Source organism: Pseudomonas sp. GM25 (assembly GCF_000282255.1).
Taxonomy (GTDB): domain Bacteria; phylum Pseudomonadota; class Gammaproteobacteria; order Pseudomonadales; family Pseudomonadaceae; genus Aquipseudomonas; species Aquipseudomonas aphyarum.
The window spans coordinates 114,752-215,632 of the sequence record NZ_AKJQ01000034.1 but is presented as its reverse complement, the minus strand read 5'-3'; the positions used below and the strand labels follow the sequence as shown (position 1 = coordinate 215,632).

Sequence of the window (100,881 nt, the reverse complement as noted above, 5' to 3'; positions counted from 1 at the left end):
CCGCAGCCCCGCCAGTGGCTGGAGCAGGTGAGCGGCGAATCCCTGCAGGACAGCGGCTTGCACGAAGGCACCGACGGTTCGCATCCGTTGGCCCAGCAAGTGGTGATGTTGCGTCACTCGCGGCGTTTCGGCGAGGGCAGCGGCATCGGTCAACTGGCGCGACGGGTGAATCAGCAACTCCCGGTCGAGGCTCGCCAGTTACTGGACGCCAGAACCCATGGTGATGTGTTTTCGTTGCCGCTTCAGAACGAACACGACCGGAACCTTGAGCACCTGGTGCTCGATGGGCACGGCGTAGGCCCTCACGGATATCGACACTATCTGAGCGTCTTGCGCGATCGACGTCCGGCGAGCGGAACGCCGCTCGAGAGCCCGGGCTGGACCGACTGGGCGAGTGACGTCCTGCGGGCCTTCGATACCTTCCAGTTGTTGTGCGCAGTGCGCAAAGGGCCGTGGGGTGTCGAGGGGCTGAACCAGCGCATCACCGACGCGCTGCTCAAGGCGCGGCTGATCGAAAGCGATCAGCAATGGTACGAAGGCCGGCCGGTGCTGATGACCCGAAATGACTACGGTCTGGGGCTGATGAACGGTGACATCGGTATCGCCCTGAAACTGCCTGAGCGCGATGGGCCGGATGCCGGTAAGTCGGTGTTGCGAGTGGCGTTCCCGCGTAACGACGGGCGTGGCGGGGTGCGTTTCGTGCTGCCTAGCCGGCTCAACGATGTCGAGACCGTCTATGCGATGACTGTGCACAAGTCGCAGGGCTCGGAGTTTGCCCATACCGCGCTGATCCTGCCGGACGCCCTGAATCCCGTGTTGACCAAGGAGCTGATCTACACCGGAATTACCCGGGCCAAGGACTGGTTCACCTTGATCGAGCCTCGGAGCGGCGTGTTTGAAGAAGCGGTGCAGCGCAAGGTGAAGCGCCTGAGTGGACTGATGCTGGAACTGGAAGAAGGGGCGCCGCATTAAGGATGAAGGAGCTTTCAATTGCCGCCGATAATTGACCGACCGGTCAGAGGTCGTTGTATCGCTGGCGTTCCAGCGCTGTGCTATCGTTGCGGCATCATTTCGTAACGATCCAAGAGAATCCCTGCATGAAGGTGGCTGTCTGGGCGACAGAGCGCGTAGTTGGCTGCAAGCGGGCGTTGCTTGCCGGTGTGCTCTGTTTGCTCTCGGGTGTGGCCGCTGCCCAGACTCAACCCCCGGCGGGCATGGCCGAGCAGCGGGCCAAATCCGTCACCCAGGTTGTCCTCGGTATCCTCAGTTATGCGCGCTGGCCGGTAGAGCCGGCGCAATTGCGCCTGTGCATCGTCGGTCCAACCGAATACACCGACGACCTGGTCAAGGGTACGACCCAGGCCACGGGGCGTCCGGTCATCGTGCGTCGACTGTTGGCTGACAATCCGGCCATCGTCAGCGAGTGCGACGCGGTCTACATCGGCAAACTCACGACCGACGAACGCAGCCGGCTGTTCGCATCCCTGATCGGCCATCCGGTGCTGAGCATCAGCGAAGGCGGCGATCAATGCACGGTCGGCAGCCTGTTCTGCCTGCGGGTCGGCGATGAGCAAGTGTCGTTCGAGGTCAACCTCGACTCCGTCGCCCGCAGCGGCGTGCGCATTCATCCCAGCGTGCTGCAGTTGTCGCGCCGCAAACCGGCGGTGCCATGAGACGCGACAAATCCACAGGGCGCCCGACCCTCGGCTCGGTCATCGGCCGTGGCAACCTGATTGTGGCGCTGGTCGCCGTGGCAATGGCCAGTGTGTCGCTGACGCTGCTTGGGGTGTTGGCGCTGCGGGTCTATGCCGATCACAACCTGCACTTGATCGCCCGCTCGATCAGTTACACGGTGGAAGCTGCCGTGGTGTTCAACGACAAGGCCGCCGCGACCGAAGCGCTGGCGCTGATCGCCTCGACCGAAGAAGTGGCAGATGCCCAGGTGCTGGACACTCAAGGCCAGTTGCTCGCGCGCTGGCAGCGTCCGGAGAATGGCTTGTTTTCCGAACTGGAGATGCAGGTCGCGCGGGTCATTCTGGAAAAACCCATCAGCCTGCCGATCCTGCATCAGGATCGCGAAATCGGGCGCATTTTGCTGATCGGCCACGGCGGCAGCCTGATGCGCTTTCTGTTGAGCGGTCTGGCGGGGATTATTCTCTGCACGGCGATCAGCGCCTGGGTCGCGCTCTATCTGGCGCGTCGCCAGTTGCGCAGGATCATCGGCCCGTTGCACAGCCTGGCTGCAGTGGCGCATGCCGCCCGTAGCGAGCGGGCACTCGATCGACGGGTACCACGGGCAAAAATTGCCGAGCTCGACAACCTGGGCAATGACTTCAATGCCTTGCTCGATGAACTCGAAGACTGGCAAACCCACCTGCAAAGCGAGAACGAAACCCTCGCCCACCAGGCCAGTCACGACAGTCTCACCGGATTGCCGAACCGGGCCTTTTTCGAGGGTCGCCTGATCCGTGCGCTACGCAGCGCCCACAAGCAGAACGAGCGCGTGGCAGTGCTGTTTCTCGACAGCGACCGATTCAAGGACATCAACGACAGCTTCGGTCATGCCGCCGGCGATGCAGTGCTGGTGGCGGTAGCCAATCGGGTGCGGGCGCAGTTGCGTGAGGAAGATCTGGTGGCGCGTCTGGGCGGTGATGAATTTGCCGTTCTGCTGACACCCTTGCACAAGACCGAAGACGCCGAGCGCATTGCCGACAAGATCCTCGCCAGCATGGACATCCCGATTGCACTGCCCGGCGATAGCAGTGTCGTGACTTCGCTCAGTATCGGCATCGCCGTTTACCCCGATCATGGCGCCACGCCCGGCACCTTGCTCGATGCGGCGGATGCCGCGATGTACCAAGCCAAGCGCTTGTCGCGCGGCGCCCAATTCACGGCCGGGTCGGAGCACCCGGTCGATCCCGTTCAAACCAGGAGCTGATGCCCGTGTTCTCACTTTCCTTTCGACTGTTTTCCACCCTGTTGCTGACGGCCATGCTGGCCCTGACCGGTTGCCAGACTGCCCCGCAAAAAGGCCTGACGCCGGCCCAGGTCGCGGTCCTCAAGCAGCAAGGCTTCGAGTTGACCGATGACGGCTGGGAGTTCGGTCTGTCGGGAAAAGTGTTGTTTGGCAGCGATGTCGAAAGCCTGAACAAGCAAAGTACCGAAATCGTCGAGCGTATCGGCAAAGCGTTGCTGGGCGTCGGCATCGAGCGAGTGCGGGTCGATGGCCACACCGATGCTTCGGGCAAGGAAACCTACAACCAGCAGCTGTCACTGCGCCGCGCGAAAAGCGTCGGCAAAGTGCTGTCCGCGGTCGGCATGAAAGAAGAGAACATCCAGCTGCAAGGACTCGGCAGTCGCGAACCGGTGGCGTCCAACGACACCGCCGCCGGCCGCACCGAAAACCGCCGGGTGTCGATCGTGGTCAGCGCCGATTAATCGGCGAACTGCATTTCACGGGTCTCACCCATCAACAGACCCTGATTGCGCTCGGTCACCTCACGGATGTAATCCCACAACAGGGTGATCCGTTTCAACTTGCGCAGATCCTCCCGGCAGTACATCCAGAACTGCCGGGTGATGTCGATTTCTTCCGGCAACACCGGCAACAGGCGCGGATCCTGTGCCGCGAGGAAGCACGGCAGAATCGCCAATGAGCGCCCCTGCTGCGCAGCCACGAATTGCGCGATCACGCTGGTGCTGCGCAAATTGGCGCTGGCGCCGGGCAACACGTTCGCCAGATACAGCAGCTCCGAGCTGAACGCCAGGTCATCCACATAACTGATGAATTGATGCTTGCCCAGGTCGGCGGGGCGGCGGATCGGCGGGTGTTTGTCGAGATATTCCTGGGTCGCGTACAGCTGCAAGCGGTAGTCGCAGAGTTTGCAGCACACGTACGGCCCGTGCTCCGGGCGTTCGAGGGCGATGACGATGTCGGCCTCGCGTTTGGACAGGCTGATGAAGTGCGGCAGCGGCAGGATGTCCACCGAAATCGCCGGGTAGGCGTCGACGAAATGGCTCAGTTGCGGGGTGATGAAGAAGCTGCCGAACCCTTCGGTGCAGCCCATCCGCACATGCCCGGACAGGGCGACGCCGGAGCCGGAAACCTGCTCGCAGGCCATGTGCAGCGTGCTTTCGATCGACTCGGCATAACTCAGCAGGCGCTGGCCTTCGGCAGTCAGCACAAAACCGCTGGTGCGCGACTTTTCGAACAGCAAAGTGCCGAGCGCCGCTTCCAGCGAACTGATCCGTCGCGACACGGTGGTGTAGTCCACCGCCAGGCGTTTGGCCGCCGTGCTGGCCTTGCGGGTACGGGCGACTTCGAGGAAAAACTTGAGGTCGTCCCAGTTCAGCGAGCCTAGAGAGGTGATGTTTTTTTGCATGATGGACGGGCTTTTATGTGCGTTCTTATTAGAAGTTTGCACATCTATACTCCAAAAACCGTCCGACAACCAATTCGTGACACACGCCTCATCTCAAGGCGAACCTTTCGCCTTGGCTCCTAAGATAAAAACAAGTTCTGGAGACCAGCATGAACGCATCGCTTACGCCCAACGAAACCACGATCCAGAAGGTCAAGCTGCTGATCGACGGCGAGTGGGTCGAGTCGCAGACCACCGAGTGGCACGACATCGTCAACCCGGCGACCCAGCGGGTTCTGGCCAAGGTTCCGTTCGCCACCGCCGCTGAAGTCGACGCCGCCGTCAGCGCCGCACAGCGCGCCTTCCAGACCTGGAAACTGACCCCGATCGGCGCGCGCATGCGCATCATGCTCAAGCTGCAAGCGCTGATCCGCGAACATTCCAAACGCATCGCCGTGGTGCTGAGCGCCGAGCAGGGCAAGACCATTGCCGATGCCGAGGGCGATATTTTCCGTGGCCTGGAAGTGGTCGAGCACGCCTGCTCCATCGGCAGCCTGCAAATGGGCGAGTTCGCCGAGAACGTCGCCGGCGGCGTCGACACCTACACCCTGCGTCAGCCGATCGGCGTTTGCGCCGGCATCACCCCGTTCAACTTCCCGGCAATGATTCCGCTGTGGATGTTCCCGATGGCCATCGCCTGCGGCAACACCTTCGTGCTCAAGCCGTCCGAGCAGGATCCGCTGTCGACCCTGTTGCTGGTGGAACTGGCGATCGAAGCCGGCATTCCGGCCGGTGTTCTGAACGTCGTCCATGGTGGCAAAGACGTGGTCGATGGCCTGTGCACCCACAAAGACATCAAGGCCGTTTCGTTCGTCGGTTCGACCGCCGTCGGCACCCACGTTTATGACCTGGCCGGTAAACACGGCAAGCGCGTGCAATCGATGATGGGCGCGAAGAACCATGCGGTGGTGTTGCCGGATGCCAATCGCGAGCAAGCGCTCAATGCCTTGGTCGGCGCCGGTTTCGGTGCGGCCGGTCAGCGTTGCATGGCCACCTCGGTGGTGGTACTGGTGGGTGCGGCCAAACAATGGTTGCCGGATCTGAAAGCGCTGGCGCAGAAACTCAAGGTCAACGCCGGCAACGAGCCGGGCACCGATGTCGGCCCGGTCATTTCGAAAAAGGCTAAGGCGCGGATTCTCGATCTGATCGAAAGCGGCATCAAGGAAGGCGCGAAACTCGAGCTGGACGGTCGCGACATCAACGTGCCGGGCTACGAGAAAGGCAACTTCGTCGGCCCGACCCTGTTTTCCGGGGTGACCACCGACATGCAGATCTACACCCAGGAAATCTTCGGCCCGGTGCTGGTGGTGCTGGAAGTCGATACTCTCGATCAGGCCATCGCGCTGGTCAACGCCAACCCGTTCGGCAATGGCACTGGCCTGTTCACCCAGAGCGGTGCGGCGGCGCGCAAATTCCAGACTGAAATCGACGTCGGTCAGGTCGGCATCAACATCCCGATTCCGGTGCCGGTACCGTTCTTCAGCTTCACCGGTTCGCGCGGTTCGAAACTTGGCGACCTCGGCCCGTACGGCAAGCAAGTGGTGCAGTTCTACACCCAGACCAAAACGGTCACGGCGCGCTGGTTCGATGACGACAGCGTCAACGACGGCGTGAACACCACCATCAACCTGCGCTGAGGAATGGCCATGAAAATCGCATTTATCGGTCTGGGCAACATGGGCGCGCCGATGGCGCGCAACCTGATCAAGGCCGGGCACTCGCTGAATCTGGTGGACCTGAACAAAACCGTGCTGGCGGAACTCGAGCAACTGGGCGGCACTATCCGCGCTTCGGCTCGCGAAGCCGCTGAAGATGCAGAACTGGTGATCACCATGCTGCCCGCCGCCGTGCATGTACGTGGCGTCTGGCTCGGTGAAGACGGTGTTCTCGCCGGGATCGGTAAAGGCGTGCCGGCAGTGGATTGCAGCACCATCGATCCGCAGACTGCGCGCGATGTAGCTGCGGCGGCTGCCAAACAAGGCGTGGTCATGGCCGATGCCCCGGTGTCCGGTGGTACCGGCGGTGCCACGGCCGGGACGCTGACCTTCATGGTCGGTGCTACTCCGGAACTGTTCGCCACCCTGCAACCGGTGCTGGCGCAGATGGGCCGCAACATCGTGCATTGCGGTGAGGTCGGCACCGGGCAGATCGCCAAGATCTGCAACAACCTGTTGCTCGCCATTTCGATGGTCGGCGTCAGCGAGGCGATGGCGCTGGGCGATGCGCTGGGCATCGACACCACGGTGCTCGCCGGGATCATCAACAGCTCGACCGGTCGTTGCTGGAGTTCGGAAATGTACAACCCATGGCCGGGCATCGTCGAAACGGCGCCGGCCTCGCGCGGCTACACCGGCGGCTTCGGCGCCGAGCTGATGCTCAAGGATCTGGGGCTGGCCACCGAAGCGGCACGTCAGGCCCATCAGCCGGTGGTGCTGGGCGCGGTGGCGCAGCAGTTGTATCAGGCGATGAGTCAGCGCGGGGAAGGGGGCAAGGACTTCTCGGCGATCATCAACAGCTATCGCAAGCCGCAGTAATCGTCGTCAGGCCTGCGCTCGTCGCAGGTCTGCAATTCAGATGCAGTAGGTGTTGCCGGGAAATCACGTCGGGTGGTTTCCCGGCTTTTTTGTATCAGGCGAACACGAAATATTTGCGCACGGTCTCGACCACTTCCCAGGTGCCCTTCATGCCCGGCTCGACCACGAAGATGTCGCCGGCGCGCAGGTGAATCGGCTCCATGCCGTCCGGGGTAATCACGCAGTAGCCTTCCTGGAAATGGCAGTACTCCCACTTCACGTAGTCCACCCGCCACTTGCCCGGCGTGCAGATCCAGGTGCCCATGATCTTGCTGCCGTCTTCGCTGGTGTAGGCGTTGAGGTTGACGGTGTGCGGGTCGCCCTCGAGTTTTTCCCATTTGCAGGCGTCGAGTACGGGCAGGGGATGGGTGTCGCGCAAAACGGTGATAGGTGCGGGCATGACGGCTCCAGGCCAGAGGGGAGTTGGAGCCGTCACCGTAGCCTTCGCGGGTGCTGTCGGAATGTCTGGGGTCGACCTCCAGATGCCTGTAAGCGCTGGCGCAGATCTGGGTAAAAAACTGGATTTGCACCATTGCCGTGCATACATGACGGTTTTAATACAAGCGTGCACCATAAAAGTTCAATCAATTTTTAGACTAAAACGAGATAACCATTCTGACACCTATTGCAAAACAAAATCGTCTGTACTATAACATTCGTACTAAAGGACTATTCCTCGGAAGGGAGCTCCATCTGAGTCACGGACAGACTTGAATCGGCTTTTTCTCATCTCGATAACTGACTTGGTCTTCGGCGCAAGTGTGAACTTCTATCTGTCGTTAATGAATAATGACAGTTGAATGAACCGGTCAGTTAATAAGTGGCGCGGACGCAATGTCTCGCGTGCTTTGAGTAGAAGCCTTAAATAAACAGTTAATTATTATTTTGTGCACTGGCGGATTTATATCTGCGGGATACGCACGCCTATCGAATTTTTATGTGCCCGGCATCAATGGAATGAGGCTTTATTGTGGACGACATAAACGTAATTGAAGTTTCGACAAATGTTGATAGTGCGAGTGAACTTGGCCGGCACGTCTGGGTGCGTGCCGGCAGTCGCCTGACACATGTGCAGATCAGTGATGACTGCTTCATCGGCTTCAGGTGCGATTTGCAGTATGCGTCCATCGGTAAATCCAGCATGCTCGCCACCGGTGCGCAGTGCCTGGGGACGGCGCAGTCGCCGGTTCGGATTGCCGAAAATGTCTGGCTGGGCGCCAAGGCCACCGTGGGTGCCGGTGTTTCCATCGGTGCCGGGGCCGTGGTGGCGGCTGGCGCGTTGGTGACAGCGGATGTGCCGCCGGACGCAATCGTCGTCGGTCGTCCGGCGCGGGTCATTGCTCAGCGCAGCGTGGTCGAGGACGGCCGGCCGAGCCCGGAACCGGTGCTGGCCAAAGTCCGGGAACGGGCGCGTCAGGGCTTGCCGTCGATGCTCGATCGGTCCACGCAGTCGGTCGCGCGGCTCAAGTCGCTGAACCCCGACACCCTGACCTGGGACATCAGCGACAACGCCCTGATCGATGCCGAATTGCGCGGCGGAGCGTCGGTGGAAATCGCCCGGGACTGCATTCTGATCGGGCGCAGCAACCGTCAGGGCGGCATGTCGCAACTGGGCGGTATCGAATTGGGCACCGGCGTGCGACTGGCTGCCGGTGTGGTTATCGAGGCGGCCGGCGGCGTATCCGTCGGTGCCTTCAGCGAGTTGTCCGAGGGGGTCACGATCGTGGCCTCCACCCATGATCATTCATTCCGCTCACTGCCCTGGGAGGAGGCACCGGTGCGCATTGGAAGTCGTTGCGTTATTGGCGAGGGCGCCATCTTGGTAGGTCCACTGAGTATTGGTGACGGTGCCGTTATCAAGCCGTACTCGGTGGTTATAAGGGATGTATTGGAAAACACTGTGGTTCATGGCGTTGTTCAACTAATGGAGATTCAAGAATGATTTTATTTGCCCCCAATCCAACCGGTTCCGGTCACAACATGCGCGCGCTGTCCATCGCTCAGGCGATCAAGAAACAGCGTCCGGACATGCCATTGACCGTGGCCCTGGCTTCCTTGCAGCCGACCTTTACGCCGATGTTCGAAAAGTCTGGCGTAGAAGTTGTGGATATTGCCGGTCGTTTGGTCGATTACTCGAAAAAGAGCAACTTGTCGAAAGAACTCGACTGGAATAATTACATTGGCGGTTATATCGCCAATACCTTCTTGTCCGGTGAGCGGATTCTGTCTTACCTGGCCCTGATCGCCGAATACAAACCGACCGCTCTGGTGTCGGACTACAACATGGCCGCCTGCCTGGCCGCGATTTTCAGTGGTACGCCGCTGGTGTTCGTCACCGAGCGCTACGACTTCACCCTGTGCCAGCTCGAAGACCATGACCTGGCCGACGGCGGTTTCGAGGTCAACGCGCTGGAAATGGCACGGGCCCGCACCGCGTTGCACAGTCAGTTCAACTGGATGATCAATCAGAGCCAACTGGTGCTGACCGACAAACCGTACGTGGCTTCCCTCGATCAGGGCACGCCGGTGGCCGAAGCGCTGGTCAGCGGCAAGGCGCATTTCGTCGGCCCGATGATCCGCGACATCAATGTGCAGACCGGCTTGAACGTGCGCGAGCAACTGAACCTCGGCGACTCGCCGTTCATTGTGGCTTCGATCAGCGGCACCACGATGTTTGCCCAGAACAAAGACGCGCTGCTTGCCGCCTATCTGGACAGCTTCAAGATCCTGCGCGAGCGCAATCCGGAACTGAAACTGGTGCTGCTGGGCCGTCAGGATATCCAGGCTCAGGACGGGGTCGTCTGCGTGCCGTACTACCCGGACTGGATGGGCCTGCTGCGCGAAGCCAGCCTGCTGATTTCGGCGCCGGGCTGGATCACCGTGACGGAAATCGCCGCACTGCAGATTCCGACGCTGTTCGTGCTGCCGTCCAAGTCCGAGTACCACGAACTCGAGGCGCTGCGCCGTCTGGAGCTGCTGGGTTTCCCGACGCATCTGGGCCACGACCGCGATGCGATCGTCGAGCTGATCCAGGGCGAACTGGAAAAGGACACCGATGCTTCGACCTACTACGCACCGCATCAGCAAGTGGCCGCACCGGATGGCGAAGGTGCCGCCCGCGCCGCGACGCGCATCATCGAGTTGTGCCAGGGCAGCGTTGTGTCGCTGACCGAAAGCAAAGCCGCTTAACCTCAAGGAAGAGGGATTCACCATGTCACTGCATCCGCAGTTTCTATTTGATCAAGGCCTCAAGGACATCGACCACGGCGGCTTTTTCGCCGTGACCGATGCCAGTGGCGAGGTTGCGATTTCCAGCGACAAGCAGTTGCAGGATCAGGTCGCCGCGACGCTTTATCAGGCCGAGCACGGCGACGATGTCGAACTGCGTTTTGCCCATGACGGGCTGATGCGTTTGCATGATGCGTCGAATGGCGGTTTCCACGAACTGGCCGACCGCTACTGGACGCCGCACGGCTCCGGGCGCTGCCGCACGCTGGCGCTGCAACTGGACGCGCTGGCGGCATTGATTGCCTATCAGCGCCGGGTGCCGCAGGACGCAGCGAACAATGCCGCGATCCACGGCCTGCTGGAAAAGGTCGAAGCGATCTACGCTCGGTCCACGGTCGCCGGCCTGTACAGCAGCGACTGGTCGACTCCGCTGGAGCTGGCGACCTCGATCGATCTCGACATCAGCGCCACGGCCTTGCTCGCGCGAATCGACAATCAGCCGTTGGGTCTCGGATTGGTCGGGCACTTGCAGATTCATGCAGAAAACCTGATTGGCCGGGTGGCCGGCAGCGACAGCCAATCCTGTGTCGATGTGGCGCTGACCCGTTGCGGTGTGCGGGCTCAAGTCAGCCTGGTGCTGGCGCAACTGGCTGATGCGCGCGACGAAAATGCGTTGTCGAATCTGGCTCGTTCATTCCTGCTGCAAACCCTGGCGCTGTTCCGCGATCCGGCGTACGGCGGGTATTGGGATCGGGTCGGGATCAACGGCAAAGTGCGTTGCGACTGGCACACCTCGTACAAAAATCACGAGTCGCCATTTCCGATCAAGACCGCCTACGACGTGGCGTTGCTGTTGCAGGCGATTCAGGCCTTGCCGTCCGGCGCGAGCGAAGCGGATCGGGCTTCGGTGACAGCAGCGTTGCTGGAGTTTCACGACGCCCGCAATGGCGGGCTGTTCATGGGCAAGGGCTATTTCTGGTCGACGCCGGATGACCCGACCGTGCCGTTCATTCGGCAGTTCTGGGCGCCGCCGCGTCAGCCGGGGATCTTCAGCATCGGCAACCTGACGTACCTGCCGTTGCACCTGAAGAGCCTGAAAACCCAGCTCGCTGCGGCCCACGCCTTGCAGTCCATCGAACCGGCCGCTGCCGTCACTCATCATGACGATGCGGCGTTGGTAAATCGTGAGCTGCAAGTGATCGATGGCAGTGGTGATGTGCAGCGCATTCACCCGAATGGCGTGCCGACCATCAATGTTGATCTGCAGCGCTATCTGGCGTGGCTGGCCAAGGCCCGGGCATCGAACGAAACGCCTTACGGGCTGACCGCCGAAACCGCGCCGCTGGGGTTCCGCGCCGACAAGACCTGGCAGGTTTTTTCCGGGTTGCACGTGATCTCGGACTTGCACGCGCTGGGTCTGCTAATCGAAAACAAGGCCAGCCTGATCGATTGCATCAGGGCTTCGCAAAACACCGATGGCGGATTCGCCGAACAGCCGGGTCATCTGAGCGATGTGTTCGCGACCTACTGCGCGGTGCTGTCGCTGCGAGTGCTGGGCGCGTTGCCGAACGATATCGGCGGTTGCGTGCGTTACCTGCAAGCGTGCCAAAACCCCGATGGCGGATTCGGCGATGTGCCGGGTTTCGGCTCGGATATCTGGCACACCAATCTGGCGGTGCTGTCGCTGCACGCGCTGGAAGCCAAGGCGCCGGACGAGCTGGGCGTGATGGCGTTTGCCTTGCGCTGCCGCTCGGCCGACGGTGGTTTCGCCAACAAGCCGGGATATCCGCCGGACGCGTTTTCGGTGTACCGCGTGGTGTCGACGCTGTTCATTCTCAACCGACGCATCGTCGATGCCGAACAGACCGTCGCCTGGCTGCAAAAGCTGCAACTGGCCAACGGCTCGTTCCATTACCGGCCGGGCAAAGCGGTCAGTCTGGTGGGCACTTACATGGCCATCGCGGCGATGTATCTGCTTGACGCGCAGCCGACGTATTTGCAGGAATCGAAAGACTGGATCGCTTCGCATCAGAAGCAGGACGGTGGATTCGGCCCGCTCAATGCGACCTCGGCAACCACCGACGAAAGCTTCGTCTGCATCCAGACGCTGCTGATTCTCGAACAAGGGCTATCGCAATATTGGGTGGCGTTGTTGAACTGACCCGCACACAGCATCGAAGGACGTTAAGTCATCATTTTGCCAGGGGAGGCGCTGATGAAAATTTTAGTGACAGGGGGCGCGGGCTTCATTGGCTCGGCCGTGGTGCGGTTTCTGATTGAAGAGACCGAATGTGAAGTGATCAACGTCGACAAACTGACCTACGCCGGCAACCTTGAATCGCTGGCCGATGTGTCCGATTCGCCGCGTTACCGGTTCTGTCAGGTCGACATCTGCGACAAGCCGGCGCTGGACGAACTGTTCGCGCGCCTGCAACCGGATGCGGTGATGCACCTGGCCGCCGAGTCCCACGTGGACCGCTCGATCGATGGCCCGCAAGCCTTCATCGAAACCAACATCGTTGGCACCTACACGATGCTCGAAGCGGCGCGTGGTTACTGGAACCGACTGGACGCGTCGCGTCAGGCGGAGTTCCGTTTCCATCATATTTCCACCGATGAAGTGTACGGCGACCTGGAGCCCGAAGATCCGGCGTTCACCGAGCGCACGCCGTATGCGCCAAGTTCGCCGTACTCGGCGACCAAGGCCGGTTCCGATCATCTGGTCCGCGCCTGGCATCGCACGTTCGGCCTGCCGGTGGTGATGAGCAATTGCTCGAACAATTACGGCCCGTACCACTTCCCGGAAAAACTGATTCCTCACGTCATTCTCAATGCGCTGCAAGGCAAGCCGTTGCCGGTTTACGGCGATGGCGCGCAGATTCGCGACTGGCTGTTCGTCGAGGATCACGCCCGCGCCCTGTATGCGGTGGTCACGCGCGGTGAGGTCGGGCAGACCTACAACATCGGCGGCCACAACGAGAAGACCAACCTGGAAGTGGTGCAAACCCTATGCGATTTGCTTGAGGCACGCGGCGCGGAAAAGCCGGCGGATGTTGCGCACTTCCGCGACCTGATCACCTTCGTCAAGGATCGTCCGGGCCATGACAAACGCTACGCGGTCGATGCCGGAAAAATCCACGCGACGCTGGGCTGGACGCCGCAGGAAACCTTCGAAAGCGGCATGCAGAAAACCGTCGACTGGTATCTGGACAACCGCGCCTGGTGGGTGCGGGTGATGTCCGGTGCCTACGCGCTGGAGCGCCTCGGCGAGCAACGCGACGAAGCCCTCGTGGCCTGAACATTCAGTCATTCAAATCTCACTGCTTGAAAGGAAAAAAGCATGGCCAAGTACAAAGGAATTCTGCTGGCGGGCGGTGCCGGTTCGCGTCTGCACCCGATCACCCTGGGCGTCTCCAAACAGTCGCTGCCGGTGTATGACAAACCGATGATCTACTACCCGCTGTCGGTGCTGATGCTGGCGGAAATCCGCGAGATCCTGATCATCTCCACCCCGGAAGATTTGCCGGGCTTTCAGCGCATGCTCGGCGACGGCAGCCAGTTGGGCCTGAGCCTGAGCTACGCGGTACAACCGAGCCCGGACGGTCTCGCTCAAGCGTTCATCATAGGTCGCGAATTCGTCGGTGAAGACAACGTCTGCCTGGTGCTCGGCGACAACATTTTTTACGGCGCCGGCTTCGGTGAAACCCTGCTGCAAGCGGCGGCTCGTGATGAAGGCGCGACAGTGTTCGGTTACTACGTGGCCGATCCCGAGCGCTTTGGCGTAGTGGAATTCGATGCTGCCGGCAAGGCCCTGAGCATCTGCGAAAAGCCGAGCGATCCGAAGTCCAACTACGCGGTCACCGGCCTGTATTTCTACGACAACGAAGTGCTGCAAATTGCCGCTGACATCAAGCCGTCGCCGCGCGGCGAGCTGGAGATTACCGACGTCAACAACGTCTACCTGCAACGCGGAAAACTGAACGTGTCGGTGATGGGCCGTGGCATGGCCTGGCTGGATACCGGCACCCACGATGCGTTGATGGAAGCGGGCAATTTCGTCCAGGCCATCGAGAAACGCCAGGGCCTGAAAATTGCCTGCCTCGAAGAGATCGCCTACAACAAGGGCTGGATCGACGACGCGCAATTGCTGGTGCACGCGGGTAGCATGAGCAAGACCGGTTACGGTCAGTATCTGGCCCGTTTGATCCACGATGATGTGGTGGTGGCGATGGATGCGCAACGCCCGTTGAAAGGCGCTGCCTGATCAAGTGTGGGAGCGAGCCTGCTCGCTCCCACAGGGTCAGTGGCCGGTCACGCTGTCGAGTTGGGCAGCTTTGACCGTGGCGCTCGGTTCGGCCGAGAGGGTTTGCAAACGGGCCAGGCGATTGGCGTGAGTCGGCGCTTCGGCCGCCAGCGGGGAGCGGCGTTTGCGGGTTTCTTCACGCAGCACCGGCAGCACTTCCTTGCCGAACATGTCGAGTTGTTCCAGCACGGTCTTCAGCGGAATGCCGCCATGGTCGAACAGGAACAGCTGGCGCTGATAGTCGCCGAAGTACTCGCGGAAGGTCAGGGTCTTGTCGATGATTTCCTGAGGGCTGCCGACGGCCAGCGGGGTCATTTCCATGAATTCTTCCAGGGATGGACCGTGGCCGTAAACCGGGGCGTTGTCGAAGTAGGGACGGAATTCACGGCGCGCATCCTGCGAGTTGCGACGCATGAAAATGTGCCCGCCGAGACCGACGATCGCCTGCTCCGGCGTGCCGTGACCGTAATGGGCAAACCGCGCGCGGTAGAACTCCACCAGCGCCATGAAATGCTCACGGGGCCAGAGGATGTGGCTGGCGAAAAAACCGTCACCGTAATACGCCGCCTGTTCGGCGATTTCCGGGGTGCGGATCGAGCCGTGCCAGACGAAGGGCGGCAGGTCATCGAGGGGCCTCGGGATCGAGGTGAAGTTTTTCAGCGGGGTGCGAAAGCGTCCGCTCCAGTTGAGGTCTTCTTCGCGCCAGAGCCGGTGCAGCAGGCGATAGTTTTCCATCGCCAGTGGCAGACCGTCGGCGATGCTCTTGCCGAACCAGGGATAGACCGGCGCGGTGTTGCCCCGGCCGAGCATCAGGTCCATGCGGCCGCCGCAGAGGTTTTGCAGCAGCGAATATTCTTCGGCCAGGCGCACCGGATCGTTGGTGCTGATCAGGGTGGTGGACGTCGAGAGAATGATGCGTTGGGTCTTGGCTGCGATGTAGGCCAGCAGCGTGGTGGGAGAGGAGGTGATGAACGGGGGATTGTGGTGTTCGCCGGTGGCGAACACGTCGAGTCCGATGTCTTCAGCCTTCTGCGCAATTTGCAGGGTGGCCTGGATGCGCTCGGATTCGCTGGGGGTACGGGCGTTGGTAGGGTCTTGTGTGACGTCGCCAACGGTGTAGATCCCGAATTGCATAAAGCCTCCTTGCCTTGGGTAAAGGTGTGTTTGAAACCCTTGCCGCGAAGAATGAATCATCGCGGCACTTGAAATGTACGCCTGTACACGTACAATCGCAAACATGGGTCATTGCACAAACGGATTTGAAGACCTCATCGAGAGAGGAGCGCGACATGGAACTGGGATTTATCGGTCTGGGCACGATGGGCGCACCGATGGTGCTGAACCTGCTGAAAGCCGGGCATCGGGTCCGCGTGTGGAATCGTTCGTCGGCACCGCTGGAAGCACTGGCTGCGGCCGGCGCCGAACCTGTCGAGACACCGGCACTGGCGGCGCAGGCCGAGGTGCTGATTTCGATGCTCGGCGATGACACGGCAATCCGCTCGGTGTTCTTCGACGCCAAGGCGCTGGACGGTCTGCGGGCCGGCAGCGTTCACGTCAACATGTCCACGGTGTCCGTGGCGCTGGCCAAAGAACTGGCGACCGAGCATGAAGCACGCGGCGTCGGTTACGTGTCGGCACCGGTGCTGGGGCGAGTCGATGTGGCGGCTGCCGGCAATCTGAACATTCTCGCCTCGGGGCCCGCCGAAGCACTGGCCCGGGTTCAGCCGCTGTTCGACGTGCTGGGGCGCAAGACCTGGACGTTTGGCGACACGGCTGAAGTGGCCTGCGCCGCCAAACTGTCGGCCAACCTGATGATCGCGTCGGCAATCGAGTCCCTGGCCGAAGCCTCGACCCTGGCCGGCGGTTACGGCATCAGTCGCGAGGCGTTCATCGAAATGATCACCTCGACTCTGTTCGCCGTGCCGGTCTATCAGGGCTACGGCAAGTTGATGGTCGATGAAACATTCGAGCCGGCCGGTTTCAAGTTGTCGCTGGGTCTCAAGGACGTACGCCTGGCGCTGGAAGCCGGGGAGGCTGCCCAAGTGCCGCTGCCGTTTGCCAGCGTGTTGAAGGACAACCTGCTGGACGGCATGGCCCATGGTCAGGCCGATCAGGACTGGGCCTCACTGTCGAAAGTCAGTGATCGGCGCGCCGGCGTGAAGTAATCAAAAGATTCAAGCAACGTAACTTGTTAACAAGTTACGTTGGCCTCTTGCGCCTTGCGTAATTGTCGGACAGCGATTGCTCTTTTATTGGGAAATGAAAGAAGTCTGATAATAGTGCTTGTCAAATGTACGACTGTAGACGTACATTTTTATCGGGGTTTAACAACAATAAAAAGTTCTGTCTGTTTTTTCGTCTGCTGATCGTAAATAAATAATAGCTAGGAGCCGTTATGAAAAATCTAATGCAATGGAACAGCCTTCCCTCCGAATCCAATGAATGGCTCGAGAAGGTGCGTGCACTGAATCCGCTGATTATTCAGCACCGCGATTACAGCGAGCAGACAAATGCGACGCACAAGGATGTGATGTCCCGATTCTTCAAGGATGGTTTTGGCCGCACCTCGGTGTCCAAGGCGTTTGGCGGGTCCCAGGTCGATATCCAGACCACCTCGGCCCTGCTGCTGGAATTCGCCCGGTTTGACGCCTCGCTGTCCTGGCAACTGGCGGTGCAGGTGGCGATGGGACGCCTGTCGGATTACCTGCCGGAAGCCACTTCCGAAGCGATCTACAACCACTGCGACGGTTTCGTGATCGGCGCCATCCACTCCGGCGGCGAAGCGCTGCCGATGGGCGACGAGTACCTGCTGAGCGGCAAATGGGCGTTCGCCAGTGGCTCGGCCCACGCCGACTGGCTGGTCTGCACCGCCACCGTCAAAGGCACCGAAAACAACACTACACCGGAAGTGCGGATGTTCTTCGTGCCCGCCAGCCAGTGCACCATCCTGCCGACCTGGGACACCCTGGGCATGCGCGGCACCGGCAGCCATCACTTCCAGTGCTCCAGCGTGATCGTCCACAAGTCCTTCTCGCTGGACGTCGAAACCCTCAAGCAATCCCCCGAAGCGCGCAGCTCCCGGGCCTACGCCACCGGTTACTACGAGTTCGGCACCCTGGCGGCGATGTCCACCGTGCTGGGCGTGGCCCGCGCTGCGGTCGATCATTTCCGCAACGACCGCGCCGTGAACACCGATCCGGGTCTGGAAGGGGTGATCTTCGAGAAGACCGGTCGCGCCATTTCCTCGGTGCACACCGCACAACTGTTGCTGGAAGATGCGATCCACCAGGTCATCAACCGGGGTGAAACCGTCGGCGAACCGGTCAGCGCCCGTGTCGGTCTGGCAGCCTCGGTGCTGACCGAGAACTCGGTCAATGCGGTCAACCAGATCTACTCGATGGCCGGTTCCAAAGCCGTCTACAAGTCGCACTTCCTGGAGCGTTGCTTCCGCGATATCCACACCGGTTCGAAGCACTTCACCCTGTCGCCTTTGAACTTGCACGGTATCGGTAAGTACTACCTGGATAAAACCAACGTACTGGCCGCGGCGTAACAGCGGATAAATAAAGCGGGCGCGTTTACAAGTGAAAGTTCACAGGGATCGATAACGCGCCCGTCTTTAGTTGCACCTTTATTTTCTTAAAACTCAAACTTTTGTGCTCGCAGCAAAGAGTCAAGGGAGTGCCACATGCTTGCTCGAAACATTATCAAGTCGCTGATCTTTATTGTTCTTGTGGTGGTGTTGTCCGCTGCACTGGGCTGGCGTTTCTGGTCGCCGCCACCGGCGGCGGCCGAGCAACGGATCCCCAGCACCCGGGTCGGTCTGGCCGTGGTCAAGAAGCAGCCGTACACCTACTACCTCGAAGCCATCGGCAAACTTGAAGCTCAGCGTCAGGTGCTGGTGTCGGCTGAAGTCAGCGGCAAAGTGGTGGACATCGATTTCGAGTCCGGCGATGAAGTGAAGGCGGGGCAAGTGCTGCTCAAGCTCAACGATGCGCCGGAGCAAGGCGAACTGGTGCGCCTGAAAGGCGAGTACGAATCGGCCAAGGCGCAGTTCGCCCGGGTCCAGGAACTGGCCAAGACCGGCGCCGAAAGCCGCCGTGCCTTCGACAGTGCCCGCGCTCAATATGACGCGGCCAAAGGCGACATGGAGCGCATGCAGGCGCAGATCGCCCAACGCCACATTCGTGCGCCGTTCGCCGGCACCCTCGGTATTCGCCAGGCGCATCTGGGCCAGTATCTGCAGGCCGGTAGCGCGGTGGCGACCCTGACCGATCCGGGTTTGCTGCGCGTCAACTTTACCCTCGCCGAGCGCGATGGCTCGGAAGTGCAACTGGGCCAGACCGTGCAAGCCAAGGTCGATGCCTGGGGTGACGCGACCTTCGCCGGCAAGATCGTCGCGGTCGATCCGCAGATCAACCAGTCCCACACCATCAACGTTCAAGCGGTCATCACCGACACGCAAAAACGCCTGCGTCCCGGCATGTACGCACGGGTCTCGGTGACCCTGCCGCAGACCGCCGAGCTGCTGATTCCGGAAACCGCGATCACCTACAACGCCTACGGCGAAAGCGTGTTCTCGGTCTACACCGACGAAACCGGCGTGCAGAAGGTCAAGCGCGAAAGCATCAAGGTCGGCGAGCGCCGCGATGGCTGGGCGGTGGTCGACAAGGGCCTGACCGAAGGCGTGCAAGTGGTGACGTCCGGCCAGCTCAAACTCCACGACGGCGTGGCGGTGGAAGGCGTGCCGGACACGATTGCTCTTAAACTCAGTGGGCTGGAAAAATGAATTTCACCGACCTCTTTCTTCGCCGCCCGGTGCTGGCCGTGGTGGTCAGCACGCTGATCCTGCTGTTCGGGGTGCGCGCGCTGATGAACCTGCCGATCCGCCAGTACCCGATGCTGGAAACATCGACCATCACGGTCACGACCCAATATCCCGGCGCCTCTTCGGAACTGATGCAAGGCTTCGTCACGCAGCCGATCAGCCAGGCCGTGGCCTCGGTCGAAGGCATCGACTATCTGTCGTCGACCTCGACCCAGGGCCGCAGTCAGGTGACGATCCGCATGGCGCTCAACAGCGACTCCATCGCGGCGCTGACCGAGGTCATGGCCAAGGTCAACCAGATCAAATACCGCTTGCCGAAGGACGCGTACGACCCGGTGGTGGAACGCACTTCCGGCGGCTTCACCAGCGTGGCCTACGTCGCGTTCGCCAGCTCCAACCTGACCATTCCGGAGATGTCGGACTACATCTCCCGCGTCGTCGAGCCGATGTTCGCCGGCATCGAAGGCGTGGCCAAGATCAACATCATGGGCGAGCAGAAACTGTCCATGCGCCTGTGGCTCGATCCGCAGCGTCTGGCCGGCTACGGCATGACCGGGCAGGACGTTTCGGCGGCCATTGAGGGCAACAACTTCCAGGCAGCACCGGGTCAGGTCAAAGGTCTGTACGTGGTCAGCAACCTGCGGGTGAACACCGACCTGAACAGCGTCGAAGACTTCCGCGACATGGTGCTGCGCAACGACAACGGCCACATCATCCGTGTGCGTGACGTCGGCACTGTGGAACTGAACGCGGCCTCAACCGACACCAGCGGCGCGATGAGCGATGTGCCGGCGCTGTTCCTCGGTCTGGACGCGGCGCCGACCGGCAACCCGCTGGTCATCGTCAAACGCGTGCGTGAATTGCTGCCGCAGATCCAGGAAACCCTGCCACCGGGCGTGACCGTGCAGATCCCGTTCGAAGTGGCGCACTTCATTCAGTCCTCGATCGACGAGGTGAGCTACACCCTGCTCGAAGCGCTGGTGATCGTGGTGCTGGTGATCTACCTGTGCCTCGGTACGTTCCGCACCGTGCTGATTCCACTGGTGACCATCCCGCTGTCGATGCTCGGCGCGGCGATGCTGATGCAGATGTTCGGCTTCAGCCTCAACCTGCTGACCCTGCTCGCCATGGTGCTCGCCATCGGGCTGGTGGTGGACGACGCCATCGTCGTGGTGGAAAACGTCCACCGTCACATCGAAGAGGGCAAGACGCCGTTCGACGCGGCACTGATCGGCGCCCGTGAAGTGGCCGGTCCGGTGGTGGCGATGACCTTCACCCTGGCGGCGGTGTATGCGCCAATTGGCTTGATGGGCGGCCTCACTGGCACGCTGTTCAAGGAGTTCGCGCTGACCCTGGCGGGCGCCGTGGTGATTTCCGGCATCGTCGCCCTGACCCTGTCGCCGATCATGAGTACTCGCCTGCTGGACGCGAAGACCAGCGAAGGTTTCATGGCGGTGAAGGCGGACCGTTTCTTCCAGTACCTGTCCCGTCGTTATGGCGCGCTGCTCGGCGGTTCGCTGGCACGACGCTGGATCAGCCTGAGCGTGGCGCTGGTGATCTTCTTCAGCCTGCCGTTCCTCTATCGCTCGGCGCAGACCGAACTGGCGCCGCTGGAAGACCAGAACATCCTGCTGACCGCGATCAAGGCACCGCAGCACGCCAACCTGAATTACCTCGAGGCCTACGCCCACGAGCTGTACAAGACCTTCAACGAAATCCCCGAGGGCTACAGCAACTGGGTGGCGAACGGCTCCGACGGTCTGTCCAACAGCGTCGGCGGGATCAACCTGGTGGACTGGGAAAAACGCGGCCGCGACGCCAACACCATCCAACCTGACTTGCAGGCGCGGGTGAACCAGATCGAAGGCACGAGCATTTTCGTGTTCCAGATGCCGCCGTTGCCGGGCTCCACCGGTGGTCTGCCGGTGCAGATGGTGATCCGCAGCGATCAGGAATACCTGGCGCTGTACAACGTGATGGATCAGCTCAAGCAGGCGGCGCAGGCCAGCGGTCTGTTCGCGGTGGTCGACAGTGATCTGGACTTCAACAACCCGGTGGTGGAAATCCAGGTTGACCGAGCCAAGGCCAACGCCCTGGGCATCCGCATGCAGGACATCGGCGAGACGCTCAACAGCCTGATCGGCGAGAAGTACGTCAACCGGTTCTCGTTCCACGGCCGCTCCTATGACGTGATTCCGCAGTCGGTGTCGGCGGATCGTCTGACCCCGGAAACCCTGAAGCTGTATTACGTGAAGGACCAGAAGGGCAATCCGGTGCCGCTGTCGACGCTGGCCACCCTCAGCGTCAAGGTCGAGCCGAATCGCCTGACCCAGTTCAACCAGCAGAACTCCGCCACGTTCCAGGCCATTCCGGCGCCGGGCGTGACGTTGGGTGATGCGGTGGGCTTCCTGCAGAAGCAATCGGAAAACTTCCCGGCCGGCTTCAGTTTCGACTGGCAGTCCGACGCTCGCCAATACGTGCAGGAAGGCAACAGCCTGGCGTTCACCTTCGGCCTGGCCCTGGTGATCATCTACCTGGTGCTGAGCGTGCAGTACGAGAGCTTCCGCGACCCTTTCATCATTCTGATCAGCGTGCCGCTGTCGATCTGCGGGGCCCTGGTGCCGCTGGCGCTGGGCATGACGTCGATGAACATCTACACCCAGATCGGCTTGATCACGCTGATCGGTCTGATCAGCAAGCACGGGATCCTGATGGTTGCATTCGCCAACGAGTTGCAGCGCCAGCAAGGCATGGACCGCGTGCAAGCGATCCAGCACGCCGCGCAGGTGCGTCTGCGGCCGATCCTGATGACGACTGCGGCGATGGTGGTCGGCCTCGCGCCGCTGTTGTTCGCCAGCGGTGCCGGCGCCAACAGCCGCTTCGGCCTGGGCCTGGTGATTGTGGTGGGGATGCTGATCGGCACCTTGTTCACCCTGTTCATTCTGCCGTCGGTGTACACGCTGCTCAGTTCGATCAAGCAACCGAGCCACGCACCCGAAGCCGAACCGGCCGGTGTGCCGCAACCCATCCTGTGAGGACGTGACATGCATTCGATTACACGTTTGATGCTGGCGCCGCTGGCGGCGTCCATCCTGTTGGCGGCGGGTTGTGTGAACTACGCCGGGATCGATCATCAGGGCAAATTGCTGGCGGTCGGCGATGCGCCGTCCGACACCCTGAAAGACAAACTGCCGCCGGCCCAATGGCCGCGTGCGGACTGGTGGACATCGCTGGGCGATCCACGTCTGGGCGCGTTGATTGAAGAAGCGTATGCCAGCAACCCGGACTTGCAGGAAGTCGCTGCCCGGGTCGCAAAGGCCAACGCATTTCTCGACCTGCGCGACGCCGAGCGTTATCCGGAAATGGACGCGTCGGCGGGTGTCACTCGCGGTCGACTGTCGCGCTTCGAAGACTACAGCGGCGAGGGGCACAAGTACTTCACCGCACGCAATCTGGCGGTGAATTTCAGCTACACCTTCGACCTCTGGGGCGGCCAGCGTGCCGCCTGGGAATCGGCGCTCAACAGCGCAAGGGCGGCGGAAGTCGATCTGCAATCGTCACGGCTGATTCTGGCGACCAACGTGGTCAAGGCTTACAACCAGCTGGCGTATGCCTGGCAGGTCTCGGAGCTCAACCAGCGCGATCTCGAACGCCTGAGCAAACTGGTTGACCTGACGGATTCACGTTACGGCTCGGGCCTCGACAACCTGTCGCAACTCAAGCAGGTGCAGAGCCTCAAGGCGCGTTCGGAATCGACCCTGATTGGCGCCAACGAAGACATCGAAATTGCTCGTCTTCAACTGTCGGCGCTGATCGGCAAGGGCGTTGATCGTGCGCACACCCTTGAGCGGCCATCGAATCTGCAAGCGAGTGTGGTGGCTTTGCCGGCGCAGTTGCCGGCTCAACTGTTGGGCCGTCGTCCGGACATCGTCGCTGCGCGTTGGCGCGTGGAGGCCGAGACCAAGAACGTCGAGGCAGTGAAGACCACGTTCTACCCGAACATCAATCTGGTGGCGGCGGCGGGTTCTCATGCGCTGACCGGTGATGCGCTGTTCGCCGGGGTCAGCAAGTTCTGGAACGTGGCGCCGACAGTGTCGCTGCCGATCTTCGATGCCGGGCGTCTGCGTTCGGACCTGAAGGCCGGCAATGCCGAACTCGACAGCTCGATCGCGCAGTACAACCGGGTGTTGAATTCGGCCCTGCACGAGGTGGCGATTTCGGTGACGCAGCTGCGTTCTTTCGAGCAGCAGATCGTCGTGCAGCGCGATGCCTGCTCGATTGCGCAGTCGTCTTACGATCTGTCGCAGTCGCGCTACAAGGCCGGGGAGGACACGTTCCTCGATGCGCTGAACATCGAGCAGCAATTGATCCAGGACGAAATGCGCCTGGCCTTCCTCAACAGCAAACACATCGACAGCTCGGTTTCGTTGATGGCCGCGCTGGGTGGCGGCTTCCAGGCGCCTGCGCTGGAGACAGCGCAGAGCAGCGATTTGTAGTTGTTTTGCGGGACGCCGCCCTCGGGGCGGCTGTCGCGGGGAAAAAGCATCTTGTGTATAGTCTTACTGTTCTCGTATAGACGAATACAAGCCGGATTTTTCCCGCCTATATCATCAAGGGTACCTACCTATGAACGTCCCGAATCATCCCAATCAGGATCAGATCCTTCTGGAAAATGTGCTGAACGCATTGGGAAGCCCGCTACGCCTGACCGTGTTGAAAGTGTTGTCCGATGGCCAGGAACATCCATGCGGCCGGATCCTCAAGGGCGCATCGAAGTCGACCATGACCCACCACTGGCGGGTTCTGCGCGACAGCGGTCTGATTTGGCAGCGCCCTTACGGTCGGGAAAACCTGTTGTCCCTGCGTCGTGAAGACATGGACGTGCGTTTCCCGGGATTGCTCGACTCGCTGCTGTCGGCGGTCAAGACCGATGAACAGACCATCAGCGTCATCAGCAAACACGAAGTGACCGAAGAAAACGGAGCCGAGTGACAGACACCGCCGGTGAAGGGTTGGCCTTCCACGGCAACCAACAATTCACCATCACCAGGAAGGTGTGAGCGGGTATGGATACAAGTCATTACTGGTCGTCGCGACCGCTGTCGGAATTGACCGGCTCCGAGCATCACTGGCTGTTTTTGCCCGGGGCACTGACCCCACGTCTGAAAGCCATGGGCGATTATTCAATCGAAGTTGTCGAGCAGTCCCATGGCCCGCTCAATCCTGAAGAAGCGCAAGCGCTGAACGTGCCGCCGTCGACCATCGGCTGGGTGCGCGAAGTGGTGATGAAGCTCGATGGCGAAGCCTGCGTCACCGCGCGCAGCCTGACCAGCGTGCCGGCGCTGAATGGCGACTGGGCGGATCTGAACGGCTATGGCCGTCGACCGCTGGCCGAGATTCTCTACACGTCGGAGCAGACCCTGCGCGAGCCTTTCCAGTGCGCCTTGCTGTCCCCCGGCGCACCGCTGGCGGCGCTGTCCTATCGCTTCGCGCCACAGGCCAAACGTCTGTTGGCCCGGCGTTCGCGTTTCACCCGAAATGGCTCGGCGCTGTTGGTCTGCGAGTGCTTTTTGCCTGCCTTCTGGGCACGGGTTGAATACGCTCAGGCGCTCAAGTCGGCCTGATGAAAAAAACCTGCGGGAGTGAAATCCCGCAGGTTTTTTTTCGCCTGTTTTTCAGAGCCGGATCACCGCTTCGATCTGCTTGATGGCCGGCGTCAGCGCTTGCGCCAGTTGCTCGGCTTTCGAGGTCGGGCGCATGGTTCTCGACGAGCGCAGAAACAACGGATCATCGAACCGCTTGCGCAGCCGTGCCAACGATCCGCTGATGGCGGGTTGTTTGACGTGCAGGCGCTCGGCCGTGCGCGACACGCTGCGTTCGCGGAATAGCACCAGGAAAATGATGATCAGGTTCAGGTCGATATCCGCGAAGTTGTCTTCATTGAATAGCATGGTTACATCCCTGTCATGACCCGCCGGCCGGCGTCAGCCGAGGCCGGCGGGTGTCTGGATCACTGCTCGGGTGCCAGGCGCAGTTCGTCGTTCAGACGGTAGTAACTGCGGTTGAAATAGACCAGGCCTTCCGTGGCCTCGCTGTGTTGCTGCAGTTCGAGGATTTCACAGTAGAAGATGCTGTGGGTGCCGACCTCGTCGACCTTGCTGACCCGGCAATCGAGGCTGACCAGCGCCTCTTCGATCACCGGCGAACCGGTCTTGAGGGTCTGGCAATTCACGCTGGAAAAACGCTCCTGCATGCTCAACTGCCGATTGGCGAACGCGCCGGACGTTGACTGGTGGTCACCGGTCAGGACGTTCACGCACAGCACGCCATTGGTCTTGAAATGCTCGTGATTGGAAGACGAGCGATTGACGCATACCAGCAGCGTGGGCGGTGAATCCGTCACGCTGCACACCGCCGATGCAGTAAAGCCGAAACGCCCCGCAGGGCCATCGGTCGTGACGATGGTGACGGCACTCCCCAGCATCGCCATTGCATTACGAAACTCCGTTGAATCAACCATCGCGTCACCTCATTCCATGTAGGTTTAATGGAGCCGATCCGTTCTTCCTTGTCCGTTGTCGTTGTGCGAAAACGGGTATCGGGCAACACGTTCGCTCTGGCGATATAGTACGTATGTATACGTACCTTGCAAGCTATTCCTTGTGCTTATTTTGCCGTCGATACACTCGACAGGCATTGCTGCTGCGCGTGTTCAAGGCTGGCCTCCAGCGCGCTCAATTCCTCTTGCTGTCGGCTGAGTTTCAGCAGCTGCGCCGCGATCTCTCTTTGCTTGTCGGCAATCGCGCGGCGGGCCTTTTCATAAGGCGTGAGTTCCGGTTGGCCGGCAAAGATCGCCTGCAATTCCCGGAGGCGAAAACCCAGCGCCTGCGCGCATTTGATAAAGCTCAGCAGTTCGACCGTCTGCGGGTCGTAAACCCGGTATTTGCCCTGGCGCGGGGCCTCGGGCACCAGGCCGATCGACTCGTAATGGCGGATGGTCTTGATCGTGGTTCCCGAACGCTGTGCGGCCTGGCCGATGTACATGTGCAAATCCCTTTTCTCCGTCAGCGGGCATGCGCACCAATAGCGGAAAACTCAATGGCGGGCAATCGATCCGGCCTGCTTCAGCCAGGTTTCGCGCTGATGGTCGCTGGCGCCGAGCACTGGCCCGAAGGTTAGCGTCCGGCGTGGTTCGATACCGCAGAACGCCAACGTGTTCCTGCGTACTTCGTGCAGGCCGGGCATGCGATAGATCCAGCGGTAATACCAGGGCGGCGTGTCCATGGTGACCAGCAGGTGGGCGCTGCGACCTTGCAGGAGTTTGTCGGGAAACGCTTTGCCCTCGCGGTATTTGAAAGCGAAGCCGGGGAGCAGGACCCGGTCGAAAAAACCTTTGAGCAGCGCCGGAATCCCGCCCCACCAGATCGGGTACACCAGCGTCAGGTGCTCGGCCCACAGCAGGTCGGCCTGAGCCTGGAGCAGATCCGGTTCAAGGGTCTGAACCTGACGGTAACCTTCGCGCAGGATCGGGTCGAAATCGAGTTGGCCGAGGGCGATTTCCCGCACTTCGTGCCCGGCTGTGCGGGCCGATTGGGCGTAGCGTCCGGCCAGTGCGGCGCAAAAACTTTCGTTGGATGGATGGCCGAGAATCAACAAAATCCGCTTGCCCATGATGACTGCCCCTGAGGAAGAAACCCCAAGGGTAAAGTCTGCCCCTCAGGGCAGAGTCAAGGCATCCAGCAATGCGCGGGCATAGGCGGGGAGGGCGTCGAAGTCCCGGGCGCACAGCAACAGTTTGCGCCTGGCCCAGCCTTCATTCAGCGGCAGGGTCTTGAAGGCTTGCGGCGCAGCGCGCTGAACCGCCGCCAGCGGCACGATGCCCAGCCCGGCACCTCGGGCCACCATGCGCATCACCCCGTCGAAACCATCGGCGCGGATGCGGATCTGCATCCGCGAACCGCTGTGCAGAGCCTGTTCTTCGAGGTACACCGCCAGTGCGCTGTCGGCATGCAACCCTACGAAGTCGTAACGTAGGGCGTCGCTGAAGCTGACATTGGTCGCGTCAGACAGCGGATGTTCCAGCGGCAGAATCAGCACCAGCGGATCACCGCGAAAGGCTCGGGTCTGCAAGTCGGTGGTGTCGATCGCGTCGGACACAATGCCCAGATCCGCCGCGCCTTGGCGCAAGGCATGGGTGATGCGAGCGCTGGGCAACTCCTGCAGATCGATGTCGAGGTTGGGATGCTCTCGCAAGAAATCCGCCAGCACCTCCGGCAGGTATTCGCTGAGTGCCGTTGTGTTGCACAACAGGCGCACCTGACCTTTGACGCCGCGGGCGTACTCGGCCAGATCCTGTTGCAGACGTTCGGCCTGTTGCAGCAACACCCGCGCATGTTGCGCCAGGGCCTTGCCGGCCGGCGTCGGCGTGACACCACGGCGCCCGCGCTCAAGAAACTCGGTGCCCAGCGACGCTTCCATCGCCCGGATCCGCGCACTCGCCGCCGCCAGCGACAGATGACTGCGCGCGGCGCCGGCGGTGATGTTGCCGCTGTCGAGGATGTGCAGATACAGGCTTAGGTCGGTGAGGTCGAAGTGCATGACGCGTGACTCTTGCTGAGAGAGAGGCTGCCTCAGTGTATGACAGATTTTCAGTTCACCCGCGCAGGCGCACAGTATCGCCATGAACGCACTCGCAGATTTCTATCAAAACCTCGGTCTGACCCTGTCATTGCTGGTGATTGCGACCTTCGTCGTCGCCGGCATGATCAAGGGTGTGATCGGTCTCGGCCTGCCCACCGTCGCCATGGGCCTGCTCGGTCTGGCTATGGCACCGTCGCAGGCTGCGGCGTTGCTCATCATTCCAGCAACCCTCACCAACGTCTGGCAACTGGCGTTCGGCGGGCATTTGCAGGGACTGGTGAAGCGCTTGTGGCCGATGCTGCTGGCGATCTTTCTCGGCACGGCCGTCGGCACTCTATGGATCGGCATGGCGGGCGGGCATTGGGTCGTGCGCGGACTTGGCGCGGCGTTGTTGCTCTATGCGCTGAGTGGATTGTTCCTGCCGACGCTGAGTGTCAGTCGCCGCCATGAACCGTGGCTTGGTCCGCTCTGTGGCGTGATCACCGGCGTCATCACATCGGCCACCGGCGTGTTCGTGATTCCCGCCGTTCCGTACATGCAGGCCCTGGGCTTGAGCCGCGATGAACTGGTCCAGGCGCTGGGCCTGTCCTTCACCGTGTCGACCCTGGCGCTGGCCGGCGGATTGCTCTGGCGCGGGTCGCTCGGCGGTGCGGAATTGAGCGCTTCGCTGCTGGCGCTGATCCCGGCGGTGCTCGGGATGTTGCTCGGCCAATGGCTGCGCCAGCGCATCAGCGCCGTGCTGTTCAAGCGGGTGTTTTTCATCGGTCTGGGCGCGCTCGGCGCCCATCTGCTGATCAGCGGTTAGCGGACGAATCGCTGAGCATTTCAATCGGGCGAATATCGAAATCACGCTCCAGGTACTCCATGCGCTGGGCCAGGAACTGCTGCATGTGCGGCAGGTTCGAGTGCACGTCCAGATGCGCCTGGCTTTCCCAGATCTCGTAGAAGATGAACAGGCTCGGGTCTTCCTTGTCGCGCAGCATGTGGTACTCGATGCAGCCGGGTTCGGCGCGGCTCGGTTCGACGTAGGCGCGGAAAAACGCTTCGAAGGCCTCGGCTTTTTCCGGGCGGGTCTTGGCGTGCAGGATGAAACCCTGGCGTTCGCTCATCGCAAAAAACTCCATTCAGATTCAGATGGCGGCCAATCCTACGGCAACAATCGGCGTTCGATTCGTGCGTTTTACTCAAATGAATTTTGCGCAACCGGTGCTTATTCCGCGCGAGGCGGATCGCTAATCTGCCGCCATTCAATTTTTCCCCTTCTCCATCCAGCGCTCTGCGCTGCGCATCGGAATCCGATCGAGGCTCTCCCATGAAAAAAGTGCTGTTGCTCAATGGCGGTAAAAAATTCGCCCACTCCGACGGTCGCTACAACACCACCCTGCACGAAGCCGCGCTGAGCGTGCTGGATCGCGGCGGGGTCGACGTCAAGACCACCTTCATCGACGAGGGCTACGACGTCGCCGAAGAAGTCGCGAAATTCCTCTGGGCCGACGTGATCATCTATCAGATGCCGGGCTGGTGGATGGGCGCGCCGTGGACCGTGAAAAAGTACCTCGACGAAGTCTTCACCGAGGGCCACGGCAGCCTCTACGCCAGCGACGGTCGCACCCGTTCCGACTCCTCGCAGAAGTACGGCAGCGGCGGTCTGATCCAGGGCAAGCAGTACATGCTGTCGCTGACCTGGAACGCACCGCAGCAGGCGTTCGATGATCCGACCGATTTCTTCGAAGCCAAAGGCGTGGACGCGGTGTACTTCCCGTTCCACAAGGCCAACGAGTTCCTCGGCATGACCGGCCTGCCGACGTTCCTCTGTGTAGACGTGATGAAACGCCCGAACATCGAAGCGGATGTGGCGCGTTACGAGCAGCATCTGACCGAGGTGTTTGGCCTCAAGGCCTGACGCTCGGCTACTATCGAAGGCCTGAGCTTGCGCAGCAGGCCTTTCGATTCGAGGACACCCGTGAAAGCCAGATCCGATGAGTTGCAGATTTTCGTCTGCGTGATCGAGTGCGGTTCGATCTCCGCCGCCGCCGAGCAGGTCGGACAGACGCCGTCGGCGGTCAGCCGCACGCTGTCGCGGCTGGAAGCCAAGCTCGACACCACGCTGATCAACCGCACCACTCGGCGCATGGACCTGACCGAGGAGGGCAAGTATTTCTTCGAACAGGCCAAGCTGATCCTCGACCAGATGGATCAACTCGAAGAGCGCCTGTCTTCCCGTCAGCAGACGCCATCAGGACGGCTGCGCATCAACGCCGCCTCGCCGTTCATGCTCCACGCCATCGTGCCGTACATCGACGAATTCCGGCGGCTGTACCCGGACATCCAGCTCGAACTCAACAGCAATGACCTGATCATTGACCTGCTGGAACAAAGCACCGACGTCGCCATCCGCATCGGCACCCTCGCCGATTCGACGTTGCATGCCCGCTCGCTGGGTTGCAGTCCGCTGCTGATCGTCGCCAGTCCTGCCTATCTGGAAAAACACGGTGCACCGCTCCAGGTCGCCGATCTGAGCGAGCACACCTTGCTCGGCTTCACCCAGAACGAAGGCCTCAACCAGTGGCCGCTGCGTTACGTGCACGGCGACCGCTGGCCGATCACCCCGGCGATCAGCGCCTCCAGCGGCGAGACGGTTCGGCATCTGGCGCTGGAAGGCCAAGGCATTGCCTGTCTTTCGCATTTCATGACCATCGACGACATTCGCGCCGGGCGCCTCAAGGTGTTGCTGGCGGAATTCAACAGCGGTTATCGCCAGCCGATCAACGCGGTGTACTACCGCAACTCGCAGCTGGCGCTGCGCATCCAGTGCTTCCTGGATTTCATCCAGAGCAAACTGGCGGCTTACGCCAGCGCCGATTTCAAAGGCTGATTCGTGATCCCTGCGCAACAGTGATTTGGTTGTTGGCGGGTTTTTCCACCGGGCTCGCCGGTCGATACTCGTTGCATCACTTACTCACGCAGGGAGTTTCTCCATGAACGTATTCGTCACCGGCGCTGCTGGTTTTATCGGCGGCTCCATCGCTACCGGTCTGGTCCAGGCCGGCCACGCCGTCACCGGTCTTGTACGCAGCGCCGAACAGGCCAATGAGCTGAAAGCACTGGGCATCACCCCGGTGATCGGCACCCTCGACGACAATGCATTGCTGGCCGAACAGGCCCGCGCCGCCGATGCCGTGATCAACGCCGCCAGCAGCGATCATCGCGGCGCGGTCGAAGCCTTGCTCGATGCCCTGCGCGGCTCGAACAAAGTGTTCCTGCACACCAGCGGTTCGAGCATCGTCGGTGATGCCTCGGGCGGCAAATCCAGCGACGTCATCTACTTCGAAGACAACCTGCCGGAGCCGACCGTCGACAAGGCCGCACGCGTGGCCATCGACAACCTGATCCTCGACGCAGCGAAGGACGGCGTGAACTCGGCCGTCATCTGCAACACCCTGATCTACGGCCACAGCCTGGGCGTCAATCGCGACAGCGTGCAACTGCCGCGCCTGCTGAAACAGGCGCGCAAAAGCGGCGTAGTGCGCCACGTCGGCACCGGCCAGAACATCTGGTCCAACGTGCACATCGAAGACGTCGTGGCGCTGTACCTGCTGGCCCTGACCAAAAACGTTCCGGGCACCTTCTACTTCGTCGAAAGCGGCGAAGCGTCGTTCATCGACATGACCACCGCCATGGCCCAGGCCCTGAACCTCGGCGAGCCACAAGACTGGCCACTGAAAGACGCCGAAGCCGAGTGGGGCTACGAAATGGCCAACTACGGCCTCGGTTCAAACAGCCGCGTACGCGGCAAACACGCCCGCGAACTGCTGGGCTGGGCGCCGAAGCGCACGTCGGTGGTTGAATGGATTCGTAACGAAATGGTGTGAGTCCACGCTGAAAAGGTGACGCCCCCAAGACCGGTGGAAGCAAGCTTGCTTGTTTTCACCGGTTTTTTTGTGCCCGAGGATCATGAAAATCCCACCCCGCGATTTTCATTATTCGCGACAAGACATATCCAAAAACGACAACCCTTATCCCTCCACGAAAATTACTTTCACTTCGTTTGAAAACTCGATCTCGAAATGATTTATGAGTTTCACAACCCATTCGAACGTGACCCTTTCGAGGAGTACCGCATGACACCGTCCTTCGGCTATTGGCTGCTGGTGTACGCCGCCGTTGCCATCATCGCCCTGATCGTTCTGATCGCCCGTTACCGGCTCAATCCGTTCATTGTCATCACCCTGATTTCCATCGGCCTGGCGCTGGTGGCGGGGATGCCGCCGTCCGGCGTGGTGGGGGCGTATGAGGCGGGGGTGGGCAAGACGCTGGGGCACATTGCGCTGGTGGTGGCGCTGGGGACGATGCTCGGCAAGATGATGGCCGAGTCCGGTGGTGCCGAGCAGATGGCGCGCACGTTGATCGAGCGTTTTGGCGAGAAGAACGCGCACTGGGCGATGGTGTGCATTGCGTTTCTGGTGGGGCTGCCGCTGTTTTTCGAAGTCGGTTTCGTGTTGCTGGTGCCGATTGCCTTTACCGTGGCGCGGCGGGTTGGCGTGTCGATTCTGATGGTCGGTTTGCCGATGGTCGCCGGTCTGTCGGTGGTGCATGCGCTGGTGCCGCCGCACCCGGCGGCGATGCTGGCGGTGCAGGCCTATCAGGCGTCGGTCGGTCAGACCTTGCTGTATGCGATTGCCATCGGCATTCCGACGGCGATCATTGCCGGCCCCCTGTACGCCAAATTCATCGTGCCGCGTATTCAGTTGCCGGCGGATAACCCGCTGGAAAAACAATTTCTCGACCGCGAGCCGCGCGACAAGCTGCCGGGTTTCGGCATCACCATGGCGACCATTCTGTTGCCGGTGGTGTTGATGCTGATCGGCGGCTGGGCCAACCTGATTTCCACGCCGGGCAGCGGTTTCAACCAGTTCCTGTTGTTCATCGGCAACTCGGTGATCGCGCTGTTGCTGGCGACGCTGTTGAGCTTCTGGACGCTCGGCATTGCTCAGGGTTTCAACCGGGAATCGATCCTCAAATTCACCAACGAATGCCTGGCACCGACCGCCAGCATCACCTTGCTGGTGGGCGCCGGTGGCGGTCTGAACCGGATTCTGGTGGACGCCGGCGTCACCGATCAGATCGTCGGCCTGGCCCACGAATTTCACCTGTCGCCGCTGATCATGGGCTGGTTGTTCGCCGCGTTGATGCGCATCGCCACCGGTTCGGCCACCGTTGCCATGACCACGGCTTCCGGCGTGGTCGCGCCGGTGGCCATCGGTCTGGGTTATCCACACCCGGAACTGCTGGTGCTGGCGACCGGCGCGGGCTCGGTTATCTTTTCCCACGTCAACGACGGCGGCTTCTGGTTGATCAAGGAATACTTCAACATGACGGTGGCCCAGACGTTCAAGACCTGGACGGTGCTGGAAACCCTGATCTCGGTTGTCGCTTTCGCCCTGACCGTCGGTCTTTCTTACCTGCTGTAGTCGGAGTTATCCGCCATGGACATCCTTTATCAGATCCGCGCCCGTCAGGATTCCTTCAGCGCCGGTGAAGGACGCATCGCCCGTCTGATGCTCGACGACGTAGGATTTGCCGCCTCCGCCAGCCTCGAAGAATTGGCGCAACGGGCCGAAGTCAGCACCGCCACGCTGTCACGCTTCGCCCGCACCGTCGGTTGCCGTGACCTGCGCGACTTGCGCCTGCAACTGGCCCAGGCCAGCGGCGTCGGCAGCCGTTTCCTCGACCCGGCGGGCACGCCCGAGCAGTCGGCGTTTTACGGGCAGATCGTCGGCGATATCGAAACCACCTTGCGCCAGCATCTGGCGGCGTTCGACGAATCGCGCTTCGCTGATGCGGTGAAACTGCTGGGTCAGGCGCGGATGATTCACGCCTTCGGCATCGGCGGTTGCTCGACCCTGTGCAGCGATGAGTTGCAAGTGCGGCTGGTGCGCCTCGGCTACCCGATTGCGGTGTGCCACGACGCGGTGATGATGCGCGTCACCGCCGCCAGCCTCAGCGCCGAGCAGGTGGTGATCGTCTGTTCGCTGACCGGCATCACCCCGGAATTGCTGGAGACCGTAGCGCTGGCGCGCAACTACGGCGCACGGATTCTCGCCATCACCCGCGCCGACTCGCCGCTGGCGGAACTGGCCGATATCGTCCTGCCGCTGCAAGGCGCCGAGACCTCGTTCATCTACAAACCGACGGCGGCGCGCTACGGCATGCTGCTCGCCATCGACGTGCTGGCCACCGAGCTGGCGCTGGCCAATCCTGAAGACAATCAAGAACGTCTGCGGCGAATCAAACTCGCCCTCGACGAATACCGTGGCGGCGACGATCACCTGCCGCTGGGAGACTGACATGCTGTACGACACCCTGATTCGCAACGCTTTGGTCATCGACGGCAGCAACAGCCCCGGTTACGCCGCCGACGTGGCGATCCTCGATGGCCGAATCGCGCGCATCGGCGACTTGCGCGATGCCCGCGCCACCGATGAAATCGATGCCGCCGGCCGTGTGCTGGCGCCGGGTTTCATCGACGTGCACACCCACGACGACACCGTGGTGATCCGCCAGCCGCAGATGCTGCCCAAGCTCAGCCAGGGCGTGACCACGGTGATTGTCGGCAACTGCGGGATCAGTGCCGCGCCGGTCAGTTTGCGCGGTGATCCGCCGGATCCGATGAACCTGCTCGGCTCGGCGGCGGCGTTCGTTTATCCACGTTTCAGCGATTACCGCGCGGCGGTCGAGGCGGCCAATACCACGCTGAACGTGGCGGCGCTGGTTGGGCATACGGCGCTGCGCAGCAATCATCTTGATGATCTGTTTCGCACCGCCACCGACGATGAAATCAGCGCGATGCGCGAGCAGTTGCGTGAAAGCCTGGAGGCGGGCGCCCTTGGTTTATCCACAGGTCTGGCGTATGCGAGTGCGTTCTCCGCATCCACCGATGAAGTCATGCAACTGACCGAAGAACTGAATGCGTTCGGCGCGGTGTACACCACGCACCTGCGCAGTGAGTTCGAACCGGTGCTGGAGGCGATGGACGAGGCCTTCCGCATTGGACGCCATGCTCGATCGCCGGTGATCATCTCCCACCTCAAATGTGCCGGTGCCGGTAACTGGGGCCGCAGTCCGCAGTTGCTCGCCTCGCTGGAAGAAGCGGCGAAAACCCACCCGGTCGGCTGCGATTGCTACCCGTATGCGGCGAGTTCTTCGACGCTGGATCTGAAGCAGGTCACCGACGCCCACCGCATCACCATCACCTGGTCGACGCCACATCCTGAAATGGGCGGTCGCGACCTGATGGACATCGCCGCCGAATGGAACCTGTCGTTGCTCGACGCCGCCAAGCGTCTGCAACCGGCGGGCGCGGTGTATTACGGGATGGACGAGAACGACGTGCGCCGGATCCTCGCTCATCCGCTGTCGATGGTCGGCTCCGATGGCCTGCCGGAAGACCCGTTCCCGCATCCGCGTCTGTGGGGCGCTTTCCCACGGGTGCTAGGACATTTCAGTCGCGATGTCGGCCTGTTTCCGCTGCACACCGCCGTGCACAAGATGACCGGTCTGTCGGCAGCGCGTTTCGGCTTGAAGGAAAGGGGCGAGATTCGTGAAGGGCACTGGGCGGATCTGGTGTTGTTCGACCCGGCGACCGTGCGTGACGTGGCGGATTTCAACGACCCGCAACGTGCCGCCCAAGGCATCGAGGGCGTGTGGATCAATGGTGTTTTGAGTTACCGCGACGGTCAGGCCAACGGCCAGAGACCAGGGCGGTTCCTGGCGCGCCAGGGCGATCTGCGCGACGGCTTTCGTTGAATTTTGCTGACTGCGTCACGGTGATGGCACATTGCAATTAAAGAAAGCCATCATCAAGCCGAATTGCTGACATCCACCCCGGCTACACTCTGGGGCCAATCAGTCAGGGAGCAACCCATGAGCTTCGGCAAAACCACCCCGATCCTGCGGATTTTCGATGAAGCCAAGGCCGTGGAATTCTACGTCGACTTCCTCGGCTTCAAGATCGATTGGCAGCATCGTTTCGAACCCGGTTTCCCGTTGTACCTGCAGGTTTCGCGCGGCGAGTGTGTGCTGCATTTGTCCGAACACCACGGCGATGCGACACCGGGTTCGGCCCTGCGGATCGAGACCGATGAACTGGAGGCGTTCCAGCAGCAGTTGGTCGCCAAGAACTACAAGTTCTCGCACCCGGGCATCCAGGCCATGCCGTGGGGCAGCCAAGACATGACCATCGCCGATCCGTTCGGCAATCGTCTGGTGTTCACCAACGCGATCAGCCTCTAACTGTCGTTCGCTACCCGGTGAGTCTGCCGAAACTCGCCGGGCGGCATGCCGCGTCGGCTCTTGAAGGTGCGGTGAAACGAGCGCGGTTCGGTGAAGCCCAGATATTGGGCAATGTCCTGAATCGGCAAGGTGCTGTTGAGCAGGTAATGCTCAGCCAGTTCCTGGCGCAGTTCGTCGAGGATCTGCTGATACGACGTGCCGGCCTGATGCAACTGGCGTTGCAGCGTGCGCACCGAGACGGCGAGATGTTCGGCCACCTGCTCCTTGCGCGGCAGGCCTTCCTTGAGCAACTGGCGCAGGATGCTCTTGACCCGCTGTTCCAGCGACGCATCCTCCAGCGTCGCCATCAAACTCTGCGCGTGTTCTTCCAGCGTGCGCAGCAAATGCGCATCGGCCTGGCGCAACGGCAACTGCAAATACGGCAACGGCACGATCAGCGCTGAATACGGCTGATCGAACAGCACCGGGCACTCAAAAAACTGTTCGTACTGCGCTTGCGTGGTGTCCGCCGGGATCGAGTGTTCCAGCCACACCGCGGCCGGCGACAACTGTGTGTCGGCGATCCAGCGTGCGTATTGCAGCCAGGAGCCGAGCACGTTTTCCACCAGATGCCGGCGAATCCGCGGGCGTTCAAAGCGGCAGCTCCAGATCAGGTGCACGTGGCTGTCGTGCACCTCGGCGCGGCTGACGCCCATGTCGCCCACCAGTTTTTCGAACGGCATGATGCGGCTCATGGCGTCGCCCAGTGTCGCGCAATTCATGGTGATGTAGCCGAGCACGCTCCAGGAGTTGGGCAGCACAAAATTCGCGGCGTTGAGGCCGAACAGCGGATCGCCCGAGTGTTCGCAAAAGTAATCGAGCAACCGCTCATGGGTTTCACCCGGCAGGCGTAGGCTGTTGTCGCTCAGCTGCTGCGCCTGCAACCCGGCCGCTGCCAACGCAGGCTCGATGGCCAGGCCCAGGTGTTCGGCATGGCGCAGGTACTTGAGCAGCGGCGGAACGGAGGTGAAGCCGAGCGATTGCATGACCGTATTCCCTTGATCGAGGCCGCCACGGGCGGATGAGCGCCCTGAAAGGTAATTTGAATCCACGACTAAAGTAAATGGCTGACGCTTGCTCGACGTTTGACTCAATTGGCTACTCGAACTGGCCGGATGCGACCGTGACACTTTCGGCCGGCTGACTAGTATGAGGGCCTGAAATCTCACTGATCAGACTGCACAGAAGGACACACGCATGCGACGCTGGAACGGCTGGGGAGATGCAACCACGGTGGTCGAACTGCCGGCCCAGGGCGCAAGTTTTCTCCATGAGCGACTAGGGGAGGGCCGCGCGCTGCCCGATGCGACGCTTGAAGCGGCGCTGGCCCGCGTACCGGTCTCGCGGCTGGCGGAACACGCCTTGTACAGCATCGATGCCCATGACCGTCTGCTGCACTCACGCGGGCAGAGCCTGCCGGACTGGCTGGCGTTGCGCGAAGGTGCGCTGGGCAACTATCCCGACGCCGTGGCGTTCCCGGAAACTGCCGAACACATCCGCCAGTTGCTGGCGCTCGCCCAGGCGCAGGACCTGTGCCTGATTCCCTACGGCGGCGGCACGTCGGTGGCCGGGCACATCAATCCGCCAGACTCTGCGCGGCCGGTGGTGACGGTGTCGCTGGCGCGGATGAGCCGCCTGATCGACCTCGATGAACAAAGCCTGCTGGCGACTTTCGGCCCCGGCGCCAGTGGCCCGCAGGTGGAAAGCCAACTGCGCGCCCGAGGCTACACGCTGGGGCATTTCCCGCAGTCGTGGGAGCTGTCGACGCTGGGCGGTTGGGTGGCCAGTCGTTCCAGTGGTCAGCAGTCGCTGCGCTATGGGCGGATCGAGCAACTGTTCGCCGGCGGAACCCTGGAAACCTTTGCCGGGCCGCTGCAAATCCCGACCTTCCCGGCCTCGGCGGCCGGCCCGGATCTGCGCGAAGTGGTGCTGGGTTGCGAGGGGCGTTTCGGGATCATTTCCGAGGTCAAGGTGCGGGTCAGCGCGCTGCCGGCCGATGAACGTTTCTACGGCGTTTTTCTGCCCAGCTGGAGCAAGGCACTGCAAGCCATTCAACAACTGGCCCAGGCGCGGGTGCCGCTGTCGATGCTGCGCTTGTCCAACGCGGTGGAGACCGAAACACAATTGGCGCTGGCCGGCCATCCACAGCAGATCGCCTGGCTGGAGAAATACCTGAGCCTGCGCGGCGCCGGGCAAGGCAAGTGCCTGCTGACCTTCGGTGTGACTGGCAATCGCCGGCAGAATGCGCTGTCCCTGAGTCAGGCCCGTCAGCATCTGAAGGCATTCGGCGGTGTGTTCACCGGTACGCTGCTGGGCAAGAAGTGGGCGCAGAACCGCTTTCGTTTTCCGTATCTGCGAGAGAACCTGTGGAACGCCGGTTACGTGGTCGACACCCTCGAAACCGCCACCGACTGGAGCAACGTCGACAACCTGCTCAACCGGATCGAAAACAGCCTGCGCGATGCCCTGGCGGCCGAGGGCGAACGAGTGCACGTGTTCACGCACCTGTCCCACGTCTACGGCGAAGGTTCGAGCATCTACACCACCTACGTGTTTCGCCCGGCGGCGGACTATCCTGCGACGCTCGCTCGCTGGAAGGCCCTCAAGCACGCGGCCAGCCAGACCATCGTCGACAACCACGGCACCATCAGCCACCAGCACGGCGTGGGCAAGGATCATGCGCCGTACCTGCCGCGCGAAAAGGGCGCGCTGGCAATGGACACCTTGCAGGCGCTGAGCCGGCACTTCGACCCGGCCGGGCGTCTGAACCCCGGCACGCTGTTGCAGGAGTGACCGCCATGAGCGCGGACTGGAACGCCGAATGGCGCCAGCAAATCCTGCCGACGCTGGCGGCTGAAACCTGGGATCTGATCGTCATCGGCGGCGGTATCAGCGGCGCCGGCATTCTGCGTGAAGCCGCGCGTCGTGGCTGGCGTTGCCTGCTGCTGGAGCAGCGTGATTTTGCCTGGGGCACGTCCAGTCGGTCGTCGAAAATGGTCCATGGCGGTTTGCGCTACATCGCCAAGGGCCAGTGGCGGCTGACCCGGGATTCGGTGCGCGAACGCCAGCGTCTGCTCGACGAAGCGCCGGGGCTGGTGGAGCCGATGAGTTTCATGATGCCGCACTATCGCGGCGGCTTTCCCGGGCCGCGAGTGTTGGGTGGTCTGTTGTCGATCTATGACGCATTGGCCGGACGCCGCGACCATCGTTTCCATGACGCGCAGCAACTGCGTTATCTCGCTCCGGGCGTGAAAGAAAATGACTTGTTGGGTGGCACCTGTTTTATCGATGCGCTGACCGATGACGCACGGCTGGTGATGCGTGTGTTGAGCGAAGCACGGGCCGATGGCGCGGTAGTGCTCAACGGTGTGCGCGTCGAACATCTGCTGCGGGAAAACGGGCGGGTGTGTGGCGTTCAGGTCGAAGATTGTGAGGCTGGCGAGTCACTGCAATTGCGTTGTGGCGTGCTGGCGGTGGCCACCGGGGCCTGGGCTGAGCGCTTGCGTCCATCCGAGGCGCCGCGTCAGTTGCGCCCATTGCGCGGCAGTCATTTGCTGCTGCCGGGCTGGCGCTTGCCGGTGGCGCAGGCGTTCACGTTTATGCACGAGCAGGATCGGCGACCGGTGTTCGTTTTCCCGTGGGAAGGCGCCACGGTGGTCGGCACCACGGACCTCGATCACCGCGAGAATCTGGACCAGAGCGCGAGCATCAGCACCGAAGAACTCGACTATCTGCTGGCCGCCTGCCGACAGCAGTTTCCCGGGGCCGAAGTGACAGCCGCCGACGTGCTTTCAACCTGGTCCGGCGTGCGCCCGGTGGTGGGCAGCGCGGCGGGCGAGCATCAAGACAAACCGTCGAATGAAACCCGTGAGCATGTGCTGTGGCAGGAGCCGGGTTGCGTCACGTTGGCCGGCGGCAAACTCACGACGTTCCGCCCGCAGGCCATCGAAGTGCTCAAGGCGTGCGCCGACATGCTCGGCCGTTCTTTCGAAGATGATGCCGCGCCGGTGTTTGCCGCCGTGCCGCCACTGGCGATCCCGGATCTCAGTCCCGCTCAGTGGCGACGTCTGGCCGGCCGACATGGCCGGGACCTGCCAAGGCTGGCGCAACTGCTCGCCGAACTGGGCCATGAAACAGTCGGCGCCACCGACACCTTGTGGGCCGAACTGGCCTTCGCCTGCGAAGCGGAAATGGTCCTGCACCTGGATGACCTGCTGCTGCGCCGAACCCGTCTCGGCCTGTTGCTGCCCCGTGGCGGCGCGGAGTATTTCCCGGCCATTCGCCAACTCTGCCAACCACGGCTGGGCTGGAACGACGAACACTGGCAACAGGAACAGCAACGCTATCAGGCGTTATGGCAACGCCATCACGGCCTGCCGGATATCGCGCAGTGATGCCCCTCGAAGAGAGCTCCATGGACAACCACCCGAACAAGCGTTACCTGCTGGCCATCGACAATGGCACCCAGAGCGTGCGCGCGCTGCTCTTCGATTTGCAGGGCAATCTGCTCGGCAAGGGCAAGGTTGAATTGCAGGCCTATTACTCGACGCAACCGGGCTGGGCCGAGCAGGACCCGGAATATTACTGGGCGAAACTGGGCGAGGCCTGCCAGCAGGTGTGGGCGCAAACCGGCATCGATCGTTCGCAGATCGCCGGGGTTTCTCTCACGACGCAGCGCGGCACGGTGATCAACGTCGATGCCCAAGGCAAACCGTTGCGCCCGGCGATTCTCTGGCTCGATCAACGTCAGAGTGAAGTCGAAGGCGGAATCAAGGGACCGTGGGGCTGGCTGTTCAAACTGGCCGGCGCGCAGGCCACGGTGGATTACTTTCGCGCCCAGGCCGAGGCCAACTGGATCGCTCGCCATCAACCTGACGTGTGGGCGGCGACCGACAAGTTTTTGTTGCTCTCGGGGTTCCTAACGCATCGCCTCTGCGGGCGTTTTGTCGACTCGGTGGGCTGTTGCGTCGGTTACCTGCCATTCGATTTCAAACGCCTGCGCTGGGCCGCGCCGCGTGACTGGAAATGGCAGGCGCTGGCGGTGCGTCCCGAGCAACTGCCGACCTTGCACAAACCCGGTGAAACCCTCGGCCACATCAGCGCCGAAGCGAGTCTTCACACCGGCATTCCCGAAGGCGTTCCGTTGATCGCGGCGGGGGCCGACAAGGCCTGTGAAGTGCTCGGTTCCGGCGTCGTGGATTCGGGCACGGTGTGCCTGTCTTACGGCACCACGGCGACGATCACCAGCACCCGTTCGCGCTATCTGGAAATCGTCCCGTTGATTCCGCCGTACCCGTCGGCGATGCCGGATCAGTACAACTGCGAGGTGATGATTTATCGCGGTTACTGGATGGTCAGCTGGTTCAAGAACGAGTTCGGCCTGCGGGAAATGCAGCAGGCCAAGGAGCAGGGCATCGAGCCCGAGCAACTGTTCGATGCATTGGTCAATGCAGTGCCGCCGGGGTCGATGGGGTTGATGCTGCAACCGTACTGGTCGCCGGGGATTCGCGAACCGGGTGTGGAGGCCAAAGGCGCGATGATCGGCTTCGGTGACGTGCACACCCGCGCGCACATTTACCGGGCGATCCTTGAAGGTCTGGCCTATGCGTTGCGTCAGGGTATGGAGAAAATCGAGAAGCGCTCGAAGATCTCCGTCACCCGTTTACGAGTTGCTGGCGGTGGCTCGCAAAGTGATGCGGCGATGCAACTGACGGCGAACATCTTCGGCCTGCCGGCGGAGCGTCCGCATGTCTATGAAGCGTCCGGTCTGGGCGCGGCGATTTGCTGCGCGGTGGGACTCGGGCTGCACGCGGATTTCCGCACGGCGATAGCCGCGATGACCCGGGTTGGCGCGGTGTTTCAGCCGCAACCCGAGGCGCAGCAGGTCTACGAGCGACTGTACAAGGACGTCTATCTGCGCATGTATCGACAGCTCAAACCGTTGTACCAGAGCATCCGCAAGATCACCGGTTACCCGGCCTGAAACAACATCGCACGTGGCGCTATTGGAGAACTTTTCTGGTGAGATCGGACAGTGTCAGGGGCGGGGTCGGTTGTTAGGCTCGATCCCCACGGCACACATAACAAGAACCAGAAGCAATGAAGCTGATCTCCCTGCTGCTGCTTTGCGCAATGGCCCCCACGGCGTGGGGCTGGTCGAACCATACGGTGGGCAGTTACCTGGCGTTGCAGGATCTGCCGGCGTTGCGCGATGCATCGCCCGTCGAGGTCGAACCGCTGGAGCAATTTCTCTCCGAGCAATACCCGGCCATCGTCGCGTTGCTCGATGAGCAGGAACGCTTCGCCCGCGAGCATTTCAACCAGTACCCGCCACGCCCCGACAACCTCAAGTTGCCCGCCACACCGAGCAACAATCTGCGCCACGACTTCCTCACCGCGCTGCGCATCAATCCGCTGATTCATCTGGCGATGGTCATCCAGCCGTTGCCGGGCAAGGACCTGCCCGAGCGCGAGCATCTGCAGGCCGACCAGGTCATGGTCGAGCAGACGCTGTCGCCGTGGAATCGCCAGCGTTTCATTCGCGTAGCCGATCACGAAAAAGTCGCGCCCCTGGCCGTGCTGGCGAGCGCCGCCGACGAGCCGGATTACGGTCACGACATCAATCTGTTCAGCGACAACCCCGGCGAAGTCGCCGCGCTGTACGGCTTCGGCCCGCAGCCGTTTGGCGATGCGCGCTTCCAGTACAGCTCCCAGGCGCCGTTCCACATGGGCTTCTTCCATGAGAGCCCGGTGGTGTACGCGGCCGCCGGATTTCTCGAACGCAGCTGGCCGGACTGGCGCGCCTATCAGTACATGGGGCTGGCGCGACTGGCGTTTGCCAGCGGCCATCCTTACTGGGGTTATCGCTTTCTCGGCTGGGGCCTGCACCACGTTCAGGACCTGACCCAGCCGTATCACGCCAAGCCATTGCCGGGCGTCGAACTGCCGAGCCTTCTGCTGCTGGAGGGCAAGGCGCTGGCCGGTTTTGCGGATGACAAACAGGCTTCCATCGAACGGGTCGCGACCCGCCACATGGAAGTCGAGAAATACCAGTCGACCTGGCTGCGCCGCGTGCTGCGCGCCGGTCAGCCGCATCCGATGCTCGACGCTTACGCCGATGCCGCCGGTGACGCGCATTACCCGCCGTACTCCGTGGACTACCTGCGCGAAGTGGTGAGTGCCGAGTCGGTCGATGACTCCGCCGCCTTCGATGAAGCCATCGGCCAGTGGCTGGAATCGGCACCGGTCACCAGCGATTTCAGCGCGGGCAATCAGTTGCAGCGCGAGACCTTCGAGCATCCGCAACTCAATCAGCAACTGCTCAGGCTGCTCGGCCATTTCGGCGCCCACAGCCGGATTTATGTCCGTGCGGGGCTGGCGCCATAAGCATCGCGGCAACACACAACAATAAGAACAGGGAAGGAGGAACAGATGATCAACACTCGATTGCGCCTGTCTGGCGTAGCGCTCCCCGGTGTCGGTTTGGCAGGGCTGCTGCAACTCTGCGCAGTCGATGCGGTGCAGGCCGCCGAGTTCAGCGTGCTGGACAATCAGGTCACCGGCTCGCTCGACACGACCTTGTCCTACGGCCGCTTGTGGCGGGTGCAGGGCCGGGACAAGACCAACGATGACGTCAACACCAACGACGGCAATCGCAACTTCGACACCGGGCTGGTTTCCGAGGTGTACAAGATCACGTCGGAGCTGGAAGCCAACTACCAGAATTACGGGATGTTCCTGCGCGGCACCGCGTTCTACGACACCCAGTTGATGGACAAGCGCAACGACTACTACCACAACAACAGCCCGTCGCAACCGAGCCAGAGTTATCCCCAGGACGACCGTTTCACCAGCCAGACCCGCGACATCGCCGGCAGCCGGATCGAGATGCTCGACGCCTACGTTCATGGCACCTGGGACGTCGCATCAATGCCGGTCACCGCGCGAGTGGGGCGTCAGGTGTTCAACTGGGGCGAGGGGATTTTCTATCGCGGCGGGGTCAACACCACCAATCCGGTGGATGCCGCGAAATATCGCTTGCCGGGTGCCGAGGTCAAGGAAGTGCTGATGCCGGTGGAGGCGCTCAGCTTCAACATCGGCCTGAGCGACAACCTGACGATGGAAAGTTTCTACCAGACCAACTGGAAGGAAACCCGCATCGACCCGGTCGGCACCTTCTACTCGCAGACCGACCTGTTCGCCGACGGCGGCAACACCGCTTACAACAACTTCAGCGGCACCGCGCTTGATACGCCGGTGCCGGGGTTCGGCAACGTCATCGGCCTGTACAGCGCACTGGGCAACAATCCGTTGCTCGGCCCGGCGCTGAAGTCCACCGGCCTCTACGCCAACGGCGTGACTCCGGCCTATGGCAACACACTGAAAGTGGCGTCGATCGGCAAGGACTACAACGCGCGCAATGACGGCCAGTTTGGCTTCGCCTTTCGCTACATCGCCGAAGAGCTCAACAGCACCGAGTTCGGCCTGTACATGGTCAATTACCACGCCAAGGAGCCGACCATCGCTGCCGACCTGGGCGGTTACAACGGCATCGACATGAATGCCCTGACCAATATGCTGTCGAGCGTTGCGGGCAGTCAGGCTGGGGCCCTCGCCAACGGGCTGGCGACTGCCGATGTGATGGGCAACATCCAGGCCCATCGGCGTTATGCCGAAGACATCCGCATGTACGGTTTCAGCTTCAACACCACGCTGGGCGAGGCCTCGGTGTTCGGTGAAGTGGCCTACCGACCAAACCTGCCCATCGGCGTCGCAGCCACCAACGATTTGATCGGCGACCTGGCCAACGGCGCTGCCGCAGCGGTGTCCGGCAAGACCATCAACGTCGGCGGGCAAATGGTCACCCTCAACAGCCAGATCAACAACGCCGAACGGGTCGAAGCGTTCAACACTTCGCTGGGCAGCATCTACAACTTCGGCCCGACGCTGTCGTTCGACTCGATGTTCGGCATCTTCGAACTGGCCTCCGAGCACTTGCGCGGCAGCAGTCTGCAATACACCGCTTACGACGGCAGCAACCGTTACTACGCCGGCACCGGTAACACCTCGTACGTGTCCGGCGGCGATCGCGACGATCAGGTCAACCGCGATTCCTACAGCTACACGGTGATGTTCAACGGCACCTGGAACGACGTGTACGCTGGGGTCAACGTCTCGCCTTACGTCGTCTACAAGGACGACTTCAGAGGCAACAGCTACCAGGCCGGCAACACCATCGAGGGCCGCAAGGCCTACACGCTGGGGATCAAGGCCAACTACCAGAACAGGCTCGAAGCCGAGTTGCAGTACACCGAGTTCTACGGCGGTGGGCAGAACAACGGCATTCGCGACCGCGACAACGTCGGTTTCAACCTCAAGTATTTCCTTTGATATCCAGAACACCGGTGCCCCCCTGTGGGAGCGAGCCTGCTCGCGATGAGGACGGCACATCCAGACGTTGTGTTGCCTGACTCACCGCCATCGCCAGCAGGCTGGCTCCCACAGGGGATTTGCTGGCTATGCAGACCTGGTTTTATTTTCGGAGAACGAACATGTTTCCTGCATCACGACTGACCAAGACCACACTGGCGTTGCTCTTGAGCCTCACCGCCGGCAGTACACTGGCCGCCATTTCGCCCCAGCAAGCCGAACAGCTGAAAACCTCGCTCACCCCCATGGGCGCCGAGCGCGCCGGCAATGCTGCGGGCACCATTCCGGCCTGGACCGGCGGTATCACCCAGGCACCGGCGGGCTACAAACCCGGTCAACATCACCCCGATCCGTACGCGGCGGACAAACCGCTGTTCACCATCACCAAGGCCAACCTCGACCAATACAAAGCGCATCTCACGCCGGGTCAGATCGCCCTGTTCACCAGCTACCCCGACACCTTCCAGATGCCGGTCTACCCTTCGCGCCGATCCGGCTCGGCGCCGCAGTGGCTGTATGACAACACCCTGAAAAATGCGACCTCGGCCAAACTGCTGGAGGGCGGCAGCGGATTCGCCGATGCCTATGGCGGCGTGCCGTTCCCGGTGCCCAAGGATGGCGTCGAGGTGCTGTGGAATCACATCACTCGCTATCGCGGTATCTACGTTGTCCGTCGAGCTTCCGAAGCACCCGTGCAGCGCAACGGCAGCTTCGCCCTGGTGACCTCGCAGCAGGAAGGCTTCTTCAATTACTACCGCCCGGGCGGCCAGTTCGCCGACCTGAAGAACATCCTGTTCTACTACCTCGCTTTCGTGAAAAGCCCGGCGCGCCTCGCCGGTGGCGCCGCGCTGGTGCACGAGACACTGGACCAGCTCAAGGACGCCCGCCAGGCCTGGATCTACGACGCCGGCCAACGCCGTGTCCGCCGCGCGCCGAACCTCGCGTACGACACGCCGATCGCCTCCTCCGATGGCCTGCGCACCGCAGACGACACCGACCTGTTCAACGGCTCGCCGGATCGCTTCGACTGGAAGCTCAAGGGCAAACAGGAAATCTACATCCCCTACAACAACTACAAAGTCGGCAGCCCCGACGTGAAATATGCGCAACTGCTCACCCCCGGCCACCTCAACCCGCAATACACCCGCTACGAGCTGCACCGGGTCTGGGTGGTCGAAGGCACACTCAAGCCAGGGTCACGGCATATCTATTCCAAACGCGTGCTGTTCCTCGACGAAGACAGCTGGGGCGCCGCCTTGGTGGATCAATACGACGGGCGAGGGGAGCTGTGGCGCGTGTCGATGGCCTACTTGAAAAACTTCTACGACCTGCCCACCACCTGGAGCGCACTCGACGTCTTCCACGACTTGCAGGCCCGTCGGTACTACGTGCAGAACCTGGATAACGAAGAGGCCTCCACCGTCGACTTCTCGCAACCGGTGCCGGAGGATTCGTATTTCATGCCGTCGGCGTTGCGGCAGCGGGGGACGCGGTAAGCTGGAATCCGTTTCTTCTAAAGAGCAGGCAGAGGTTTTCGAGTTGGTTTGTTAGTCTGCGATCACTCATTTCACGGATTGAAGGACGCCTTATGACCAGCATCACTATTCGACTCGATGAGCGGACGACTGAGCAACTGCGTATCGCTGCCGCCCAAAACGGCCACTCCATGGACGACGAAGCGCAGCAGATTCTGGAGAACGCGTTGGCTACGCTTGATCGAGCAGGCGGGTTGGGGACTCGGATACGCAATCGATTCGGCGCCATGGGTGGCGTCGAGCTCGATCTGCCATCACGTTCAGAAAACCTCAGCGGCTGATAAACACCGCTCACAAAAAGCCCGCCGCCACACTAAAAACAGTGTGGCGGCGGGCTTTTTACAGGGTGCAAAAAAAAGGAGAGTGCACCGCACTCGCCACATCCCGCATCAATCAGTCGGCACGACCTTGTCCAGCGCACGGTTAACGGCCATTTCAGCGATCATCACGATTTGGGCGATGCCTTGCAGGGTCTTGCGGTGGCTACCCTCGACCAGCGCCACATGATTATTGAGCATGACGGTGGCGGAGCCGAGGGATTCGCTGGCGTCCACCAGCAGGGATTCGGTGTCTGCTTCGGGGTGAGCCTGATAGAGGGTGTTGGGTTTGTAGGGAGCGGCCATGATGTGGGCGCTGAGTGGGCCCAGGTGATAATCGAGGGCGCGTTCGGCGGCTTCGTTGAAGCGTTTCGAGCCGGGGCATTCGTACGGGGATGCCGGATCCGGGATGATTGTGGGGTCGGTGAGCGGTGGGTTTGGCGTTACCTTGAACATGGTGACTAACCTCTTGGTTGAGGCCGCACCTTTTCGCCGCTAAGCAAAAGGGTGGCAGCTGTGCGCAAGTTAGCGGACCGGTAGTCACCTTAAACCCGGCGCACCCGAAGGTGCCATGCGCACAGCCACCATCAAGTGCAGGCGAGTGCCTGACTGGATTCGACATGTGCAACCGTAAAGCGACTACCCGAGCCGCTAAGCTCGATCACTGGAAATCAGTGACGCAATCAAATTACGCAGCCAGCCCAAGGCGCACAAGCCGGCGGATTCTGGCGTAGCCGTAGGCAACGGCGCAAGGTTTTGTGGGCTTCGGGACGTATCACGGCGTGTTCTTAAACACCCATGACCAAGCGTGTGTAATTGCCATTCAGAACGCGTCATCCAATTTCTGAAGATGGCAATTTCAAGACAAAAAAGAAGGGCAGCTTTTCAGCTGCCCTTCTTTGTACATCGGCTTTCTTGTGCAGTGCTTACACGCGGAAATGGCTAACCATCTGCTGCAACTGCCCACCCAATCGCGCCAGTTCAACGCTGGACTTGGCGGTCTCATCACTCGCCGCCGCCGTCTGTTCCGAGACGTCGCGGACGTTGATGATGCTGCGGCTGATTTCTTCGGCCACGGCGCTTTGCTGTTCGGCGGCTGCGGCGATCTGCTGGTTCATCGACTGGATGTTCGACACCGTGCGGGTGATGTTTTCCAGGGAGTCGCCGGCCTTGCGGGTCAGGGCGACGCTGCTGTCGGTCAGGGCGCGGCTGTTGTTCATCACGGCCGAGACTTGCTGAGTGCCGTTCTGCAGACCGGCCACCAGGCCTTCGATTTCCTCGGTGGATTTCTGCGTGCGCTGGGCCAGGCCACGGACTTCGTCGGCGACCACGGCAAAACCGCGACCGGCTTCACCGGCACGGGCAGCTTCGATGGCGGCGTTGAGGGCCAGCAGGTTGGTCTGTTCGGCCACGGCCTTGATCACGTCCATGACGCTGCCGATCTTGTCGCTTTCCTGTTGCAGCACGCTCATGGCTTCGGTGGAACGCACCACTTCGCTGGCCAGACGCTCGATCTGGGCGATGGCTTCGTTCACCACCTTGTCGCCTTCGCGGGCTTCGCCGTCAGCGGCGGCTGCGGCTTGCGAGGCTTCTTCGGCGTTGCGCGCGACTTCCTGCACGGTGGCAGTCATCTCGTGCATCGCGGTGGCCACCTGATCGGTCTCGACCTTCTGGCTGTTCACGCCGGCGCTGGTCTGTTCGGTGACGGCCGACAGTTCTTCGGCGGCGCTGGCGATCTGGGTGACGCCGTCGCGGATGCCGCTGATCAGGTCGCGCAGGGTCACGCCCATGCGCGCGATGCCTTGTTGCAGCACGCCGAGTTCGTCGCGGCGGGTGACGATCACGTTGTGGCTCAGGTCGCCGCTGGCGATGCGGTCGACCACAGCCATGGTCTCTTGCAGCGGACGGGTGATCTGGCGGGTGATGATGAACGCGGCGATGACGCCGACCAGCAAGGCCAGCAGGGTGCTGATCAGTTGCAGGGTGCGGGCCTGGGCGCTTTCGATGTCACGACGGTCGAGCTGGATCTGATACAGCTGCTCGCTCAGGGTCACGATGGTCGCGCCCTGATCGGTCATTTCCTTGCGCGCCTGCACCGCATCGTTGTTGGCGTTCTTGAAGGCCTGCAAGGCGCTGCGGTAGTTGGTCAGTGCGGTTTCCAGCTGACGCAGAGCGTCTTGCTGCGAGCTGGCGAAATGCACGTTCAGCTGCTTGAGGCTGGCGATGGCCACGTCCAGTTGGCCGACGGCTTTCTGCTCGGTCTCGGCGTTGGTGGTGGCGGTGTAGCCGCGCACTTCGTAACGCGCCAGGATGAAGGCTTCCTTGGCGGCGGTGATGGCCTGGAACTGCTCGAAACGCTGTTCGCTCATGTCCATCTGCTGGACGCGGGCGCTGATCGATTCGATCAGGTTGTAGGCGGTCTCGGCATTGGCGGCCATGGTGTCGCGCGCCGTGTTGCCGGTGCGGTAGGCGTTACGCATTTTGTTGAGGGACGTCTGGTACTCGGCGATGGTCGCCGCCTGCTCCTTGAGCAGCTTGACGTTTTCCGGGCTCTTGAATTTGCCGATCAGCGCTTGCTGTTGTGCGGCGAAACCGTCGAGGGTGGTCTGCACATTCTGCGCGGCGGTTTCGTCGCCGTTGGTCAGCATGTATTGCAGGCGCACCACGCGCAGTTTGGTCAGGCCGGCGTTGAGCTGGGTGATGTCGCTCATCCAGTTGCTGCGGTCAATCAGGCCGCCCAGGCTGGTCCAGCCGGTGAGCGCCAGGATGCAGGTCAGGGCCAGAACGAGGCCGAATCCGAGCCCCAGTTTCAGGTTAACGCTGATGTTGCCGAACCAGCTATTCATCAAAAATCCTCCAGAAAACGTTGTGCGTCTTGATCGTCGGTCAGGCTGGAAGATTGTTGTTTTTTTGAGCCAGCAAGGGTGTTAGCAGGACTGTATCGGCCGCAAATCCGATAGCTGAAAGGATTTTGTCCTACGGATTTTGTAACAAGCGCCCCCAAGACTTTTTTCACATGGGTTTCACTGCCTGCCCACGACGTGCTCATTAACCTCGCCGCATCGAATGACAAGTGATGGCGGCTTTTTGTGGAATTGAGACTGAGTCTGTTCGGCGTCAAGCGCTCGATTGATCTGAGCGGTCTGGCCCGTTTTCGAAACACCTGGGTGGTCTTGGCAGCGTCGGCGCTGGTGATTCCGCTGACCCTCTGGCTGCTCGCCCCGGCGGCGGTGCCTGACCTTGCCCACGGCAATGTGGCCGGGGCGCAGGCGCTGAAGGAGGGCTGGAACAAAGGCGAAATCATCGTGCTGGTGCGCCATGTCGAGCGCTGCGATCACTCGAAAGCCCCGTGCCTGAGCGGCAATGATGGCATCACGGATCGCTCGCGCAGTGTCGCGGTGAGCGTCGGCGCGCAGTTCGAGCAGTTGGGTCTGGACAAGGCCGACGTCTACAACAGCCCGATGATGCGCACGGTGCAGACCGCCGGCTACATGTTCAACAAGGCGGCGACCGGCGAAGACTGGCTGATCAGTTGCAAGGGCCGGATGCTGCAGGACGCGCTCGCGCACAAAGTCCCGGGACGCAACCTGATTCTGGTGACCCACAGCGAATGCATGGCGCAGCTGGAAAAAGACCTCAAGGTGCCGGCCTCGACCCTCGGGTATGGCGCATCGCTGTTTGTTTCCGCCGCCAGCCCGGCGGCCCCACAGATGGTCGGCTTCATTGAAGCCTCCGACTGGCGCACGGTGACCACCCAATGAAATCACGCTTTTACGCTTACAACTTCGGCATCCCGCTGCTGTGTGCAGCCGTGGTTTTTCTAATGTTCGACATGACCAACATCGACATCGCTTTTAGCAATTTGCTGTTCGACCCACTGACCCACACCTTTCCGCTCGACAAGATCCATTTCTTCGAAAAACTGACCCACAAGTGGGCGCGGATCATTCCGAACTGGACGGCGGAAATCGCCTTGATCGGCGCCATGTTGTCGTTTGTCTGGCCGCTGGTGAAACCGCAAAAGCATCCGCGTCTGGGCGGTTTTCTCGAGCGCAGCAAAGTCGCGCCGGTGCTGCGCTTTGCCGCCGATCACCGTAGGGATTTTCTGTTTGTGGTGGTGGCTTTCGCGGTCTGCACCGGGGTGATCCATTTCCTCAAGGCGCACACCAGCGTTTACTGCCCGATCGAAACCACGCTGTACGGCGGAAAGATGCCGCACATCGAGTGGTACAACAATTTCCAGCTGTTCCACGAAGCGGGTGAAGGGCGTTGCTGGCCGGGCGGCCATGCTTCCGGTGGCTTCACCATGCTGGCGTTGTATTTCGTGGCGCGTCGTTATCAATGGCGCTTTTCCAGCGCATTGTTGTGGGGCTCGCTGCTGCTCGGTTTTGTCTACGGCACTACGCGGGTCCTACAGGGCTGGCACTACATGTCCCACACATTCTGGGCCGGGATCTTCGTGTGGCTGGCGTGTTTGCTGACGGCGCTGGCGTTCTACGGGCGGGCTCGTCTGGAATTGCCGGTGTTGAGCAAGCGAGAGCGGACGGTGTTCGCTGCACAGCCTGAGGCTTCTCTCTGAGTCCTCGCCGCTGAAATGAAAAACCCGCCATCACCGGCGGGTTTTTCGTTTGTGCTGTGGTGGTCTCAATAGCCCACGAAGTAATACGCCTGGCGCCCGACCATCATGGTCTTGTGGAGTTTCAGCGGGGCGGCGGGTTCGCTGTCTCCCGACATCACGGCGATGTTCGATGGCGAGGCGCTGAGGAAGTCCTTCAATTGCGCATCGGTGTCCAGGCCCTTGAGGACGCTCCGGGTATAGAACACGCTGGCGCCGCCGACCCGTTCGTTGGCTTGAAACAGTGCGACATGATTGCCGCTCTCTTGCAGCGACTGGATGTGTTCGGTCAGCGGCAGGAACGACAGGTGTTTATCGGCGTTCGGCAGTGCCCATTGCGCGGCGCCAAGGTAGCTGGCGATGACCACCGCCAGTATCCCCGCCGCCAGTGGCTGACGATGACGGGCGATTCGTCCGACAAAACCATTCTTGTGATCCTTCAACTTGTCGAACAGCACGCCCGCGTATTCCGCTGCAATCACTGCCGCTGCGGGCGTCATCGACATCAGGTACACCGTGCGTTTGCTCGAGGCCAGGGTCAGCAGGATGAACTGCGCGATGATCCACAGGCTGAAAAACAGCAGATAACGGTTGGCCTTCAGTTCCTTGCGAAAATGCCACAGGCCCAGGTACACCAGAATGTTCCAGGGCAGAAACGCCTGCGGCAGTTTGGCGATGTAATAGTAAAACGGCTCGTAGTGTCCAGCTTCGACGAACGATCCGCTGAAACGTCCTACGCTGTTGGTCAGCAAGACTTCCCTGACTGCCTGGGCGCCGCCGTGCTGATAAAGCACGGCGAGCCAGATCAGCAGCGGGATCAGCCCGAGCGCTGTCAACAAACCGGGCCGCAACCACTCGGTCAGTTTGAAGCGCTTGCCCATCAGATTGTCGGCCAGCAGATAAGCGAAAATCACCACGCCCGGCATCGCCAGGCCGAGCACGCCTTTGCTCAGCGTGGCGATGGCGATCCCGGCTATAAACAGCAACGAATTGGCCGGAGTCGGTGCTCGCTGCGCCCGGAAGAACGCCAACAGCGCCGTGGTCACGCCGAGTGCGAGCAACGCATCCTCACCGACGCCGCGCACGTTGCTCCAGTAACTGGCCATGGTCGCCAGCAGAATCCCCGCCGTCCAGGCGATGGCCTTCGGGCGTTCGAAGTGACGCAACATGGCGTACAGCAGCATCACACTGAGCAACCCGGCCACCGCCGACGCCAGTCGCACCGCCCAGGGTGACACGCCAAAAATACGCATGGCGCCGGCGTCCAGCCACAGGCTCAGTGGCGGTTTCTCCAGGAAGGGTTCGCCGAACAGACGCGGTATCACCCAGTCGTCGTCCAGATGCATTTCCATCGCAATGCCCGCAACCCGGGCCTCGGTGGAGCCTTGCAGTTGATGGTTGCCGAGGGCGAAAAAAAACAGCAGGGCGGCAAGCAGAAGCAGGGAAGAGGCGGCACGCGACATGGGTTCAGGCAACCGGAAGTGAGCGGAAACCCGAGCTTACGCGGCCAATCCTTAATAATTTGTGAACGTCAGGGCAGCGGTCGTGACCAGCGTTGCTCCGGCGTTTCAAAACGCTGATTGACCCGCGCCGTCAGCACATGATCCTGCCAGCGCCCTGCAATGTTCAGATACGCCTTGGCATAGCCCTCACGCTCGAATCCAAGGCGCTCCAGCAACCGGGCGCTGCGCTCATTGCCGGGAATGTAGTTGGCCATGATCCGGTGCAGGTTCTGGGTCTCGAACATATAGGCGATGGCCGCCTCCAGCGCTTCCTGCATCAAACCCTTGCCCTGATGCGCCTCGTCGATGTGATAACCCAGATAACACGCCTGAAACGCACCGCGAATGATCCCGCTGAAATTGCAGGCGCCGATCATCTGCTCGCCATCCGGGGACAGCAACGCCATATGTACCGCGAGCCCGGCTTCGAAGGCGCTGGCCTGTATTTCAAGGCGCCGGCGGATCTGTTCGGTGGAGAAATAGTCGGTGGTGCGAATCGGTGACCACGGCGCGAGGTGACGTTGATTGCGCTGGTAGAACGCGCTTTCCAGCGGCGCCTGATCCGGGTCGAGTACCGCGAGCGTCAGGCGTTGACAGGGCAGGGTCAGCAGCGGCATCGGGTGCTCCGGAGGCAGGGGATGATTGACAGAATTGTCCGGCCGGACGGAAAACACAACTGGATCGCCGAACGCGGAGCACTATAAATTTTCCTGATTCACTTCACATCCGGTTATGAGATGCGTCGTTCAAGGAGGACATGATGGAATGGGCATTCAAGGCGGGGGAGCAGTCGCTGCGACTGATACCGGCGGATCCGGCGTTTTATTCGTTGTTTCAGCAGGCGCTGAATGCCAGCTACCTCGATCATTCGGAATTTCTGCCCTGGCCCCGTGAGTACACCAACGCGGAGCAGGCGCTCGAGTTTCTGCTGAAGGCCCGAAAAGAGTTCAACAGTGAAACCGGCGAGCGACGATGGCTGATCGTTACCGAAGACGGGCAAGCGCTGATCGGTTGCATCGGACTCAAGCCCCGCTCGCGCAACCGCTACGTCGTGGGTTACTGGGCCAACACCGAGCAATCGGGCAAGGGCTACATGCGCGCCGCCCTCACGCACCTGCTCAACAACCTTCCTGAATTCACCTTTTACCTGACGGCGTCCTCTGCCAATGCGCGAAGCCGGCGTCTGGCCGAGGCTGTCGGGTTTGTGTTGATCAGGATCCACCCAGGGGCCCGGCAATCGGAGCGGCACGGCGAGCAAGACACCTGCGTCTATCGCCTGCCAGACAAAACGCAGGCGAAAAAAAGCCCGCAGGAGCGCGGGCGAACCGTAGTTTCTTGAATGAGCGAGGCCAATGTACACGGCCATCACCGCCGCCGGGGTGAAGAAAAGTTCATGTCGATGAACGACTTGCGTCATCGACGAGCGGTCGTTTTCAGTGCACGACAGACGCCGTCGTACGGGGCACCAGATTCACCGGATCAAGGTTCTCCACGGCGCGATTGACCAGCATTTCGGTCATGATCGACAGTTGCCGGATCGCCAGCAATCGGCTGCGTTGAGAACCCGTGAAATCATCGGCAATGTTGGCCGTCACCATGTTGAGCGCCGCCAGCGTTTCGCAGGCATGGGTCAGCAGAGTGGCCGTGTCCACGTCGGTGCGCACGGTAAAAATCTCGTTGAAAGGCAGGGTTCGACGCGGCTTTCTCACGTATTCCTGAGGCTGGTTGAGTACTGCCGGCTCTTTCGATTCGGCTTCGTGAGGCGATGTTTGTTCAGGCAGGCTTCGGGTGTCTTTTTTCATGACAAGGCTCCATGGTTTCAGGCTCCCGGCGAACTCCTTTGGTAAACCATCTGCCGGGTTGCAGCGGAGCGCGAAGACTAGCGTTTGGAAGCATCTTGAACTAGTTCATGAAAGTCGACGCGGGTTGCGGGAAATTTCCTAGGATGTTGGCTGGAGGCGTCATTGGATGCGGAACGGCGGATGCGACAAGGCCCGCACTGGGCGAGCCTTGTCGTTGAGAGTCGGTGGGCCGGGGTAATCTGAATTAAATTTCTAACCTATTGTTTTTTATAATTAAAACCTGTTCTGATTATTCGATGGAATACCATCTGGAATACTAAAAACCAAAAAAGAGGCTTTTTTGTATTTGGCTTAATGAAAGTAGACGCTCAGTCGGTGAGGCTGCAGCGCTTGTAGCCCGGAAAGTTAATCTGTCTCCTTCATCCCCAATCCTTTCGGCAGCTACCATCGTTTCTTATGACCTCACGCTGGCCATCAAGCATAGGCACTGCGGCATAGTGTTATGGCTCAGCATGATGAATCCTCGCGCTTGCCCCGCCAAGCCAGGGCGGTTCATAACAGAGATTTCCTGCTTCCATCCAGACTGGTTTAGGCAGTAGTTTTCCAAAAATTAGACCAATGTAGTTACTGCAGACTCTTTACCTTCTAAGCCTAGCGCGCTAGCCTCATCCGTGATGGCGATGTGCCTAATCAGGGATTCGATTTGTGGCTAAGACTTCCTATAGAGTGGACATGCCTTGCTTTTCGCTTAGAGCTGATTCTCGTCAGTTAGGGTGCGCTTTTCTTCCGCATTCCTTCTTTCTCAAAATTCCAGACCTCATAAGATCCGCAGACTGTTGTGGCGTCCTTCCAATTTTTTTTAGCCCGCTTTTCAAGGAGGAATCTACGTGACGATAACTTATGGCGGGACGCTTCCGGATTCTAGCTGGGGATGTGAGTTCACCGAGGTATTCAATGCAAATGGAATTGACTTCGTAAAACTCTGCCATGTTCATGTGTCCCAGATATCAAAAATAGCCAAGGTACTTTCCGAGTCTGTAGTGGATACTTCATGGATGATGACCTTGGATGCCGGCACCAGATCCTCCTATGAATACACTGTTCAAGAAACCGCGCAGCTTCTTGTCGAAATATTTAAAGCTGCTGAAAGAGAAGACTCTGTCGTTGATGAGTTTGGTGAGCTAATGGTCTCAATGGGAGCGGCCAAAGCTCTTGAGGTTGTTTTCAAACACACTCTCATACCCATCGCGGAGCTTTGGAAGCCTCAAGCTAAACAGAATGAAGGCTTCGATTTTCATAGTATATGCCCTGGCCATATCATAAATTTTGGAGAGGCGAAGTATTGCTCAAGCACTACTTCGTATGGGCGTGCGCTAAAACAAGCTGGAGAATTCGTTACGGTAAAAAAACACAAACGAGATAGAGTTCACTTAGTAAGCCTGGCTACAAGCGAAGGGATTTCTAATCTTGATAATAACGTTCATGGTGTTATTGCGGCGTTTTCGATTCATGCTGATGATCAGCTCACAGTATATAGAAATGCACTAAAGAAAGCTGCAGAGTTTTCCGAAAATCATAGCGTGAAATTTGTTTATATGATTGGTGTGACTCATGAAGGTTAGATTGATTCGAAATAGTTTGACTCCTTTTGAAGATCTGGTTGGAGTGCTTGATGAAGTCCATAGGATAGGGCCGATTAATTCAGGTATATTAGAAACTCTATCTTTATATAGAGTGTTTCATCCGGATGTGTTTTCTCAGCTTGAAGAGCGAATAATCTCCGCGCTAGGACTTTTCTATAAGGTAATTAGGCCTGAGAACCTATATTCTTTGCTTCTATCTTCCATAGGTGAAGCTCATAAAAAAACCTACGGGGGATACTTGACTCCCGTGCAGGCAAGTGTTCGTCGAGCTATTGATAACAAGCAATTTGTATCAATATCGGCGCCAACTAGTGCTGGGAAGTCCTATTCGATTCGGGATTTCATTGCTGAGCAAGAGGGGGATGCAGTTGTTGTTGTACCTTCTAGAGCTTTAATTGCTGAATATATAAAAACTATGAAGGATAGATTTGATGGCGATAAGGGGGTAATGATCACTCCATTTGTTGACGCTATTTTTACAAGTCGAAATCCTCGTAGAATATTTGTACTCACTCCTGAGCGAGCTAGAGATCTTTTTACAACTTCAGCCAAGCTGGATCTAAGAGTCTTTTTCTTTGATGAAGCACACGTTTCTGAAGATCGGTCGCGGGGTGTGATTTTTGATGTTTTAGTAAGGCGAATACAAAAAACATTCTCATCAGCAAAACTTATTTTCGCTCATCCTTTCGTGGATAATCCTGGCGCTCAGTTTAAGAAACACGATATTCCTGAAGGTAATGGTTATGCTAGGTCTTACACTCACGGGACGGTGGGAAAAATTTGTGTCTTTCAACATTCAAATGGCAACTGCTATATATTTTCACCTTTCGAAGAGAAAGGTAATCTTCTACGCAATTGTATAAAATTTGAGGGTGGATTTGAGTCTTTTGCCTTTAGTGGTGATCATTCAATTTTAATTTATGTGTCCAAAGCATCTATTTATAATGGCTCCTTTCTAGAGGGGTATGAAGAGCATATAGCAAAATTTCCAAGCATTACGCATCCTAAGGCCAGGCAGATAATAACTTCTGTCGAGAATTTGCTTGGTGCCAACAAAATTGATCACCGCTCAAGAATGGTTGAACTACTGCAAAAAGGAGTAGTTATCCATCATGGATCAGTTCCATTAGAAGTTCGCTTTTTGGTCGAAGAATTCATTCGGGCAGGTTTTGCAAAGATTTGCTTTGCAACCAGTACCCTTGCTCAGGGTGTAAATATGCCCTTTGACATCGTCTGGCTAGATAATATGCGATTTCAAGGCGAGAGTGACGAAGAGAAGTCACTTTCATTTAAAAACTTGATTGGGCGAGCGGGGCGGCTTTCAAAACAAGCGATATTCGATTATGGATATGTGTTTACAAGAAGTGCTGATCTTTTTATTACTAGGATTAACGATAAATTTGTGTTGAACGAAAGGTCAGTCATAGATCAGCCGTATGACGAAGATAGTGATAACGCCGAGCTCTTAGATTCTATGAAAGATGGGACATTTGACGACGAGCTCCATTTGCCCTCTACAAAAATTGATAGATTATCCTCTCCTGAAGTTATTGACGCTGCCAAAGAAATATTGGATGTGCTGTATGGCTCAAATTTGACTATTAGAAGTGTCCTTCAGGGGAATGAAAATCGTGATACCAGAATTCGCTTGAATGACTATTTTTTAGTTATCTTCGAGCGTTCTTTGGACAGAGAGCTAGGCAAGGGGGAGATGAATGTCTTTGAAAGTGCAATCAGCATAATGCTTCAAACGTTTCAAGGTCGATCATTCAAGGAGATTGTAGGGGTTAGATATAGCCGTATATCACGTAGGAGCTTTGGGCGTCGTGGCGCTGCTGAGTTTTCTCAGCCGGCTCATAAGTTACCTCATAGTGGTCTTTATGTTTATTCACTTCACAAAGATGGGACGCCCGCAACTGATGTCAGTTACGATGTGGTCGTCTTTGATACATATGATTATCTAGATCAGGTTATATCTTTTTCCCTATCGGACGTTTTTATAGCGGCTTTTAAAATCTACAAAACGTTAACCGCTGATGCCCGTGCAGACAAGATGATTGAGTTGTTAAGGTTTGGAACAAATAATTCGATGCATATGCTACTTATGCGTTACGGTTTTGCGCCCGAAGATATCGAAGAGATCACCGGTTATGTGCAATCTATATCGGAGTCAAATATAGTATTTAAAAGCACTGTTTACGAGGCGCCTTATCATGTGCGAGATATTATCGATTGGTACCTCCCTTAATGAAAGAGGTCGTTATAGGTTGTAGTAAGCGATACTGGATTTATTGTTGCTCTTGCAAGCTCAATTGTTTGTTTTTAAGAGCTACTTGATAGCGTAGAATTTCAATTTGAACTGGAAAGCAATGCAGGAAAACTGGGGTCAGACCACGTTTACGTGCAATAGGATGCAAGTTGTTTATGAAAATAGTAGTCTGACCGAAGTTTATTTTTTTGATTTGAAAATGTTTGGGAGGGCTTGTGACTCACCGAAAAATTAAAGGGCTGCTCCGTAGTGTAAACCTACCATGAAGGATGCTCAGGTTTTTTTTCTCGAGCTATAGACACTCGTTGAACGACCTCATGACATTTGTCTTTATAGATCTGTTCCTTTAATAGCGTCATGGCGTATTGCTTTAATTCAGATTTATTAGAGAAGCCTTTGTCAGCAATTAGCTGGATTAATGTTTTTATATAGCAAAATATCGTCTCAGATACGTCATCCGGATCATCGGGGATCTGGTAAAAATCTCTTCCTTCATGAACTAGTTTGTTTCGGATGTCGTTATATATGCGGTCGAACTCCTCAAGGATGGAGTGGAATTTGTTGGGGGAACGTTCGCAAATAAGGGCGGCTATGTAACTCCGATGTTTCCATCCCGTCCATTTTTTTTCAGGATCGGCAAGGCCGTCCAGTGTAAATAATAGGTTTAAAAATTGTGACTCGCTACCAATCGAGTAAAACGACTGCCTGCACGAGCGTAATGATGAAGTTACGGATGAGGATATTTCGTTTGTAATTTCTTCATTGTAGATGGCGGCTAAATAGTGAGTGCCTGGATAGAATAGGTCGTCGACTTGAGGTCCTAGCCAATTATTACTAACCGATAGTGGCTTTGATATTCCGCTAAGCTTCAGCGGCTTCAAGTGTGTTCTCTCAGATGGGATGATTTCGACATCATAAAAGCCATCATCGCGCTGTCCAGCCGGATTTGGCGTAAATGCTTTATTTTTAAAGGAGCTGTGGGAGTATCTTATGATGTCTAAAGCATGTTCTGCTAAAGATAAGCATTTATTTATAACGTAGTCGTTATGGTCTATGGTGCGATTGAGCCTTAGTAGGTCTCGATAGTTTAGTTTGCAGTTAAATTGTACGTACTCAGTTTCTAAATCTGATAACCGCTCGTAGGGTTCTTGGTCGAATTCTTTGCGGCAGAAATATGTATACTTTCCCAGGGTTAAGGTTTTTTGTATGTAGATTTTTTCTAGAGGGATTATAATTGTGCAGTTTAATGTTCTGTTGTCCGTCTCCAGTTCAGCTATTTCGGTATTGGAGTCGTGAGACTGAGCTTGCTCAATGTCAATCCAGTCGAAGCAGTTCCTGAAGTCTTCAAGTAAATCTCTGTCGTATTCGTCGGCAGTAAAGCTTGGTGCGCTAAATGTCACGCCGTCGCCTTCTGGGAATGCACTTGCCCAGTACCCGAGGCTTCTCAGTTTTTTAAGTGAGCTTGATATTTCAGCGTTTTTATTTACGAACTCCTCTCTACACCATACGAGATTTCCATAATGGCCGACTCTAGGTGGCAAAAATCTGGCTTTCATTTGATTTCCTTATTTGAGAGCAGTCGTTTTGTCAATTGTTAAGGCCGGTGTGTCGTCTATCCAAGACGCATCGAGATATCCATCAGCAGTTGCCGGTCATTCCCTAGCCGCTCCCAGATCAACAGAGCTGTGAGTTGATAATAATACCGGGTGGCATCGGAATGGTCTTTCAGGTGTTGAGTGAGAAACCAGCGCACATGCTTGAGCTGCCAGATGCAGGGATTATTGCGTTGCCATAGGAAAAAGGATGCGTGGTTTCAGGCTCCCGGTGAATTCCTTTGGTAAACCATCTGCCGGGTTGCAGCGGAGCGCGAAGATTGGCGCCCGAAACAATCTTGAACCAGCTCATGAAAGTCGACGCGTGCTGCGGGAAATTTCCTAGGACGCCTGCAGGCAGGAGCGGAGTTCGTCCGACGCCAGCGTGTGCTTGAAGTGATGTTCCCACAACCGCACCCCCAGCCCGCCCGAACGATCCAGCGACGAACCTACCGTCAGGTTCGTAAGTAACGTCGGCTGCAAACCGGCATCAAACAGCGCAAACCCGGCGGCCAGACAGCAGGTTTCGGTTTGCAGACCACAGACCAGCACGCGATCCAGGTTCAGGCTTTTCAGATTTTCGATTGTGTCCGGAGAGGGCGCGTAGCCGTATTTGATGAAGATGCGGTCTGCGGCGATCAGGCTGTCATCGTCCGCCGCCGGGTGCCAGCCGAGCTGACGCTGGAACGGTGTGCGGGTTTCATCATGGCGCTCTACCGTGGCGACGCTGGGCAGTTTATCGATGAGCGATTGAATACCGTCGATCAGCCATTGCGGCGGGGAGAAGCTGGGTTGGACGTCGATGATCAGCAGTGCCTGGCGCATGAGGTCTCCCGGGATGAATCTCCAGATGCGACAAGGCCCGCACTGGGCGGGCCTTGTCGTTGAGAGTTGGTGGAGCCGGGGGGATTTGAACCCCCGTCCGCCAGTACTCCGCTGTCGGTACTACATGCGTAGCCGTGTCTATTAAGTTAACCCTCAGCGACCCGACGGGCAGGGTGCTTTGGGCGAGTTGTGTAAGTTTTAGCCGCTTCGTCCACAACGTACTGCACGGCGATTCTGTTCTATATGACAATCATTTTGGGTTTACAGACATCCCCTGATGATTGCTGGACCCGAAGGTACCAGGAGTGCATGTCAGCTGCAATTAAGCAGCGAGAGCAGCACCGTATTGGTCGTCATTGGCAACTATAAGTAGTTGCAACAGTGGATTTACGACTTCTGTTACCAAGTCGGCATGCACCTAGAGTTTCGCAACCGGCGTCGAATCCTAAACGGCCCCGAGCCTGGTGCTCTGTGAATCTTGTGAGCAACAAGCCTGCGCAGTGTACGCCAAACAGCTCACAAGGCCAACCCGAAGGTTGGCCTGAGCTTCGATCAGTTGTTGGTTCCGCTGGTTTTGCGGATTTCCAGAATGGTTTGCTGGGTTTCAGCCACGCATTCGTCAATCTTGCCCTGGGCCTTGAGTGCCTGGGCCTTCTGCACACTGGCTTCTACCCGTTGATTCAGGTCGGGCGATGCCATTGCCTGCGCCTTGGCGTTGTTGATGGTTTGCAGATTGGCATCGCACAGATCGGCGGGCTTGTCGGCGGCGAACGAAGCAGACGCCATCATCGAGGCAGTAACGAACAGACCTAACAGTACAGAACGTTTCATATGAATCTCCTTGAACTGAGGGATCCAGACTTCGCTGGCCGTCAGGACGGGCAACCGAATGGAGGACAAGCCCCGATTGTTCGGGGCCTGTTCTGTGGACTGCGGTCGCTCGCAAGGGTTCTATTTTTCTTCAGAGGGCAGTTGCGGGGGCCTTGGCTCGGGTCACCCGATCCACCAGATACACCAGACCGTGGTAGTCGATTCCGCCGTGTTGCGTCAGACCGATCTCACAGGTGCGGCTGGTGGAAATCCCCTCGCTGCATTGTTGCACCGCATCCCTGAGCGTTCGCAGTGAGTGGCTGTTGAGCTCCGGCGTGGTGAAACCCTTGTCGCCGGCGAAACCGCAGCAGTGAATGCCCTCAGGGATCACCACGTTCTTGCTGCATTTGCGGGCCAGGTCGATCAGCGCCTGGCTTTCCCCAAGGTGCTGAGTACTGCAGGTCACGTGAACGGCAATCGGTGCTTCCTGCGGCGTGAACTCCAGACGATCCATCAGGTGCGTACGGATGAATCGCACAGGGTCATACAGATCCAGGCGAACATTTCCCACATCCTGAACCAGCCGCAGCGTGCAGGGGCTGGTGTCGCAATAGATCGGATCGAGCCCGCCGCGACTGGCCTGGAGCAATGCGCCGATCAGTTCCTGACGCTTGTGCTCGGCCTGTTCGGCATAGCCCTTTGACGCGAAAGGCTGGCCGCAGCAGAGGTTGTCCAGATTGTCCGGAAACACTACCTGATAACCGGCCTTTTCCAGCAAGCCACGGGTTTTGTCGTACAGCGACATCTGCTCCTTGTCGCCCGCCGCCGGCCCCATTACTCGCGATACACAGGCTGCCAGATACACAACACGCGGGCGTTCGTCCGACACGGCCGGGCTGAAGCGAATGGCTTTTTCCGGTTGCGGCATCGCGTTGGTCCACAGCGGCACCTGACCTTTGGACAGCCGCGTCAGCGTGGCCGAAAGCTTCGCCAGTCGCGGTGCCCCCAACAACATCCGCGCACCGTTGGCCACATGCAGGGTGAAACGCGCACCTTGCAGGGTGGTGGCGAAATTTCCTTCGATCAAGTTGGCGGTTTTCGTATGCGTGGCGTGACGGCCGCGCAGCTTTTTCACCAACTCGCCGGTGTTGATGCCTACAGGACAACGTTGCGCGCACAAACCGGTCGCGGCGCAGGTATCGATGCCTTGGTAGTCGTAGGCTTTTTCCAGTTCGGTGGTGTCGATTCCGGCACGTTTTCGCGCCTGGATATCGCGCCAGATTACGATGCGCTGGCGTGGGCTCAAGGTCAGGCCTTTCGAGGGGCAGACCGGTTCGCAGAAACCGCACTCGATGCATTTATCCACAATCTCGTCGGCCGCTGGCAGCGGTTTCAGGTGCTTGAGGTGGATCTGCGGATCTTCGCTGAGCACCACGTCCGGATTGAGAATGCCGTTGGGGTCGAGCAGGCGTTTGAGCTGCCACATCAATTGATAGGCGTCGGTGCCCCATTCGAGTTCGACGAAGGGCGCCATGTTGCGTCCGGTGCCGTGTTCCGCCTTCAGCGAACCGCCGAACTCCACGGCCACCAGTTGCGCCACGTCGTCCATGAACGCCTGATAGCGTGCGACTTCTTCCGCGCTGTTGAAGCCTTGGGTGAAGACGAAGTGCAGATTGCCTTCCAGCGCATGTCCGAAAAGGATTGCTTCGTCGTAGTGATGTTTGTCGAACAGCTCGATCAGGCGGTTCACGCCGATCGCCAGTTGCTCCACCGGGAAGGTCACGTCTTCGATGATCACCGTAGTGCCGGTCTTGCGCACGGCGCCGACGGCGGGGAAGGTGTCTTTGCGGATCGCCCAGAGGCGGGCGTTTTCGACCGGGTCCTCGGTGAAGTCGACCTGTTTTTCCACCGGGAAGGCGCTGAGCGACGCCATGATTTGCGCCAGCTGTTCCTGCAGCAAAGTGGAAGAGGCGGCGCGGGATTCGATCAACAACGCGCAGGCATTGTTCGACAGCTGCTGTACGAAAGCCGGCATGCCGGGTTTGTCCTGCACCGAGCGCAGGCTGCGGCGGTCGAGCAGTTCCACGGCGGAGACCGGTTGGCTTTTCAGCACGGTGACGGCGTTGCAGCAGGTTTCCACATCCGGGAAAACGATCAGCGCCGAGGCCTTGTTCGGGTGGTCGATCACCGTGTCGTAAGTCACCGCGCTGATGAAGCCGAGGGTGCCTTCGGAGCCGACCAGCAGGTGGCTCAAGATATCCACAGGCTCATCGAAATCCACCAGGGCGTTGAGCGACAGGCCGGTGGTATTTTTCAGACGGTATTTGTGGCGAATTCGCGCGGCCAGTTCGGCATTGGCGCGGGTCTCGCGGCCCAAGGTCGCCAGACGTTCCAGCAGTTCACCGTGGCTGACTCGAAACGCCTCGACGCTGGCAGCATCTTCGGTATCCAGACGTGTGCCGTCGGCCAGCACCAGCCGAATCCCGGCCAGCGTGTGATAGGTGTTTTGCGCGGTGCCGCAGCACATGCCGCTGGCGTTGTTGGCGACGATGCCACCGATCTTGCAGGCGTTGATCGACGCCGGATCCGGGCCGATCTTGCGCCCGAATGGCGCCAGCCACGCGTTGGCCTGGGCGCCGATTACGCCCGGTTGCAGACGGATCTGCGTGCCCTGGCCGCGAATTTCACGCGCGTTCCAGTTATCCCCCAGCACGATCAGCACAGAATCGCTGATCGACTGGCCGGACAGGCTGGTGCCAGCGGCGCGGAAGGTCACCGGGACCTGATCGCGCTGGGCCAGTTTCAGCAGCGCCACCACTTCATCTTCGGACTCGACGCGGATCACCAGTTGCGGAATCAACCGGTAGAAGCTGGCGTCGGTGCCGAAGGCCAGGGTCGACAGCGGATCGTCGAAACGGCGTTCGGCAGGAATCAGTTGCTGCGCATCGCGCAGGAAAGTCGCCGGTAAGGTCATTGGTCCTCCAGGATCAACACCACCAGGTCTTTCGGGCCGTGGGCGCCGTAGGCCAGCACTTGTTCGATGTCGGCGGTTTTCGACGGGCCGGACACCAGTAATGCATTGGTCGGCATGCCTTGCGCCCACTCGAATTCCTGCTGCACCTGGTAGAAGTTGTCGCGGATCTGGCTGGCCTTGAGCAGTGCGAAATGCACTGGCGGTACCAGGCTCATCAGCCGTGGTTCTTCGCGGGTCGGCCAGAGAATCAGGCTGCCGGTGGCGGCAATCCCGCCGAGGGTGCCGGTCAGGCTGGCCGGAGTGTCGTTGAACAACTCGGCTTTCCATTCCTCCATCGGCCGGTCGTAGGACTTCAGCGCCGGCAGATCAGGATTGTTCGCCCAGTGTTGAGTGATTCGCTGCCCATGGGGCGTAGTCGGTGCGATCAGCAGGCTCGGTAACTGACGGTCGCGCAGCAATTGCGCCAGCAGCGCCGGCCACGCATCAGCGGAAGTCAGGTGGATTTCGGTGTGCACTGCTTCCATCAGTTTGCGCAGTTGCGGGATCCGTTGTTCGGCGCTGTAGGTGTAAGGCTGGGTCACCAGATCGACGTCGAAGTTGTCGGCAATCGGCGTGGTGCCGGTCAGGCTTTTCCGTAACTTGCCGAGGATGTTTTGCTTGGCGCTCATCAACGGTCTCCTTGTTTGGCCAAGTGTTCGCGAGCCATGTCATGCAATGAGCGGGCGGCGGGTTTCGGCGCGCTGTGATTCTGGGTCCACGGGCCGACGTTGTTCGGCGCCAGCGCGCGCAGGCGTGTGGCGAAAAACGCAAACAGTCGATACAAAGTCGGCGAGCTGTTGAGCTTCGCCCAGGCGTTCCAGATGAAGCGTTCCTTGCGCGAATATTTGCTGCCCTGACCGCGCATCACTTGATGCGGCGTGTCCGGAGCTTTGACATTCTCTTCGCGTAGGCGGCGCAGCAGTGCGGGAATAGGAATTTTTACCGGGCACACTTCACCGCAGGCTCCGCACAACGAAGACGCGCTCGGGTGATCCGGGACTTTCGCCAGGCCGACCATGTGCGGGGTGATGATTTTGCCGATCGGGCCGGGGTAAACCTCGCCGTAGGTATGGCCGCCGACGCGGGTGTAGACCGGGCAATGATTCATGCAGGCGCCGCAGCGGATGCAGTTCAGGGTCTGGCGCAATTCGCTGTCGGCGAAGGCCTGGCTGCGACCGTTGTCGAGCAGTACCAGATGCACTTCCTGCGGGCCGTCGAGTTCGTGTTCCTTGCGCGGGCCGGAGATCATGTTGACGTAAGTGGTGATCGGAATGCCCAGCGCCGAGCGGGTCAGCAATGACAGCAGCGGCACTACGTCGCGCAGGTTTTCCACGACTTTTTCGATGCCGGTGACGGCGATGTGCACCGGTGGCACGGTGGTGGTCATGCGGCCGTTGCCTTCGTTTTCCACCAGCAGCAGGGTGCCGGTTTCGGCCACGGCGAAGTTGACACCGGAGACGCCGATGTCCGCTTCGAAGAATTTCTGCCGCAGGACCCTGCGACCGATCTGAATGAGTTGGTCAACGTCCTTGGTGTATTCCACGCCAAGTTTGTCGTGGAACAAGGACGCGACCTGACCGGCATTCTTGTGGATTGCCGGCATGATTATGTGTGAAGGCTTCTCGTGGTCGAGCTGGACGATGTACTCCCCCATGTCGGACTCCAGACATTCAATGTCCCGAGCCTCGAGGAAATGGTTCATCTCCATCTCTTCGCTGACCATCGATTTGCCCTTGATCACTTGCCGCGCCTCGTGAGCGCGGATGATCGAAAGGACGATGCCATTGGCCTCGTCCACCGTTTCCGCCCAGTGCACTGTCACACCGTTGCGGGTCAGGTTCTGTTCCAGTTGCTCGAGCAGGTCGGGCAACTTGGAGAGCGCGCGGGCACGGATTGCATTGCCCAGTTCACGCAGGTGTTCTCTTTCGTGGGCATCGCTGAAAGCCGCTGCCCGCTTGGTCATCAATGAATCCATCGCGGTGCGGAAGTTGTTCCGTAACTGCGAATCGCCCAGGGCATTGTGTGCCCGGGTGCGGAAATCTTCTTCTACGGCAACCGTAGGAATAATCGTGGAAGTGCTCATCGCGCACCTCCGGTTCGTTGCCAGAGAAAGCTCGCCAGGTGTTGCCCGCGCAGCGCTTCCTTCTGTTTTTCCAGCGAGCCGTTGATGTTCATCAGGCAGCCGCAGTCGGCACTGAGTACCTGATGCGCGCCGGATTCCTTCAACGCCCGGGTCTTGTCAGCCACCATCGCGCCGGAAATGTCTGGCATACGGACGCTGAATGTCCCACCGAAGCCACAGCATTCGCTTTCATGGTCGTGATTGACCCGTTCCACGTTGCTCAACTGCGCCAACAACTCGCGGCCGTGCAGGTGGGTGTTCATTTCCCGTCGCGCCGAACACGAAGTGTGCAGCGCCACTTTCACCGGCTCGCCGCTGTCCTTGAGCTGCACCTTGCAGACGAACAGCAGGAACTCGGCCAACTCGTAGGTGCGGGCCGCGAGGGCCTGAACCTGTTTCAGCGTTTCCGGCTCGTCCTTGAACAAGTCGGCGTAATGCTCGCGGATCATCCCGGCGCACGAACCCGACGGCACCACCACCGGATAGTCTCCGGCAAGCAGCGCCAGTTGCGAGCGCGCCACCGTCCGTGCCTGTTCGGTGTAACCCGAGGTGTAGGCCGGTTGTCCGCAGCAGCTCTGCCCTTGCGGGTAGTCGACCCGGATGCCTTCGCGTTCCAGCAAGTGGAGCGCGTCCATCCCGGCTTCCGGGTAGAACAGGTCGACCACGCACGTGCCGAACAGGTAAACCCGCGACGGTTTCTCGCTGGGGTATTGCCGGGGTTCGGGCAGTGGCGGTGCGACGCGAGTGGCGTTGGGCACAGCGTTGTAAAAAAGCTCGCTCATCAGGCGTGTCTCCGGGTGGGCCCGGTTATCCGTCTGTTGAGGCTGCCGAATATAGAGCGCGTTGCTTTCAGCAGCCTTACAGACCGGGTTGTGAATTGCTGACGCCGGAATCACGAACCGGCGTCGGTTATTTCCATGTCGCTTGTAGTTTTCTTGTAGGTGTCAGTGCACCAACATGCCGGTGAACCAGTAGGCCTGGGCCAAAGTGATCAGGCCGACAATCGTGGCAAAGAATAGGCTGTGCTTGAGGGTGAAGCGGAACAGATCGGATTCCTTGCCCACCAAGCCGGTTGCTGCGCAGGCCACGGCGATCGATTGCGGCGAGATCATCTTGCCGGTCACGCCGCCGCTGGTATTGGCTGCCACCAGCAAGGTGTCGTTGACCCCGATCTGGTGCGCGGTGGTCGCTTGCAGCGAACTGAACAGGGCGTTGGACGAGGTATCGGAACCGGTCAGGAACACGCCGAGCCAGCCGAGGAACGGCGAGAAGAACGGGAATGCCGCGCCGGTTGCCGCCAGCACCAGAGCCATGGTCGAGGACATGCCGGAATAGTTGGTGACGAAGGCAAACGCCAGCACCATGCCGATCGACAGGATCGGCCAGCGCAGTTCGTAGAAGGTCTCTTTCAAAGTGGTCAGACCAGTTTTGAAATTGATCTTCAGCACCAGCATCGAGATCAGCGCAGAGAAGAAAATCGCCGTGCCGGTCGCGGAAATCGGGTCGAGTTTGAATACGGCCGGGATTGCAGTCGGAGCGGCAACGATCGGTGCGGTCTTGATCACCAGTTGATCAAGGTGCGGAATCGCGAAGTTGAACACCCAGGCGTACATCGAACCGCCGGCGGCGAACATGGCCTTGAAGGGTTTGAGAGTCCAGATGGTCACCAGCACGGTGAGGATCAGGAACGGCGACCATGCCTTGAAAATTTCCCCAAGGCTGTAAGGCGAAGCGACGGTGGTGCGCTTCTGGCCGAAACCGCCGACGCTGGCAGTCACCACCGAAGCGGAAACAGCACCGGCAATGTGCTGGCCGGCGGCACGTTTCGGCTGCCAGACCTTCAGGAACAGGGTCAGCGAAATCAGGCTGGCCAGGGCCGACGTGATGTCCGGCAGTTCCGGGCCGATGAAGTTCGAAGTGAAGTATTGAGTGACGGCGAAGCTCAGGCCTGCGACCAGCGCCGCCGGCCAGGTTTCACGCACGCCGCGCAGGCCGTCCATCATGAACACCAGCCAGAAGGGCACGAACAGCGACAGCAGTGGCAGCTGGCGGCCGGTCATGGCGCCGATCTTGAACGCGTCGATGCCGGTGACTTGCCCGGCCACGATGATCGGAATCCCAAGTGCGCCGAACGCTACCGGTGCGGTGTTGGCAATCAGGCACAGGCCGGCGGCGTACAGCGGGTTGAAGCCCAGGCCCACCAGCAGCGCAGCGGTAATCGCCACTGGCGCACCGAAACCGGCGGCACCTTCGAGGAATGCACCGAAGCAGAAACCGATCAGCAGAACCTGCAGACGCTGGTCATCGGTGATCGACAGCACCGAGCTGCGGATGACCTCGAACTGACCGCTCTTGACCGTCAGTTTGTAGAGGAATACCGCCGCCACAATGATCCAGGCAATCGGCCACAGACCATAGGCGAAACCATATCCGGCGGCGGCGAACGCCATATCGACCGGCATCTGGAACGCGAAGATCGCCACGGCGATGGCCAGGGCGAGCGTGATGCTGCCGGCCACATGACCTTTGAGGCGGAACACCGCCAGAGCGAGGAAGAAGAAAACGATGGGGATGACGGCCGCGAGTGCGGACACGCCGAGACTGCCGAGCGGGCTGTAGAGCTGTTGCCAGGTTTGCATATGGGGTGGCCCCTAATTGTTGTTGGTCAGGCACTGTCAGCGTTCTTGGTTAATTGGTAAGACCAATTTACAATCGCTGTTGGCTAGGGTAAAAGCCTTGATATCGGTGTGTCAATTTGCCGCCCTAAAACTTTTGTCGAACAACCGGACGGCGAGTCGGATTGCACCGGTTGAATTGGCGTCATCTGGCAGGTGTCGGCGCAGCGTCGATAGGCCAGAATAGAGAGCCCGGCGAGCGGTCGGGATGGTGGAGAGTTGAGTGATGGGGTTTGATCAGATACGTCAGCGCCGTTTGTCTGACGACATTGTCGAGCGACTGGAAGGGATGATTCTCGAGGGCACGTTGAAGTCCGGCGAACGTCTGCCGGCGGAGCGGGCACTGGCGGAACAGTTCGGCGTTTCCCGGCCATCGTTGCGTGAGGCGATTCAGAAACTGGCGGCCAAGGGTTTGCTGGTCAGCAAGCAGGGCGGCGGCAACTATGTCGTGGAAAGCCTCGGTTCGACGTTCAGCGATCCGCTGCTGCAATTGCTTGAAAGCAATCCCGAGGCGCAGCGCGATTTGCTGGAATTTCGTCACACGCTGGAGGCATCGTGTGCCTATTACGCGGCATTGCGCGCCACAGATGTGGACCGCGAGCGGCTGACGGCTGCGTTTGAAGAATTACAGGACTGCTATTCGCGTCACGACGAGGTGAGCCGGGCGGAAGAGGGTGCGGCGGATGCGAAATTCCACCTGGCGATTGCCGAAGCCAGTCATAACGCGGTGTTGCTGCACACCATTCGCGGGCTGTTCGACCTGCTCAAGCGCAACGTGGTGACCAACATCGGTGGCATGTACAAGCAACGCACGGAAACCCGCGACATGCTGATCACGCAGCATCGGGAATTGTATCTGGCGATTATCGAGGGGCGCGCGGAACAGGCGCGTGAAGTGTCCAGCCGACACATTCTGTATGTGCAGGAAGTGCTGGAAGAGGTGCGGCAGGAAGTGCAGCGCATGGCTCGCGCCGAGCGACGCAAAGGGATGTAGACATGACCGTTCCCGTGCCGGGCTCGGGAACGGTCATTCAGGCAGAGGAATCAGTCTTCCTTGCCCTTGTTGCGCACCGCACGCTGCAACTCGCGACCGGCGTCGCGTTCGCGTTCGGTATCACGCTTGTCGTATTCCTTCTTGCCCTTGCCCAGTGCGATCTCGCACTTGACCATGTGCTTGCTCCAGTACCAGGAGAGGCACACGCAGGCGTAACCCTTCTGCTGCACGGCGGCGGCGAGCTTGTCCAGCTCGCGGCGGTTGAGCAGCAGCTTGCGGGTACGCACCGGGTCGGCAATGACGTGGGTGCTGGCGGTCATCAGAGGCGTGATGTGGCTGCCGAGCAACCAGGCTTCGCCATCCTTGAGCAACACGTAACTGTCGACCAGTTGCAGTTTGCTTGCCCGCAGACTTTTTACTTCCCAGCCGGCCAGGACCAGACCAGCCTCGAACTTGTGCTCGATGAAGTAATCGTGTCGCGCCTTTTTGTTTTGCGCGATGGTCCCTGTTGGGTGTTTCTTCTGTTTAGCCATAGGGGCGGCATTATATGGAGATAAACGGCTGTCGGCTACGGTGATGCTGCGTGCTTGAGCAGGTTGAGTGAATCCCGGACAATGCGGCCTCTTTTTCTAACGCTTGGGCGTGATAAACGATGTCGACAGACAAGGTTTCTGTCCACGGCAGTTGGGCTAGCCGCTGGGTTTTCATATTCGCCGCGACCGGTTCGGCCGTGGGATTGGGCAGCATCTGGAAATTCCCCTACATGGTCGGGGTCTACGGTGGCGGCGCCTTCGTGCTGATGTTTCTGGCGTGTATCGCGCTGATCGGCATTCCGGTGATGCTCGCCGAAACCCTGATCGGCCGGCGTGCCCGTCAGAGTCCGGCGAATGCCCTGAAGGTGCTGGCGCTGGAAGCCGGGCATTCGGGCAAATGGTCGTGGGGTGCGTTCGCCGGGATGATCACGGCGCTGCTGATCCTGTCTTTCTATAGTGTGGTCGGCGGCTGGTCGCTGGATTACATCATTGATATGGGGCGCGGGGACTTCCAGGGTGCGACGGCCGATCAGGTCGGGGCGTACTTCGGTAATGTCATCGCCGATCCGTGGCGCATCACGCTGTGGCACACGGTTTTCATGCTGTTGTCGGCCGTAGTGATCGCCAAAGGCGTGGTTGCCGGGCTCGAGCGCAGCCTGCGGATCATGATGCCGCTGCTGTTCGTGATGGTGCTGGTGCTGCTGGGTTACAGCATGACTACCGGGCATTTCATGGAGGGCGTGCACTTCATGTTCGACTTCCACCCGGAAAAAGTCCTCGACGGCTTGCTGCCGGCCATGGGCCACGCGTTCTTCTCCCTGAGCGTGGGCGTGGGCTCGATCATGATCTACGGCGCCTACATGACCAAGGAAGCCTCGCTGTCCGGCACGGTCGTGGGAGTGGCGCTGCTTGATACCTTCGTTTCGCTGGTGGCCGGTCTGGCCTTGTTTCCGATTGTGTTTGCCGGTGGTTTGAACCCGAGTGAAGGCCCGGGGCTGATGTTCGTCAGCCTGCCATTTGCTTTCGGTAACGTGCTTTTCGGCCAGTTGATGGGCGTGGTGTTCTTTGTTCTGGTGGCCATTGCCGCCTGGAGCTCGGCGATTTCCCTGCTGGAGCCGATGGTCGCCTATCTGGTCGAGCGGACTAAAATCAGTCGTGCCTGGGTGACATTCTGGTTGGCGTTCACCTGCTGGTTCGTCGGCCTGGGCACGGTGTTTTCCTTCAATATCTGGAAGGAAGCCAAATTTTTCGTGAACGATGGCGGGGTGTTCCATCTCTACCAATGGGGTGCGGCCGGTGGCCTGGACTTCTTTGGCGTGATCGACTTCTTCACCTCGCGGATCATGTTGCCACTCGGCGGACTGTGCTTCGTGCTGTTTGCCGGTTGGGTGATGGGGCGTGAAGCGGTGCGTGACGAATTGTCGATTCGCAGTCCGGCGCTGTTCGCCCTGTCTCTGTTCTTGATGCGCTATGTGGCGCCCATCGGCATTCTTGTAGTGTTTGCCGCCCAGCTCTGGAAGTGACGCTTACATGACGACACATATTCAACGATCGGCGCTGCTGCCTTACCCGGCGCAATTTCTCTACGACCTGGTCAATGACGTGGCGCGCTACCCCGAGTTTTTGCCGTGGTGCTCGTCTGCTGAAGTCCTGGAAAGCTCGCCTGAGCATATGCGCGCCAGTGTCGGCGTGGCCAAGGGTGGCCTCAGTCAGCACTTCGTGACGCGCAACACGCTGGTGCCGGGGCAGTCGATTGAAATGAACCTGGAGGAGGGGCCGTTCAATCAGTTGCACGGCGTCTGGGTGTTCAAGGCGCTGAACGAGAAGGCCTGCAAGATCAGTCTGGATCTGTCTTTCGACTATGCCGGGCCGCTGGTCCGCGCGACGCTAGGCCCTTTGTTCAATCAGGCGGCCAATACGCTGGTGGACGCGTTCTGCCAGCGCGCCAAGCAGATGCATGGTTGAGCCGGTGATCGAAATCGAAGTGGTGTATGCCGCCGTTGATCGTCAGGTGTTGCGTGTAATCAGTGTCGCTGAGGGTACAACAGTGCGTGCGGCGCTGATGGCGTCCGGGATTGATGCTGAATTTCCGGAGCTGGATCTGCAGAGCTGCCCTTTGGGGATCTTCGGTAAAGTGATTGCTGATCCGGACACTCGGTTGGTTCAGGAAGGCGATCGCATCGAGATTTATCGACCGTTGCTGGCTGATCCGAAAGAAGTGCGTCGTCTGCGTGCCGCGAAGGCTGCCGAAGCCAAGACGCGAAATCAGTAGGCTGGCCAAACGGCAGACAATAAAAAACCCGGAATTTCCGGGTTTTTTATTGCGTCGCAAATTATTGCGGCGAGGTGTCCAGCGGTTCTGGCGTTGGAACCGGAACGGTTTCCACACCATCGACGTCCTTCTGGATCTGATCCAGCAAGGAGCCTGGCTTGGCCGGTTTTTCCGGTTTCGGCTGCTCGACGTTTTCAGCAGGAGCGGTCACGCTGGTGCCACTGTCCTTGCCGAGAATGGCTTCGTCACGGCTGACGCCCGGCATGAAGTCACCGGACAGGCTGACAAGGCGGTCATTCGAGTCGAAAATGACACTCATGCGTTCCTGCTGGCGTTCACCGCCACCAGGTTGCAGGCTGTACAGATAATCCCAGCGGTTGGCATGGAACGTGTCGGCAAGCAGAGGGTTACCCATGATAAACCGTACTTGCGGCCGGGTCATTCCCGGGCGTAACTGGTCTATCATGTCCTGCGTGACGACATTGCCCTGCTGGATGTCGATTTTGTAAACCCCGGGGAATGAACAACCGGCGAGTGCGAGCAGTCCCACAAAGGTGAAACTGGTTAGCAAGAGCTTGGTGTTTTGCATCGGTGGGCGACTTCCACTATCTTGGCTGGGACAACGTAAACGCCGATCATACCCGCATTAAGAGAAGCTGCGAAGCAGCATCGCGAGAAAGCTGACCATGGTTGAAAATAGCGAACTACGCAAAGCCGGCCTCAAAGTGACCCTGCCACGGGTCAAGATCCTGCAAATGCTCGACTCTACAGAGCAGCGTCACATGAGTGCCGAGGACGTCTACAAGGCGTTGATGGAAGCTGGCGAGGACGTCGGTCTGGCCACGGTTTACCGTGTTCTGACCCAGTTCGAAGCGGCTGGCCTCGTGGTCCGTCACAACTTCGACGGCGGCCACGCGGTATTCGAATTGGCCGACGGTGGCCACCACGACCATATGGTCAACGTGGAATCCGGTGAGGTTATCGAATTCGTCAGCACCGAAATCGAAAAACTCCAGAAGGCAATCGCCGAGGAGCACGGTGTCGAGTTGGTGGATCACAACCTGGTGCTGTACGTACGCAAGAAAAAATAAGCATGTCGCGCGAATTTCAGGTTCGCGAAACGAGCGAAGGCGACCCAAGGGTCGCCTTCGTGCTTTCTGCGGTGCTTAAACCTTTGCGGTAACGACCATCTTTTTCGCGTGCGCCAAGGACTCTTTGGTCAGATCGATGCCGCCAAGCATCCGCGCAACTTCTTCTATCCGGTCATTCTTGCTCAGTTTCGAAACGGCTGTGTGAGTGGCCTGTTCGCCACGCACCTTGTGCACGAACAGATGCTGATGCCCCTGAGCCGCGACTTGCGGCAGGTGCGTGACCGTCAGTACCTGCCCGCGATCGCCGAGACGACGCAGCAACTGGCCGACGATTTCGGCCGTCGGACCGCCAATCCCCACGTCCACTTCGTCGAACACCAGCGTCGGAACGCGAGAGGTCTGGGCGGTGATCACCTGGATGGCCAGGCTGATCCGTGACAGCTCACCGCCGGACGCCACTTTGGCCAGGGCCTTCAACGGTTGGCCCGGGTTGGCGCTGACCAGTAGCTCGACTTGCTCCAGGCCATTGGGTTGCAGTTCGCTGCTGTTGTTGGCGCGCAATTCGATGGTGAAGCGACCGCCGGGCATGCCCAGGCGATGAATCTCCTGCTCCACCGCGCTGGCCAGGCTGCCGGCCGCCTGATGACGCAGCTCGCTCAGCTCCCGGGCCTTTTCCTGATAGTGGCGGGCATAGGATCCGAGTTCTTCCGCGAGGCGTTCAATGGATTCATCGTTGGCATCGAGGGCTTCGATTTCGTCGAGCAGCTTCTGCTGCATCTCCGCCACTTCCGTCGGCTGAATGCGGTGTTTGCGTGCCAGCGTGTAGATGGAGTCCAGACGTTCTTCCAGATATTGCAGGCGCGCCGGATCGGCATCGAAGTTGTCGAGAAAACGATTGAGTTCGCCGACGGCTTCTTCGACCTGGATCTGCGCGCTGGTCAGCAGGCTGCTCGCCTCGCCCAGCGCGCCGACCGAATTGTTCACGCTCGATAGGCGATTGAGGCTGGCCGTCAGGGCATTCAGCACGTTGCCGGAATCGCTTTCGCTGCATTGCTCGACCACTTGTCGGCAGATGCCGAGCAGGGTTTCGGCGTTGGTCAGGTTCTTGTGTTCCTGCTCCAGTTCTTCCAGCTCGTTTTCACCGAGGCCGAGGTTTTCCAGTTCTTCGAGCTGGTAGCTGAGCAGTTGATGGCGCGCGCGCTGTTCGTCGCCGGAGTTGGACAGGCGTTCCAGCTCCTGACGAGTCTGGCGCCAGCGCTGGGCGGCCAGATGCACCTGTCGCGCCAGATCGGTGGCCCCGGCGTACTCGTCGAGCAGGCGCCGGTGGGTGTCGGCCTTGAGCAGGGATTGGTGTTCGTGCTGACTGTGGATGTCGATCAGCAGCTCGCCGAGTGCCTTGAGATCGCCAAGCGGACAGGGCGTGCCGTTTATATAGCCGCGTGAGCGACCTTCGGAAGTGATGACCCGGCGCAGGATGCACGGGCCGTCGATTTCCAGGTCGCGTTCCGCCAGCCAGGCACTGGCCTCGGGGATGTCGACCAGGTCGAAGGTCGCCAGGATGTCGGCCTTGTCGGCACCCGGTCGAACCACGCCGCTGTCGGCGCGATCACCGAGCGTCAGGCCCAGGGCGTCGAGCATGATCGACTTGCCGGCGCCGGTTTCCCCGGTAATCACGCTCATGCCGCGATCGAGTTCGAGATCGAGATGTTCAACGATGGCGTAGTTGTGTACGGACAGGTGCACCAGCATAAAGGCCGCTCCCAGGCTTCAGGTCTGGTTATTTATACAGTGTTTTGTTTCGGACTGACAATGCCCTTGCTTAGCTCGATGGGGATGATCCGATCAAATGCTTATCGCGCCCGGGAATGACAATGCAGCACTTTTTTGTAGGGTTAATCATTGTCAGCCCTTGAAGCCTGATTTTGCGGCCCCATATACCGGGGCAGAAGCGCGAATCGAACTCGCGGACGATATTGAAAGGAGAATTCTATGGCTGACGAACAGACAGTAGATACGCAAAATCCAGAAGCCAATCAGGCGCCCGAGACTTCGGGTGATGACCTGGCGACCCGTGTACAAGTGCTCGAAGAGCAATTGGCCGCCGCGCAGGATCAATCGCTGCGCGTAGCTGCCGATCTGCAGAACGTCCGCCGCCGTGCCGAGCAGGATGTCGAAAAGGCGCACAAGTTTGCGCTGGAAAAATTCGCCGGCGACCTGCTGCCGATCGTCGACAGCCTGGAGCGCGGCCTCGAGCTGTCGAACCCGGATGACGAGAGCATCCGTCCGATGCGTGAAGGCATCGAGCTGACCCTGAAAATGTTTCACGACACCCTTGCGCGCTATCAGCTTGTCGCTGTGGCCCCGCAGGAAGGCGAGCCGTTCAACGCCGTGGAACATCAGGCAATGGCCATGCAGGAAAGTGCAGACCTTGAGCCGAACAGCATTCTGAAGGTGTTCCAGAAGGGCTACCAGCTCAACGGTCGCCTGCTGCGTCCGGCAATGGTCGTGGTCAGCAAGGCGCCGGCGCCAGTTTCGCCTTCGATTGACGAGAAGGCTTGAAATTAGCCGCAAGGCCCCCATTTAGAAGTCAAGCGTTTAAGTGCTACCGCAGTTGGCCACAACCACTGCGGCAACCAAATCCAAAGTTTCGGGAGAGTGAACATGGGCAAAATTATCGGTATCGACCTGGGGACTACCAACTCCTGCGTCTCCATTCTTGAAAACGGCGTAGCCAAAGTTATTGAAAACGCCGAAGGCGCGCGTACCACGCCGTCGATCATCGCTTACGCCAACGATGGCGAAATCCTGGTCGGCCAGTCCGCCAAGCGTCAGGCAGTGACCAACCCGCACAACACCCTGTACGCGGTAAAGCGTCTGATCGGTCGCCGCTTCGAAGAAGAAGTGGTACAGAAAGACATTCAGATGGTTCCTTACAAGATCGCCAAGGCTGACAACGGTGACGCCTGGGTTGAAGTGAACGGCCAGAAAATGGCTCCGCCACAAATCTCGGCTGAAATTCTGAAGAAAATGAAGAAGACCGCCGAAGACTACCTCGGCGAAGCAGTGACCGAAGCGGTGATCACCGTTCCGGCCTACTTCAACGACAGTCAGCGTCAGGCGACCAAAGACGCCGGCCGCATCGCGGGTCTGGACGTAAAACGTATCATCAACGAACCAACCGCAGCCGCTCTGGCTTACGGTATGGACAAGGCCAAGGGCGATCACACCGTGATCGTTTATGACCTGGGTGGCGGTACTTTCGACGTTTCCGTGATCGAGATCGCTGAAGTTGACGGCGAGCACCAGTTCGAAGTGTTGGCCACCAACGGTGACACGTTCCTGGGCGGTGAAGACTTCGACATTCGTCTGATCGACTACCTCGTCGACGAATTCAAGAAAGAAAGCGGCATGAACCTGAAGGGTGACCCGCTGGCGATGCAGCGTCTGAAAGAAGCTGCCGAGAAAGCCAAGATCGAGCTGTCGTCCGCTCAGTCGACCGACGTGAACCTGCCGTACATCACTGCAGACGCCACCGGTCCTAAGCACCTGAACGTGAAGATCTCGCGTGCCAAGCTCGAAGCACTGGTTGAAGACCTGGTTCAGCGCACCATCGAGCCTTGCCGCATCGCCATGAAAGACGCTGGTCTGGATGTTGGCGCGATCAACGACGTAATCCTGGTCGGCGGTCAGACCCGTATGCCGCTGGTTCAGAAGCTGGTGACCGATTTCTTCGGTAAAGAAGCCCGTAAAGACGTGAACCCGGACGAAGCCGTTGCCATGGGTGCTGCCATCCAGGGCGCCGTTCTGGCCGGTGACGTGAAAGACGTTCTGCTGCTCGACGTCAGCCCGCTGACCCTGGGTATCGAAACCATGGGTGGCGTGATGACCGCGCTGATCGAGAAAAACACCACGATTCCTACCAAGAAATCGCAAGTGTTCTCGACTGCCGACGACAACCAGGGCGCCGTGACCATTCACGTCCTGCAAGGCGAGCGCAAGCAAGCCGCACAGAACAAGTCTCTGGGCAAGTTCGACCTGGCCGACATTCCACCAGCTCCACGTGGCGTGCCGCAGATCGAAGTGACCTTCGACATCGACGCCAACGGCATCCTGCACGTAGGTGCGAAGGACAAGGCTACCGGCAAGACCCAGTCGATCGTGATCAAGGCCAACTCCGGTCTGTCCGACGAAGAAATCGAGCGCATGGTGCGTGACGCCGAGGCCAATGCCGAGGAAGACCGCAAGTTCGAAGAGCTGGCCGCTGCCCGTAACCAGGGTGATGCACTGGTTCACTCGACTCGCAAGATGATCGCTGACGCTGGCGACAAAGTGACTGCAGAAGAGAAGACTGCAATCGAAGCGGCCGTGGTTGCCCTGGAAGCTGCCGTCAAAGGCGACGACAAGGCTGCCATCGACGCCAAGGTTGAAGAGCTGTCGAAAGTTTCTGCGCCGGTTGCCCAGAAGATGTACGCCGAACAGGCTCAGCCTGCTGAAGGCGCGGCACCGCAAGACGAGAAAGCTGAAAAGGCTGACGATGTTGTCGATGCCGAGTTCGAAGAAGTCAAAGACCACAAGTAAGTTGTTGGTCGGCCGGTTGACTGCCTTTGGGCACTGACTGGTAGGATGTCGCCGCGCGGGAGCTTGCTCCCGCGTTGGCGTATCTGGAATACGCGAATTTTTACAGCATGCGACAAGGTTCGGATGCTGGTGGTATGGCCGAAGATGCTCCTGCTTTTCGCGCCGAAAGTACCGCATGAATCAAAGACCAGGATCGTTGAATTGACGTGAGTTGGGTCCGGGCCTGTATTGGGGCTCAACGAGTTTGGCGAAGCTCAGGAGGGGTTTGCCGAACGTCCTCAAGAGTATGAAGAACTTATGGCTAAGCGTGACTATTACGAAGTGTTGGGTGTTGAGCGCGGCTCAAGCGAAGCAGACCTGAAAAAGGCCTATCGCCGTCTGGCGATGAAGCATCACCCGGACCGTAATCCCGATGACAAAGCGTCGGAAGAGCTGTTCAAAGAGGCCAACGAAGCCTACGAAGTGCTGTCCGATTCCAGCAAGCGTGCGGCGTACGACCAGTACGGTCATGCCGGCGTCGACCCGAGCATGGGTGGCGGCGGTGCAGGCTTCGGTGGTCAGAACTTCTCCGACATCTTCGGCGATGTCTTCAGTGACTTCTTCGGTGGTGGTCGCGGCGGTTCCCGTGGCGGCGCCCAGCGTGGCAGCGATTTGCGCTACACCCTGGAGCTGAACCTGGAAGAAGCGGTGCGCGGTACTACCGTGAATATCCGCGTTCCGACACTGGTCAACTGCAAGCCTTGCGATGGCTCGGGTGCCAAGAAAGGCTCGTCGCCTTCGACTTGCCCGACTTGCGGCGGCATCGGTCAGGTGCGCATGCAGCAAGGCTTCTTCTCGGTGCAGCAGACCTGCCCGCGTTGCCATGGCCAGGGCAAGATCATTTCCGATCCGTGCGATTCCTGCCACGGTGACGGTCGCGTTGAAGAATACAAAACCCTCTCCGTCAAAGTGCCGGCTGGTGTCGACACTGGTGACCGCATTCGTCTGTCCGGCGAAGGCGAGGCGGGTACTCAGGGTGGCCCGACCGGCGACCTGTACGTGGTGATCAACGTCCGCGAGCACGACATCTTCCAGCGCGACGGCAAGCACCTGTTCTGCGAAGTGCCGATCAGCTTCGTCGACGCAGCCCTGGGCGGCGAACTGGAAATTCCGACCCTCGACGGTCGCGTCAAACTGAAGATTCCGGAAGGGACTCAGACCGGCAAGCAGTTCCGCGTACGCGGCAAAGGCGTTGCGCCAGTGCGTGGCGGTGGTGCGGGCGACCTGATGTGTCGTGTGGCCGTCGAAACACCGGTCAATCTGAACCGTCGTCAGCGTGAACTGCTGGAAGAGTTCCGCAGCTCCCTGGCGGACGACAACAGTCACTCCCCGAAAACCACCGGTTGGTTCGACGGTGTGAAACGCTTCTTCGGCGATCTGTAAGGAGACGGCATGCGACGTATAGCTGTGATGGGCGCTGCCGGGCGCATGGGCAAGATTCTGGTCGAGGCGGTGCAGCAACGCGCGCCGTTGACCGGTCTGACGGCCGCGATTGTCCGCCCTGGCAGTACGCTGATCGGTGTGGATGCCGGTGAGCTGGCTTCGCTGGGTCGAATCGGCGTGCCGCTGTCCGGGAATCTGGAATCGGTGGCGGAAGAGTTCGATGTGTTGATCGACTTCACCCTGCCGGAAGTCATGCTGAAAAACCTGGCCTTCTGCCGCAAGGCCGGCAAGGCGATGGTGATCGGCACGACCGGGCTGGACGCTGCGCAGAAGCAGTTGCTGGCCGAGGCGGGCAAGGATATTCCGATCGTGTTCGCGGCCAACTTCAGTGTCGGCGTCAACCTATCGCTGAAGCTGCTCGACATGGCGGCGCGGGTGTTGGCGGAAGATGCGGACATCGAAATCATCGAAGCCCATCACCGTCACAAGATCGATGCGCCGTCGGGCACGGCCCTGCGCATGGGTGAAGTGATTGCCAATGCGCTGGATCGTGATCTGCAGAAAGTCGCGGTTTATGGTCGTGAAGGCCACACCGGTGCCCGTGAGCGTGAAACCATCGGTTTCGCCACTGTTCGCGGTGGTGATGTGGTGGGTGATCACACGGTGCTGTTTGCTTGCGAAGGTGAGCGCCTGGAGATCACACACAAGGCTTCGAGCCGCATGACGTTTGCCAAGGGCGCGGTGCGTGCGGCGTTGTGGCTGGATGCTCGTGAGCCTGGTTTGTACGACATGCAGGACGTGCTCGACCTGCATTGAGATGTTCTGAAGCCGGCGCAAACGCCCTGTTTGTGCCGGTTTTGCTCCGCCGAGCGACGCCCTGTCGCATTCTCCGGCCTTTCGGCCTCATTGGCGGTAGACCAAAAATCCCTTTTTCTGTAAGCTACAGCTTTAGTGTGTCCACTAAAAGCGCGCAGAATAATTCAGTGAAGAAGCGGGGTGACGTGTCCATACGTCACTCCGCTTTTTTACAACCTGCGATTGCCCTTTCATGCGTTATTTACGGGAGGTCTTCTTGACTAAGCCAGCCATACTCGCCCTTGCTGATGGCAGCATTTTTCGCGGCGAAGCCATTGGAGCCGACGGTCAGACCGTTGGTGAGGTGGTGTTCAACACCGCAATGACCGGCTATCAGGAAATCCTTACCGATCCTTCCTACGCCCAACAGATCGTTACCCTGACTTACCCGCACATCGGCAACACCGGCACCACGCCGGAAGACGCCGAGTCCGACCGCGTCTGGTCCGCTGGCCTGGTCATCCGTGACCTGCCGCTGGTAGCGAGCAACTGGCGTAACACGATGTCCCTGTCCGATTACCTGAAAGCCAACAATGTTGTGGCGATCGCCGGTATCGACACCCGCCGCCTGACCCGCATCCTGCGTGAAAAAGGCGCACAGAACGGCTGCATCATGGCCGGCGACAACATCTCCGAAGAAGCGGCCATCGCCGCGGCGCAAGGCTTCCCGGGCCTGAAGGGCATGGACCTGGCGAAAGTCGTCAGCACCAAGACCCAATACGAATGGCGCTCCACTGTCTGGGATCTGAAAACCGATAGCCACGCGACCATCGAAGCCTCCGAGCTGCCATACCACGTGGTTGCCTACGACTACGGCGTCAAGGTCAACATCCTGCGCATGCTGGTCGAGCGCGGCTGCCGTGTCACTGTCGTTCCGGCACAAACCCCGGCTGCCGACGTATTGGCTCTGAAACCGGACGGCGTGTTCCTGTCCAACGGCCCTGGTGATCCGGAGCCATGTGACTACGCGATCAAGGCAATCAAGGAAGTGCTGGAAACCGAAATTCCGGTCTTCGGCATCTGCCTCGGTCACCAGCTGCTGGCTCTGGCCTCCGGCGCCAAGACCCTGAAAATGGGCCACGGTCACCACGGTGCCAACCACCCGGTTCAGGATCTGGACACTGGCGTCGTGATGATCACCAGCCAGAACCACGGTTTTGCGGTAGACGAAGAAACCCTGCCAGCCAACGTCCGCGCGATCCACAAATCGCTGTTCGACGGCACCCTGCAAGGTATCGAACGCACCGACAAGAGCGCGTTCAGCTTCCAGGGTCACCCTGAAGCGAGCCCGGGCCCGAACGATGTGGCCCCTCTGTTTGACCGCTTCATCAACGAGATGGCCAAGCGACGCTAAGCGCTCGCCTTGAGACTGTAGCGAGAAGCCCCTCGAGGGCGGCCCCGGAACCGGCGGCCCCCTCGGGACTTCAGAAATCGATCAAGACGGCTTGCCGACTGACCTGCGGATTTGAGTGACAAACCCATGCCAAAACGTACAGACATTAAAAGCATCCTGATTCTCGGCGCTGGCCCGATCGTTATCGGCCAGGCCTGCGAATTCGACTACTCCGGCGCCCAGGCCTGTAAAGCCCTGCGCGAAGAGGGTTACCGCGTCATCCTGGTGAACTCCAACCCGGCCACCATCATGACCGACCCGGACATGGCCGATGCGACCTACATCGAGCCGATCAAGTGGCAGACCGTTGCCAAGATCATCGAAAAAGAGCGTCCGGATGCGGTGCTGCCAACCATGGGCGGCCAGACTGCTCTGAACTGCGCCCTGGACCTGGAGCGCGAAGGCGTTCTGGAGAAGTTCGGCGTAGAGATGATCGGTGCCAACGCCGACACCATCGACAAGGCTGAAGACCGTTCGCGTTTCGACAAGGCGATGAAAGCCATCGGCCTGGAATGCCCGCGTTCCGGCATCGCCCACAGCATGGAAGAAGCCAACGCGGTGCTCGAGCGCCTGGGCTTCCCGTGCATCATCCGTCCGTCCTTCACCATGGGCGGCACCGGTGGCGGTATCGCTTACAACCGTGAAGAGTTCGAAGAAATCTGCGCCCGTGGTCTGGACCTGTCGCCAACCAAAGAGCTGCTGATCGACGAATCGCTGATCGGCTGGAAAGAATATGAAATGGAAGTTGTCCGCGACAAAAAGGACAACTGCATCATCGTCTGCTCGATCGAAAACTTCGACCCGATGGGCGTGCACACCGGTGACTCGATCACCGTTGCCCCGGCTCAGACCCTGACCGACAAGGAATACCAGATCCTGCGTAACGCCTCGCTGGCGGTACTGCGCGAGATCGGCGTCGAGACCGGCGGTTCCAACGTTCAGTTCGGCATCTGCCCGGACACTGGCCGCATGGTCGTGATCGAAATGAACCCGCGTGTATCCCGCTCGTCGGCTCTGGCCTCGAAAGCCACCGGCTTCCCGATCGCCAAGATCGCGGCCAAGCTGGCAGTCGGTTACACCCTCGACGAACTGCAGAACGACATCACTGGCGGCCGTACCCCGGCGTCCTTCGAGCCGTCCATCGACTATGTCGTGACCAAGCTGCCGCGCTTCGCTTTCGAGAAGTTCGCCAACGCTGACGCGCGCCTGACCACTCAGATGAAGTCGGTCGGTGAAGTCATGGCCATCGGCCGTACCTTCCAGGAATCCCTGCAGAAAGCTCTGCGCGGTCTGGAAGTGGGTGTTTGCGGTCTGGACGAGAAGGTCGACCTGAGCAACCCGGAAAGCATGAGCGTGCTCAAGCGCGAACTGACCGTGCCGGGCGCCGAGCGTATCTGGTACGTGGCGGACGCCTTCCGCGCTGGCATGACCGTCGAAGAAATCTTCGGCATGAACATGATCGATCCGTGGTTCCTGGTACAGATCGAAGATCTGATCAAGGACGAAGAAAAGGTCAAGACCCTCGGTCTGTCCGCTATCGACCGCGACCTGATGTACAAGCTCAAGCGCAAAGGTTTCTCCGACCAGCGTCTGGCCAAGCTGCTGGGCGTCACCGAGAAGAACCTGCGCACTCACCGCCACAAGCTGGAAGTGTTCCCGGTCTACAAGCGCGTCGACACCTGCGCGGCTGAGTTCGCCACCGACACCGCCTACCTGTACTCGACCTACGAGGAAGAGTGCGAAGCCGCGCCGTCCGGTCGCGACAAGATCATCATCCTCGGCGGTGGCCCGAACCGTATCGGTCAGGGCATCGAGTTCGACTACTGCTGCGTACACGCGGCACTGGCGCTGCGCGATGACGGTTACGAGACCATCATGGTCAACTGCAACCCGGAAACCGTTTCCACTGACTACGACACTTCCGACCGTCTGTACTTCGAGCCGGTGACCCTGGAAGACGTGCTGGAAATCTGCCGCGTCGAGAAGCCGAAAGGCGTGATCGTGCAGTACGGTGGCCAGACTCCTCTGAAACTGGCTCGCGCCCTGGAAGCAGCCGGCGTGCCGATTATCGGCACCAGCCCTGACGCCATCGACCGTGCCGAAGACCGTGAGCGCTTCCAGCAAATGGTTGAGCGCCTGAACCTGCGTCAGCCGCCAAACGCCACCGTGCGCAGCGAAGACGAAGCCGTTCGCGCTGCTGCGAAAATCGGTTACCCGCTGGTGGTGCGTCCGTCCTACGTACTGGGCGGCCGGGCGATGGAAATCGTCTACAAGGAAGAAGAACTCAAGCGTTACCTGCGTGACGCGGTGCAAGTGTCGAACGACAGCCCGGTGCTGCTCGACCACTTCCTCAACTGCGCCATCGAGATGGACGTGGATGCGGTCTGCGACGGCAAGGACGTAGTGATCGGCGCGATCATGCAGCACATCGAACAGGCTGGCGTTCACTCCGGTGACTCCGCGTGCTCGCTGCCGCCGTACTCGCTGCCGGCACACATCCAGGACGAGATGCGCGAACAGGTCAAGAAAATGGCCCTGGAGCTGGGCGTGGTCGGCCTGATGAACGTTCAGTTGGCGCTGCAAGGCGAAGACATCTACGTCATCGAAGTCAACCCGCGTGCTTCCCGTACCGTACCGTTCGTGTCGAAGTGCATCGGTGTTTCCCTGGCGATGATCGCGGCTCGCGTGATGGCCGGTAAAACCCTGAAGGAAATCGGCTTCACCAAGGAAATCATCCCGAACTTCTACAGCGTGAAAGAGGCGGTGTTCCCGTTCGCCAAATTCCCTGGCGTTGACCCGATCCTCGGCCCAGAGATGAAGTCCACCGGTGAAGTGATGGGCGTCGGCGATACCTTCGGCGAAGCCTTTGCCAAAGCCCAGATGGGTGCCAGCGAAGTGCTGCCGACCGGCGGTACCGCATTCATCAGCGTACGCGACGATGACAAGCCGCTGGTTGCAGGCGTGGCTCGTGATCTGATCAACTTGGGCTTCGAAGTCGTCGCCACTGCCGGCACTGCCAAGCTGATCGAAGCAGCAGGTCTGAAAGTGCGTCGCGTGAACAAGGTGACCGAGGGTCGTCCGCACGTGGTCGACATGATCAAGAATGACGAAGTCACCCTGATCATCAACACCACCGAAGGTCGCCAGTCGATCGCCGATTCCTATTCCATTCGCCGTAACGCCCTGCAGCACAAGATTTACTGCACCACCACCATTGCTGCTGGCGAAGCTATCTGTGAAGCGCTGAAGTTCGGTCCCGAGAAGACCGTACGCCGCTTGCAGGATCTACACGCAGGATTGAAGGCATGAATAAATACCCAATGACCGTCCAGGGCTCCAAGGCCCTGGAAGAAGAGCATGCTCACCTGACCAAGGTCGTTCGTCCGAAGCTCAGCCAGGACATCGGTACGGCCCGCGAGTTGGGTGACTTGAAAGAAAACGCTGAATACCATGCCGCGCGCGAACAGCAAGGCATGGTCGAGGCGCGGATCCGTGATATCGAAGGTCGCCTGCAGAACGCGGTGATCATCGATGTGACAACCATTCCGCACACTGGCAAAGTGATTTTCGGCACCACCGTCGAAATCGCCAACGTCGAGACTGATGAAAGCGTGACTTACCAGATCGTGGGTGAGGATGAGGCGGACATCAAACTCGGCAAGATTTCGGTCGGCTCGCCGATCGCTCGCGCCTTGATTGCCAAGGAAGAGGGCGATACGGTCGTCGTGAAAACGCCAGGTGGCGATATCGAGTACGAGATTGTCGAAGTCCGTCACATCTGAGGGTGGGCGCCCGCTGCATGCGGGCGCGATGCTCTGGCAACTGGCCCAGATGTTGTGGGTCGGTGGCCTGTGGCTGGTACATCTCGGTCTGCGCCCGGTGCTGGGTCAAATTGGCCTGGCGCCGCTGCTGATCGATGAGGTTGCAAGTACGTTTGAAGTGGCGGTGGTGGGTTTTGCCGTCGCGTGCGTGATATTTCAGGCTTTGGTGCTGGTACAGGCCGAGGGCCTTGCCAGTCTATGGCGAGATTTTCGCGGGCAGGTGTTGCTGATGGCGTTGTATGCGTGTGCGATGTTTGTCGCAGTGCGTGTCGGCTGGCCGGATGCGCAGCGCTGGCAGGTGTTCAGCTTTCTTGTGTTGGGTTTTTCCGGGTTGGTGCTGGTATTGCAGCCGGTGCCGGGATGGAGTGGCAGGGTGCGCGAAGCACACCCTTGACCCTTGCCATCACTTGAAGCGATGGACGTTCGACAGCTGCTTGTTGACGCTGAAGTTCTTGCGGTAAATCAGTGCCATCTTGCCGATGACTTGAACCAGATCGGCCTTGCCGGTCTTGCACAGCTCTGCAACGGACGCCAGGCGCGCCTCGCGATCGAGGATGTTGAGCTTGATCTTGATCAACTCGTGATCTGCCAATGCGCGTTCGAGTTCGGCTAAAACACCCTCAGTCAAACCGTTGTCAGCCACAGTCAGAACTGGTTTCAGGTGGTGGCCGATGGATTTGTACTGTTTCTTCTGCTCTGGAGTGAGCGGCATAATCTGACCCTTTCGTCTGGATTCTGTAAAATGGCGGCCATTTTACCCGAGGGCTCGTGGATCCGCCCAATTAATCACGACCCTAATCAACGAGGTGCCCAATGGCGCGTTCCAAGACAAGCCTTGGTTGGCTGAAAAGACATGTCAATGATCCCTATGTGAAGCAAGCGCAGAAGGATGGCTACCGCTCGCGTGCGAGTTACAAGCTTCTGGAGATCCAGGAGAAATACAAACTGATCCGTCCGGGCATGAATGTCGTCGACCTCGGCGCGGCGCCTGGCGGCTGGTCGCAGGTCACCAGCCGGCTGATCGGTGGTCAGGGGCGACTGATCGCCTCGGACATCCTGGAAATGGACAGCATTCCGGACGTCACTTTCATCCAGGGTGACTTCACCGAGGACGCAGTGCTCGCTCAGATCCTTGAGGCTGTGGGTAATTCGCAGGTGGACCTTGTGATTTCCGATATGGCCCCCAATATGAGTGGTACGCCTGAAGTGGACATGCCAAAAGCCATGTTCCTTTGCGAGCTGGCGCTTGATCTGGCGGAACGGATACTCAAGCCGGGTGGCAATTTCGTGATCAAGATTTTTCAGGGCGAAGGGTTCGATGTTTACCTGAAGGACGCTCGCAAGAAGTTCGACAAGATCCAGATGATCAAGCCGGACTCCTCTCGTGGCAGCTCTCGCGAGCAGTACATGCTGGCTTGGGGCTACCGCGGTCGTAGCGAGTAAAACGAGGTTTTTTGGCGGGGTGATAGGTTTTTCGTATTTCGCCCCGCGCGCATAAGCGAATATTGTGTAGAAAGTGTTTCACAAAGGGTTACAGACGGCGCCTGCCAGAGCTGTAGGTAATGTAGTAAGTTAGGCCGGTGAATATCATGCGAAGCGCGCGCCAGTAGCGGAGCTTGCTTCAGAGGGTAGTTAATTGAACGATATGGCAAAGAATCTGATCCTGTGGTTGATCATCGCGGCTGTCCTGGTGACGGTGATGAACAACTTCTCCAGCCCTAACGAGCCGCAGACCCTCAACTATTCCGACTTCATCCAGCAGGTCAAGGATGGCAAGGTCGAGCGCGTGGCCGTCGACGGCTACGTAATTACCGGCAAACGCAACGATGGCGACAGCTTCAAGACCATTCGTCCGGCAATCCAGGACAATGGCCTGATTGGCGACCTGGTCGACAACCACGTTGTGGTCGAAGGCAAGCAGCCTGAGCAGCAAAGCATCTGGACCCAGCTCCTGGTGGCCAGCTTCCCGATCCTGGTGATCATCGCGGTGTTCATGTTCTTCATGCGCCAGATGCAGGGCGGCGCGGGTGGCAAGGGCGGCCCGATGAGCTTTGGCAAGAGCAAGGCGCGTCTGCTGTCCGAAGATCAGGTGAAAACCACACTGGCTGACGTTGCCGGTTGCGACGAAGCCAAGGAAGAAGTGGGCGAGCTGGTCGAGTTCCTCCGTGATCCGGGCAAGTTCCAGCGTCTGGGTGGTCGCATTCCTCGTGGCGTGCTGATGGTCGGTCCTCCGGGTACCGGTAAAACCTTGCTGGCCAAGGCGATTGCCGGCGAAGCCAAAGTGCCGTTCTTCACCATTTCCGGTTCCGACTTCGTCGAAATGTTCGTCGGTGTCGGTGCCAGCCGCGTTCGTGACATGTTCGAACAGGCCAAGAAACACGCTCCATGCATTATCTTCATCGACGAGATCGACGCCGTGGGTCGCCATCGTGGCGCCGGCATGGGTGGTGGTCACGACGAGCGCGAACAGACTCTCAACCAGTTGCTGGTCGAGATGGACGGTTTCGAAATGAATGACGGCATCATCGTCATCGCCGCAACCAACCGTCCTGATGTACTGGACCCGGCTCTGCTGCGTCCGGGTCGTTTCGACCGTCAGGTGGTGGTCGGTCTGCCGGACATCCGTGGTCGCGAGCAGATCCTCAAGGTTCACATGCGTAAAGTGCCAATGGGTGACGACGTTGCTCCGGCGGTTATCGCACGTGGTACTCCGGGCTTCTCCGGTGCCGATCTGGCGAACCTGGTCAACGAGGCTTCGCTGTTCGCTGCCCGTGCCGGCAAGCGCATCGTCGAAATGAAGGAATTCGAACTGGCCAAAGACAAGATCATGATGGGCGCCGAGCGCAAATCCATGGTCATGTCCGAGAAGGAAAAGCAGAACACCGCTTATCACGAAGCAGGCCATGCCATTGTTGGTCGCGTCGTGCCCGAGCATGATCCGGTCTACAAGGTGTCGATTATCCCGCGCGGTCGTGCGCTGGGTGTGACCATGTTCCTGCCGGAAGAAGATCGCTACAGCCTGTCCAAGCGTGCGCTGATCAGTCAGATCTGCTCGCTGTACGGCGGTCGCATTGCCGAAGAAATGACTTTGGGCTTTGATGGTGTGACGACTGGTGCCTCCAACGACATCATGCGTGCGAGTCAGATTGCGCGGAACATGGTGACCAAGTGGGGCCTGTCGGAAAAACTCGGTCCGTTGATGTACGCCGAAGAAGAGGGTGAAGTATTCCTCGGTCGCGGTGGTGGCGGTCAGAATGCCAGCTTCTCCGGTGAGACAGCCAAGCTGATCGACTCCGAAGTACGCAGCATCATCGATCAGTGCTACGGCACCGCCAAGCAGATCCTTACGGACAATCGCGACAAGCTCGATGCGATGGCGGATGCCCTGATGAAGTACGAGACGATCGATGCCGAGCAGATCGACGACATCATGGCCGGTCGTACACCTCGCGAGCCTCGCGACTGGTCGGGTGGTACCGGTACTGGCACGCCTCCTGTCATTCAGGGCGAGCGTCCGGAAACACCGATTGGCGGCCCGGCTGCCGACGTTTAAGGTTTGAAATGACTTCTGTACAGTCCCTGACCCGGTTGCCTTGCGGCAACCGGGTTCTTGATTTGGCCCGGACGCATGTCATGGGCATTCTCAATGTCACTCCCGATTCTTTTTCCGACGGTGGCCGATACAGCCAGCTCGATGCGGCCTTGCGTCATGCCGAAGCCATGGTTGCGGCGGGTGCAACGCTGATCGATGTGGGCGGGGAGTCAACCCGGCCCGGCGCGCGGGCGGTTTCTCCATTGGAGGAGCTGGAGCGTGTCGCTCCCGTCGTCGAGCTGATCAACCGCGAACTGGATGTGGTCATATCGGTCGATACGTCCACTCCGGCGGTCATGCGCGAAACGGCGCGGTTGGGTGCCGGTTTGATCAACGACGTTCGTTCGCTACGGCGGGATGGCGCGCTGGATGCTGCTGCTGCCACCGGGTTGCCTGTATGCCTGATGCATATGCTCGGCGAGCCTGGCGACATGCAGGATGATCCGCGTTACCAGGATGTCACCCGGGAAGTGGGTGAGTTTCTTGCCGAACGCATGGCTCAGTGTGAGTTGGCAGGTATTCCGGCCGAGCGGATCATTCTTGATCCGGGTTTCGGCTTCGCCAAAACCCTGCAGCACAATCTAAGCTTGTTCAAGCATATGGAAGCCCTGCATGCGCTGGGGCGGCCACTGTTGGTGGGCGTTTCGCGCAAAAGCATGATCGGTCATGCATTGAATCGCCCGGTGGGTGAGCGTCTATACGGTGGTTTGGCACTGGCTGCACTGGCGTCGGTGAAAGGTGCGCGTATATTGCGCGTCCATGATGTGGCGGAAACGGTGGACGTGGTGCGAATGCTCGCAGCCGTGGAATCAGCCGAATAAGAATGATGGAGCACTTATGAGCAAGAAATATTTTGGTACTGACGGCATTCGTGGTCGCGTCGGGGAATATCCGATTACTCCTGACTTCATGCTCAAACTCGGCTGGGCTGCCGGTATGGCCTTTCGCAAGATGGGTGCCTGCAAGGTGCTGGTCGGGAAGGACACGCGGATTTCCGGCTACATGTTCGAATCGGCCCTTGAGGCTGGCCTGACATCCGCAGGTGCCGATGTGATGCTGCTGGGCCCGATGCCGACTCCGGCAATTGCCTACCTGTCGCGTACATTTCAGGCCGAGGCCGGAATCGTGATCAGCGCATCGCACAACCCGCATGACGATAACGGCATCAAGTTTTTCTCCGGCAGAGGTACCAAGCTGCCGGATGAGTTGGAGTTGATGATCGAAGAGCTGCTCGACACCCCTATGACGGTCGTCGAGTCGAGCAAGATCGGCAAGGTCTCGCGAATCAACGATGCTTCCGGTCGATATATTGAATTCTGCAAAAGCAGCGTACCGACCAACACCAGTTTTGCCGGTCTCAAGATCGTCATCGACTGTGCGCATGGAGCAACCTACAAGGTCGCACCTAGCGTTTTTCGCGAGCTGGGCGCCGAAGTCGTGGTGCTGTCTGCGCAGCCTAACGGTCTGAACATCAACGATAACTGTGGCTCCACTCATATGGGGCAGTTGCAGGCGGCGGTGCTGTCCGAGCACGCTGACCTTGGGATCGCATTCGATGGCGACGGCGACCGGGTGTTGATGGTTGATCACACGGGTGCGATTGTTGATGGCGATGAGCTGATCTTCATTATTGCGCGCGATCTGCATGAGCGAGGCAAGTTGCAGGGCGGTGTGGTCGGTACGCTGATGAGTAATCTGGGGCTGGAGCTGGCTCTGGCGGATCTGGGGATTCCTTTTGTCCGGGCAAATGTCGGCGACCGCTATGTGATTGCCGAATTGCTGGAGCGCGATTGGCTGATCGGGGGCGAGAACTCCGGACATGTTGTCTGCTTCAATCACACGACGACTGGCGATGCGATCATCGCGGCGTTGCAGGTTTTGATGGCGTTGAAAACCCGTAACGAAGGTTTGGCGCAAACTCGCCAGGCCCTGCGCAAGTGTCCTCAGGTGCTTATCAATGTGCGTTTCGGTGGTGGCGACAGCCCGCTTGAACATCCGGCTGTGAAGGAAGCCAGCAAGCGTGTGACCGAGGCGATGGCGGGTCGTGGTCGTGTGCTTTTGCGCAAGTCCGGGACAGAGCCTCTGGTGCGTGTGATGGTCGAAGGCGAGGACGAAACTCAGGTTCGTGGCTATGCCGAAGAACTGGCAAAACTGGTAACTGAAGTTTCTGCCTGATTCGGCTTGCCAGCCATGATTGTGTTGGGTAACATCTGCGCCCACTTTGACCGACGAGGTACAGCATGCGTCGCCCTATGGTAGCTGGTAACTGGAAGATGCACGGTACCCGCGCCAGCGTCGCTGAGCTGATCAACGGCCTTCGTCATCTGGCCTTGCCAAGCGGTGTTGATGTCGCGGTATTCCCGCCTTGCTTGTATATCAATCAAGTGATTGATGGCTTGAAAGGCAAATCGATTTCGGTCGGTGCGCAGAATTCTGCGGTGGAATCCATGCAAGGTGCGTTGACGGGCGAGATTGCGCCGAGTCAGTTGGTGGATGCAGGTTGTTCCCTGGTGCTTGTCGGGCACTCCGAACGCCGCCAGATCATGGGCGAGCGAGACGGAATGCTGAATCGCAAGTTCGCAGCGGCACAGGCATGTGGCTTGATTCCGGTGTTGTGTGTAGGGGAGACCCTGGAGCAGCGTGAAGCCGGAAAAACTCTTGAGGTTGTCGGGCGTCAGCTGGGCAGCATCATCGAGGAGCTGGGTGTCGGTGCTTTTGCCAACGCAGTGATCGCTTACGAGCCGGTCTGGGCGATTGGCACCGGGCTGACTGCAACGCCGCAACAGGCTCAGGATGTGCATAAAGCCATTCGCGAGCAGTTGGCGGCAGAGAATTCTGAAGTGGCACGAGGTGTGCGGCTTCTATACGGCGGCAGCGTGAAGGCGGCCAATGCGGTCGAACTGTTCGGCATGCCGGATATCGATGGGGGGCTCATTGGTGGAGCTTCCCTGAATGCAGATGAGTTCGGTGCGATTTGTCGCGCCGCGGGAAACTGAAAAAATGCTGGAAACAGTCGTAGTCGTTTTTCATCTGCTGGGTGCATTGGGCGTAGTTGCTCTGGTTTTGCTGCAGCAGGGTAAAGGTGCGGACGCTGGCGCGTCTTTCGGAGCAGGTGCTTCAAATACTGTGTTCGGAAGCCAAGGTTCCTCTACCTTTCTTAGTAAGTTTACTGCTATACTTGCCGCCGGTTTCTTCATAACCAGCTTGGGGTTAGGTTACTTTGCTAAAGAGAAGGCTCATCAGCTGACTCAGGCAGGTTTGCCAAACCCGGCAGTGTTGGAAGTTCCAAAGCAACAACCGGCTTCTGATGATGTCCCGGTGCTTCAAGAGCAAAAGTCGGCTACTCCAGCGACTGACGTACCTCCAGCTCAAGAGCAGAAGTAAGAAGGGTTTCAAACGTAGTATTGCCGAGGTGGTGGAATTGGTAGACACGCAACCTTGAGGTGGTTGTGCCCATAGGGTGTAGGGGTTCGAGTCCCCTTCTCGGTACCAATTAGTCAGGAGAGCCCGCTGTTGCGGGCTTTCTTGCAGGTGGAAGGTTACATTGACCCTATAAGGGATCGGTCGTATACTTCCGCCCCAGCTTTGTCGCGGGGTGGAGCAGTCTGGTAGCTCGTCGGGCTCATAACCCGAAGGTCGTCGGTTCAAATCCGGCCCCCGCAACCAGTTTAAGGAGCCCCTTTTAAGGGGCTTTTTGTTAGCTGGACACTTTCAACGCCGCTGTTCGACGGCGTTTCAAGGATGGGCGTTTCGCCCATTTTTTTATTTTGCATAGCATGCACATACATGCACGAGGGGGTTCAGGTGTCGAGCAAGCTAGAAGAGTTGCAGGCCTTGCTGGCCCCGGTGGTCGTGGCCCTAGGCTATGAATGCTGGGGTATTGAGTTTTCGGCTCAAGGTCGCCACTCAATGTTGCGCGTTTATATCGATAAGGAAGGCGGCGTACTGGTGGACGATTGCGCCATCGTCAGCCGTCAGATCAGCGGTGTGCTGGATGTTGAAGATCCGATCTCCGTTGAATACACCCTTGAAGTTTCCTCGCCAGGCATGGAACGCCCACTGTTCACTCTTGAGCAGTTTGCCAAATATGTCGGTGAACAAGTGAAGATCAAGCTGCGCTCGCCTTTTGAAGGTCGACGCAACTTTCAGGGCCTTCTGCGCGGTGTAGAAGAGCAGGACGTCGTGGTGCAGGTAGATGACCATGAGTTCCTGTTGCCGATCGATATGATCGACAAGGCCAACATTATTCCCAGTTTTGACTGAGACGCGGATCCCGCGGATCCAATGGCTTGCGAAAGGCGAGGCGTACGATGAGCAAAGAAGTACTGCTGGTTGTTGAGTCGGTATCCAATGAAAAGGGTGTACCGGCAAGCGTAATTTTTGAAGCGCTGGAGCTGGCTCTGGCCACTGCTACCAAAAAGCGTTTTGAAGACGAAGTTGATCTGCGTGTGGAAATCAACCGCCACACCGGTTCTTACGAAACTTTCCGTCGCTGGACGGTCGTCGAAGAGAATGATCTCGATGATCCGGCCATCGAAACCTGGCCGAGCAAGGTTGCTGAAACGCACCCTGGCGCCAAGGTTGGCGACGTCGTTGAAGAAAAGATCGAGTCCATCGAGTTCGGCCGCATCGCTGCGCAGACCGCCAAGCAGGTCATCGTGCAGAAAGTGCGCGAAGCCGAGCGCGCTCAAGTGGTTGACGCTTATCGCGAGCGCCTGGGAGAAATCATCTCCGGCACCGTGAAGAAAGTGACCCGCGACAACGTGATCGTCGACCTGGGTAATAACGCTGAAGCGTTGCTGGCCCGTGAAGACATCATCTCTCGCGAAACCTTCCGTGTTGGCGTGCGTCTGCGTGCGCTGCTCAAGGAAATCCGCACCGAGAACCGCGGCCCTCAGTTGATCCTGTCGCGTACCGCGCCGGAAATGCTGATCGAGCTGTTCCGTATCGAGGTGCCGGAAATCGCTGAAGGCCTGATCGAAGTCATGGCCGCATCCCGTGATCCGGGTTCGCGGGCCAAGATCGCTGTCCGTTCCAAGGACAAACGCATCGACCCGCAAGGCGCGTGCATCGGTATGCGCGGTTCGCGCGTCCAGGCCGTGTCGGGCGAGTTGGGTGGCGAGCGTGTCGACATCGTCCTGTGGGACGACAACCCGGCCCAGTTCGTGATCAATGCCATGTCGCCGGCAGAAGTGGCGGCCATCATCGTTGACGAAGATGCCCACGCCATGGACATCGCCGTTGGCGCAGACAATCTGGCTCAGGCCATCGGTCGTGGTGGTCAGAACGTGCGTCTGGCGAGCCAGCTGACTGGCTGGACCCTGAACGTGATGACCGAATCGGACATCCAGGCTAAGCAGCAAGCGGAAACCGGCGACATCCTGCGCAACTTCATCGACGAGCTGGAAGTCGACGAAGAACTGGCTCAGGTGCTGGTAGACGAAGGCTTCACCAGCCTGGAAGAGATTGCCTACGTACCGTTGGAAGAAATGCTCAACATCGACGGCTTTGACGAAGACATCGTCAACGAGCTTCGCGCTCGTGCCAAGGATCGCTTGTTGACCAAAGCCATCGCTACTGAGGAAAAGCTGGCAGACGCCCATCCGGCCGAAGACCTGCTCTCGCTTGAGGGTATGGACAAGGATTTGGCGATGGAACTGGCGGTGCGCGGCGTAATTACCCGCGAAGACCTGGCCGAGCAGTCTATTGACGACCTGCTCGACATCGACGGCATTGACGATGATCGTGCCGGCAAGTTGATCATGGCCGCCCGAGCCCACTGGTTCGAGTAATTAGGCGCGGCCTGAGGAGAGAAGTGCATGACGCAAGTCACGGTGAAACAACTGGCCGATGAGGTCAAAACACCGGTAGAGCGCCTGTTGCAGCAGATGCGTGAGGCAGGTCTGCCGCACACCGCCGCCGAAGAAAATGTGACTGACAGTGAGAAGCAATCCCTGCTGACCCACTTGAAAAGCAGCCACAAGGCGAAAGTGGAAGAACCACGCAAGATCACGCTGCAGCGTAAAACCACCAGCACCCTGCGTGTGGCTGGCAGCAAAAGCATCAGCGTTGAAGTCCGCAAGAAGAAAGTTTTCGTACAGCGTAGCCCGGAAGAAATCGAAGCCGAGCGCAAGCGTGAACTGGATGAACGTCGCGCAGTAGAAAATGCTGCCCGTCAGAAGGCTGAAGAAGAAGCCCGCGTTCGCGCCGAAGAAGAAGCGCGTCGTCAGCCTGCTGCGCCGTCCGCTCCTGCCGAAGCCGTCGCTGCTCCTGCGCCAGTGGCCGAACCCGTGCGCGAAGCCGCGCCGGTTGTGGCTGCTGCCCCAGCTGCCGACACTCGCAAGCGTGACGAACAGCGCCGTCCGGACAAGCCACGTGCCGACGACAACAACCGTCGTGGCGGTGGTGATGGCGAGCGCAAAAACGCTCCGCATCGCGCATCGGTCAAGGAAAAGGCTCCGGCTCCACGTGTGGCGCCACGCACTACCGACGAAGAAAGCGATGGCTTCCGTCGCGGCGGTCGCGGCAAGGCCAAGCTGAAGAAACGCAACGCCCACGGTTTCCAGAGCCCTACCGGCCCTGTCGTGCGTGAAGTGAAGATCGGCGAAACCATCACTGTTGGCGATCTCGCTCAGCAGATGTCGGTGAAGGCTGCCGAAATCATCAAGTTCATGTTCAAACTGGGTACTCCAGCGACCATCAACCAGGTGCTTGATCAGGAAACTGCTCAACTGGTAGCCGAAGAACTGGGCCACAAAGTGACCCTGGTCAGCGACACCGCCCTGGAAGATTCCCTGGCCGAGTCCCTGAAGTTCGAAGGTGAAGCGGTTCCTCGTGCGCCGGTTGTGACCGTAATGGGTCACGTTGACCACGGTAAGACCTCGCTGCTCGACTACATCCGTCGTGCCAAGGTAGCTGCTGGCGAAGCCGGCGGTATCACCCAGCACATCGGTGCATACCACGTTGAAACCGAACGCGGCATGGTCACCTTCCTCGACACCCCTGGTCACGCCGCGTTTACCGCCATGCGTGCCCGTGGTGCCAAGGCGACGGACATCGTGATCCTGGTGGTTGCGGCGGACGACGGTGTGATGCCACAAACCATCGAAGCTGTTCAGCACGCTGTTGCTGCTGGTGTTCCGCTGGTAGTTGCGGTGAACAAGATCGACAAGCCGGGTGCAGATCTCGATCGCATCCGTAGCGAACTGTCGGCCCACGGCGTGACCTCTGAAGACTGGGGTGGCGACACTCCATTCGTTCCGGTTTCCGCGAAGATGGGTACCGGCGTCGACGAACTGCTCGAAGCTGTATTGCTGCAGGCCGAAGTTCTCGAACTGACCGCCACTCCTTCGGCCCCTGGCCGTGGTGTCGTGGTTGAATCGCGTCTCGACAAGGGCCGTGGCCCGGTGGCGACTGTCCTGGTTCAGGACGGTACGCTGCGTCAAGGCGACATGGTGCTGGTCGGCTCGAACTATGGCCGCGTGCGCGCCATGCTCGACGAGAACGGCAAGCCGATCAAGGAAGCGGGCCCGGCCATTCCGGTCGAGATCCTCGGTCTGGACGGTACGCCTGACGCCGGCGACGAGATGAGCGTGGTTGCCGACGAGAAGAAAGCCCGTGAAGTGGCTCTGTTCCGTCAAGGCAAGTTCCGCGAAGTCAAACTGGCTCGCGCTCACGCCGGCAAGCTGGAAAACATCTTCGAAAGCATGGGTCAGGAAGAGAAGAAGACGCTCAACATCGTCCTCAAATCCGACGTCCGTGGTTCGCTGGAAGCTTTGCAGGGCGCTCTGAACGGCCTGGGCAACGACGAAGTGCAAGTGCGCGTGGTCGGTGGCGGCGTCGGTGGTATCACCGAATCCGATGCCAACCTGGCACTGGCTTCCAACGCTGTACTGTTCGGCTTCAACGTGCGTGCCGATGCCGGCGCACGGAAGATCGTCGAGCAGGAAGGTCTGGACATGCGTTACTACAACGTGATCTACGACATCATCGAAGACGTCAAGAAAGCCCTGACCGGTATGCTTGGCAGCGATGTTCGCGAGAACATCCTCGGTGTGGCCGAAGTCCGTGACGTATTCCGTTCGCCTAAGTTCGGCGCCATCGCCGGCTGCATGGTGATCGAGGGTACTGTTCACCGTAACCGTCCGATCCGTGTACTGCGTGAAGACATCGTTATCTTCGAAGGCGAGCTGGAATCCCTGCGCCGCTTCAAGGATGACGCTTCCGAAGTACGTGCCGGCATGGAATGCGGTATCGGCGTGAAGAGCTACAACGACGTCAAAGTCGGCGACAAGATCGAAGTCTTCGAGAAGGTTCAGGTTGCTCGCAGCCTCTGACTCGCGCACTTCAAGGGCCACGTCGGGCCGCCGCATGCAAGTGCGCGGCACGGCGTCAGGACTCTAAACGCAACGCCCGGTCTGGCTTTTGTCAGGCCGGGCGTTTGCCGCTTTCAGACCTTGCGGGTTTCACCGCGGGGCAGTAACAGGTAACAAATCATGGCAAAAGAATACAGCCGTACCCAACGTATCGGCGATCAGATGCAGCGTGAGCTGGCCCAGCTGATCCGTCGTGAAGTCAAAGACCCGCGCGTCGGCCTGGTCACCATTACCGCTGTGGAAGTCAGCCGTGACGTCGGTCACGCGAAGATCTTCATCACTGTGATGGGACAGGACAACGCCGAAGACATCGCGCAAAGCATCAAGGTGCTCAACGCAGCTGCCGGTTTCCTGCGCATGCAGCTGGCCCGCGAAATGAAGCTGCGCAGCGTGCCGCAATTGCACTTCCACTACGACGAAAGCGTCGTGCGTGGTGCGCACCTGTCGGCCCTGATCGAGCGCGCCGTGGCTGAGGACAATCAGCACGTGGCTGCGGCAGAACCCGAAGACACCAAGGAGTAACTCGGTGGCTCAGGTCAAACGTATCCGTCGTAACGTCAGCGGCATCATCCTGCTCGACAAGCCGCTGGGGTTCACCTCCAACGCCGCGTTGCAGAAGGTTCGCTGGTTGCTCAACGCCGAGAAGGCCGGTCACACCGGCAGTCTCGACCCACTGGCCACCGGTGTTCTGCCGCTGTGCTTTGGCGAGGCGACCAAGTTCTCGCAGTACCTGCTCGATTCCGACAAGGGTTACGAAACCCTGGCGCAACTGGGCAAGACCACCACCACGGCGGACGCCGAGGGCGAGGTTTTGCAGGAGCGCCCGGTGACCGTTGGTCAGGCCGACATTGAAGCGGTTCTGCCGAAATTTCGTGGGCAAATCAGTCAGATACCGCCGATGTACTCCGCTCTCAAGCGTGATGGCCAGCCGTTGTACAAGTTGGCTCGTGCAGGCGAAGTAGTGGAGCGCGAACCGCGTTCTGTTACTATTGCGCGCTTGGAATTGCTGGCCTTCGAAGGCGATACTGCGCGTCTTGCGGTGGATTGCAGCAAGGGCACCTATATTCGCACCCTGGTGGAGGATATCGGTGAGCAACTCGGTTGTGGTGCGTACGTCGCTGAACTGCGTCGTACCCAGGCCGGGCCTTTCACCCTGGCGCAGACCGTGACCCTCGAAGAGCTGGAAGCGGTACATGCCGAAGGCGGCAACGAAGCGGTCGACCGCTTCCTGATGCCATCGGACAGCGGCCTGCAGGATTGGCCGTTGCTGCAGTTCTCGGAAGCGAGCGCGTTCTACTGGCTCAACGGCCAGCCGGTACGTGCCCCGGATGCTCCGAAGTTTGGCATGGTGCGGGTACAGGATCACAACGGTCGCTTCATCGGTATCGGTGAAGTGAGCGAAGACGGGCGCATCGCGCCGCGTCGACTGATTCGGTCAGAATGACCGGAAACCGGTCTGTGTAACAGCAGGCCGGCGAGTGT

Annotated in this window: 90 protein-coding genes, 2 tRNA genes, 1 other RNA gene and 2 pseudogenes; 64 read left to right on the top strand and 31 right to left on the bottom strand. The window is 59.4% G+C overall.

Annotated features, from left to right (window positions below):
* The 4 genes from PMI24_RS11265 to PMI24_RS11250 all read left to right on the top strand — a co-directional run.
* A partial coding sequence (locus PMI24_RS11265) for an ATP-binding domain-containing protein (protein WP_007953872.1) occupies positions 1-972 on the top strand: 972 nt, incomplete at its 5' end.
* Between the two features lie 125 nt (positions 973-1,097).
* Positions 1,098-1,673, top strand: a complete 576-nt coding sequence (locus tag PMI24_RS11260; RefSeq protein WP_007953870.1) for a YfiR family protein — start codon at positions 1,098-1,100, stop codon at positions 1,671-1,673.
* The gene (locus PMI24_RS11255) at positions 1,670-2,938 is read left to right on the top strand and encodes a diguanylate cyclase domain-containing protein (RefSeq protein ID WP_007953868.1); all 1,269 of its coding nucleotides are present in this window, start codon (positions 1,670-1,672) and stop codon (positions 2,936-2,938) included. The genes PMI24_RS11260 and PMI24_RS11255 overlap by 4 nt, the downstream gene beginning before the upstream one ends.
* Complete coding sequence (locus PMI24_RS11250; RefSeq protein WP_443200794.1) at positions 2,938-3,438, top strand: OmpA family protein; 501 nt, start codon at positions 2,938-2,940, stop codon at positions 3,436-3,438. The genes PMI24_RS11255 and PMI24_RS11250 overlap by 1 nt, the downstream gene beginning before the upstream one ends.
* Here the strand turns inward: PMI24_RS11250 and PMI24_RS11245 are convergent.
* On the bottom strand, positions 3,435-4,382 hold the full coding sequence (locus PMI24_RS11245; RefSeq protein WP_007953866.1) for a LysR family transcriptional regulator: 948 nt from the start codon (positions 4,380-4,382) through the stop codon (positions 3,435-3,437). The genes PMI24_RS11250 and PMI24_RS11245 overlap by 4 nt on opposite strands.
* A 149-nt stretch (positions 4,383-4,531) precedes the next feature.
* Between PMI24_RS11245 and PMI24_RS11240 the strand changes: the two genes are divergently transcribed.
* Together PMI24_RS11240 and mmsB are read left to right on the top strand one after the other, a co-directional pair.
* Positions 4,532-6,058 (top strand): CoA-acylating methylmalonate-semialdehyde dehydrogenase, encoded by a 1,527-nt coding sequence (locus tag PMI24_RS11240; RefSeq protein ID WP_007953865.1) that lies wholly within the window; start codon positions 4,532-4,534, stop codon positions 6,056-6,058.
* A 9-nt stretch (positions 6,059-6,067) separates the two neighbouring features.
* Positions 6,068-6,955 (top strand): 3-hydroxyisobutyrate dehydrogenase, encoded by an 888-nt coding sequence (mmsB, locus tag PMI24_RS11235; RefSeq protein ID WP_007953864.1) that lies wholly within the window; start codon positions 6,068-6,070, stop codon positions 6,953-6,955.
* A 94-nt stretch (positions 6,956-7,049) separates the two neighbouring features.
* Here the strand turns inward: mmsB and PMI24_RS11230 are convergent, their stop codons facing one another.
* On the bottom strand, positions 7,050-7,394 hold the full coding sequence (locus PMI24_RS11230; RefSeq protein WP_007953863.1) for a cupin domain-containing protein: 345 nt from the start codon (positions 7,392-7,394) through the stop codon (positions 7,050-7,052).
* A 642-nt stretch (positions 7,395-8,036) separates the two neighbouring features.
* Here PMI24_RS11230 and PMI24_RS11225 point away from each other — a divergent pair.
* The 5 genes from PMI24_RS11225 to rfbA are packed head-to-tail and all read left to right on the top strand — an operon-like array spanning position 8,037 to position 14,486.
* Positions 8,037-8,936 (top strand): acyltransferase, encoded by a 900-nt coding sequence (locus PMI24_RS11225; protein WP_238553819.1) that lies wholly within the window; start codon positions 8,037-8,039, stop codon positions 8,934-8,936.
* Positions 8,933-10,183 (top strand): hypothetical protein, encoded by a 1,251-nt coding sequence (locus PMI24_RS11220; RefSeq protein ID WP_007953861.1) that lies wholly within the window; start codon positions 8,933-8,935, stop codon positions 10,181-10,183. The genes PMI24_RS11225 and PMI24_RS11220 overlap by 4 nt, the downstream gene beginning before the upstream one ends.
* A gap of 22 nt (positions 10,184-10,205) precedes the next feature.
* A complete protein-coding gene (locus tag PMI24_RS11215) occupies positions 10,206-12,383 on the top strand; it encodes a prenyltransferase/squalene oxidase repeat-containing protein (RefSeq protein WP_007953859.1) in 2,178 nt (725 codons plus the stop codon).
* A 54-nt stretch (positions 12,384-12,437) separates the two neighbouring features.
* Positions 12,438-13,520, top strand: a complete 1,083-nt coding sequence (rfbB, locus tag PMI24_RS11210) for a dTDP-glucose 4,6-dehydratase (protein ID WP_007953858.1) — start codon at positions 12,438-12,440, stop codon at positions 13,518-13,520.
* 42 nt (positions 13,521-13,562) lie between these two features.
* Positions 13,563-14,486: a glucose-1-phosphate thymidylyltransferase RfbA gene (gene rfbA, locus PMI24_RS11205; RefSeq protein WP_007953857.1), complete on the top strand. Its 924-nt coding sequence runs from the start codon at positions 13,563-13,565 to the stop codon at positions 14,484-14,486.
* 36 nt (positions 14,487-14,522) lie between these two features.
* On the opposite strand, the gene PMI24_RS11200 is transcribed toward rfbA, so the two are convergent.
* On the bottom strand, positions 14,523-15,659 hold the full coding sequence (locus tag PMI24_RS11200; protein WP_007953856.1) for an LLM class flavin-dependent oxidoreductase: 1,137 nt from the start codon (positions 15,657-15,659) through the stop codon (positions 14,523-14,525).
* 26 nt (positions 15,660-15,685) lie between these two features.
* On the opposite strand from PMI24_RS11200, the gene PMI24_RS11195 reads away from it, so the two are divergent.
* The 7 genes from PMI24_RS11195 to PMI24_RS11165 all read left to right on the top strand — a co-directional run bounded on the left by PMI24_RS11195 (position 15,686) and on the right by PMI24_RS11165 (position 24,977).
* On the top strand, positions 15,686-16,690 hold the full coding sequence (locus PMI24_RS11195) for an NAD(P)-dependent oxidoreductase (RefSeq protein ID WP_262158269.1): 1,005 nt from the start codon (positions 15,686-15,688) through the stop codon (positions 16,688-16,690).
* A gap of 230 nt (positions 16,691-16,920) precedes the next feature.
* Entirely contained in the window at positions 16,921-18,078 is a 1,158-nt protein-coding gene (locus tag PMI24_RS11190; RefSeq protein WP_007953854.1) for an oxidoreductase, read from the top strand.
* A gap of 135 nt (positions 18,079-18,213) precedes the next feature.
* A complete protein-coding gene (locus tag PMI24_RS11185; protein ID WP_007953852.1) occupies positions 18,214-19,314 on the top strand; it encodes an efflux RND transporter periplasmic adaptor subunit in 1,101 nt (366 codons plus the stop codon).
* The gene (locus PMI24_RS11180; RefSeq protein ID WP_007953851.1) at positions 19,311-22,388 is read left to right on the top strand and encodes a MexW/MexI family multidrug efflux RND transporter permease subunit; all 3,078 of its coding nucleotides are present in this window, start codon (positions 19,311-19,313) and stop codon (positions 22,386-22,388) included. The genes PMI24_RS11185 and PMI24_RS11180 overlap by 4 nt, the downstream gene beginning before the upstream one ends.
* Positions 22,389-22,397: 9 nt before the next feature.
* Positions 22,398-23,849, top strand: coding sequence for an efflux transporter outer membrane subunit (locus PMI24_RS11175; protein WP_007953849.1), 1,452 nt, complete (start codon positions 22,398-22,400; stop codon positions 23,847-23,849).
* Between the two features lie 130 nt (positions 23,850-23,979).
* Positions 23,980-24,345, top strand: a complete 366-nt coding sequence (locus tag PMI24_RS11170) for an ArsR/SmtB family transcription factor (protein WP_007953843.1) — start codon at positions 23,980-23,982, stop codon at positions 24,343-24,345.
* A 74-nt stretch (positions 24,346-24,419) separates the two neighbouring features.
* The gene (locus tag PMI24_RS11165; protein WP_007953840.1) at positions 24,420-24,977 is read left to right on the top strand and encodes a chorismate--pyruvate lyase family protein; all 558 of its coding nucleotides are present in this window, start codon (positions 24,420-24,422) and stop codon (positions 24,975-24,977) included.
* A gap of 51 nt (positions 24,978-25,028) precedes the next feature.
* Here the strand turns inward: PMI24_RS11165 and PMI24_RS11160 are convergent, their stop codons facing one another.
* The 5 genes from PMI24_RS11160 to PMI24_RS11140 form a co-directional block, all read right to left on the bottom strand.
* Entirely contained in the window at positions 25,029-25,304 is a 276-nt protein-coding gene (locus PMI24_RS11160) for a helix-turn-helix domain-containing protein (protein WP_007953837.1), read from the bottom strand.
* Positions 25,305-25,363: 59 nt separating this feature from the next.
* Positions 25,364-25,873 carry a flavin reductase gene (locus PMI24_RS11155; RefSeq protein ID WP_007953834.1) on the bottom strand — a complete coding sequence of 170 codons (510 nt, stop codon included), beginning with the start codon at positions 25,871-25,873 and terminating at the stop codon, positions 25,364-25,366.
* A 146-nt stretch (positions 25,874-26,019) separates the two neighbouring features.
* On the bottom strand, positions 26,020-26,397 hold the full coding sequence (locus tag PMI24_RS11150) for a MerR family transcriptional regulator (RefSeq protein WP_007953832.1): 378 nt from the start codon (positions 26,395-26,397) through the stop codon (positions 26,020-26,022).
* A 51-nt stretch (positions 26,398-26,448) separates the two neighbouring features.
* On the bottom strand, positions 26,449-27,024 hold the full coding sequence (locus tag PMI24_RS11145; protein WP_007953830.1) for an NAD(P)H-dependent oxidoreductase: 576 nt from the start codon (positions 27,022-27,024) through the stop codon (positions 26,449-26,451).
* Positions 27,025-27,069: 45 nt separating this feature from the next.
* Positions 27,070-27,951 (bottom strand): LysR substrate-binding domain-containing protein, encoded by an 882-nt coding sequence (locus PMI24_RS11140; RefSeq protein ID WP_007953827.1) that lies wholly within the window; start codon positions 27,949-27,951, stop codon positions 27,070-27,072.
* An 82-nt stretch (positions 27,952-28,033) separates the two neighbouring features.
* Here PMI24_RS11140 and PMI24_RS11135 point away from each other — a divergent pair, with 82 nt between their 5' ends.
* Entirely contained in the window at positions 28,034-28,798 is a 765-nt protein-coding gene (locus tag PMI24_RS11135; protein WP_007953826.1) for a sulfite exporter TauE/SafE family protein, read from the top strand.
* On the opposite strand, the gene PMI24_RS11130 is transcribed toward PMI24_RS11135, so the two are convergent.
* The gene (locus tag PMI24_RS11130) at positions 28,788-29,102 is read right to left on the bottom strand and encodes a putative quinol monooxygenase (RefSeq protein WP_007953825.1); all 315 of its coding nucleotides are present in this window, start codon (positions 29,100-29,102) and stop codon (positions 28,788-28,790) included. The genes PMI24_RS11135 and PMI24_RS11130 overlap by 11 nt on opposite strands.
* A 203-nt stretch (positions 29,103-29,305) precedes the next feature.
* Between PMI24_RS11130 and PMI24_RS11125 the strand changes: the two genes are divergently transcribed.
* The 7 genes from PMI24_RS11125 to PMI24_RS11095 all read left to right on the top strand — a co-directional run bounded on the left by PMI24_RS11125 (position 29,306) and on the right by PMI24_RS11095 (position 36,285).
* Positions 29,306-29,896 (top strand): NAD(P)H-dependent oxidoreductase, encoded by a 591-nt coding sequence (locus tag PMI24_RS11125; protein WP_007953824.1) that lies wholly within the window; start codon positions 29,306-29,308, stop codon positions 29,894-29,896.
* A gap of 60 nt (positions 29,897-29,956) precedes the next feature.
* Positions 29,957-30,868: a LysR family transcriptional regulator gene (locus PMI24_RS11120; RefSeq protein ID WP_007953823.1), complete on the top strand. Its 912-nt coding sequence runs from the start codon at positions 29,957-29,959 to the stop codon at positions 30,866-30,868.
* A 103-nt stretch (positions 30,869-30,971) separates the two neighbouring features.
* Positions 30,972-31,865, top strand: a complete 894-nt coding sequence (locus PMI24_RS11115) for an NAD-dependent epimerase/dehydratase family protein (RefSeq protein ID WP_007953821.1) — start codon at positions 30,972-30,974, stop codon at positions 31,863-31,865.
* A 249-nt stretch (positions 31,866-32,114) separates the two neighbouring features.
* On the top strand, positions 32,115-33,464 hold the full coding sequence (locus tag PMI24_RS11110; RefSeq protein WP_007953818.1) for a GntP family permease: 1,350 nt from the start codon (positions 32,115-32,117) through the stop codon (positions 33,462-33,464).
* A 15-nt stretch (positions 33,465-33,479) separates the two neighbouring features.
* Positions 33,480-34,340: a MurR/RpiR family transcriptional regulator gene (locus PMI24_RS11105; protein WP_007953817.1), complete on the top strand. Its 861-nt coding sequence runs from the start codon at positions 33,480-33,482 to the stop codon at positions 34,338-34,340.
* 1 nt (position 34,341) lies between these two features.
* Entirely contained in the window at positions 34,342-35,799 is a 1,458-nt protein-coding gene (locus PMI24_RS11100; RefSeq protein ID WP_007953816.1) for an N-acyl-D-amino-acid deacylase family protein, read from the top strand.
* Between the two features lie 117 nt (positions 35,800-35,916).
* On the top strand, positions 35,917-36,285 hold the full coding sequence (locus PMI24_RS11095) for a glyoxalase superfamily protein (protein ID WP_007953815.1): 369 nt from the start codon (positions 35,917-35,919) through the stop codon (positions 36,283-36,285).
* Here the strand turns inward: PMI24_RS11095 and gliR are convergent.
* Positions 36,282-37,310: an AraC family transcriptional regulator GliR gene (gliR, locus tag PMI24_RS11090; RefSeq protein WP_007953814.1), complete on the bottom strand. Its 1,029-nt coding sequence runs from the start codon at positions 37,308-37,310 to the stop codon at positions 36,282-36,284. The two genes, PMI24_RS11095 and gliR, sit on opposite strands and share 4 nt — an antisense overlap.
* Positions 37,311-37,521: 211 nt before the next feature.
* On the opposite strand from gliR, the gene PMI24_RS11085 reads away from it, so the two are divergent.
* From PMI24_RS11085 to PMI24_RS11055, 7 genes are all read left to right on the top strand, one after another.
* Positions 37,522-39,117, top strand: a complete 1,596-nt coding sequence (locus tag PMI24_RS11085) for an FAD-binding oxidoreductase (protein ID WP_007953813.1) — start codon at positions 37,522-37,524, stop codon at positions 39,115-39,117.
* A gap of 5 nt (positions 39,118-39,122) precedes the next feature.
* Positions 39,123-40,718 (top strand): glycerol-3-phosphate dehydrogenase/oxidase, encoded by a 1,596-nt coding sequence (locus tag PMI24_RS11080; protein ID WP_007953812.1) that lies wholly within the window; start codon positions 39,123-39,125, stop codon positions 40,716-40,718.
* 20 nt (positions 40,719-40,738) lie between these two features.
* Complete coding sequence (locus PMI24_RS11075; protein WP_045121718.1) at positions 40,739-42,307, top strand: FGGY-family carbohydrate kinase; 1,569 nt, start codon at positions 40,739-40,741, stop codon at positions 42,305-42,307.
* Positions 42,308-42,423: 116 nt separating this feature from the next.
* Positions 42,424-43,710 carry a hypothetical protein gene (locus tag PMI24_RS11070; RefSeq protein ID WP_007953809.1) on the top strand — a complete coding sequence of 429 codons (1,287 nt, stop codon included), beginning with the start codon at positions 42,424-42,426 and terminating at the stop codon, positions 43,708-43,710.
* Between the two features lie 45 nt (positions 43,711-43,755).
* Entirely contained in the window at positions 43,756-45,714 is a 1,959-nt protein-coding gene (locus PMI24_RS11065) for a DUF1302 domain-containing protein (RefSeq protein WP_007953807.1), read from the top strand.
* A gap of 161 nt (positions 45,715-45,875) precedes the next feature.
* Positions 45,876-47,249 carry a DUF1329 domain-containing protein gene (locus tag PMI24_RS11060; RefSeq protein ID WP_007953806.1) on the top strand — a complete coding sequence of 458 codons (1,374 nt, stop codon included), beginning with the start codon at positions 45,876-45,878 and terminating at the stop codon, positions 47,247-47,249.
* A 92-nt stretch (positions 47,250-47,341) separates the two neighbouring features.
* Positions 47,342-47,569 carry a FitA-like ribbon-helix-helix domain-containing protein gene (locus PMI24_RS11055; RefSeq protein ID WP_007953804.1) on the top strand — a complete coding sequence of 76 codons (228 nt, stop codon included), beginning with the start codon at positions 47,342-47,344 and terminating at the stop codon, positions 47,567-47,569.
* 108 nt (positions 47,570-47,677) lie between these two features.
* Here PMI24_RS11055 and PMI24_RS11050 read toward each other — a convergent pair whose 3' ends face one another.
* The 4 genes and pseudogenes from PMI24_RS11050 to PMI24_RS29220 form a co-directional block, all read right to left on the bottom strand.
* Positions 47,678-48,061: a DUF6124 family protein gene (locus PMI24_RS11050; RefSeq protein ID WP_007953801.1), complete on the bottom strand. Its 384-nt coding sequence runs from the start codon at positions 48,059-48,061 to the stop codon at positions 47,678-47,680.
* A 470-nt stretch (positions 48,062-48,531) separates the two neighbouring features.
* Positions 48,532-49,245, bottom strand: coding sequence for a methyl-accepting chemotaxis protein (locus tag PMI24_RS29770; RefSeq protein ID WP_371850997.1), 714 nt, complete (start codon positions 49,243-49,245; stop codon positions 48,532-48,534).
* Between the two features lie 144 nt (positions 49,246-49,389).
* A pseudogene (locus PMI24_RS29765) lies at positions 49,390-50,316 on the bottom strand (methyl-accepting chemotaxis protein); the annotation flags it as partial.
* Positions 50,317-50,450: 134 nt separating this feature from the next.
* Positions 50,451-50,654: a hypothetical protein gene (locus tag PMI24_RS29220; protein WP_157222935.1), complete on the bottom strand. Its 204-nt coding sequence runs from the start codon at positions 50,652-50,654 to the stop codon at positions 50,451-50,453.
* A 40-nt stretch (positions 50,655-50,694) separates the two neighbouring features.
* Between PMI24_RS29220 and PMI24_RS11040 the strand changes: the two genes are divergently transcribed.
* Complete coding sequence (locus PMI24_RS11040; RefSeq protein ID WP_007953798.1) at positions 50,695-51,366, top strand: histidine phosphatase family protein; 672 nt, start codon at positions 50,695-50,697, stop codon at positions 51,364-51,366.
* Entirely contained in the window at positions 51,363-52,184 is an 822-nt protein-coding gene (locus PMI24_RS11035; protein WP_007953797.1) for a phosphatase PAP2 family protein, read from the top strand. Before PMI24_RS11040 ends, PMI24_RS11035 begins: the two co-directional genes overlap by 4 nt.
* A gap of 65 nt (positions 52,185-52,249) precedes the next feature.
* Here PMI24_RS11035 and PMI24_RS11030 read toward each other — a convergent pair whose 3' ends face one another.
* Both PMI24_RS11030 and rimJ read right to left on the bottom strand, forming a co-directional pair.
* Positions 52,250-53,683: an ArnT family glycosyltransferase gene (locus PMI24_RS11030; protein ID WP_007953796.1), complete on the bottom strand. Its 1,434-nt coding sequence runs from the start codon at positions 53,681-53,683 to the stop codon at positions 52,250-52,252.
* A 68-nt stretch (positions 53,684-53,751) separates the two neighbouring features.
* Positions 53,752-54,339, bottom strand: coding sequence for a ribosomal protein S5-alanine N-acetyltransferase (gene rimJ, locus PMI24_RS11025; protein WP_007953795.1), 588 nt, complete (start codon positions 54,337-54,339; stop codon positions 53,752-53,754).
* A 143-nt stretch (positions 54,340-54,482) separates the two neighbouring features.
* Here rimJ and PMI24_RS11020 point away from each other — a divergent pair, with 143 nt between their 5' ends.
* Complete coding sequence (locus PMI24_RS11020) at positions 54,483-55,061, top strand: GNAT family N-acetyltransferase (RefSeq protein ID WP_007953794.1); 579 nt, start codon at positions 54,483-54,485, stop codon at positions 55,059-55,061.
* A gap of 94 nt (positions 55,062-55,155) precedes the next feature.
* Here the strand turns inward: PMI24_RS11020 and PMI24_RS11015 are convergent, their stop codons facing one another.
* Complete coding sequence (locus PMI24_RS11015) at positions 55,156-55,524, bottom strand: DUF6124 family protein (protein WP_007953793.1); 369 nt, start codon at positions 55,522-55,524, stop codon at positions 55,156-55,158.
* Positions 55,525-56,411: 887 nt separating this feature from the next.
* On the opposite strand from PMI24_RS11015, the gene PMI24_RS28805 reads away from it, so the two are divergent.
* Both PMI24_RS28805 and PMI24_RS11010 read left to right on the top strand, forming a co-directional pair.
* Positions 56,412-57,146, top strand: a complete 735-nt coding sequence (locus tag PMI24_RS28805) for a hypothetical protein (RefSeq protein WP_007953792.1) — start codon at positions 56,412-56,414, stop codon at positions 57,144-57,146.
* Positions 57,136-59,415, top strand: coding sequence for a DEAD/DEAH box helicase (locus PMI24_RS11010; protein WP_007953791.1), 2,280 nt, complete (start codon positions 57,136-57,138; stop codon positions 59,413-59,415). Before PMI24_RS28805 ends, PMI24_RS11010 begins: the two co-directional genes overlap by 11 nt.
* 278 nt (positions 59,416-59,693) lie before the next feature.
* On the opposite strand, the gene PMI24_RS28800 is transcribed toward PMI24_RS11010, so the two are convergent.
* From PMI24_RS28800 to PMI24_RS10975, 10 genes and pseudogenes are all read right to left on the bottom strand, one after another.
* Entirely contained in the window at positions 59,694-60,992 is a 1,299-nt protein-coding gene (locus PMI24_RS28800) for a hypothetical protein (protein WP_007953790.1), read from the bottom strand.
* Positions 60,993-61,048: 56 nt separating this feature from the next.
* Positions 61,049-61,228 (bottom strand): annotated as a pseudogene (locus PMI24_RS29480) (hypothetical protein); the annotation flags it as partial.
* Between the two features lie 142 nt (positions 61,229-61,370).
* Positions 61,371-61,853: a cysteine hydrolase family protein gene (locus tag PMI24_RS11005; protein WP_007953789.1), complete on the bottom strand. Its 483-nt coding sequence runs from the start codon at positions 61,851-61,853 to the stop codon at positions 61,371-61,373.
* A 67-nt stretch (positions 61,854-61,920) separates the two neighbouring features.
* Positions 61,921-62,310, bottom strand: a transfer-messenger RNA (tmRNA) gene (gene ssrA / locus PMI24_RS28790).
* Between the two features lie 95 nt (positions 62,311-62,405).
* Positions 62,406-62,684 carry a hypothetical protein gene (locus PMI24_RS11000; RefSeq protein WP_007953788.1) on the bottom strand — a complete coding sequence of 93 codons (279 nt, stop codon included), beginning with the start codon at positions 62,682-62,684 and terminating at the stop codon, positions 62,406-62,408.
* Between the two features lie 130 nt (positions 62,685-62,814).
* On the bottom strand, positions 62,815-65,637 hold the full coding sequence (locus PMI24_RS10995; RefSeq protein WP_007953787.1) for an FAD-binding and (Fe-S)-binding domain-containing protein: 2,823 nt from the start codon (positions 65,635-65,637) through the stop codon (positions 62,815-62,817).
* Positions 65,634-66,305: a LutC/YkgG family protein gene (locus PMI24_RS10990; RefSeq protein ID WP_007953786.1), complete on the bottom strand. Its 672-nt coding sequence runs from the start codon at positions 66,303-66,305 to the stop codon at positions 65,634-65,636. The genes PMI24_RS10995 and PMI24_RS10990 overlap by 4 nt, the downstream gene beginning before the upstream one ends.
* Positions 66,305-67,759 carry a LutB/LldF family L-lactate oxidation iron-sulfur protein gene (locus PMI24_RS10985; protein ID WP_007953785.1) on the bottom strand — a complete coding sequence of 485 codons (1,455 nt, stop codon included), beginning with the start codon at positions 67,757-67,759 and terminating at the stop codon, positions 66,305-66,307. Before PMI24_RS10985 ends, PMI24_RS10990 begins: the two co-directional genes overlap by 1 nt.
* Complete coding sequence (locus PMI24_RS10980; protein ID WP_007953784.1) at positions 67,756-68,580, bottom strand: (Fe-S)-binding protein; 825 nt, start codon at positions 68,578-68,580, stop codon at positions 67,756-67,758. The genes PMI24_RS10985 and PMI24_RS10980 overlap by 4 nt, the downstream gene beginning before the upstream one ends.
* Before the next feature lie 162 nt (positions 68,581-68,742).
* Positions 68,743-70,437, bottom strand: coding sequence for a lactate permease LctP family transporter (locus PMI24_RS10975; protein ID WP_007953783.1), 1,695 nt, complete (start codon positions 70,435-70,437; stop codon positions 68,743-68,745).
* A gap of 262 nt (positions 70,438-70,699) precedes the next feature.
* Here PMI24_RS10975 and PMI24_RS10970 point away from each other — a divergent pair, with 262 nt between their 5' ends.
* Positions 70,700-71,467: an FCD domain-containing protein gene (locus tag PMI24_RS10970; RefSeq protein WP_007953782.1), complete on the top strand. Its 768-nt coding sequence runs from the start codon at positions 70,700-70,702 to the stop codon at positions 71,465-71,467.
* 50 nt (positions 71,468-71,517) lie between these two features.
* Here the strand turns inward: PMI24_RS10970 and smpB are convergent, their stop codons facing one another.
* Positions 71,518-72,000 carry an SsrA-binding protein SmpB gene (gene smpB, locus PMI24_RS10965; protein ID WP_007953781.1) on the bottom strand — a complete coding sequence of 161 codons (483 nt, stop codon included), beginning with the start codon at positions 71,998-72,000 and terminating at the stop codon, positions 71,518-71,520.
* Between the two features lie 119 nt (positions 72,001-72,119).
* On the opposite strand from smpB, the gene PMI24_RS10960 reads away from it, so the two are divergent.
* The 3 genes from PMI24_RS10960 to PMI24_RS10950 are packed head-to-tail and all read left to right on the top strand — an operon-like array spanning position 72,120 to position 74,272.
* The gene (locus PMI24_RS10960; RefSeq protein WP_007953780.1) at positions 72,120-73,523 is read left to right on the top strand and encodes a sodium-dependent transporter; all 1,404 of its coding nucleotides are present in this window, start codon (positions 72,120-72,122) and stop codon (positions 73,521-73,523) included.
* Positions 73,524-73,530: 7 nt separating this feature from the next.
* Positions 73,531-73,965: a type II toxin-antitoxin system RatA family toxin gene (locus PMI24_RS10955; RefSeq protein ID WP_003221509.1), complete on the top strand. Its 435-nt coding sequence runs from the start codon at positions 73,531-73,533 to the stop codon at positions 73,963-73,965.
* Positions 73,958-74,272: an RnfH family protein gene (locus tag PMI24_RS10950; protein WP_007953778.1), complete on the top strand. Its 315-nt coding sequence runs from the start codon at positions 73,958-73,960 to the stop codon at positions 74,270-74,272. Before PMI24_RS10955 ends, PMI24_RS10950 begins: the two co-directional genes overlap by 8 nt.
* 61 nt (positions 74,273-74,333) lie before the next feature.
* Here the strand turns inward: PMI24_RS10950 and PMI24_RS10945 are convergent, their stop codons facing one another.
* Positions 74,334-74,861, bottom strand: coding sequence for an outer membrane protein assembly factor BamE (locus tag PMI24_RS10945; protein WP_007953775.1), 528 nt, complete (start codon positions 74,859-74,861; stop codon positions 74,334-74,336).
* A gap of 97 nt (positions 74,862-74,958) precedes the next feature.
* On the opposite strand from PMI24_RS10945, the gene fur reads away from it, so the two are divergent.
* The gene (fur, locus tag PMI24_RS10940; protein WP_007953774.1) at positions 74,959-75,363 is read left to right on the top strand and encodes a ferric iron uptake transcriptional regulator; all 405 of its coding nucleotides are present in this window, start codon (positions 74,959-74,961) and stop codon (positions 75,361-75,363) included.
* Between the two features lie 75 nt (positions 75,364-75,438).
* Here fur and recN read toward each other — a convergent pair whose 3' ends face one another.
* The gene (recN, locus tag PMI24_RS10935) at positions 75,439-77,112 is read right to left on the bottom strand and encodes a DNA repair protein RecN (protein WP_007953772.1); all 1,674 of its coding nucleotides are present in this window, start codon (positions 77,110-77,112) and stop codon (positions 75,439-75,441) included.
* A 240-nt stretch (positions 77,113-77,352) separates the two neighbouring features.
* Between recN and grpE the strand changes: the two genes are divergently transcribed.
* The 8 genes from grpE to PMI24_RS10895 all read left to right on the top strand — a co-directional run bounded on the left by grpE (position 77,353) and on the right by PMI24_RS10895 (position 87,826).
* The gene (grpE, locus tag PMI24_RS10930; protein WP_007953770.1) at positions 77,353-77,922 is read left to right on the top strand and encodes a nucleotide exchange factor GrpE; all 570 of its coding nucleotides are present in this window, start codon (positions 77,353-77,355) and stop codon (positions 77,920-77,922) included.
* Positions 77,923-78,024: 102 nt separating this feature from the next.
* Complete coding sequence (gene dnaK, locus PMI24_RS10925) at positions 78,025-79,941, top strand: molecular chaperone DnaK (RefSeq protein ID WP_007953767.1); 1,917 nt, start codon at positions 78,025-78,027, stop codon at positions 79,939-79,941.
* Positions 79,942-80,238: 297 nt separating this feature from the next.
* On the top strand, positions 80,239-81,363 hold the full coding sequence (dnaJ, locus tag PMI24_RS10920) for a molecular chaperone DnaJ (protein ID WP_007953765.1): 1,125 nt from the start codon (positions 80,239-80,241) through the stop codon (positions 81,361-81,363).
* Between the two features lie 9 nt (positions 81,364-81,372).
* Positions 81,373-82,179, top strand: a complete 807-nt coding sequence (dapB, locus tag PMI24_RS10915; RefSeq protein ID WP_007953764.1) for a 4-hydroxy-tetrahydrodipicolinate reductase — start codon at positions 81,373-81,375, stop codon at positions 82,177-82,179.
* A 256-nt stretch (positions 82,180-82,435) separates the two neighbouring features.
* Complete coding sequence (gene carA, locus PMI24_RS10910) at positions 82,436-83,572, top strand: glutamine-hydrolyzing carbamoyl-phosphate synthase small subunit (RefSeq protein WP_007953761.1); 1,137 nt, start codon at positions 82,436-82,438, stop codon at positions 83,570-83,572.
* A 126-nt stretch (positions 83,573-83,698) separates the two neighbouring features.
* Positions 83,699-86,920, top strand: a complete 3,222-nt coding sequence (gene carB / locus PMI24_RS10905; RefSeq protein WP_007953758.1) for a carbamoyl-phosphate synthase large subunit — start codon at positions 83,699-83,701, stop codon at positions 86,918-86,920.
* Positions 86,917-87,393 (top strand): transcription elongation factor GreA, encoded by a 477-nt coding sequence (greA, locus tag PMI24_RS10900; RefSeq protein ID WP_007953757.1) that lies wholly within the window; start codon positions 86,917-86,919, stop codon positions 87,391-87,393. The genes carB and greA overlap by 4 nt, the downstream gene beginning before the upstream one ends.
* A 28-nt stretch (positions 87,394-87,421) precedes the next feature.
* Entirely contained in the window at positions 87,422-87,826 is a 405-nt protein-coding gene (locus PMI24_RS10895) for a hypothetical protein (RefSeq protein ID WP_007953755.1), read from the top strand.
* A 9-nt stretch (positions 87,827-87,835) separates the two neighbouring features.
* Here PMI24_RS10895 and PMI24_RS10890 read toward each other — a convergent pair whose 3' ends face one another.
* Positions 87,836-88,144, bottom strand: a complete 309-nt coding sequence (locus PMI24_RS10890; RefSeq protein WP_007953753.1) for a YhbY family RNA-binding protein — start codon at positions 88,142-88,144, stop codon at positions 87,836-87,838.
* 101 nt (positions 88,145-88,245) lie between these two features.
* Here PMI24_RS10890 and rlmE point away from each other — a divergent pair, with 101 nt between their 5' ends.
* The 13 genes from rlmE to truB all read left to right on the top strand — a co-directional run bounded on the left by rlmE (position 88,246) and on the right by truB (position 100,843).
* Positions 88,246-88,875, top strand: a complete 630-nt coding sequence (rlmE, locus tag PMI24_RS10885; RefSeq protein ID WP_007953751.1) for a 23S rRNA (uridine(2552)-2'-O)-methyltransferase RlmE — start codon at positions 88,246-88,248, stop codon at positions 88,873-88,875.
* A gap of 202 nt (positions 88,876-89,077) precedes the next feature.
* Positions 89,078-90,985: an ATP-dependent zinc metalloprotease FtsH gene (ftsH, locus tag PMI24_RS10880; protein WP_011332403.1), complete on the top strand. Its 1,908-nt coding sequence runs from the start codon at positions 89,078-89,080 to the stop codon at positions 90,983-90,985.
* 8 nt (positions 90,986-90,993) lie between these two features.
* A complete protein-coding gene (gene folP / locus PMI24_RS10875; RefSeq protein WP_045121717.1) occupies positions 90,994-91,845 on the top strand; it encodes a dihydropteroate synthase in 852 nt (283 codons plus the stop codon).
* A 16-nt stretch (positions 91,846-91,861) separates the two neighbouring features.
* On the top strand, positions 91,862-93,199 hold the full coding sequence (gene glmM / locus PMI24_RS10870; protein WP_007953745.1) for a phosphoglucosamine mutase: 1,338 nt from the start codon (positions 91,862-91,864) through the stop codon (positions 93,197-93,199).
* A 65-nt stretch (positions 93,200-93,264) separates the two neighbouring features.
* A complete protein-coding gene (tpiA, locus tag PMI24_RS10865) occupies positions 93,265-94,020 on the top strand; it encodes a triose-phosphate isomerase (protein ID WP_007953744.1) in 756 nt (251 codons plus the stop codon).
* A 4-nt stretch (positions 94,021-94,024) separates the two neighbouring features.
* Positions 94,025-94,408: a preprotein translocase subunit SecG gene (gene secG, locus PMI24_RS10860; protein ID WP_011332406.1), complete on the top strand. Its 384-nt coding sequence runs from the start codon at positions 94,025-94,027 to the stop codon at positions 94,406-94,408.
* A 22-nt stretch (positions 94,409-94,430) separates the two neighbouring features.
* Positions 94,431-94,516, top strand: a tRNA-Leu gene (locus PMI24_RS10855).
* Positions 94,517-94,613: 97 nt separating this feature from the next.
* Positions 94,614-94,690 (top strand) — tRNA-Met (locus tag PMI24_RS10850).
* A gap of 138 nt (positions 94,691-94,828) precedes the next feature.
* On the top strand, positions 94,829-95,287 hold the full coding sequence (gene rimP, locus PMI24_RS10845; RefSeq protein ID WP_039769696.1) for a ribosome maturation factor RimP: 459 nt from the start codon (positions 94,829-94,831) through the stop codon (positions 95,285-95,287).
* A 47-nt stretch (positions 95,288-95,334) separates the two neighbouring features.
* Entirely contained in the window at positions 95,335-96,816 is a 1,482-nt protein-coding gene (nusA, locus tag PMI24_RS10840) for a transcription termination factor NusA (protein WP_003221546.1), read from the top strand.
* Between the two features lie 27 nt (positions 96,817-96,843).
* The gene (infB, locus tag PMI24_RS10835; RefSeq protein ID WP_007953742.1) at positions 96,844-99,360 is read left to right on the top strand and encodes a translation initiation factor IF-2; all 2,517 of its coding nucleotides are present in this window, start codon (positions 96,844-96,846) and stop codon (positions 99,358-99,360) included.
* Positions 99,361-99,519: 159 nt separating this feature from the next.
* Positions 99,520-99,921 (top strand): 30S ribosome-binding factor RbfA, encoded by a 402-nt coding sequence (gene rbfA / locus PMI24_RS10830; protein WP_007953741.1) that lies wholly within the window; start codon positions 99,520-99,522, stop codon positions 99,919-99,921.
* A gap of 4 nt (positions 99,922-99,925) precedes the next feature.
* Positions 99,926-100,843, top strand: a complete 918-nt coding sequence (gene truB, locus PMI24_RS10825) for a tRNA pseudouridine(55) synthase TruB (RefSeq protein ID WP_007953739.1) — start codon at positions 99,926-99,928, stop codon at positions 100,841-100,843.
* The last annotated feature ends 38 nt before the right edge of the window (positions 100,844-100,881 follow it).

Excerpts from the sequence above, each read along its gene's own strand:
- PMI24_RS10890 (WP_007953753.1), bottom strand. The coding sequence starts at position 88,144 with ATGCCGCTCACTCCAGAGCAGAAGAAACAGTACAAATCCATCGGCCAC.
- infB (WP_007953742.1), top strand. The coding sequence starts at position 96,844 with ATGACGCAAGTCACGGTGAAACAACTGGCCGATGAGGTCAAAACACCG.
- PMI24_RS11035 (WP_007953797.1), top strand. The coding sequence starts at position 51,363 with ATGAAATCACGCTTTTACGCTTACAACTTCGGCATCCCGCTGCTGTGT.
- PMI24_RS11005 (WP_007953789.1), bottom strand. The coding sequence starts at position 61,853 with ATGCGCCAGGCACTGCTGATCATCGACGTCCAACCCAGCTTCTCCCCG.
- PMI24_RS11020 (WP_007953794.1), top strand. The coding sequence starts at position 54,483 with ATGGAATGGGCATTCAAGGCGGGGGAGCAGTCGCTGCGACTGATACCG.
- folP (WP_045121717.1), top strand. The coding sequence starts at position 90,994 with ATGACTTCTGTACAGTCCCTGACCCGGTTGCCTTGCGGCAACCGGGTT.
- PMI24_RS11190 (WP_007953854.1), top strand. The coding sequence starts at position 16,921 with ATGAAAAATCTAATGCAATGGAACAGCCTTCCCTCCGAATCCAATGAA.
- PMI24_RS11170 (WP_007953843.1), top strand. The coding sequence starts at position 23,980 with ATGAACGTCCCGAATCATCCCAATCAGGATCAGATCCTTCTGGAAAAT.
- PMI24_RS11030 (WP_007953796.1), bottom strand. The coding sequence starts at position 53,683 with ATGTCGCGTGCCGCCTCTTCCCTGCTTCTGCTTGCCGCCCTGCTGTTT.
- PMI24_RS11100 (WP_007953816.1), top strand. The coding sequence starts at position 34,342 with ATGCTGTACGACACCCTGATTCGCAACGCTTTGGTCATCGACGGCAGC.
- dnaK (WP_007953767.1), top strand. The coding sequence starts at position 78,025 with ATGGGCAAAATTATCGGTATCGACCTGGGGACTACCAACTCCTGCGTC.
- PMI24_RS11015 (WP_007953793.1), bottom strand. The coding sequence starts at position 55,524 with ATGAAAAAAGACACCCGAAGCCTGCCTGAACAAACATCGCCTCACGAA.
- PMI24_RS11140 (WP_007953827.1), bottom strand. The coding sequence starts at position 27,951 with ATGCACTTCGACCTCACCGACCTAAGCCTGTATCTGCACATCCTCGAC.
- gliR (WP_007953814.1), bottom strand. The coding sequence starts at position 37,310 with ATGCAATCGCTCGGCTTCACCTCCGTTCCGCCGCTGCTCAAGTACCTG.
- rimJ (WP_007953795.1), bottom strand. The coding sequence starts at position 54,339 with ATGCCGCTGCTGACCCTGCCCTGTCAACGCCTGACGCTCGCGGTACTC.
- PMI24_RS11255 (WP_007953868.1), top strand. The coding sequence starts at position 1,670 with ATGAGACGCGACAAATCCACAGGGCGCCCGACCCTCGGCTCGGTCATC.
- PMI24_RS10945 (WP_007953775.1), bottom strand. The coding sequence starts at position 74,861 with ATGCAAAACACCAAGCTCTTGCTAACCAGTTTCACCTTTGTGGGACTG.
- PMI24_RS11095 (WP_007953815.1), top strand. The coding sequence starts at position 35,917 with ATGAGCTTCGGCAAAACCACCCCGATCCTGCGGATTTTCGATGAAGCC.
- PMI24_RS11080 (WP_007953812.1), top strand. The coding sequence starts at position 39,123 with ATGAGCGCGGACTGGAACGCCGAATGGCGCCAGCAAATCCTGCCGACG.
- PMI24_RS11130 (WP_007953825.1), bottom strand. The coding sequence starts at position 29,102 with ATGAGCGAACGCCAGGGTTTCATCCTGCACGCCAAGACCCGCCCGGAA.
- PMI24_RS29770 (WP_371850997.1), bottom strand. The coding sequence starts at position 49,245 with ATGCACGAGATGACTGCCACCGTGCAGGAAGTCGCGCGCAACGCCGAA.
- PMI24_RS11135 (WP_007953826.1), top strand. The coding sequence starts at position 28,034 with ATGAACGCACTCGCAGATTTCTATCAAAACCTCGGTCTGACCCTGTCA.
- PMI24_RS11115 (WP_007953821.1), top strand. The coding sequence starts at position 30,972 with ATGAACGTATTCGTCACCGGCGCTGCTGGTTTTATCGGCGGCTCCATC.
- PMI24_RS29220 (WP_157222935.1), bottom strand. The coding sequence starts at position 50,654 with ATGAGCACGTCGTGGGCAGGCAGTGAAACCCATGTGAAAAAAGTCTTG.
- PMI24_RS11200 (WP_007953856.1), bottom strand. The coding sequence starts at position 15,659 with ATGCAATTCGGGATCTACACCGTTGGCGACGTCACACAAGACCCTACC.
- PMI24_RS10950 (WP_007953778.1), top strand. The coding sequence starts at position 73,958 with ATGGTTGAGCCGGTGATCGAAATCGAAGTGGTGTATGCCGCCGTTGAT.
- PMI24_RS11180 (WP_007953851.1), top strand. The coding sequence starts at position 19,311 with ATGAATTTCACCGACCTCTTTCTTCGCCGCCCGGTGCTGGCCGTGGTG.
- ftsH (WP_011332403.1), top strand. The coding sequence starts at position 89,078 with ATGGCAAAGAATCTGATCCTGTGGTTGATCATCGCGGCTGTCCTGGTG.
- PMI24_RS11215 (WP_007953859.1), top strand. The coding sequence starts at position 10,206 with ATGTCACTGCATCCGCAGTTTCTATTTGATCAAGGCCTCAAGGACATC.
- glmM (WP_007953745.1), top strand. The coding sequence starts at position 91,862 with ATGAGCAAGAAATATTTTGGTACTGACGGCATTCGTGGTCGCGTCGGG.
- PMI24_RS11105 (WP_007953817.1), top strand. The coding sequence starts at position 33,480 with ATGGACATCCTTTATCAGATCCGCGCCCGTCAGGATTCCTTCAGCGCC.
- dapB (WP_007953764.1), top strand. The coding sequence starts at position 81,373 with ATGCGACGTATAGCTGTGATGGGCGCTGCCGGGCGCATGGGCAAGATT.
- PMI24_RS11110 (WP_007953818.1), top strand. The coding sequence starts at position 32,115 with ATGACACCGTCCTTCGGCTATTGGCTGCTGGTGTACGCCGCCGTTGCC.
- PMI24_RS11055 (WP_007953804.1), top strand. The coding sequence starts at position 47,342 with ATGACCAGCATCACTATTCGACTCGATGAGCGGACGACTGAGCAACTG.
- rlmE (WP_007953751.1), top strand. The coding sequence starts at position 88,246 with ATGGCGCGTTCCAAGACAAGCCTTGGTTGGCTGAAAAGACATGTCAAT.
- PMI24_RS11175 (WP_007953849.1), top strand. The coding sequence starts at position 22,398 with ATGCATTCGATTACACGTTTGATGCTGGCGCCGCTGGCGGCGTCCATC.
- PMI24_RS11085 (WP_007953813.1), top strand. The coding sequence starts at position 37,522 with ATGCGACGCTGGAACGGCTGGGGAGATGCAACCACGGTGGTCGAACTG.
- PMI24_RS11160 (WP_007953837.1), bottom strand. The coding sequence starts at position 25,304 with ATGCTATTCAATGAAGACAACTTCGCGGATATCGACCTGAACCTGATC.
- PMI24_RS10970 (WP_007953782.1), top strand. The coding sequence starts at position 70,700 with ATGGGGTTTGATCAGATACGTCAGCGCCGTTTGTCTGACGACATTGTC.
- PMI24_RS11000 (WP_007953788.1), bottom strand. The coding sequence starts at position 62,684 with ATGAAACGTTCTGTACTGTTAGGTCTGTTCGTTACTGCCTCGATGATG.
- greA (WP_007953757.1), top strand. The coding sequence starts at position 86,917 with ATGAATAAATACCCAATGACCGTCCAGGGCTCCAAGGCCCTGGAAGAA.
- fur (WP_007953774.1), top strand. The coding sequence starts at position 74,959 with ATGGTTGAAAATAGCGAACTACGCAAAGCCGGCCTCAAAGTGACCCTG.
- PMI24_RS11250 (WP_443200794.1), top strand. The coding sequence starts at position 2,938 with ATGCCCGTGTTCTCACTTTCCTTTCGACTGTTTTCCACCCTGTTGCTG.
- PMI24_RS11165 (WP_007953840.1), top strand. The coding sequence starts at position 24,420 with ATGGATACAAGTCATTACTGGTCGTCGCGACCGCTGTCGGAATTGACC.
- PMI24_RS11010 (WP_007953791.1), top strand. The coding sequence starts at position 57,136 with ATGAAGGTTAGATTGATTCGAAATAGTTTGACTCCTTTTGAAGATCTG.
- PMI24_RS11245 (WP_007953866.1), bottom strand. The coding sequence starts at position 4,382 with ATGCAAAAAAACATCACCTCTCTAGGCTCGCTGAACTGGGACGACCTC.
- PMI24_RS11145 (WP_007953830.1), bottom strand. The coding sequence starts at position 27,024 with ATGGGCAAGCGGATTTTGTTGATTCTCGGCCATCCATCCAACGAAAGT.
- PMI24_RS11150 (WP_007953832.1), bottom strand. The coding sequence starts at position 26,397 with ATGTACATCGGCCAGGCCGCACAGCGTTCGGGAACCACGATCAAGACC.
- PMI24_RS10985 (WP_007953785.1), bottom strand. The coding sequence starts at position 67,759 with ATGAGCACTTCCACGATTATTCCTACGGTTGCCGTAGAAGAAGATTTC.
- carB (WP_007953758.1), top strand. The coding sequence starts at position 83,699 with ATGCCAAAACGTACAGACATTAAAAGCATCCTGATTCTCGGCGCTGGC.
- rbfA (WP_007953741.1), top strand. The coding sequence starts at position 99,520 with ATGGCAAAAGAATACAGCCGTACCCAACGTATCGGCGATCAGATGCAG.
- dnaJ (WP_007953765.1), top strand. The coding sequence starts at position 80,239 with ATGGCTAAGCGTGACTATTACGAAGTGTTGGGTGTTGAGCGCGGCTCA.
- PMI24_RS11070 (WP_007953809.1), top strand. The coding sequence starts at position 42,424 with ATGAAGCTGATCTCCCTGCTGCTGCTTTGCGCAATGGCCCCCACGGCG.
- PMI24_RS11075 (WP_045121718.1), top strand. The coding sequence starts at position 40,739 with ATGGACAACCACCCGAACAAGCGTTACCTGCTGGCCATCGACAATGGC.
- PMI24_RS11230 (WP_007953863.1), bottom strand. The coding sequence starts at position 7,394 with ATGCCCGCACCTATCACCGTTTTGCGCGACACCCATCCCCTGCCCGTA.
- PMI24_RS11155 (WP_007953834.1), bottom strand. The coding sequence starts at position 25,873 with ATGGTTGATTCAACGGAGTTTCGTAATGCAATGGCGATGCTGGGGAGT.
- PMI24_RS11185 (WP_007953852.1), top strand. The coding sequence starts at position 18,214 with ATGCTTGCTCGAAACATTATCAAGTCGCTGATCTTTATTGTTCTTGTG.
- PMI24_RS11060 (WP_007953806.1), top strand. The coding sequence starts at position 45,876 with ATGTTTCCTGCATCACGACTGACCAAGACCACACTGGCGTTGCTCTTG.
- PMI24_RS10975 (WP_007953783.1), bottom strand. The coding sequence starts at position 70,437 with ATGCAAACCTGGCAACAGCTCTACAGCCCGCTCGGCAGTCTCGGCGTG.
- PMI24_RS10895 (WP_007953755.1), top strand. The coding sequence starts at position 87,422 with ATGCTCTGGCAACTGGCCCAGATGTTGTGGGTCGGTGGCCTGTGGCTG.
- PMI24_RS11240 (WP_007953865.1), top strand. The coding sequence starts at position 4,532 with ATGAACGCATCGCTTACGCCCAACGAAACCACGATCCAGAAGGTCAAG.
- recN (WP_007953772.1), bottom strand. The coding sequence starts at position 77,112 with ATGCTGGTGCACCTGTCCGTACACAACTACGCCATCGTTGAACATCTC.
- PMI24_RS10960 (WP_007953780.1), top strand. The coding sequence starts at position 72,120 with ATGTCGACAGACAAGGTTTCTGTCCACGGCAGTTGGGCTAGCCGCTGG.
- PMI24_RS10995 (WP_007953787.1), bottom strand. The coding sequence starts at position 65,637 with ATGACCTTACCGGCGACTTTCCTGCGCGATGCGCAGCAACTGATTCCT.
- PMI24_RS11125 (WP_007953824.1), top strand. The coding sequence starts at position 29,306 with ATGAAAAAAGTGCTGTTGCTCAATGGCGGTAAAAAATTCGCCCACTCC.
- rfbB (WP_007953858.1), top strand. The coding sequence starts at position 12,438 with ATGAAAATTTTAGTGACAGGGGGCGCGGGCTTCATTGGCTCGGCCGTG.
- mmsB (WP_007953864.1), top strand. The coding sequence starts at position 6,068 with ATGAAAATCGCATTTATCGGTCTGGGCAACATGGGCGCGCCGATGGCG.
- nusA (WP_003221546.1), top strand. The coding sequence starts at position 95,335 with ATGAGCAAAGAAGTACTGCTGGTTGTTGAGTCGGTATCCAATGAAAAG.
- PMI24_RS11260 (WP_007953870.1), top strand. The coding sequence starts at position 1,098 with ATGAAGGTGGCTGTCTGGGCGACAGAGCGCGTAGTTGGCTGCAAGCGG.
- PMI24_RS11065 (WP_007953807.1), top strand. The coding sequence starts at position 43,756 with ATGATCAACACTCGATTGCGCCTGTCTGGCGTAGCGCTCCCCGGTGTC.
- secG (WP_011332406.1), top strand. The coding sequence starts at position 94,025 with ATGCTGGAAACAGTCGTAGTCGTTTTTCATCTGCTGGGTGCATTGGGC.
- rfbA (WP_007953857.1), top strand. The coding sequence starts at position 13,563 with ATGGCCAAGTACAAAGGAATTCTGCTGGCGGGCGGTGCCGGTTCGCGT.
- PMI24_RS11220 (WP_007953861.1), top strand. The coding sequence starts at position 8,933 with ATGATTTTATTTGCCCCCAATCCAACCGGTTCCGGTCACAACATGCGC.
- PMI24_RS11050 (WP_007953801.1), bottom strand. The coding sequence starts at position 48,061 with ATGTTCAAGGTAACGCCAAACCCACCGCTCACCGACCCCACAATCATC.
- PMI24_RS10990 (WP_007953786.1), bottom strand. The coding sequence starts at position 66,305 with ATGAGCGCCAAGCAAAACATCCTCGGCAAGTTACGGAAAAGCCTGACC.
- PMI24_RS10980 (WP_007953784.1), bottom strand. The coding sequence starts at position 68,580 with ATGAGCGAGCTTTTTTACAACGCTGTGCCCAACGCCACTCGCGTCGCA.
- PMI24_RS10955 (WP_003221509.1), top strand. The coding sequence starts at position 73,531 with ATGACGACACATATTCAACGATCGGCGCTGCTGCCTTACCCGGCGCAA.
- smpB (WP_007953781.1), bottom strand. The coding sequence starts at position 72,000 with ATGGCTAAACAGAAGAAACACCCAACAGGGACCATCGCGCAAAACAAA.
- grpE (WP_007953770.1), top strand. The coding sequence starts at position 77,353 with ATGGCTGACGAACAGACAGTAGATACGCAAAATCCAGAAGCCAATCAG.
- tpiA (WP_007953744.1), top strand. The coding sequence starts at position 93,265 with ATGCGTCGCCCTATGGTAGCTGGTAACTGGAAGATGCACGGTACCCGC.
- PMI24_RS28800 (WP_007953790.1), bottom strand. The coding sequence starts at position 60,992 with ATGAAAGCCAGATTTTTGCCACCTAGAGTCGGCCATTATGGAAATCTC.